108 protein-coding genes and 4 tRNA genes (2 of these 112 cut by a window edge) are annotated in these 111,632 nt (G+C 67.6%); 78 read left to right on the top strand and 34 right to left on the bottom strand.

The window, feature by feature from the left end:
• The 5 genes from ABL843_RS08225 to ABL843_RS08245 all read left to right on the top strand — a co-directional run.
• Window positions 1–5,771: the 3' portion of an ESPR-type extended signal peptide-containing protein gene (locus ABL843_RS08225; protein ID WP_418119538.1), read on the top strand. It extends 2,425 nt beyond the left edge of the window; 5,771 of the gene's 8,196 nt are visible here — the last part of the coding sequence; the start codon falls outside the window, past its left edge; its stop codon occupies window positions 5,769–5,771.
• 99 nt (window positions 5,772–5,870) lie between these two features.
• Entirely contained in the window at window positions 5,871–7,022 is a 1,152-nt protein-coding gene (locus tag ABL843_RS08230; protein ID WP_418119539.1) for a DUF2827 domain-containing protein, read from the top strand.
• Window positions 7,019–8,143 carry a DUF2827 domain-containing protein gene (locus ABL843_RS08235; RefSeq protein WP_418119540.1) on the top strand — a complete coding sequence of 375 codons (1,125 nt, stop codon included), beginning with the start codon at window positions 7,019–7,021 and terminating at the stop codon, window positions 8,141–8,143. The genes ABL843_RS08230 and ABL843_RS08235 overlap by 4 nt, the downstream gene beginning before the upstream one ends.
• An 8-nt stretch (window positions 8,144–8,151) precedes the next feature.
• Entirely contained in the window at window positions 8,152–8,760 is a 609-nt protein-coding gene (locus tag ABL843_RS08240) for a hypothetical protein (protein ID WP_418119541.1), read from the top strand.
• A 121-nt stretch (window positions 8,761–8,881) separates the two neighbouring features.
• Window positions 8,882–11,152, top strand: coding sequence for an acyl-CoA dehydrogenase (locus tag ABL843_RS08245; RefSeq protein ID WP_418119542.1), 2,271 nt, complete (start codon window positions 8,882–8,884; stop codon window positions 11,150–11,152).
• Here the strand turns inward: ABL843_RS08245 and ABL843_RS08250 are convergent.
• A complete protein-coding gene (locus tag ABL843_RS08250) occupies window positions 11,046–11,903 on the bottom strand; it encodes a helix-turn-helix domain-containing protein (protein WP_418119543.1) in 858 nt (285 codons plus the stop codon). The genes ABL843_RS08245 and ABL843_RS08250 overlap by 107 nt on opposite strands.
• A gap of 143 nt (window positions 11,904–12,046) precedes the next feature.
• Between ABL843_RS08250 and ABL843_RS08255 the strand changes: the two genes are divergently transcribed.
• The 11 genes from ABL843_RS08255 (at window position 12,047) to ABL843_RS08305 (ending at window position 24,473) form a co-directional block, all read left to right on the top strand.
• Complete coding sequence (locus ABL843_RS08255) at window positions 12,047–12,481, top strand: hypothetical protein (protein WP_126022932.1); 435 nt, start codon at window positions 12,047–12,049, stop codon at window positions 12,479–12,481.
• 155 nt (window positions 12,482–12,636) lie between these two features.
• Window positions 12,637–15,504 (top strand): aconitate hydratase, encoded by a 2,868-nt coding sequence (locus ABL843_RS08260; RefSeq protein WP_184635580.1) that lies wholly within the window; start codon window positions 12,637–12,639, stop codon window positions 15,502–15,504.
• Between the two features lie 57 nt (window positions 15,505–15,561).
• The gene (locus ABL843_RS08265; RefSeq protein WP_418119544.1) at window positions 15,562–16,023 is read left to right on the top strand and encodes a metallophosphoesterase family protein; all 462 of its coding nucleotides are present in this window, start codon (window positions 15,562–15,564) and stop codon (window positions 16,021–16,023) included.
• A gap of 209 nt (window positions 16,024–16,232) precedes the next feature.
• Window positions 16,233–17,069 carry an iron uptake transporter permease EfeU gene (gene efeU, locus ABL843_RS08270; protein WP_418119545.1) on the top strand — a complete coding sequence of 279 codons (837 nt, stop codon included), beginning with the start codon at window positions 16,233–16,235 and terminating at the stop codon, window positions 17,067–17,069.
• An 8-nt stretch (window positions 17,070–17,077) separates the two neighbouring features.
• Window positions 17,078–18,268 (top strand): iron uptake system protein EfeO, encoded by a 1,191-nt coding sequence (gene efeO, locus ABL843_RS08275; RefSeq protein WP_418119546.1) that lies wholly within the window; start codon window positions 17,078–17,080, stop codon window positions 18,266–18,268.
• A 16-nt stretch (window positions 18,269–18,284) separates the two neighbouring features.
• Window positions 18,285–19,568 (top strand): iron uptake transporter deferrochelatase/peroxidase subunit, encoded by a 1,284-nt coding sequence (efeB, locus tag ABL843_RS08280; protein ID WP_126022698.1) that lies wholly within the window; start codon window positions 18,285–18,287, stop codon window positions 19,566–19,568.
• 57 nt (window positions 19,569–19,625) lie between these two features.
• Entirely contained in the window at window positions 19,626–20,462 is an 837-nt protein-coding gene (efeO, locus tag ABL843_RS08285) for an iron uptake system protein EfeO (RefSeq protein ID WP_418119547.1), read from the top strand.
• Window positions 20,463–20,672: 210 nt separating this feature from the next.
• Window positions 20,673–20,975, top strand: a complete 303-nt coding sequence (locus ABL843_RS08290) for a FeoA family protein (RefSeq protein ID WP_126022700.1) — start codon at window positions 20,673–20,675, stop codon at window positions 20,973–20,975.
• Window positions 20,968–22,863 carry a ferrous iron transporter B gene (gene feoB / locus ABL843_RS08295; protein ID WP_418119548.1) on the top strand — a complete coding sequence of 632 codons (1,896 nt, stop codon included), beginning with the start codon at window positions 20,968–20,970 and terminating at the stop codon, window positions 22,861–22,863. The genes ABL843_RS08290 and feoB overlap by 8 nt, the downstream gene beginning before the upstream one ends.
• 132 nt (window positions 22,864–22,995) lie before the next feature.
• Window positions 22,996–23,283: a DUF6587 family protein gene (locus tag ABL843_RS08300; RefSeq protein WP_418119549.1), complete on the top strand. Its 288-nt coding sequence runs from the start codon at window positions 22,996–22,998 to the stop codon at window positions 23,281–23,283.
• 5 nt (window positions 23,284–23,288) lie between these two features.
• Complete coding sequence (locus tag ABL843_RS08305) at window positions 23,289–24,473, top strand: FAD-dependent monooxygenase (protein ID WP_418119550.1); 1,185 nt, start codon at window positions 23,289–23,291, stop codon at window positions 24,471–24,473.
• Window positions 24,474–24,498: 25 nt separating this feature from the next.
• On the opposite strand, the gene ABL843_RS08310 is transcribed toward ABL843_RS08305, so the two are convergent.
• From ABL843_RS08310 to ABL843_RS08345, 8 genes are all read right to left on the bottom strand, one after another.
• Complete coding sequence (locus ABL843_RS08310; protein WP_418119551.1) at window positions 24,499–25,749, bottom strand: SMI1/KNR4 family protein; 1,251 nt, start codon at window positions 25,747–25,749, stop codon at window positions 24,499–24,501.
• Between the two features lie 128 nt (window positions 25,750–25,877).
• Window positions 25,878–26,729, bottom strand: a complete 852-nt coding sequence (kynA, locus tag ABL843_RS08315) for a tryptophan 2,3-dioxygenase (protein WP_126022711.1) — start codon at window positions 26,727–26,729, stop codon at window positions 25,878–25,880.
• A 19-nt stretch (window positions 26,730–26,748) separates the two neighbouring features.
• A complete protein-coding gene (locus ABL843_RS08320; RefSeq protein ID WP_418119552.1) occupies window positions 26,749–27,234 on the bottom strand; it encodes a hypothetical protein in 486 nt (161 codons plus the stop codon).
• 13 nt (window positions 27,235–27,247) lie between these two features.
• A complete protein-coding gene (gene kynU / locus ABL843_RS08325; protein WP_418119553.1) occupies window positions 27,248–28,525 on the bottom strand; it encodes a kynureninase in 1,278 nt (425 codons plus the stop codon).
• Window positions 28,526–28,535: 10 nt separating this feature from the next.
• Window positions 28,536–29,189 (bottom strand): arylformamidase, encoded by a 654-nt coding sequence (kynB, locus tag ABL843_RS08330; RefSeq protein ID WP_126022714.1) that lies wholly within the window; start codon window positions 29,187–29,189, stop codon window positions 28,536–28,538.
• An 83-nt stretch (window positions 29,190–29,272) separates the two neighbouring features.
• Entirely contained in the window at window positions 29,273–29,578 is a 306-nt protein-coding gene (locus ABL843_RS08335; RefSeq protein ID WP_418119554.1) for a YkgJ family cysteine cluster protein, read from the bottom strand.
• Between the two features lie 20 nt (window positions 29,579–29,598).
• Complete coding sequence (argF, locus tag ABL843_RS08340) at window positions 29,599–30,561, bottom strand: ornithine carbamoyltransferase (protein WP_126022716.1); 963 nt, start codon at window positions 30,559–30,561, stop codon at window positions 29,599–29,601.
• Window positions 30,558–31,766, bottom strand: a complete 1,209-nt coding sequence (locus ABL843_RS08345; protein WP_369659216.1) for an aspartate aminotransferase family protein — start codon at window positions 31,764–31,766, stop codon at window positions 30,558–30,560. The genes argF and ABL843_RS08345 overlap by 4 nt, the downstream gene beginning before the upstream one ends.
• A 161-nt stretch (window positions 31,767–31,927) precedes the next feature.
• Between ABL843_RS08345 and ABL843_RS08350 the strand changes: the two genes are divergently transcribed.
• The gene (locus tag ABL843_RS08350; RefSeq protein WP_093124243.1) at window positions 31,928–32,257 is read left to right on the top strand and encodes a DUF3579 domain-containing protein; all 330 of its coding nucleotides are present in this window, start codon (window positions 31,928–31,930) and stop codon (window positions 32,255–32,257) included.
• A 156-nt stretch (window positions 32,258–32,413) separates the two neighbouring features.
• On the opposite strand, the gene rpsT is transcribed toward ABL843_RS08350, so the two are convergent.
• The gene (gene rpsT / locus ABL843_RS08355) at window positions 32,414–32,728 is read right to left on the bottom strand and encodes a 30S ribosomal protein S20 (protein WP_019654625.1); all 315 of its coding nucleotides are present in this window, start codon (window positions 32,726–32,728) and stop codon (window positions 32,414–32,416) included.
• 118 nt (window positions 32,729–32,846) lie between these two features.
• Here rpsT and murJ point away from each other — a divergent pair, with 118 nt between their 5' ends.
• From murJ to ABL843_RS08390, 7 genes are all read left to right on the top strand, one after another.
• A complete protein-coding gene (gene murJ / locus ABL843_RS08360) occupies window positions 32,847–34,400 on the top strand; it encodes a murein biosynthesis integral membrane protein MurJ (protein WP_418119555.1) in 1,554 nt (517 codons plus the stop codon).
• A gap of 82 nt (window positions 34,401–34,482) precedes the next feature.
• On the top strand, window positions 34,483–35,334 hold the full coding sequence (locus ABL843_RS08365; protein WP_418119556.1) for a SirB1 family protein: 852 nt from the start codon (window positions 34,483–34,485) through the stop codon (window positions 35,332–35,334).
• A gap of 1 nt (window position 35,335) precedes the next feature.
• Window positions 35,336–35,764, top strand: a complete 429-nt coding sequence (locus ABL843_RS08370) for a bleomycin resistance protein (protein WP_184635610.1) — start codon at window positions 35,336–35,338, stop codon at window positions 35,762–35,764.
• Between the two features lie 138 nt (window positions 35,765–35,902).
• The gene (locus ABL843_RS08375) at window positions 35,903–36,334 is read left to right on the top strand and encodes a YciI family protein (protein ID WP_019654629.1); all 432 of its coding nucleotides are present in this window, start codon (window positions 35,903–35,905) and stop codon (window positions 36,332–36,334) included.
• 43 nt (window positions 36,335–36,377) lie between these two features.
• Window positions 36,378–36,803, top strand: coding sequence for a YciI family protein (locus ABL843_RS08380; protein WP_369659212.1), 426 nt, complete (start codon window positions 36,378–36,380; stop codon window positions 36,801–36,803).
• 17 nt (window positions 36,804–36,820) lie between these two features.
• Window positions 36,821–38,092 (top strand): RNA polymerase sigma factor, encoded by a 1,272-nt coding sequence (locus ABL843_RS08385; RefSeq protein ID WP_418120450.1) that lies wholly within the window; start codon window positions 36,821–36,823, stop codon window positions 38,090–38,092.
• Window positions 38,093–38,287: 195 nt separating this feature from the next.
• On the top strand, window positions 38,288–39,895 hold the full coding sequence (locus ABL843_RS08390) for a M14 family zinc carboxypeptidase (RefSeq protein ID WP_418119557.1): 1,608 nt from the start codon (window positions 38,288–38,290) through the stop codon (window positions 39,893–39,895).
• Between the two features lie 6 nt (window positions 39,896–39,901).
• Here the strand turns inward: ABL843_RS08390 and ABL843_RS08395 are convergent, their stop codons facing one another.
• The 5 genes from ABL843_RS08395 to purM form a co-directional block, all read right to left on the bottom strand.
• Window positions 39,902–40,906, bottom strand: a complete 1,005-nt coding sequence (locus ABL843_RS08395; RefSeq protein ID WP_418119558.1) for a GlxA family transcriptional regulator — start codon at window positions 40,904–40,906, stop codon at window positions 39,902–39,904.
• Window positions 40,867–41,517, bottom strand: a complete 651-nt coding sequence (locus ABL843_RS08400) for a DJ-1/PfpI family protein (protein ID WP_418119559.1) — start codon at window positions 41,515–41,517, stop codon at window positions 40,867–40,869. Before ABL843_RS08400 ends, ABL843_RS08395 begins: the two co-directional genes overlap by 40 nt.
• Window positions 41,514–42,074, bottom strand: a complete 561-nt coding sequence (locus tag ABL843_RS08405) for a cysteine hydrolase family protein (RefSeq protein ID WP_418119560.1) — start codon at window positions 42,072–42,074, stop codon at window positions 41,514–41,516. Before ABL843_RS08405 ends, ABL843_RS08400 begins: the two co-directional genes overlap by 4 nt.
• Window positions 42,075–42,200: 126 nt before the next feature.
• The gene (locus ABL843_RS08410; RefSeq protein WP_418119561.1) at window positions 42,201–43,292 is read right to left on the bottom strand and encodes an AI-2E family transporter; all 1,092 of its coding nucleotides are present in this window, start codon (window positions 43,290–43,292) and stop codon (window positions 42,201–42,203) included.
• 54 nt (window positions 43,293–43,346) lie between these two features.
• On the bottom strand, window positions 43,347–44,387 hold the full coding sequence (gene purM / locus ABL843_RS08415; protein ID WP_418119562.1) for a phosphoribosylformylglycinamidine cyclo-ligase: 1,041 nt from the start codon (window positions 44,385–44,387) through the stop codon (window positions 43,347–43,349).
• Window positions 44,388–44,525: 138 nt separating this feature from the next.
• Here purM and hda point away from each other — a divergent pair, with 138 nt between their 5' ends.
• The 5 genes from hda (at window position 44,526) to ABL843_RS08440 (ending at window position 49,272) form a co-directional block, all read left to right on the top strand.
• Complete coding sequence (gene hda / locus ABL843_RS08420; protein WP_301506698.1) at window positions 44,526–45,212, top strand: DnaA regulatory inactivator Hda; 687 nt, start codon at window positions 44,526–44,528, stop codon at window positions 45,210–45,212.
• Window positions 45,213–45,239: 27 nt separating this feature from the next.
• Window positions 45,240–46,859 carry a polynucleotide adenylyltransferase PcnB gene (gene pcnB / locus ABL843_RS08425; RefSeq protein ID WP_184635626.1) on the top strand — a complete coding sequence of 540 codons (1,620 nt, stop codon included), beginning with the start codon at window positions 45,240–45,242 and terminating at the stop codon, window positions 46,857–46,859.
• 158 nt (window positions 46,860–47,017) lie between these two features.
• Window positions 47,018–47,476 carry a 2-amino-4-hydroxy-6-hydroxymethyldihydropteridine diphosphokinase gene (folK, locus tag ABL843_RS08430; protein ID WP_184636721.1) on the top strand — a complete coding sequence of 153 codons (459 nt, stop codon included), beginning with the start codon at window positions 47,018–47,020 and terminating at the stop codon, window positions 47,474–47,476.
• A gap of 126 nt (window positions 47,477–47,602) precedes the next feature.
• Window positions 47,603–48,247, top strand: a complete 645-nt coding sequence (locus ABL843_RS08435) for a DUF47 domain-containing protein (RefSeq protein WP_126022731.1) — start codon at window positions 47,603–47,605, stop codon at window positions 48,245–48,247.
• 14 nt (window positions 48,248–48,261) lie between these two features.
• On the top strand, window positions 48,262–49,272 hold the full coding sequence (locus tag ABL843_RS08440; protein ID WP_126022732.1) for an inorganic phosphate transporter: 1,011 nt from the start codon (window positions 48,262–48,264) through the stop codon (window positions 49,270–49,272).
• A gap of 6 nt (window positions 49,273–49,278) precedes the next feature.
• Here ABL843_RS08440 and ABL843_RS08445 read toward each other — a convergent pair whose 3' ends face one another.
• Together ABL843_RS08445 and ABL843_RS08450 are read right to left on the bottom strand one after the other, a co-directional pair.
• Window positions 49,279–49,725, bottom strand: a complete 447-nt coding sequence (locus ABL843_RS08445; RefSeq protein ID WP_184635628.1) for a TM2 domain-containing protein — start codon at window positions 49,723–49,725, stop codon at window positions 49,279–49,281.
• The gene (locus ABL843_RS08450) at window positions 49,722–50,246 is read right to left on the bottom strand and encodes an N-acetyltransferase family protein (RefSeq protein ID WP_418119563.1); all 525 of its coding nucleotides are present in this window, start codon (window positions 50,244–50,246) and stop codon (window positions 49,722–49,724) included. The genes ABL843_RS08445 and ABL843_RS08450 overlap by 4 nt, the downstream gene beginning before the upstream one ends.
• 178 nt (window positions 50,247–50,424) lie before the next feature.
• On the opposite strand from ABL843_RS08450, the gene rpsP reads away from it, so the two are divergent.
• The 8 genes from rpsP (at window position 50,425) to ABL843_RS08490 (ending at window position 56,599) form a co-directional block, all read left to right on the top strand.
• The gene (gene rpsP, locus ABL843_RS08455) at window positions 50,425–50,688 is read left to right on the top strand and encodes a 30S ribosomal protein S16 (protein WP_028259818.1); all 264 of its coding nucleotides are present in this window, start codon (window positions 50,425–50,427) and stop codon (window positions 50,686–50,688) included.
• A 15-nt stretch (window positions 50,689–50,703) separates the two neighbouring features.
• A complete protein-coding gene (gene rimM / locus ABL843_RS08460; protein ID WP_418119564.1) occupies window positions 50,704–51,258 on the top strand; it encodes a ribosome maturation factor RimM in 555 nt (184 codons plus the stop codon).
• A 17-nt stretch (window positions 51,259–51,275) separates the two neighbouring features.
• Entirely contained in the window at window positions 51,276–52,022 is a 747-nt protein-coding gene (gene trmD, locus ABL843_RS08465; protein ID WP_418119565.1) for a tRNA (guanosine(37)-N1)-methyltransferase TrmD, read from the top strand.
• Window positions 52,023–52,121: 99 nt separating this feature from the next.
• Entirely contained in the window at window positions 52,122–52,502 is a 381-nt protein-coding gene (gene rplS, locus ABL843_RS08470; protein ID WP_026346370.1) for a 50S ribosomal protein L19, read from the top strand.
• Between the two features lie 140 nt (window positions 52,503–52,642).
• Entirely contained in the window at window positions 52,643–53,386 is a 744-nt protein-coding gene (locus ABL843_RS08475; protein WP_418119566.1) for a CoA pyrophosphatase, read from the top strand.
• A 52-nt stretch (window positions 53,387–53,438) separates the two neighbouring features.
• Complete coding sequence (locus ABL843_RS08480) at window positions 53,439–54,440, top strand: CobD/CbiB family protein (RefSeq protein ID WP_126022740.1); 1,002 nt, start codon at window positions 53,439–53,441, stop codon at window positions 54,438–54,440.
• 15 nt (window positions 54,441–54,455) lie between these two features.
• Window positions 54,456–55,559, top strand: a complete 1,104-nt coding sequence (gene hisC / locus ABL843_RS08485) for a histidinol-phosphate transaminase (RefSeq protein WP_418119567.1) — start codon at window positions 54,456–54,458, stop codon at window positions 55,557–55,559.
• On the top strand, window positions 55,556–56,599 hold the full coding sequence (locus tag ABL843_RS08490; protein WP_418119568.1) for a hypothetical protein: 1,044 nt from the start codon (window positions 55,556–55,558) through the stop codon (window positions 56,597–56,599). Before hisC ends, ABL843_RS08490 begins: the two co-directional genes overlap by 4 nt.
• Window positions 56,600–56,617: 18 nt before the next feature.
• Here the strand turns inward: ABL843_RS08490 and rsgA are convergent, their stop codons facing one another.
• From rsgA to ABL843_RS08505, 3 genes are read right to left on the bottom strand one after another with little or no spacing between them, the layout of a single operon-like run.
• On the bottom strand, window positions 56,618–57,568 hold the full coding sequence (gene rsgA / locus ABL843_RS08495; protein ID WP_126022744.1) for a ribosome small subunit-dependent GTPase A: 951 nt from the start codon (window positions 57,566–57,568) through the stop codon (window positions 56,618–56,620).
• Between the two features lie 12 nt (window positions 57,569–57,580).
• Window positions 57,581–57,934, bottom strand: a complete 354-nt coding sequence (locus tag ABL843_RS08500) for a 4a-hydroxytetrahydrobiopterin dehydratase (RefSeq protein WP_369659201.1) — start codon at window positions 57,932–57,934, stop codon at window positions 57,581–57,583.
• Between the two features lie 33 nt (window positions 57,935–57,967).
• Window positions 57,968–59,230, bottom strand: a complete 1,263-nt coding sequence (locus ABL843_RS08505) for a M48 family metallopeptidase (RefSeq protein WP_126022746.1) — start codon at window positions 59,228–59,230, stop codon at window positions 57,968–57,970.
• Window positions 59,231–59,289: 59 nt separating this feature from the next.
• On the opposite strand from ABL843_RS08505, the gene orn reads away from it, so the two are divergent.
• Together orn and ABL843_RS08515 are read left to right on the top strand one after the other, a co-directional pair.
• A complete protein-coding gene (orn, locus tag ABL843_RS08510) occupies window positions 59,290–59,886 on the top strand; it encodes an oligoribonuclease (RefSeq protein ID WP_126022748.1) in 597 nt (198 codons plus the stop codon).
• A 259-nt stretch (window positions 59,887–60,145) separates the two neighbouring features.
• Complete coding sequence (locus ABL843_RS08515; RefSeq protein WP_418119569.1) at window positions 60,146–62,002, top strand: DEAD/DEAH box helicase; 1,857 nt, start codon at window positions 60,146–60,148, stop codon at window positions 62,000–62,002.
• A gap of 182 nt (window positions 62,003–62,184) precedes the next feature.
• On the opposite strand, the gene ABL843_RS08520 is transcribed toward ABL843_RS08515, so the two are convergent.
• Entirely contained in the window at window positions 62,185–62,592 is a 408-nt protein-coding gene (locus ABL843_RS08520) for a YybH family protein (RefSeq protein ID WP_221297381.1), read from the bottom strand.
• Window positions 62,593–62,663: 71 nt separating this feature from the next.
• Between ABL843_RS08520 and ABL843_RS08525 the strand changes: the two genes are divergently transcribed.
• The 5 genes from ABL843_RS08525 (at window position 62,664) to ABL843_RS08545 (ending at window position 67,030) form a co-directional block, all read left to right on the top strand.
• A complete protein-coding gene (locus ABL843_RS08525) occupies window positions 62,664–63,026 on the top strand; it encodes a winged helix-turn-helix transcriptional regulator (protein WP_418119570.1) in 363 nt (120 codons plus the stop codon).
• A 255-nt stretch (window positions 63,027–63,281) separates the two neighbouring features.
• Window positions 63,282–64,355, top strand: coding sequence for an NAD/NADP-dependent octopine/nopaline dehydrogenase family protein (locus tag ABL843_RS08530; protein ID WP_126022752.1), 1,074 nt, complete (start codon window positions 63,282–63,284; stop codon window positions 64,353–64,355).
• The gene (locus tag ABL843_RS08535) at window positions 64,345–65,352 is read left to right on the top strand and encodes a 3-hydroxybutyryl-CoA dehydrogenase (RefSeq protein ID WP_418119571.1); all 1,008 of its coding nucleotides are present in this window, start codon (window positions 64,345–64,347) and stop codon (window positions 65,350–65,352) included. The genes ABL843_RS08530 and ABL843_RS08535 overlap by 11 nt, the downstream gene beginning before the upstream one ends.
• Window positions 65,349–66,149 (top strand): alpha/beta fold hydrolase, encoded by an 801-nt coding sequence (locus ABL843_RS08540; protein WP_418119572.1) that lies wholly within the window; start codon window positions 65,349–65,351, stop codon window positions 66,147–66,149. The genes ABL843_RS08535 and ABL843_RS08540 overlap by 4 nt, the downstream gene beginning before the upstream one ends.
• Before the next feature lie 5 nt (window positions 66,150–66,154).
• Complete coding sequence (locus ABL843_RS08545; protein WP_418120451.1) at window positions 66,155–67,030, top strand: quinone oxidoreductase family protein; 876 nt, start codon at window positions 66,155–66,157, stop codon at window positions 67,028–67,030.
• 18 nt (window positions 67,031–67,048) lie between these two features.
• Here the strand turns inward: ABL843_RS08545 and ABL843_RS08550 are convergent, their stop codons facing one another.
• Entirely contained in the window at window positions 67,049–67,525 is a 477-nt protein-coding gene (locus tag ABL843_RS08550) for a MarR family winged helix-turn-helix transcriptional regulator (protein WP_126022757.1), read from the bottom strand.
• A gap of 144 nt (window positions 67,526–67,669) precedes the next feature.
• Here ABL843_RS08550 and ABL843_RS08555 point away from each other — a divergent pair, with 144 nt between their 5' ends.
• The 23 genes from ABL843_RS08555 (at window position 67,670) to ABL843_RS08665 (ending at window position 93,048) form a co-directional block, all read left to right on the top strand.
• Window positions 67,670–69,841, top strand: coding sequence for a thiamine pyrophosphate-dependent enzyme (locus ABL843_RS08555; RefSeq protein WP_418119573.1), 2,172 nt, complete (start codon window positions 67,670–67,672; stop codon window positions 69,839–69,841).
• 4 nt (window positions 69,842–69,845) lie between these two features.
• Window positions 69,846–71,354: an indolepyruvate oxidoreductase subunit beta family protein gene (locus ABL843_RS08560; protein ID WP_418119574.1), complete on the top strand. Its 1,509-nt coding sequence runs from the start codon at window positions 69,846–69,848 to the stop codon at window positions 71,352–71,354.
• Window positions 71,355–71,369: 15 nt separating this feature from the next.
• Window positions 71,370–72,362, top strand: coding sequence for a PDR/VanB family oxidoreductase (locus tag ABL843_RS08565; RefSeq protein WP_418119575.1), 993 nt, complete (start codon window positions 71,370–71,372; stop codon window positions 72,360–72,362).
• A gap of 20 nt (window positions 72,363–72,382) precedes the next feature.
• Complete coding sequence (locus ABL843_RS08570) at window positions 72,383–73,696, top strand: aromatic ring-hydroxylating dioxygenase subunit alpha (RefSeq protein ID WP_184635659.1); 1,314 nt, start codon at window positions 72,383–72,385, stop codon at window positions 73,694–73,696.
• The gene (locus tag ABL843_RS08575; protein WP_184635661.1) at window positions 73,696–74,190 is read left to right on the top strand and encodes an aromatic-ring-hydroxylating dioxygenase subunit beta; all 495 of its coding nucleotides are present in this window, start codon (window positions 73,696–73,698) and stop codon (window positions 74,188–74,190) included. The genes ABL843_RS08570 and ABL843_RS08575 overlap by 1 nt, the downstream gene beginning before the upstream one ends.
• Before the next feature lie 14 nt (window positions 74,191–74,204).
• Window positions 74,205–75,830 carry an AMP-binding protein gene (locus ABL843_RS08580; RefSeq protein WP_418119576.1) on the top strand — a complete coding sequence of 542 codons (1,626 nt, stop codon included), beginning with the start codon at window positions 74,205–74,207 and terminating at the stop codon, window positions 75,828–75,830.
• Window positions 75,827–76,999: a thiolase family protein gene (locus ABL843_RS08585; RefSeq protein WP_418119577.1), complete on the top strand. Its 1,173-nt coding sequence runs from the start codon at window positions 75,827–75,829 to the stop codon at window positions 76,997–76,999. Before ABL843_RS08580 ends, ABL843_RS08585 begins: the two co-directional genes overlap by 4 nt.
• Window positions 76,996–78,249 (top strand): SDR family NAD(P)-dependent oxidoreductase, encoded by a 1,254-nt coding sequence (locus ABL843_RS08590; protein WP_126022766.1) that lies wholly within the window; start codon window positions 76,996–76,998, stop codon window positions 78,247–78,249. The genes ABL843_RS08585 and ABL843_RS08590 overlap by 4 nt, the downstream gene beginning before the upstream one ends.
• Before the next feature lie 16 nt (window positions 78,250–78,265).
• On the top strand, window positions 78,266–79,078 hold the full coding sequence (locus ABL843_RS08595; RefSeq protein ID WP_418119578.1) for a cyclase family protein: 813 nt from the start codon (window positions 78,266–78,268) through the stop codon (window positions 79,076–79,078).
• Complete coding sequence (locus ABL843_RS08600; RefSeq protein WP_418119579.1) at window positions 79,075–79,809, top strand: SDR family NAD(P)-dependent oxidoreductase; 735 nt, start codon at window positions 79,075–79,077, stop codon at window positions 79,807–79,809. Before ABL843_RS08595 ends, ABL843_RS08600 begins: the two co-directional genes overlap by 4 nt.
• 58 nt (window positions 79,810–79,867) lie before the next feature.
• Window positions 79,868–81,034, top strand: a complete 1,167-nt coding sequence (locus ABL843_RS08605) for an ABC transporter substrate-binding protein (protein WP_418119580.1) — start codon at window positions 79,868–79,870, stop codon at window positions 81,032–81,034.
• Between the two features lie 22 nt (window positions 81,035–81,056).
• Window positions 81,057–82,199, top strand: coding sequence for an ABC transporter substrate-binding protein (locus tag ABL843_RS08610; protein ID WP_184635676.1), 1,143 nt, complete (start codon window positions 81,057–81,059; stop codon window positions 82,197–82,199).
• 28 nt (window positions 82,200–82,227) lie between these two features.
• Window positions 82,228–83,553 carry an aromatic ring-hydroxylating dioxygenase subunit alpha gene (locus ABL843_RS08615; RefSeq protein ID WP_418119581.1) on the top strand — a complete coding sequence of 442 codons (1,326 nt, stop codon included), beginning with the start codon at window positions 82,228–82,230 and terminating at the stop codon, window positions 83,551–83,553.
• Entirely contained in the window at window positions 83,550–84,014 is a 465-nt protein-coding gene (locus ABL843_RS08620) for an aromatic-ring-hydroxylating dioxygenase subunit beta (protein ID WP_418119582.1), read from the top strand. Before ABL843_RS08615 ends, ABL843_RS08620 begins: the two co-directional genes overlap by 4 nt.
• A 52-nt stretch (window positions 84,015–84,066) precedes the next feature.
• Window positions 84,067–85,230, top strand: coding sequence for an ABC transporter substrate-binding protein (locus tag ABL843_RS08625; RefSeq protein ID WP_418119583.1), 1,164 nt, complete (start codon window positions 84,067–84,069; stop codon window positions 85,228–85,230).
• Between the two features lie 34 nt (window positions 85,231–85,264).
• Entirely contained in the window at window positions 85,265–86,320 is a 1,056-nt protein-coding gene (locus tag ABL843_RS08630; protein ID WP_369659183.1) for a branched-chain amino acid ABC transporter permease, read from the top strand.
• On the top strand, window positions 86,317–88,104 hold the full coding sequence (locus tag ABL843_RS08635; RefSeq protein WP_184635684.1) for an ATP-binding cassette domain-containing protein: 1,788 nt from the start codon (window positions 86,317–86,319) through the stop codon (window positions 88,102–88,104). Before ABL843_RS08630 ends, ABL843_RS08635 begins: the two co-directional genes overlap by 4 nt.
• Before the next feature lie 82 nt (window positions 88,105–88,186).
• Window positions 88,187–88,918 (top strand): ABC transporter ATP-binding protein, encoded by a 732-nt coding sequence (locus ABL843_RS08640; RefSeq protein WP_126022780.1) that lies wholly within the window; start codon window positions 88,187–88,189, stop codon window positions 88,916–88,918.
• Window positions 88,908–90,497, top strand: a complete 1,590-nt coding sequence (locus ABL843_RS08645) for an ATP-dependent acyl-CoA ligase (RefSeq protein WP_418119584.1) — start codon at window positions 88,908–88,910, stop codon at window positions 90,495–90,497. Before ABL843_RS08640 ends, ABL843_RS08645 begins: the two co-directional genes overlap by 11 nt.
• A 5-nt stretch (window positions 90,498–90,502) precedes the next feature.
• A complete protein-coding gene (locus ABL843_RS08650) occupies window positions 90,503–91,255 on the top strand; it encodes an SDR family NAD(P)-dependent oxidoreductase (protein WP_418119585.1) in 753 nt (250 codons plus the stop codon).
• A 52-nt stretch (window positions 91,256–91,307) separates the two neighbouring features.
• A complete protein-coding gene (locus ABL843_RS08655; protein WP_369659179.1) occupies window positions 91,308–92,084 on the top strand; it encodes an SDR family NAD(P)-dependent oxidoreductase in 777 nt (258 codons plus the stop codon).
• Complete coding sequence (locus tag ABL843_RS08660; protein WP_418119586.1) at window positions 92,081–92,611, top strand: MarR family winged helix-turn-helix transcriptional regulator; 531 nt, start codon at window positions 92,081–92,083, stop codon at window positions 92,609–92,611. Before ABL843_RS08655 ends, ABL843_RS08660 begins: the two co-directional genes overlap by 4 nt.
• Before the next feature lie 2 nt (window positions 92,612–92,613).
• Window positions 92,614–93,048, top strand: a complete 435-nt coding sequence (locus ABL843_RS08665) for an acyl-CoA thioesterase (protein WP_184635692.1) — start codon at window positions 92,614–92,616, stop codon at window positions 93,046–93,048.
• 7 nt (window positions 93,049–93,055) lie between these two features.
• Here ABL843_RS08665 and ABL843_RS08670 read toward each other — a convergent pair whose 3' ends face one another.
• The gene (locus ABL843_RS08670) at window positions 93,056–93,448 is read right to left on the bottom strand and encodes a hypothetical protein (RefSeq protein ID WP_126022786.1); all 393 of its coding nucleotides are present in this window, start codon (window positions 93,446–93,448) and stop codon (window positions 93,056–93,058) included.
• 154 nt (window positions 93,449–93,602) lie between these two features.
• On the opposite strand from ABL843_RS08670, the gene ABL843_RS08675 reads away from it, so the two are divergent.
• The 5 genes from ABL843_RS08675 to ABL843_RS08695 all read left to right on the top strand — a co-directional run bounded on the left by ABL843_RS08675 (window position 93,603) and on the right by ABL843_RS08695 (window position 95,224).
• The gene (locus tag ABL843_RS08675) at window positions 93,603–93,806 is read left to right on the top strand and encodes a hypothetical protein (protein ID WP_184635694.1); all 204 of its coding nucleotides are present in this window, start codon (window positions 93,603–93,605) and stop codon (window positions 93,804–93,806) included.
• A 376-nt stretch (window positions 93,807–94,182) separates the two neighbouring features.
• Window positions 94,183–94,259, top strand: a tRNA-Arg gene (locus ABL843_RS08680).
• Window positions 94,260–94,297: 38 nt separating this feature from the next.
• Window positions 94,298–94,498: a short-chain dehydrogenase gene (locus ABL843_RS08685; RefSeq protein WP_184635696.1), complete on the top strand. Its 201-nt coding sequence runs from the start codon at window positions 94,298–94,300 to the stop codon at window positions 94,496–94,498.
• A 31-nt stretch (window positions 94,499–94,529) separates the two neighbouring features.
• A tRNA-His gene (locus ABL843_RS08690) sits at window positions 94,530–94,603 on the top strand.
• Between the two features lie 57 nt (window positions 94,604–94,660).
• The gene (locus ABL843_RS08695; RefSeq protein ID WP_418119587.1) at window positions 94,661–95,224 is read left to right on the top strand and encodes an HNH endonuclease; all 564 of its coding nucleotides are present in this window, start codon (window positions 94,661–94,663) and stop codon (window positions 95,222–95,224) included.
• Between the two features lie 97 nt (window positions 95,225–95,321).
• Here ABL843_RS08695 and ABL843_RS08700 read toward each other — a convergent pair whose 3' ends face one another.
• Entirely contained in the window at window positions 95,322–95,498 is a 177-nt protein-coding gene (locus ABL843_RS08700) for a hypothetical protein (protein ID WP_165909637.1), read from the bottom strand.
• A gap of 262 nt (window positions 95,499–95,760) precedes the next feature.
• Between ABL843_RS08700 and ABL843_RS08705 the strand changes: the two genes are divergently transcribed.
• Window positions 95,761–96,198: a hypothetical protein gene (locus ABL843_RS08705; RefSeq protein ID WP_418119588.1), complete on the top strand. Its 438-nt coding sequence runs from the start codon at window positions 95,761–95,763 to the stop codon at window positions 96,196–96,198.
• Between the two features lie 268 nt (window positions 96,199–96,466).
• Here ABL843_RS08705 and ABL843_RS08710 read toward each other — a convergent pair whose 3' ends face one another.
• Together ABL843_RS08710 and ABL843_RS08715 are read right to left on the bottom strand one after the other, a co-directional pair.
• Window positions 96,467–96,814, bottom strand: a complete 348-nt coding sequence (locus ABL843_RS08710; RefSeq protein ID WP_418119589.1) for a tyrosine-type recombinase/integrase — start codon at window positions 96,812–96,814, stop codon at window positions 96,467–96,469.
• Entirely contained in the window at window positions 96,727–97,455 is a 729-nt protein-coding gene (locus ABL843_RS08715; RefSeq protein WP_418119590.1) for a hypothetical protein, read from the bottom strand. Before ABL843_RS08715 ends, ABL843_RS08710 begins: the two co-directional genes overlap by 88 nt.
• A 241-nt stretch (window positions 97,456–97,696) precedes the next feature.
• Here ABL843_RS08715 and ABL843_RS08720 point away from each other — a divergent pair, with 241 nt between their 5' ends.
• Entirely contained in the window at window positions 97,697–98,677 is a 981-nt protein-coding gene (locus ABL843_RS08720) for a hypothetical protein (protein WP_418119591.1), read from the top strand.
• A 153-nt stretch (window positions 98,678–98,830) separates the two neighbouring features.
• On the opposite strand, the gene ABL843_RS08725 is transcribed toward ABL843_RS08720, so the two are convergent.
• From ABL843_RS08725 to ABL843_RS08735, 3 genes are all read right to left on the bottom strand, one after another.
• Window positions 98,831–99,895 carry a hypothetical protein gene (locus ABL843_RS08725; protein ID WP_418119592.1) on the bottom strand — a complete coding sequence of 355 codons (1,065 nt, stop codon included), beginning with the start codon at window positions 99,893–99,895 and terminating at the stop codon, window positions 98,831–98,833.
• 3 nt (window positions 99,896–99,898) lie between these two features.
• Window positions 99,899–100,990: an FkbM family methyltransferase gene (locus ABL843_RS08730; RefSeq protein ID WP_418119593.1), complete on the bottom strand. Its 1,092-nt coding sequence runs from the start codon at window positions 100,988–100,990 to the stop codon at window positions 99,899–99,901.
• Between the two features lie 597 nt (window positions 100,991–101,587).
• A tRNA-Lys gene (locus ABL843_RS08735) sits at window positions 101,588–101,663 on the bottom strand.
• A 140-nt stretch (window positions 101,664–101,803) separates the two neighbouring features.
• Between ABL843_RS08735 and ABL843_RS08740 the strand changes: the two genes are divergently transcribed.
• A complete protein-coding gene (locus ABL843_RS08740) occupies window positions 101,804–102,511 on the top strand; it encodes an SDR family NAD(P)-dependent oxidoreductase (protein ID WP_418119594.1) in 708 nt (235 codons plus the stop codon).
• Window positions 102,512–102,560: 49 nt separating this feature from the next.
• Here ABL843_RS08740 and ABL843_RS08745 read toward each other — a convergent pair.
• Window positions 102,561–102,636: transfer RNA gene (locus ABL843_RS08745), tRNA-Ala, on the bottom strand.
• A gap of 90 nt (window positions 102,637–102,726) precedes the next feature.
• On the opposite strand from ABL843_RS08745, the gene ABL843_RS08750 reads away from it, so the two are divergent.
• Complete coding sequence (locus ABL843_RS08750; RefSeq protein ID WP_418119595.1) at window positions 102,727–103,593, top strand: alpha/beta hydrolase; 867 nt, start codon at window positions 102,727–102,729, stop codon at window positions 103,591–103,593.
• 16 nt (window positions 103,594–103,609) lie between these two features.
• Here the strand turns inward: ABL843_RS08750 and ABL843_RS08755 are convergent, their stop codons facing one another.
• Window positions 103,610–104,587, bottom strand: coding sequence for a GMP reductase (locus ABL843_RS08755; protein WP_418119596.1), 978 nt, complete (start codon window positions 104,585–104,587; stop codon window positions 103,610–103,612).
• A gap of 206 nt (window positions 104,588–104,793) precedes the next feature.
• Here ABL843_RS08755 and ABL843_RS08760 point away from each other — a divergent pair, with 206 nt between their 5' ends.
• On the top strand, window positions 104,794–107,214 hold the full coding sequence (locus ABL843_RS08760; protein WP_369659085.1) for a UvrD-helicase domain-containing protein: 2,421 nt from the start codon (window positions 104,794–104,796) through the stop codon (window positions 107,212–107,214).
• 37 nt (window positions 107,215–107,251) lie between these two features.
• Here ABL843_RS08760 and ABL843_RS08765 read toward each other — a convergent pair whose 3' ends face one another.
• From ABL843_RS08765 to ABL843_RS08775, 3 genes are all read right to left on the bottom strand, one after another.
• Window positions 107,252–108,091 carry a BPSS1780 family membrane protein gene (locus tag ABL843_RS08765; protein WP_126022838.1) on the bottom strand — a complete coding sequence of 280 codons (840 nt, stop codon included), beginning with the start codon at window positions 108,089–108,091 and terminating at the stop codon, window positions 107,252–107,254.
• 9 nt (window positions 108,092–108,100) lie between these two features.
• The gene (locus ABL843_RS08770) at window positions 108,101–109,165 is read right to left on the bottom strand and encodes a homoserine kinase (RefSeq protein WP_418119597.1); all 1,065 of its coding nucleotides are present in this window, start codon (window positions 109,163–109,165) and stop codon (window positions 108,101–108,103) included.
• Between the two features lie 62 nt (window positions 109,166–109,227).
• Window positions 109,228–109,599 (bottom strand): hypothetical protein, encoded by a 372-nt coding sequence (locus ABL843_RS08775; protein WP_126022840.1) that lies wholly within the window; start codon window positions 109,597–109,599, stop codon window positions 109,228–109,230.
• A 97-nt stretch (window positions 109,600–109,696) separates the two neighbouring features.
• Here ABL843_RS08775 and polA point away from each other — a divergent pair, with 97 nt between their 5' ends.
• Window positions 109,697–111,632 carry the 5' portion of a DNA polymerase I gene (polA, locus tag ABL843_RS08780; protein ID WP_418119598.1) on the top strand. Its footprint extends 884 nt past the window's final position, so the window shows 1,936 of its 2,820 coding nt (coding positions 1–1,936); its start codon is at window positions 109,697–109,699; the stop codon falls past the right edge of the window.

The following is a 111,632-nucleotide window of genomic DNA, read 5'->3' on the forward strand; positions in this document are numbered from 1 at the left end:
CCAACGCGGCTGGCGCCAATGCCGTGGCCATCGGCTACAAGGCCATCGCGCAGTACGCCAACGCCGTGGCCATCGGCAACGGCAGCGTGACGGGCGCGGCCGCCCCGACCGGCGCCGCCTACATGACCGGCCAGACGGCCAACGGCGGCGAAGTCTCGTTCGGCGGCGGCACGGCCGCGACCAACCGCCGCATCACCAACCTGGCCGACGGCGCCGCGCCCACCGACGCCGTGACCGTCGCGCAGCTGAGCACCACCGCATCGAGCCTTTCCACCGGCCTGAGCACCACCAACAGCAGCCTGGCCAGCCTCTCGACCTCGACCTCGACCGGCCTGAGCACCACGAACAGCTCGGTCGCAAGCCTGTCGACCTCGACCTCCACGGGCATCGTCAGCCTCTCGACCGGCCTGAGCACGACCAACAGCACCGTCAGCAGCCTGTCGACCTCGACTTCCACGGGGCTCAGCACCGCGACCAGCCGGATCAACAGCCTGTCGACCTCCACCTCGACGGGGCTGAGCACCGCCACCAGCAGCATCGGCAGCCTGTCGACTTCGACCTCGACCGGCCTGAGCACGGCCACGAGCAGCATCGGCAGCCTGTCCACGTCGGCTTCGACCGGCATCAGCAGCCTGTCGACTTCGACGTCGACCGGCCTGAGCACCACCAACAGTTCCGTTGCGAGCCTGTCGACCTCGACCTCCACGGGTTTGAGCACCGCGACAAGCAGCATCAGCAGCCTGTCGACCGGTCTCAGCACGACCAACAGCGCCGTCAGCAGCCTGTCGACCGGCCTGAGTAACTCGGCGAGCAGCATCGGCAGCCTCTCGACGGCCCTGAGCAGCACCAACAGCTCGGTTGCGAGCCTGTCGACCTCGACTTCCACGGGCCTGAGCACTGCGACAAGCAGCATCGGCAGCCTGTCCACGTCGGCTTCGACTGGCATCAGCAGCCTGTCGACTTCGACTTCGACGGGCCTGAGCACGACCAACAGCTCGATCGCCAGCTTGTCGACCTCGACGTCGACCGGCCTGAGCACCACGAACAGCTCCATTACGAGCCTCTCGACCTCGACTTCCACCGGTCTGAGCACAGTGACGAGCAGCATCGGCAGCCTGTCCACGTCGGCTTCGACCGGCATCAGCAGCCTCTCGACCTCGACCTCGACGGGCCTGAGCACCACGAACAGCTCCGTTGCGAGCCTGTCGACCTCGGCGTCGACCGGCATCAGCAGCCTGTCGACTTCCACGTCGACTGGCCTGAGCACGACGAACAGCTCTGTTGCCAGCCTGTCCACCTCAGCGTCGACCGGAATCAGCAGCCTGTCGACCTCGACCTCTACGGGCCTGAGCACGGCAACGAGCAGCATCGGCAGCCTGTCCACGTCGGCTTCGACCGGTATCAGCAGCCTGTCGACTTCGACCTCCACGGGGCTCAGCACGGCGACCAGCAGTATCAATAGCCTGTCCACATCGGCGTCGACCGGCATCAGCAGCCTGTCGACTTCCACGTCGACTGGCCTGAGCACCACGAACAGCTCCATCGCAAGCCTGTCGACCTCGACCTCCACGGGCCTGAGCACCGCCACCAGCGGCATCGGCAGCCTGTCGACCGGCCTGAGCACGACCAACAGCAACCTGAGCACCCTGAGTTCTTCGGTCAGCTCGATCTACAACACCGGCACGAAGTACTTCCACGCCAACAGCACCGGCGCGGACAGCCAGGCCATCGGCGCGAACAGCGTGGCCATCGGCCAGAACGCCATCGCCAACGGCGACAACAGCGTGGCGCTGGGCGCGAACTCCACGGCCAGCCGCAGCGCCGCGGCGATGACGAACTACGACGCCTTCGGCCTGACCAGCAAGCAGAACGCGTCGGGCGAACTGAACGTCGGCAACCGCGTGATCACCGGCGTGGCCCCGGGCAGCGCGGACACGGATGCCGTCAACGTCTCCCAGGTGAAGACCGTCACGGCTTCGCTCTCGAGCGGCCTGAGCACGGCGACCAGCAGCATCAACAGCCTGTCGACCTCCACCTCGACCGGCCTGAGCACCACGAACAGCGCTGTTGCAAGTCTGTCGACTTCGACTTCGACTGGCCTGAGCACTGCCACCAGCAGCATCAACAGCCTGTCCACGTCGACTTCCACCGGCATCAGCAGCTTGTCGACCTCCACGTCGACCGGCCTGAGTACGGCAAACAGCCGCATCGACAGCCTGTCCACGTCCACCTCGACGGGTCTGAGCACGGCGACGAGCAGCATCAGTAGCCTGTCGACTTCCACTTCGACCGGTCTGAGCACCGCAACCAGCAGCATCAACAGCCTGTCCACGTCGACTTCGACCGGCATCAGCAGCCTGTCGACTTCCACGTCGACCGGCCTGAGCACGGCAAACAGCCGCATCGACAGCCTGTCCACCTCCACCTCGACGGGGTTGAGCACGGCCACCAGCAGCATCGGCAGCCTGTCGACTTCGACCTCCACGGGCCTGAGCACCGCGACGAGCAGCATCAGCAGCCTGTCGACCTCCACGTCGACTGGCCTGAGCACGGCCACGAGCAGCATCAGCAGTCTGTCGACCTCGACCTCGACAGGGCTGAGCACCGCCACGAGCAGCATCGACAGCCTGTCCACCTCCACGTCGACTGGCCTGAGCACGGCAACCAGCAGCATCAGCAGTCTGTCGACTTCGACCTCCACGGGCTTGAGCACGGCCACGAGCAGCATCAATAGCCTGTCGACCTCCACGTCGACGGGGTTGAGCACGGCGACGAGCAGCATCAACAGCCTGTCGACCTCCACGTCGACGGGGTTGAGCACCGCGACGAGCAGCATCAACAGCCTGTCGACTTCCACCTCGACCGGTCTGAGCACTGCAACGAGCAGCATCGACAGCCTCTCGACTTCCACGTCGACTGGCCTGAGCACCGCCACCAGCAGCATCAACAGCCTGTCGACCGGCCTGAGCACGACCAACAGCACCGTCAGCAGTCTGTCGACTTCCACGTCGACCGGTCTGAGTACGGCGACGAGCAGCATCAACAGCTTGTCGACGTCGACCTCGTCGGGTCTGAGCACCGCAACAAGCAGCATCAACAGCCTGTCGACCTCCACCTCGACCGGCCTGAGCACCGCGACCAGCAGTATCGACAGCCTCTCGACTTCGACTTCGACCGGCTTGAGCACTGCGACCAGCGGCATTAGCAGCCTGTCGACCGGCCTGAGCACGACCAACAGCACTGTCAGCAGCCTCTCGACGTCCACGTCGACGGGTCTGAGCACCGCGACAAGCAGCATCAACAGCCTGTCGACCTCGACTTCAACCGGCCTGAGCACTGCGACGAGCAGCATCGACAGTCTCTCGACTTCCACGTCGACTGGCTTGAGCACGGCGACGAGCAGCATCAGCAGCCTGTCGACCTCCACTTCGACCGGCCTGAGCACTGCCACGAGCAGCATCGACAGCCTGTCGACCTCCACGTCGACCGGCCTCAGCACCGCGACGAGCAGCATCGACAGCCTGTCCACCTCGACCTCGACGGGCCTGAGCACCGCCACGAGCGGCATCAACAGTCTGTCGACCGGCCTGAGCACGACGAACAGCACCGTCAGCAGCCTCTCGACCTCGACTTCGACGGGTCTGAGCACTGCGACGAGCAGCATCAACAGCCTGTCGACTTCGACCTCGACCGGCCTCAGCACTGCCACGAGCAGCATCGACAGCCTCTCGACTTCCACCTCGACGGGTCTGAGCACTGCCACCAGCAGCATCAACAGCCTGTCGACCTCGACTTCGACCGGCCTGAGCACTGCGACCAGCAGCATCGACAGCCTGTCCACGTCGACCTCGACGGGCCTGAGCACTGCGACCAGCAGCATCGACAGCCTGTCCACGTCGACCTCGACGGGTCTGAGCACTGCCACCAGCAGCATCAACAGTCTGTCGACCTCGACTTCGACCGGCCTGAGCACTGCGACCAGCAGCATCGACAGCCTGTCCACCTCGACCTCGACGGGCCTGAGCACCGCGACGAGCAGCATCGACAGCCTGTCGACCTCGACTTCGACCGGCCTGAGCACTGCGACCAGCAGCATCAACAGCCTGTCCACGTCGACTTCGACTGGCCTGAGCACCGCCACCAGCAGCATCGACAGCCTGTCCACCTCGACCTCGACCGGCCTGAGCACCGCCACGAGCAGCATCAACAGCCTGTCGACCGGCCTGAGCACGACCAACAGCACGGTCAACAGCCTGTCCACGTCGACCTCGACCGGCCTGAGCACTGCGACGAGCAGCATCAACAGCCTCTCGACTTCCACGTCGACCGGCCTGAGCACCGCCACCAGCAGCATCAACAGCCTGTCGACGGGCCTGAGCACGACCAACAGCACCGTCGACAGCCTGTCCACCAGCCTGTCCTCGGCCGGCAGCGGCCTGGCGAGCCTGTCCACGTCGACGTCGACCGGCCTGAGCACCGCGACGAGCAGCATCGACAGCCTGTCGACCTCGACCTCCACGGGCCTGAGCACCGCTACCAGCAGCATCAGCAGCCTGTCGACCTCCACGTCGAGCGGCCTGAGCACCGCCGCGAGCAGCATCAACAGCCTCTCGACCTCGACCTCGTCGGGCCTGAGCACGGCGTTCAGCGGCATCGGCAGCCTGTCGACGGGCCTGAGCACGACGAACGTCAACCTCAACAGCCTGAGCACCTCGGTCAACAACATCTACAACACCGGCACCAAGTACTTCCACGCCAACTCGACGGCGGGCGACTCGGTGGCCAGCGGGCAGGAGGCGGTGGCGATCGGCCCGCAGTCGGTGGCCAGCGGCGCCAACTCCTTCGCGGCCGGCAACGGTGCGAAGGCGACGGCCGACGGCGCGGTGGCGGTGGGCTTCGGCGCACAGGCCACGGGTGCGAATGCGATCGCCATCGGCACGGGCGCCCTGGCCACGGGCTCGCAGGCCATCGGCGCCAACGCCCGTGCGGGCGGCGGCGGCGTGGCGCTGGGCGACAACGCGGATGCGGGCGGCACGCCGCTGAGCCAGGCGCAGAACGTCTCCAAGGGCACGGCCATCGGCTTCGGCGCGATCGTCCAGCAAAGCGGCGGCGTGGCGCTGGGCTCCGGCTCGGTGGCTTCCACTGCCGCAGGCATGGCCGGCTACGTGCCGGGCGGCGCGACGGCGCAGCAGGAGGCCGCGATCAAGGCGACCACCAGCACGCAGGCAGCGGTGTCTGTGGGCGACGCGGCCAACGGCCAGTACCGCCAGATCACCGGCGTGGCGGCGGGCACGGCCGACAGCGATGCGACCAACGTGGCGCAGTTGAAGGCGGCCTCGGCGGCGTCGAAGGCCAGCAGCGTTCAGTACGCGACCAACCCCGACGGCTCGGTCAACTACAACCAGATCACGCTGGGCAACGGCCAGGCGCCGGGCGGCACGCGCATCAGCAACGTGGCGGCGGGCATCCTGCCGGGCGACGCGGTCAACGTGCAGCAGCTCAACCAGGTGCAGGGCCAGGTCGGCGACGTGGCGCGCATCGCCTACTCGGGCACGGCCATGGCGTTCGCGATGTCGGGCACCTACCTGCCGACGCTCTATCCGGGCGAGAAGACGGTGGGCGTGGGCCTGGGCAGCTACAAGGGCTACAGCGCGGTGGCGCTGACCTTCAAGGCACTGTCGGACGACGGCAAGATGTCGTGGGGCGCGGGCCTGACGACCACGGGCAAGGAGTGGGGCATCAACGCCGGCATCGGCTGGAAGTGGAAATAAGGGAATAAGCCACTGAAAGGCCGCCGAACCGGCCCTCGAACAGGCGGCTCCCTCGCTTCACGGCGTGGGAGCCGTTCTTTCTGGTACACACTCCGCCTCATGCGCATAGGTATTTCAGTCCTTACCCATGCGGGGCAGAACATCTGGGAGAACGGAATGGGGCAGAACGTCCTGTTCCTGGCCCGGCTGCTGCAACGCATCGACTTCGTCGAATCCGTGACCCTCGTCGACGCGGGCGACCAGCAGGCCATGCCGCCCCAGGTCGACATGGCCGCCATGGGCCTGGGCTTCGGCCGGGCCCGCGAACTCACCGACGCGCTGGACGTGGTCATCGAGATGGCCGGCGCGCTCGACGTGCAGTGGCTCTCATACTTCCGCGCATGCGGCGGCCGCGTGGTGTTCCATTGCGTGGGCCAGCCTTTCGCGGCGCTGGCCGAGCCCATCGTCTTCACCGACAAGGGCCACTTCAGCAAGCCCGACCGCTGCGACGAGGTGTGGCTGCTGCCCAAGGACGAAGTGTTTGCGCCCATGATGCGCACCATCCACCGCTGTCCGGTGCACGAGGTGCCTTACCTCTGGTCGCCGCAGTTCCTGGCCCAGCGCGTCGCAGAGGTCGAGGCCGCGGGCTATCCCTTCGGCTACAGGCCGCGCACCGCCGAACAGCCGGGCTTCCGCGTGGCGATCTTCGAGCCCAACATCTCGGTGGTGAAGACCTGCAGCGTGCCCATGCTCATCTGCGACGGCGCCTACCGCGTCGACCCGTCGGCCGTGACCTCGATGCAGGTGCTCAACAGCCTGCACCTGAAGGACCACCCGACCATGCTGTACCTGGCGAACTCGCTGGACATCGTGCGCCAGCACAAGGCGACCTTCCACGGCCGCAACGACTTCGCGGGCTTCATGGTGCAGTTCGCCGACGCGGTGGTCTCGCACCAGTGGCAGAACGACCAGAACTACGGCTATCTCGACGCGCTCTACGGCAACTACCCGCTGGTGCACAACTCGCCCTGGCTGCGCGACGCGGGCTACTACTACCCCGACTTCGACATCGCCGCCGGTGCCGCGCAGCTGCGCGAAGCCGTGCGCTCCCACGACCTGCAGCTGGACGACTACCGCGCCCGCGCTCAGCGCGTGTTCCAGTCGGTCGACCCGCTCAATCCCGCGAACATCGAGGGCTACGCGCAGCGCCTGCTGCACCTCGTGGGCGGCAATGCAGGCTTCCGCGCCGATGCAGCGAGGGCCGCCGCATGATGCCGGCGAAGCTCAAGGTCGGCGTCTCCATCTTTATCCGCAAGGGCGAGCAGAGCCTGTGGGAGAACGGCGTCTACCAGAACTGTTTGTTTCTCGTGATGCTGCTGCTGCGCTCGCCGCGCGTCGAAAGCGCGGTGCTGGTGGCCGGCGGCGGCGACGGCGGCCCGGCGGATGCCACCAACTTCCTCGCCGACTCGCCCGTGCCCGTCATCGACATGGCCACGGCGGGGCAGCAACTCGACGTCATGTTCGAGATGAGCGCCCAGCTCGCCGTGCCGTGGTCGGTGGCGTTCCGCGAGCGCGGCGGCAAGATCGTCTCGATGCGCGTGGGCAACGACTACGTGATCGACATCGAGCGCATGATCTTCGACAAGCCGCACGGCCTGCTGATCTCGGGCGCGCCCTACGACGAGGTCTGGACGATCCCCGAGTACGAGGTGTCGTGCAAGCCGTATTTCGAGAGCACCTTCCGCGCCCCGGTGCGGCTCATGCCGCACCTGTGGAGCCCTATGGTGCTGGAGCGTGCCATGGCCCGCGCGCCGCAGGGGGCGCCCTTCGCCTACGAGCCCGGCCGAAGCCGCTGGCGCGTGGCCATCTTCGAGCCCAACATCTGCATGGTGAAGACCAGCTTCATCCCGATGCTCGGCTGCGAGGCCGCGCACCGCGCGCAGCCCAGGCTCATCGAGAAGATGTGGGTCTACAACAGCTTCCACCTGAAGGACAAGGCGCTCTTCATCGGCTTCGCGCAGAGCCTGGACATCGTGCAGCACGGCCTGGCCACCTTCGAAGGGCGCTTTCCGATGTTCCAGGTGATGCCCGGCAAGATCGACGCCGTGTTCGCGCACCACTGGGAGAACGCGCAGAACTATCTCTATTACGAGGCGCTGTACGGCGGCTATCCGCTGATCCACAACTCGCACCTCATCGGCGACTGCGGCTACCGCTATCACGGCTTCGACTGCGAGGAGGGCGGCCTCGCGCTGCGGCGCGCCTTCGCCGAACACGACGCCGACCTGCCGGCCTACCGCGAGCGCGCGCGCCGCTTCATCGCCACCCTCGACCCCGAGGGCGAGGAGAACGTGCGCGTCTACACCGCCGCCATCGAAAACCTTTACGCATGAGGACCGGAATGAAGCCGACCCAACGATTCCCCCGTCTGCCGCTGGCGGCCCTCGCATGGGCCTTCGCCGGCAGCGTGCTCGCCCAGGGCGTTCTGGCGCCGCCCGCCCTGCCGCAGGACACGCTCACGCGCGCCGCGACCAGCGTGGGCGTCAAGCGCTGCCTGCCGGCGATCACGCGGCTTGCCACGCTCACCGTGCAGGGCAGCCGCAGCCACGACGTGCTGCTCGACTGGGACCGCAAGCGCCCCGACGGCGGGCCGATCTTCTCGCTGATCGGCATGGAGTTTCCGAACGCGGGCGTGGCCGCGTCGATCACCGCGATTCCCGACGACAGCGGCGCCTGCACCGTGTCGGCCGAGCGCATCTCGGTGGCGCCCTTCACCTGCGCGAGCGTCGGCCAGCAGGAACTGGGCAACTACAAGATGACCCGGCTGCTGCCCAACTACGCGGTCTACACCGACGAGAAGGAGCCGACCTCGTCGGTCTCGCTGATCGATTCGCCGCCGGGTTGCCTGATCATCCGGCGCTACGTGGAATACGGCTGGCGCGACCCGGCGGCTGCACCGGCGGCGGCTCCCGCCGGTGCCGGCGCGACCCAGCCACCGAAGAAGCGCTAGGCGACAGGCGCCCGTCTCCGACAACCGGGGACGTCCTTGACCGGCCCCGCGAGCCGGCCGCAAGCCCGAAGAATGGTGACGATCCGCACGCGAATCCGCGGCGGCAGGAAGGAGACGCACCATGCCACTGGCTTCATTGATCGGCCGATGGGCCATGCAGCCTTTCTCGAAGGCGCTGCCGCCGCTGGGCGACACCGAGCGCGCCGCGCTGGAGGCCGGCACTGTCGGCTTCGAGGGGCGGCTGTTCGCGGGCCGGCCCGACTTCGGCGCACTCGCGGCCATGGGCCCGAACCGGCTCACCGAGCGCGAGCAGGCCTTTCTCGACAACGAAGTGCGCGAACTGTGCCGCATGCTCGACGACCACGCCATCGACCAGGCGCGCGACCTGCCGCCCGAGGTGTGGCGCTACCTGCGCGAGAAGCGGTTCTTCGGAATGATCATTCCCGAGGAATTCGGCGGGCTCGGCTTCGGCCACCATGCGCACGCCGCGGTGGTTGCGCGCATCGCCACCGTCAACGTGGCCACCGCCGTCACGGTGATGGTGCCCAATTCACTGGGCCCGGCCGAGCTGCTGCTGCGCTACGGCACCGACACTCAGAAGGCCCACTACCTGCCGCGCCTGGCGGACGGCCGCGAGCTGCCGTGCTTCGGGCTGACCTCGCCCTACGCGGGCTCGGATGCGGCCTCGATTCCCGATCGCGGCGTGCTGGTGGAGCGCGAGATCGGCGGGCGCATGCGGCGCGGCTTCCTGGTCGATTTCGACAAGCGCTACATCACGCTCGCACCGGTCGCCACAGTGGTCGGGCTGGCCTTCCACGCCATCGACGAGAGCAGGCCGGAAGGCGAGCGCGAGCTGGGCATTACCTGCGCGCTCATTCCCGTGCCGCAGGCCGGCATGGAGATCGGGCGTCGCCACCGGCCGATGGACAGCGCCTTCATGAACGGCCCGATCCACGGCCGCCAGGTGTTCGTGCCGATGGACTGGATCATCGGCGGCGAGCAGCAGGTCGGCCAGGGCTGGCGCATGCTGATGGAATGCCTGGCGGCGGGCCGCGCGATATCGCTGCCGGCGCTGGGCTCGGCGATGCAGCAGACCGCGCTGTACGTGGCCAACGGCTACGGCCGGATCCGCGAGCAGTTCGGCATGCCGGTGGGCAGGTTCCATGCTGTCGCGGGGCTGGTCGCGCAGATGTCGGCCGAGCTGTATGCGAGCGACGCGGCGCGCCGTTTCACGGCCGCCGCGCTCGACAAGGGCGAGCGGCCCAGCGTGGCGAGCGCCATCCTCAAGGTGCAGCTGACGGAAGCGGGCCGGCGCGCGGTGAACCATGGCATGGACATCCTCGGCGGCAAGGGAATCATCTCGGGCCCCTCCAACCTGCTGGGCGTGGCCTACCGGCAGGCGCCGATCGCGATCACGGTGGAAGGCGCCAACATCCTCACGCGTGCGCTGATCGTGTTCGGGCAGGGCGCGGTGCGGTGCCATCCGCACGTGCTCGACGAAATGGCCGCCGTGCAGGCGAAGGACGAGACCGCGCTCGGCAAGGCGCTGATGGCGCACGGCCGGCACGTGGCGGTGAACCTGTGGCGCAGCCTGTTCGGCGCGCCGGTGCTCGGCTCGCCGCCGGACGAACTGGTGCATGAAGCACGGCTCATCGCGCGTATGAGCGCCAAGTACGCGCTCACGGCCGATCTCGCGATGGGCATGCTCGGCGGCAAGCTCAAGCGCATGGAGCTGCTCTCGGCGCGCCTGGGCGACGTGCTCGCGCATCTCTATCTGGCGAGCGCCTGCGTGTGGCGCTACGGCGTCGAGCGGGCGCCGGAAATGCTGCCTTTCGCGAAAGCGGCGATCCGGCTGCAGATCGACGAGGCCGGCGGCATCCTGCGCGATCTCTACGCGAACCTTCCGGCGCCGGGGCGGCGCGTGATCGGTTCGCTGGTGCTGCGCCGCACCGCGCACCTGGCGCCGCTGCGCGACCTGCAGTTGCTCGAACTGGCCGACCTGCTGCGCAAGGACCCGCGCATCGTCGGGCGGCTGGCGCCCGACCTGAGCGAGCCAGCCGCGGGCGGCCTGCTCGACCTGATGCATGCGATGGAACTGGGCGCGAAGCTTGGCGACGGCACGGCCGCGCTCAACAAGGTGCTGCGCCGCACGAACTCGCTTGAAGAGGCTGCGCGCTCGGCGCCCGACCCCGAGCTGGCGCTGGCCTACCTGAAGGCGGCCGACAAGGTCATCCAGGTCGACGACTTCGAAGGCCCGCCGCGCGATGCGCAGGGCAGGGCGGACCTCAGCCCGCCTGCTGCTGCTGCTGCTGCGCCGCCAGCGCGGTCAGAGCAGCCGCCGTCTGCTCATCCGCAGGAAAGAACGACTCCACCGCGAGTTCCTGCAGCGTGACGTCCACCGGCGTGCCGAAGATCGTGATGGTGCTGATGAAGCTCAGCACGCCGCCGGGCATCACCACCTGGAAGGGCACGGCCACCGCCGACAGCGCGGTGTCGATGACGGGCGCGTCGTGGCTCACCGCGGGCGCCGGATAGGCTTCGAGTTCGTCGTGCAATGACTGCAGCACCGCGTCGCCCGTGGCGGCGATCTGCTGCTGCAGGCGCTCCAGCAGATGCACGCGCCACTGCGCGAGGTTGGCGATGCGCGGCGCCACGCCCTCGGGGTGCAGGCTCAGGCGCAGCACGTTGATCGGCGGCTTCAGCAACTCGGGCGAGGCGCCTTCCATCAGCAGCGGAACCAGCGCGTTGTGCGCGACCAGGTTCCAGTGGCGGTCCACGGCCAGCGCCGGAAAGGGCTCGTGGCCTTTCAGCACCAGGTCGACGGCGCGGCGCGCGGCGGCCATCGCGGGGTCGTCGAGCGAGCGCTGCCTGTACATCGGCGCGAAGCCGGCGGCCACCAGCAGCGCATTGCGCTCGCGCAGCGGAACCTCGAGCCGCTCGGCCAGGCGCAGCACCATCTCGCGGCTGGGCGCGGCGCGGCCGGTTTCGACGTAGCTCAGGTGCCGGGTAGAGACCTCGGCCTCCTGCGCCAGGTCGAGCTGGCTGAGCCGGCGATGGGTGCGCCAGTGCCGCAGGTGCGCGCCGAACGGGTCGCGCGCGCCGGGCTGGCCGGCCTTGGACGTGTGGGAGCGGGTGGTGTTCATGGACCCGCATTCTGGCGTGGCGATGGCGCGGCGCCATGACCTCCCAGGTCATCGACCCGATGCAGCGGGGCCGGAATCATCGACCCCAACGCGGCAGGACTGGCTTGCGGCGTAACCACCCAAGGAGAGATTCCATGTCCGCCATGTCCATCTTCGCATCCCCCCGCTTCCTGCCCAACGTGATGTGGGCCGACGCCGCCTCCTGCGCCGCCACCGGCGCGCTGCAGGTGGCCTTCACCGGCGCGCTCGCCGGGCTGACAGGGCTGCCGGCGCCGCTGCTCATGGGCACCGGCGTGTTCCTGCTGGCCTACGCGGCCATGGCCGCCTTCATGGCCAGCCGCAGCACGCCGCCGCGCACGCTGATCGGCCTTGTCGTCGTCGGCAATTTCGGCTGGGCCGTGGCCTGCATCTCGCTGCTGGTGAGCGGCATCTTCCCGGTCACCGCCGTGGGCGTGGCCTGGGTGCTGGCGCAGGCCGTGTGCGTGATCGTGCTGGCCGAGCTGCAGTGGACCGGGCTGCGCCGCAGCCGTGGCAACGCAGGCTCCGCCGCGAGCCTGACGCCGGCCGGCCGCTGGTGAGCCGGCGCATGCCCGCGGCGCCTCTGTTTCCCGCGCTTTTCGCGATGAGGAAGCAGGGGGCCGGAAGAGGCGCTTCGAGAGAAGACCGACTACAACGGTTGACATTCATCCCAGCTATCCTTGAGAGGCTTCCACGAACAAACAGGAGTCTCTCCATGGCCAAAGCCCCGGCGCATGCCTTTGCGTCCACCCTCAAGTCCTTCAAGACCCCGTCGGGCAAGTCCGGCAAATACTGGTCCCTGAAGGAGCTGGCCAAGCAATACCCGTCCGTCGACCGCCTGCCGGTCTCCATCCGCATCGTGCTCGAATCGGTCCTGCGCAACTGCGACGGGCAGAAGGTCACGGCCAAGCACGTCGAAGAGCTGGCCCACTGGGCGCCGAATGCAGAGCGCGTCGACGAGATTCCCTTCGTCGTCACCCGCGTCGTGCTGCAGGACTTCACCGGCGTGCCGCTGCTGGCCGACCTGGCCGCCATGCGCAGCGTGGCCGGCAAGCTGGGCAAGTCGCCCAAGACCATCGAGCCGCTGGTGCCCGTCGACCTGGTGGTCGACCACTCGGTGATGGTCGACCACTACGGCACGCCGAAGGCGCTTGACCTGAACATGAAGCTGGAGTTCCAGCGCAACAACGAGCGCTACCAGTTCATGAAGTGGGGCATGCAGGCCTTCGACACCTTCCGCGTGGTGCCGCCGGGCTTCGGCATCGTGCACCAGGTCAACCTCGAGTACTTCGCGCGCGGCGTCTACAAGAGCCCGAACGACAAGGAAGACAAACCAACTTACTACCCCGACTCGCTGGTCGGCACCGACAGCCACACCACGATGATCAACGGCATCGGCGTGGTCGGCTGGGGCGTGGGCGGCATCGAAGCCGAGGCGGCCATGCTGGGCCAGCCGGTGTACATGCTGACGCCCGACGTGGTGGGCTTCGAGCTCACCGGCCAGCTTCGCGAAGGCGTCACCGCGACCGACCTGGTGCTCTACGTCACCTCGATCCTGCGCGCCGAGAAGGTGGTGGGCAAGTTCGTCGAATTCTTCGGCCCGGGCGCCGCTTCCATCGCGGTGCCCGACCGCGCGACCATCGGCAACATGGCGCCCGAGTACGGCGCGACCATGGGCTTCTTCCCGGTCGACGAGATGACGGTGGCGTACTTCGAAGGCACCGGCCGCACCAAGGAAGAGGTCGAGCGCTTCGAGGCCTACTACAAGGCACAGGGCCTGTTCGGCATGCCCAACCCCGGCGACATCGACTACACGAAGGTGGTGAGGCTCGACCTCGGCACCGTGTCGCCCAGCCTGGCCGGCCCGAAGCGGCCGCAGGACCGCATCAACCTCGGCGATCTTTCCACCAAGTTCTCGGAGCTCTACAGCAAGCCCAACGACGCCAACGGCTTCAACCAGCCGGCCGACAAGCTCAAGCTGCGCTATCCGCTGGCCGCCGCCGGCAAGAGCGGCGACGAGGAAGCCGCCCCGCCGCCCGCGGGCGCGCCGCTGGACGTGGTCGAGATGGTGGCCAACCGCTCGACCAAGGCTGCCGCGCATGTGAGCGCCAGCGCGCCCGCCGCGCCCAAGGGCGAAGTCACCATCGGCAACGGCGACGTCCTGATCGCCGCAATCACCTCTTGCACGAACACCTCCAATCCGAGCGTGATGCTGGCCGCCGGCCTGCTCGCGAAGAAGGCGGTGGAGGCGGGCCTCTCGGTCAAGCCGCACGTGAAGACCTCGCTGGCCCCTGGCTCGCGCATCGTCACCGAATACCTGGAGAAGGCCGGCCTGCTGCCGTACCTGGAGAAGCTGGGCTTCTACCTCGCGGGCTACGGCTGCACCACCTGCATCGGCAACGCGGGCGACCTCACGCCCGAGATCAACGAAGCCATCACGAAGAACGACCTGGTCGGCGCGGCCGTGCTCTCGGGCAACCGCAACTTCGAGGCGCGCATCCATCCGAACCTGAAGGCCAACTTCCTGGCCTCGCCGCCGCTGGTGGTGGCCTTCGCCATCGCCGGCAACGTGATGACCGACCTGATGACTCAGCCCGTGGGCAAGGGCAAGGGCGGCAAGGACGTGTATCTGGGCGACATCTGGCCCACGCCGAAGGAAATCGACCAGAACCTGCGCTACGCGATGAACGCCAAATCGTTCCGCGCGAACTACGACAAGGTCAAGACCGATCCGGGCAAGTTCTGGAGCAGCATCAAGGGCACCACCGGGCAGGTGTACGACTGGCCGGAGTCGACCTACATCGCCGAGCCGCCGTTCTTCGAGGGCTTCAAGATGGAGCCGCATTCCACGGATGCGGGCTTCAAGGGCGCGCGCATCATGGCGCTGTTCGGCGACTCGATCACCACCGACCACATCTCGCCGGCCGGCTCCATCAAGGAAAGCTCTCCCGCGGGCATCTGGCTGAAGGCGCACGGCGTGTCCAAGGCCGACTTCAACAGCTACGGCTCGCGCCGCGGCAACCACGACGTGATGATGCGCGGCACCTTCGCCAACGTGCGCATCAAGAACCTGATGATTCCGCCGGATGCCAACGGCACGCAGGAAGAGGGCGGCGTCACGCTGTTCCAGCCGTCGGGCGAGAAGATGTTCATCTACGACGCGGCCATGAAGTACATCGCCCAGAACACGCCCACGGTGGTGTTCGGCGGCGAGGAGTACGGCACCGGCTCCTCGCGCGACTGGGCCGCCAAGGGCACGCAGTTGCTGGGCATCAAGGCCGTGGTGGCGCGCAGCTTCGAGCGCATCCACCGCGCCAACCTGGTCGGCATGGGCGTGCTGCCGCTGCAGTTCCGCGGCGCCGATTCATGGCAGACGCTGGGCCTCACCGGCAACGAGCAGATCGATGTGGTGATCGGCAGCGAGCTGAAGCCGCAGATGGACGTGAAGCTGGTGGTGCACCGCGCCGACGGCTCGCACCAGGAAGTGACGGTGCGCCTGCGCATCGACACGCCGATCGAGGTCGACTACTACAAGCACGGCGGCATCCTGCCCTTCGTGCTGCGGCAGCTGCTGGCCGCCTGAGCGGCCGCTGGGGCGGGCGCAGGCGCATCTTGCGTCCGCGCCGGCTCCTTCTTCTCCATGATTCGCATCGGCCTGATTTCCGACACCCACGGGCTGATGCGGCCCGAGGCGCTCGCCTTCCTGGAGGGCAGCGACTTCATCGTCCACGGCGGCGACATCGGCAACGCCGGCATCCTCGAAGTGTTGGCGCGCATCGCGCCGCTGACGGTCGTGCGGGGCAACAACGACCGCGAAGCCTGGGCCGATCGCATCGCCGAGACCGAACTGGTGACCTTCGGCGATGTGCGCCTCTACGCCATCCACGATCTCGCGCAGATCGACATCGACCCGCGCGCGGCGGGCGTGCGCGTGGTGGTTTCCGGCCATTCGCACAAGCCGAAGGTGCAGGAGCGCGACGGCGTGCTCTACGTCAATCCTGGTAGCGCGGGGCCGAGGCGGTTCAGGCTGCCGATCTCGGCGGCCGAGCTGCGCATCGACGGCGGCGCGGTCAGCGCCCACGTCGCCGAACTGGTTTCCTGACGCTGCCGCTCCGGCGGGAGCGGGTAGGGCGAAGCGGGCAGGGCAATCATTACCATTCGGCAAGAAAAGTCCACAAATGAGAATGTTTCTTATTTGATGCGCTATGCTCGGACGCTCCTCCGTGGAGCCAGAAGCAAAGGCAAACGCAGACTCGCGCGCTCACCCATGCCGGCTCCGGAGAGCCTCAACCGCCTCCATTTCCGAAGCCGATGCTCATTCCATTCCTCATCATGCTGCGCGAAGGCATCGAAGCCGCGCTGATCGTCGGCATCGTTGCCAGCTACCTCAAGCAGAGCGGACGCGGCGTGCTGATGCCCGCGGTGTGGGTCGGCGTGCTGCTGGCCGCCGCGCTCTCGTTGTTCGCGGGCGCCGGCCTGCAGCTGCTGGCGGCGGAGTTCCCGCAGAAGCAGCAGGAGCTGTTCGAGGGCGTGGTCGGGCTGATCGCAGTGGTCATGCTGACCTCGATGGTGTTCTGGATGCGCAAGGCCGCGCGCTCCATCAAGGGCGAACTGCAGGCCTCCATCGACAAGGCACTCGGCAAGGGCGCGGACGGGCAGGGCTGGGCGCTGATCGGCATGGTGTTCCTGGCCGTGGCGCGCGAGGGGCTGGAGTCGGTGTTCTTCCTGCTGGCCGTGTTCCAGCAGAGCAGCGGCTGGGAGGCGCCGGTGGGCGCGCTGGGCGGCATCGCGGTCTCGGTGGCGATCGGCTGGGGCCTGTATTCGGGCGGCGTGCGGCTCGACCTGCGCCGCTTCTTCCGCTTCACCGGCCTCTTCATCCTGCTGGTGGCCGCGGGCCTGCTGGCCGGCGTGCTGCGCAAGCTGCACGAAGGCGGCGTCTGGAACCACCTGCAGACGGTGGTGTTCGACATGAGCACCGCGCTGCCGATGGACAGCCCCCTGGGCGCCGTGCTCTCGGGCCTGCTGGGCTACCAGGCCGCGCCGGTGGTGGGCGAGGTCGTCGTCTACCTGGCCTTCCTGGCCGTCTCGCTGTTCTTCTTCCTGCGCCCGGCCGCCGCGCCGGCGCCTCGCGCGGCCGTGGCCCGCTGAAACCTGCAATGTCCTCTTCTTCTTCCGACAACAAGCCCTCTTCGTCCAACCTGATGCGCGTGGCGGTGGCCGCCTCGGCGCTGCTGGTGGTCGCCGGCCTCGCGGCCTTCTGGTATGCCTCGAACGAGGCGCGCAAGGCGCCTGCCAGGGCGGCCGACAACGCCGTCACCGTCACCATCCAGGGCAACGCCTGCGAGCCCAACGAGATCACCGTGCCGGCCGGGCGCACCACTTTCACCATCGTCAACAAGTCGAACCGCGCGCTCGAGTGGGAGATTCTCGACGGCGTGATGGTGGTGGAGGAGCGCGAGAACATCGCGCCGGGCTTCTCGCAGACCATGACGGTCAAGCTGCAGCCGGGCGAATTCGCCATCACCTGCGGCCTGCTGAGCAACCCGCGCGGCAAGCTGCGCGTGACGCCGTCGGCCGCATCGGACGCCGAAGCGGCCCGGCCCTCGCTGGTCAACTACGTGGGCGCGCTGGCCGAGTACCAGACCTTCCTGCGGCTCGAAGCCGGATCGCTCGACGACGCGGTGCGCGCGTTGACCGACGCCATCAAGGCCGGCGACCTGCAGCAGGCGAGGGCGCTCTACACGCCGGCGCACCAGGCCTACAAGCGCATCGAACCGATGGCCGAGTTGTTCGCCGACCTCGACACCCGCATCAACGCGCGCGCCGACTACTTCGAGAAGCGAGAGGCCGACCCGGGCTTCACCGGCTTCCACCGCATCGAGTACGGGCTGTACGGCCAGAACGAAACCAAGAGCCTGGCGCCCGTCGCCGACAGGCTCATCGCCGACATCGGCGTGCTCAAGGAGCGCCTGCGCGGGCTCAACGTGCCGCCCGAGCGGCTCGCGGGCTCGGCCTCGAAGCTGCTGCGCCGCGTGGCCGACAACCTGCCGGCCGGCGGCGAGGAGCACTACGGGCACGCCGAGGCCGCGAACCTGCAGGGCAGCTACGAGGGCACGAAGAAGATCGCCGACCTGCTGCAGCCGCTGCTCGTGAAGGCCGCGCCCGCGCTGCAGAAGAGCGTGGACGAGCGCTTCGCTGCCTTCGACGCCGCGCTGGGGTCCTACCGCGAGGGCGAGGGCTTCAAGCCCGCGCCGCTCGACGAGGCGCAGAGAAAGGCGATGGCCGAAACCGTGCGCGCGCTGGCCGAGGAGCTCGGCAAGGTGAACGCGGCGCTCGGTCTGGAATGAGTTGAGAGACAGCACCATGGACAAGTCGAACAAGCCCGAGCCCGTTTCCCCGCACCGCCGCCGCATGCTCGGCGCGGCAGGCGCAGCCTTCGCCGGCCTCGCTGCAACTTCTACCCGTGCTGCCGCGCCCGACAACGGCGCGCAGGTCACCGACGCGCCGCAGAGCACTCACACGCAGGACCGCGTGCCCTTCCTCGGCAGGCACCAGGCCGGCATCGTGACGCCGCGCCCGACGGCCGGGATGATCGCGTCGTTCTACGTGCTGGCCGAGAACCGCGCCGACCTGGAGCGCCTGTTCCGCACGCTCACCGAGCGCATCGCCTTCCTCACGCAGGGCGGGCCGCAGACGGACCCCGACCCCAGGCTGCCGCCGGCGGGCTCGGGCATCCTCGGGCCGGTGGTTCAGCCCGATGCGCTGACCGTGACCGTGTCGGTCGGCGCATCGCTGTTCGACGAGCGCTTCGGCCTCGCGAAGAAGAAGCCGCTGCGGCTGAGCCAAATGCAGCGCCACCCGAACGACGCGCTCGATGCCGCGCTGTGCCACGGCGACCTGTCGATCCAGTTCTGCGCCAACACGCCCGACACCAACATCCACGCGCTGCGCGACATCATCAAGAACACGCCCGACCTGCTGGTGCTGCACTGGAAGCAGGAAGGCACGGTGCCGCCGATTCCGGCCGTGCCCGGCAAGCCGGCCGAGAGTGCGCGCAACTTCCTCGGCTTCAGGGACGGCTCGGCCAACCCCGATTCGGCCGACGGCGCTCTCATGGACCGCATCGTCTGGGTGCAGCCCGGCAGCGACGAACCGGCCTGGGCCGCGGGCGGCAGCTACCAGGCGGTGCGCATCATCCGCAACTTCGTCGAGCGCTGGGACCGCACGCCGCTGCAGGAGCAGGAGGCCATCATGGGCCGCCTGAAACCCACCGGCGCGCCGATGGACGGCGGCAAGACCGAGCACGACGTGCCCGACTACACGAAGGACCCCGAAGGCAAGGTCACGCCGATGGATGCGCACATCCGCCTGGCGAACCCGCGCACCAGGGCTTCGGACAAGAACTTGATGCTGCGCCGGCCCTTCAACTATTCGAACGGCGTCACCAAGTCGGGCCAGCTCGAGATGGGGCTGCTGTTCATCTGCTACCAGGCCAACCTCGAGAACGGTTTCATCGCCGTGCAGAAGCGCCTCGACGGCGAGCCGCTCGAGGAATACATCAAGCCCATCGGCGGCGGCTTCTTCTTCACGCTGCCGGGCGTGCGGGACGAGCGCGACTGGCTGGGGCGCTCGCTGATGTCCGCCTGAAGGCCGGTCTGCCAGAGGCCCGCAAGATTTTCATCACTGCCCAGAACAAGGAGATCCATGACCGTGCAGTTCCGCCGCCACTTCCTCACCACTCTCGTCGCAGGCTTCGCCGGGCTTCATGTCGCTGGCGCGCAGGCCGCCGTGTCGCCGCTCGAACTGGTCGGCCCGATCTCCGACTACAAGATCTACGTCGCCGAGAACGTGCGCAAGCTGGCGGCGGACACGCGCGCCTTCACCGCCGCGGTGAAGGCCGGCGACGTCGAGAAGGCGAAGAAGCTCTATGCGCCCACGCGCACCAGCTACGAGCGCATCGAGCCGGTGGCCGAGCTCTTCAACGATCTCGACAAGGCGATCGATTCGCGCGCCGACGACCACGAGAAGGCCGAGAAGGACCCGGACTTCGGCGGCTTCCACCGCATCGAACACGGCCTGTGGGTGCAGAAGAGCACCAAGGGGCTCAACCCCGTGGCCGACAAGCTGCTGGCCGACGTGCTCGAACTGCAGAAGCGCCTGGCCGCGCTCACCTTCCCGCCCGAGAAAGTGGTGGGCGGCGCCGCCGTGCTGATGGAGGAGGTGGCGGCCACCAAGATCTCGGGGGAGGAAAACCGCTACAGCCACACCGACCTGTGGGACTTCCAGTCGAACTTCGAGGGCGCTTACAAGATCGTCGAACTGCTGCGCCCGCTGGTCGTGAAGGAGAACAAGGCCTTCTCGGACAAGGCCGAGGCCAACTTCAAGGTGGTTTTCGACACGCTGGCCAAGTACCGCACGGCCGACGGCGGCTTCGAAACCTATTCGAAGCTCAGCGAGCGCGACCGCAAGCTGCTGGCCGGGCGGGTCAACACGCTGGCCGAAGATCTCTCCAAACTGCGCGGCATGCTGGGGCTGAACTAGGCTCGCCCCCAGTCTTCGCGCACTTCGTGTCGCTTCGCCAACCCCCTTCCGGGGGCAACACCAGCGGCCCGGCAAAGCCGGTTCCGCGGTGTTTCTGGCCCTGCAGCCCGCATTTCTGAGGGGTTGGTCAGGTTTTCGCGAGTGAGAATTGCTAGCATCTGGGTTTTGCTTACAGATGCGCCCGATATTCAGGGCGCCTCCGCCCCCACCGTGCGAACCAACGATTTCGGCGCGGCGCCGACCACCGCCGTCGCCCTGCGCCTCGACCAGCTTCCCAACAACCAGTGGGCCACCGTGCTCGACGTGGCGCGCCCCGAGAGCGCCGACGACCGCGAGCTCGTCCTGCGCCTGACCGAAATCGGCTTCGTGCCGGGCGAGGCGGTGCGCATCGTCGCCAGCGGCATTCCGGGCCGCGAGCCGCTGGCCGTGCGCCTGGGCCACACCACCTTCGCGCTGCGCCGCCACGAGGCCGCGCTGATCCACGTCACGCCGGGAGCCGCCAACCATGGTTGAAGCCGTCATCCAGGGGCCGGGCCGCCTCGCGCCTACCGCACAGCCGGGCCGTATCGCGCTGCTGGGCAATCCCAACTGCGGCAAGACCGCGCTGTTCAACCTGCTCACCGGCAGCCGCCAGAAGGTCGCCAACTACGCGGGCGTGACCGTCGAGCGCAAGGAGGGCACGCTGCGCACGCCCTCGGGCCGCCGCGTCTTCGTGCTCGACCTGCCGGGCGCCTACAGCCTGAACGCGCTGAGCGCCGACGAGGCAGTCACCCGGGACATCGTCACCGGCCAGAGCAAGGAAGCGCTGCCCGACCTGCTGGTGTGCGTCACCGACGCCACCAACCTGCGCCTGAACCTGCGGCTGGTGCTCGAAGCCCGCCGGCTCGGCCTGCCGATGGTGGTGGCGCTCAACATGACCGACATGGCGAAGAAGCAGGGCATCGCGGTCGACACGGCCGTGCTCGCGCGCGAACTGGGCGTGCCGGTCATCGAGACCGTCGGCGTGCACAGCGGCGGCGCGCAGGGCCTGCTCCAGGCGCTCGACACGCCCGTGGCCACCGCCGTGCCGCAACCCTGGCAGGCGCCGGACCTCGACGACGTGCTGGCCACCCAGCGCGAGGTGCGCCGCATCCTCGGGCTCGCGGTGAAGGAACCTGTCGGCAGCCTCGCCACCAGCGACCGCATCGACCGCGTGGTGCTGCACCCCGTGTGGGGCATGCTGGTGCTGGCCGTCACCATGTTCCTGATGTTCCAGGCCGTGTTCAGCTGGGCCAACGTGCCGATGGACGCCATCAAGGCCGGCACCGAGGGGCTGGGCAACCTGCTGAAGGCCTACATGCCCGAGGGCATGCTGCAGAGCCTGCTGGTCGACGGCGTGATCGCGGGCGTGGGCGGCGTCATCGTCTTCCTGCCGCAGATCCTGATTCTTTTCCTCTTCATCCTCGCGCTGGAAGACTCGGGCTACCTGCCGCGCGCGGCCTTCCTGCTCGACCGCGTGATGGGCACGGTGGGGCTGTCGGGCCGCTCGTTCATTCCGCTGCTGTCGAGCTTCGCCTGCGCCATTCCGGGCGTGATGGCCACGCGCACCATCAGCAACTGGCGCGACCGCATCACGACCATCATGATCGCGCCGCTCATGACCTGCTCGGCGCGGCTGCCCGTGTATGCGCTGCTCATCGCGGCCTTCATCCCGGCGCGCACCGTGGGCGGCATCTTCAACCTGCAGGGCGTGGTGCTGTTCGCGCTGTACGTGTTCGGCATCGTCTCGGCGATGGCCGTGGCCTGGGTCATGAAGCGCTTCCGCGACAGCACGCAGCACTCGCCGCTGCTGATGGAGCTGCCGGCCTACCGCTGGCCCAACCTGCGCAATCTGGCGCTGGGCCTGTACGAGCGCGCATGGATCTTCATCCAGCGCGTGGGCACGATCATCCTGACGCTGACGATCCTGCTGTGGTTCCTCTCGACCTTCCCGTCGCCGCCCGAGGGCGCGACCGGCCCGGCCATCCAGTACAGCCTGGCCGGCATGATCGGCCGCGGCCTGGAGCACATCTTCGCGCCCATCGGCTTCAACTGGCAGATCTCGATCGCGCTGGTGCCGGGCATGGCGGCGCGCGAAGTGGCCGTGGGCGCGCTGGGCACGGTGTATGCGCTGTCGGCCACGGGCGACGACGTGGCGGGCGCGCTGGAGCCGCTCATCGCCGGCAGCTGGACGCTGGCCACCGCGCTGTCGCTGCTGGTCTGGTACGTGTTCGCGCCGCAGTGCATCTCGACGCTGGCGGCGGTGAAGCGCGAGACGGGCTCCTGGAAGTACGTCTGGATCATGGCCGGCTACCTCTTCGCGCTGGCCTACATGGCCTGCTTCATCACCTACCACGTTGCAGTGGCACTCGGGGCGGGGTAAAAAAGCGCACCCCCAGGCTTGCCCACTTCGTGTGGCCGCCACCCCCTCTCCGGGGGCAATACCTGCGGCCCGGCAAAGCCGGTTCCGCGGTATTCCCCGCGGTGTAGGCTTCGGGATTGGAGTATTTGAGATATGACGCAACAACTGATCGTCGGATTGATCGTCGCGGCCGCCGCGTTCTACGCGGTCTGGCGCTGGATGCCCGCAGGGTGGCGCCGTGGCGCCGCCCAGAAACTCGCGGCAGGCACGCAGCGCGCGGGCCTGATCGACGAAGAACGCGCTAAGGAGCTGGCGGCCTCGCTGGCCAAGACCTCGGGCTGCGGCTCGTGCGACAGCTGCGGCAGCTGCGCTCCCAAGGCACCCCTCAAACAACCGGAAGCCGAACAGGTCGCCAGCAGCCCGTCCATGCACGGCCGCTGAGACCGATGCCCGCGCACATCCTCGTCGCCGGGGGCGGCATCGGGGGGCTGGCCACCGCGCTGGCACTCGCACAAGGTCGGCACCGGGCCGACGTCTTCGAACAGGCTGCGGCCTTCGGTGAAATCGGCGCCGGCGTGCAGCTGGGGCCCAACGCCACGAGGCGTCTTCAGAAACTCGACCTTGGCACCGGGCTCGCGGCCATCGCGGCGCGGCCCGAGGCGCTGGTGGTCCACAGCGCCGAAAGCGGCTCCGAGCTGGCCCGCATGCCGCTGGGCGACACCATGCAGCAGCGCTACGGCGCGCCCTACTTCTGCGTTCATCGAGCCGACCTCCACGGCCTGCTGCTGGAGTCCGTGCGCGCGCGCGGCACCGGCGCGCTGGTGACCGGTGCGCAGATCAGGCAGGTCGAGACCAGCGACGATCTCGTCTGCCTCTCGAGCACCGACGCGCGCGCCTGGGAGGGCGAGGCGGTGGTCGGGGCAGACGGCCTCTGGAGCATGGTGCGGCGGCAGCTCGACAGCCCCTCGGCGGCGCAGCCGCCGCGTGTCACCGGTCACACGGCCTGGCGCGCGCTGGTCGAGCAGTCGGCCTTGCCGGCTGAATTGCGGCGCGGCCGGGTCGATGTCTGGCTCGGCCCGCGCCTGCATGCGGTGGCGTATCCGGTGCGCGGCGGCGAATGGCTCAATGTGGTCGTGATCGCCGAATCCGCCCCGGCCGGCGACGCGCGCGACTGGGACCAGTCCACCAGCATCACCGCGCTGAAGCAGGCCATGGGCCGCAGCTGCGCCAGCCTGCAATCCCTGCTCGATGCCATGCCCGGCTGGCGCGCATGGTCGCTGGGCGATCGCGCGCCGATGACGGGCCCTGCCGACATGGCGCACGAACGCGTCGCGCTGGTGGGCGACGCGGCGCACCCCATGGTGCCGTACCTCGCGCAGGGCGCAGGCATGGCCATCGAGGACGCGGTGGCGCTCGCCGATGCACTTGGCGATGGCGATGCGGCCGACGTGCCCGCCGCCTTCGCCCGCTACGCCCAGACGCGCTGGGCTCGCAACGCGCAGGTGCAGGCGCGCGCACGCCGCAACGGCGAGATCTTCCACGCCACCGGCCCGGTGCGGCTGGGCCGCGACATGGCGATGCGCCTGCTCGGCGCGAAGCTGCTCGACCAGCCCTGGCTGTACGGCGGCTGAGCAGAGGCTGGGAGCGAAGGAACCTTCAGAGCCTGAAGGTCTGTAGATGCTCGATGCGCTCGGCCAGCCCTTCCTGTCCGAGATAGTGGCCGTACTTGCCGCCCTGCATCTTCGCGAGCGCGGTCTCCAGTTCGAGCAGCATCGCGTCGCGCTCCGCGACGAAGGCGGGCGGCACGTCGATACCCGCCTTCGCGCAGGCATCCGCGATCAGGTGCGCGCTCGCCGGCGCACCGCAGGCCGCGCACTTGACGATGGCCGCGACGTTGGGCTCGGCGCCGTTGTCAAGCAACGCACTTGTGAGCTCGGGCGAGATCTGCCCGTCGATGTTGCGCAGCGCATCGGCTGCCACCGGAGCACCCGCGCGCACCAGTGCCGATGCGGCGGCGAAGGCGCCCTGGCCCACGGCGACGTCGGTGGCCAGCGCGCTGCCCTGTTGCGGCCCGTCGAAGGCCACGCCCGCCGCGGCCAGTTCGGCGACCAGCCGGGCATCGTCCGTTCCGATCGCATGGCGCAGGGCCACGCGCGCCAGCTGCGGCTTGTGGCGCAGCGTGCCTTCGGCCAGCGGCGTGCGCCAGTCGACGACGGCGCGGCAGTAGAAGGTCACCAGCTTGTCCATCAGGTCGAAGTCCAGACCGTGCTCCTCGTGCCTGTCGTCGAGATAGGCGAGCAGCGTCTGGCCCGAGAAGTAGTCGCTGGTGGGCGCGAGCGGGTCTTCGTCCAGGCGCAGCGCCGCGAAGGCGCCGCGCAGGTCCGGTGCGATGGTGTTCACGCTGTCCTCGTGCAGCGCGTGCGTCCAGGCGGGCGGCAGGCCCTTCTTCCAGGCGACGATCTGCCCGTGCGCCGCGCCGGGCTCGACCACCGCGTAGATGCGGTCGGTGTACTCGAAGCCGCCGAAGGGCAGGTGCGTGAGCTTGCCGCTCCAGGGCGTGCCGCCTTCCTCGGCGGCCTCGCGGGCCAGTTCCTGCTCGTGCCCGATCCAGCCCTGCAGGTCGTCGTAGCCGTCGCTGCCGTTCCAGAAGAGCTCGCTCCAGCTGATGCCTTCGAGGTTGCCGTTCATCTCCAGCGAAAGGTCGTAGTCGAGGCGCCCGCCAGCGGTTTCCCGCCAGAGCGCGACCAGCGCTTCGGGAAGAGGGCCCGAGCAAAGTGCCTGCACCGCGTCGATTTCCTCCTGCGGCATCGGCGGCTGTGCCTCGAAGATCACGCGATCGGCGAAGAGCACGATGCCGTGCTCGCGCAGGGTGGCCAGCTCGTCGGGTGTGAACCGGATGTCGTTCATGTCGGCGCCTCCATCGTTTTCAAAAATGTAGCGCTTTGAGCTCGCGGGGCAATCCGGGCCACCCCAGCTTCATGAGGGCGTTTGCGGCGGGTGAGCAGCGTGCCGGTGCTTCACCCGCCGCGCGCAGGCTACAGGTCCGTGCGCAGCTTCCAGATTTCGGGGAACAGCACCACGTCGAGCATCTTGCGCAGGTAGCTCACGCCGCCGGTGCCGCCGGTGCCGCGCTTGAAGCCGATCACGCGCTCCACCGTCGTCACGTGGCGGAAGCGCCAGAGGCGGAAGGCGTCTTCCAGGTCGGTGAGCTTCTCGCCGAGCTGGTAGAGGTCCCAGTGATCGTGCGGGTTGCGGTAGACCGTGAGCCACGCGGCCTCCACGCCGTCGCTGGGTTCGTAGGGCTGGGTCCAGTCGCGCTCCAGCCGGTCGGCGGGCACGGGCAGGCCGTGGCGCGCGAGCAGGCGCAGCGACTCGTCGTACAGCGACGGCGCTCGGTAGGCGGCATCGACCTGTGCCAGCAGGTCGGCGCGGTGCGCGTGCGGCTTGAGCATGGCGGCGTTCTTGTTGCCGAGCGCGAATTCGATGCAGCGGTACTGCGCGCTCTGGAAGCCGCTGGAATTGGCGAGGTAGGGGCGCATCGCCGTGTACTCGGGCGGCGTCATGGTCGACAGCACGGTCCAGGCGTTGACCAGCTGTTCCATGATGCGGCTCACGCGCGCCAGCATCTTGAAGGCGTCGGGCAGCTTCTCTTCGGAAATGCAGGCGATGGCGGCGTGCAGTTCGTGCAGCATCAGCTTCATCCAGAGTTCGCTGGTCTGGTGCTGCACGATGAACAGCAGCTCGTCGTGCGCGGGCGACAGGGGATGCTGCGCGCTGAGGATCTCGTCGAGGTGCAGGTAGTCGCCGTAGCTCATGGACTTGCTGAAGTCCAGCTGGGCCTTCTCTTCGTGGACGATGTTCTCGGTCGTTGTCTTTTCGGTGCTCATGATGCTTGCTGGCAGGTGGTCATCGCCAGACCACGGCGGTGTAGGAGGGCAGGCCCATGCCGGTATCTTTCTTCGGATAGACGAAGCGCACGACTTCGTTGCCGCGCTTGAACTCCTGGTAGGTCTCCCCGCCGGGAATGCGGCCTTTCTCGCCGGGCTTGTAGCCGGTGTCGCGCGCTTCCTTCACGAGGCGCTCGAAGGCGGCCTTGTCGGTGAGGGTGAGCTGTATGCCGTCTTCCCCGCTGCGGCTGGCCACGTAGGTGGACTTCATCAGGCGCGTGGTCTGGCCGTCGACGAACTTCTCGTACTCGATCATGCTGACCTGGTCGGTCACGGTCTTGTCGGCATACGAGAAGCCTTGGCTCTTGACCTGCGCACGGAAGGCGTCGGGCGCCTGCTCGGCGAAGGCCTTGAGCTGCGGCAGCGTGAAGGCCGGCTGCTGTGCGAAGGCGGGCACCGCCAGCATCAGCAGCGCGGCCGAAAGGGTGAGCAGTCGATGTTTCATGGTCGGGCGCAACTCAGGTCACCGCGTTCTTGCGATTGAACTCGGGGCGCTGCCACTCGCCGGTCTCCAGCACCTGCACGAGGTGCTCGACCGAGTTCCACACGTCCTCGAAACCGATGTAAAGCGGCGTGAAGCCGAAGCGCAGGATGTCGGGCATCTGCGAGTCGCCGGCGCGGTAGTCGCCGATCACGCCGCGCGCGATCAAGGCTTGCACGATGGCGTAGGCGCCTTCCTCACGACTGAGGCACACCTGCGAACCGCGTTGCGCGTGCTCGCGCGGCGTGACCAGCGAGAGGCCCTGGCCGGCGCAGCGCTCCTCGACCAGCCTGATGAACATGTCGGTGAGCGCGAGCGACTTGGCGCGCAGCGCGGACATCGCACCGAAGTCACCGTTGAAGGACTCGGCCGCGAGCACCGTGTCGAGGCCACATTCGAGCCCGGCCAGCGCGATGATCGGCTGCGTGCCGCACAGATAGCGGCCCACGCCCGGGGCAGGGCGGTAGTGCGGCGTGAACTCGAAGGGCGCCGCGTGACCCCACCAGCCGGACAGCGGCTGCTCGAACTGGCCCGCGTGCTTCGTATGCACCCAGGCGAAGGCCGGTGCGCCGGGGCCGCCATTGAGGTACTTGTAGCCGCAGCCGATGGCGTAGTCGGCATTGCTGTCGTTCAAGGCCACGGGCACGGCGCCCGCACTGTGCGCAAGGTCCCATACCGTGAGCGCGCCCACGGCATGCGCGGCGGCGGTGACGGCCTTCATGTCGTGCATGGCGCCGGTGCGGTAGTTGACGTGCGTGAGCATCAGCACGGCCACGTCGCCTGTCAGTACGCCGGGCAATTCGCTCGCCTCGATCAGCTTCAGCGTGAAGCCGCGCTCGCGGCACAGCGATTCGGCGATGTAGAGGTCGGTCGGGAAGTTGCTGCGCTCGCTGATCACCAGCTTGCGGCCGCTGTCCTTCTGCTGCGAGAGCGCCGCGAACAGCACCTTGTAGAGGTTGACCGAGGTGCTGTCGGTGCACACCACCTCGCCGGGCGCGGCGCCGATCAGGCGGGCCACCTTGTCGCCCAGGCGCTGCGGCAGGTCGAACCAGCTCGCGGTGTTCCACGAGCGGATGAGGCCTTCGCCCCATTCCTGGGTCACCACTTCGGCGATGCGCGCCGGCGCGGCCTTGGGCATCACGCCGAGCGAGTTGCCGTCGAGGTACAGCACGCCCTCGGGAATGGTGAATTGGTCGCGCAGGGCGCGCAGCGGGTCTTGCGCGTCTAGCGCGCGGCAATCTGCAAGAGTCGTCATGGTGGAGGTTTCAGCGAGGGAGTTCGCGCAGCACGGCGCGAACGGGGGAGGCATCGGCGCTCACCAGCTTGAGCGGCAGCGCGATGAGTTCGTAGTCGCCTTCGGGCACGTCGTCGAGCACGAGGTTCTCGAGCACGCGCAGGTCGAGGCGGCGGATGCGTTGGTGGCTTTCCAGCGTCTTGCTGTCGGCCGGGTCGATGCTGGCGGTGTCAATGCCGATGAGCTTCACGCCCATGGCGGCGAGGCGCTCGACTGTGGCGGGAGCATAGGCCGCGAGCTGCGGGTCCCAGCGGCCGACCGGCATGGTCGTGTAGGTGCGCACCAGCACGCGCGGGGGCAGGGTGCTGTCGACGGCGTGGGCAATGTGGTCCCACTCGACCAGCGGCCCCTTGTCGATCGCGTGAATCACGCGGCAGGGGCCGAGGAAGGGCGTGAGGTCGACGTCGCCGATGGTCTGGCCTTCGGGGTCGTAGTGCAGGGGCGCGTCGGCATGGGCGCCGACGTGGGGCGAGAGCTTGATCTCGCTGACGTTGACCGGGCAGCCCGGCGAGATGGTCGCGGCCCAGCGCTGCTGGTAGGGCGTGTCGCCGGGAAAGACCGGCGCGCCTTCATGCACGGGCGGCGAGATGTCCCAGATCTGGAGGCGGGGTTGCTGTGAACGCATGGCGCGAAGTTAGCGCCGGGCGAGGGGTCGTGGTGTCGGTTATTTCCAACACCAGACGTGACGAGTTGAAGCCGGGGCCGCGATCAGTGCAACGCCGGAAGGCCATGCCGGGCCCGCGCCCGCTCGCAGGCATCGCTGCCGGCCTCGAGCTCGTGGCAAGGATTGGGGCGCCACTCGTAGATGCCGCAGCCCACGGACTGGCCGATCTTTCCGGTGAGTGCCGCGCATCGCGGCGAGGCATGGTCGGTGCCGCGCATGCGGCAGATGGCGTCGTTCACCTCGACGGCGAGGCCCGAGGGCACCTTGCCGCCGTTGTCGTCGAGTTCATGCACGCTGAAGTCGACGCGGTAGCTGGCGCAGCAGGCGCCGCATTGCTGGCAATCGGACATGTTGCGGCGCCTTTGCCGGCTCAGAGCCTGCCCAGCAGCAGGAACTCCATCAGCGCCTTCTGGGCGTGCAGGCGGTTCTCTGCCTCGTCCCACACCACCGACTGCGGCCCGTCGATGACCTCGGCCTGCACTTCCTCGCCGCGGTGGGCGGGCAGGCAGTGCATAAAGAGGGCGTCGGGCTGGGCCGCGCGCATCATTTCCTCGTCGACGCACCAGTCGGCGAAAGCCTTGCGGCGGGCCTCGTTCTCGGCCTCGTAGCCCATGCTGGTCCAGACGTCGGTGGTGACGAGGTCGGCGCCGCGGCAGGCTTCCATCGGGTCCTTGAAGACCTTGTAGCTGTCGCCCGAGCGGATGCCGGCGATCGACTGGTCGACCTCGTAGCCGCTGGGCGTGCTCACGTGTACCGTGAAGCCCAGGATTTCGGCCGCCTGCAGCCAGGTGTTGGCCATGTTGTTGCCGTCGCCGACCCACGCCACCGTCTTGCCCTTCAGGCAGGAAAGTGCGTCGCCTCCGGCACCGCGTGACCCGCGGTGTTCGATGTACGTGAAGATGTCCGCCAGGATCTGGCAGGGGTGGAACTCGTTGGTCAGGCCGTTGATGACGGGCACGCGCGAGTGCGCGGCGAAGGCGTCGATCTTGGTCTGCTCGTAGGTGCGGATCATCACCAGGTCGACCATGCGGCTGATGACCTTGGCGCTGTCCTCGATGGGCTCGGCGCGGCCGAGTTGGCTGTCGCCGGTGGTCAGGTGCACCACGCTGCCGCCCAACTGGTACATGCCGGCCTCGAAGCTCACGCGGGTGCGCGTGCTGGCCTTCTCGAAGATCATGGCCAGCGTGCGGTCGACCAGCGGCTGGTGCTTCTCGTAGGTCTTGAACTTCTTCTTGATGATCGCCATGCGATCGAAGAGGTAGGCGTATTCGTCGGCCGTGAAGTCCGAGAACTGCAGGTAGTGCCGGATGGCTGCGGGCGCGGTCGTCGTCATTGGGCTGCAGGCTCCGAGAGGAAGTTTTTGACGATGGGCGCGAGGATCGCGACGATCTCGTCGGCCTCGGCGATGCTCAGGATGAGCGGCGGCACGAGGCGGATCACCTTGTCGGCCGTCACGCTCAGCAGCAGGCCGGCGTCGCAGGCGCGGTTGAGGATCACGCCGCAGGGACGGTCGAGCTCGATGCCGATCATCAGGCCCTGACCGCGGATTTCCTTCACGCCGGGCAAGCCGCCGAGCTCGCGCTCCAGCGCCGCCTTCAGGTGGGCGCCCACGGTGGCGGCATTCTCGAGCAGGTTCTGCTCTTCCATGATGCGGATGGTCTCGACGCCGGCGCGCATGGCCAGCGGGTTGCCGCCGAAGGTGGTGCCGTGGTTGCCCGGGCCGAAGATGTTGGCGGCCTTGGGGCCGGCCACCACTGCGCCGATCGGCACGCCCGAGCCCAGGCCCTTGGCCAGCGGCATCACGTCGGGCTTGATGCCCGCCCACTGGTGCGCGAACCACTTGCCGGTGCGGCCCATGCCGCACTGCACTTCGTCGATCATCATGAGCCAGTCGCGCTCGTCGCACAGCTGGCGCACCTGCTTGAGGTATTCCCAGCGCATCGGGTTGATGCCGCCTTCGCCCTGGATGGTTTCGAAGAACACGGCGACCACGTTCGGGTTGCCTTCGGTCGCCTTCTTCAGCGCCTCGATGTCATTCAGCGGAACGCGGATGAAGCCCTCGACCAGCGGGCCGAAGCCGGCCTGCACCTTGGGATTGCCCGTGGCCGAGAGGGTGGCGATGCTGCGGCCGTGGAAGGCGGCTTCGTAGACGACGATCTCGGGGCGCTCGATGCCCTTGTCGTGCCCGAACTTGCGCGCCAGCTTGAGGGCGGCTTCGTTGGCTTCGAGGCCGGTACAGCAGAAGAAGGCGTTGGTCAGGCCCGAGAGCTCGGTCAGCTTGGTGGCGAGCTGTTCCTGGCCGGGCACGTGGTAGTAGTTGGAGCTGTGGATCAGCTTGGTCAGCTGGTCCTGCAGGGCCGGCACCAGCTCGGGGTGGTTGTGGCCCAGCGTGTTCACCGCGATGCCGCCGAGGCCGTCGAGGTAGGCCTTGCCCGCGGTATCCCAGACTCGGCAACCCTGACCGTGCGACAGTGCGATCGGCAGGCGACCGTAGGTGTTCATGACGTGGGGCGAGGTGGGCTGGGCGGTAGCGCTCATTCGGGTTCTCCAGATAGGGAAGGCGGATTCTAGGCGCGTGGTTTGACGGCTTCGTTGAGGATTGCGCATCACAGCAATGCCCCATGTTCAGGATGCAAAAAGGGGCGCGGATAGAATCGCTTGCTGCACCGCAGCACCTGCTCCGGTCGCTTCATTCAACGATGATTTCCCCCACAGCCAAAGAAATCTTCATCCAGGGCATCACCAAGGATGGCCGGACCTTCCGCCCGAGCGATTGGGCCGAGCGTCTGGCCGGTGTCATGTGCTCTTTTCGCCCTGGTGGCGCCTACCCGGGCAGCCACCTGAGCTATTCGCCCTGGTGCATTCCGACGACCATCAACGGCGTGAAATGCGTGGTCGTGAACCGCGCGCTGCGCGATGCCGAGCCGATGGCCTGGGACTTCTGCGTGAACTTCGCAAGGGACAACGATCTTCAGGTGGCCGAAGCCTGCCTGGTGCCCGACGCACCGATCCCCCCCAAAAAGGCCTGACAAGGCCTTTTTCTTTGCCCGTAATCCGGGTTCGCCAGGAACTGCAAACCGATCGGGCATGAAAAAACCGCCCGAAGGCGGTTTTTCACTTTGCTGCAGCGCACCCCGATCAAACGGCGGACCGGAGGATTCCGGTCCGGGCTTGCCTGACAGGTGTCAGGCGGCGGCCTTTGCAGGCGCGAGGGCGAGGGCCTTGACCTTGGCCGACAGGCGGCTCTTGTCGCGGGCGGCCTTGTTCTTGTGGAAGATGCCCTTGTCGGCGATCGCGTCGACGATGCTCTGGGCCTTCGCGAACAGCTCGCTTGCCTTGGTCTTGTCGCCAGCCAGAACAGCCTTTTCGACGTTCTTGACAGCGGTACGGTACTTGGAACGCAGCGAGGTGTTCGCAGCGTTCAGCTTGGTGTCCTGGCGGACGCGCTTACGGCCGGAGGCGAGGCGCGGGTTCTTTTTCTTGGGCTTGGCGGATGCCATGATTTATGTCCTTAGGTGTCTGAGGATGATGCAGCAAAGCCCTCCATTATAGGCCGGGTTGGCTTTTCCGCCGAATCCGGGCGTTTCGGGGCTCCGGCGGGGCCTAAACTCGGCCCCCGTGTCCCTGCTCAAATCCGCCTCCACCGTCTCCCTGCTGACCCTCGCCTCGCGGATCACGGGCCTCGTGCGCGACGTGCTCTTCGCCTCGGTTTTCGGCGTCAGCGCGCTCACCGACGCCTTCAACGTCGCGTTCCGCATCCCGAACCTGTTCCGGCGGGTCTTCGGCGAAGGCGCCTTCAGCCAGGCCTTCGTGCCGGTGCTGGCCGCCCGCAAGACCGAAGCGGGCGACGAGGGCGCCCGCCAGCTCATCGACCACGTCGCCACGCTGCTGACCTGGACGCTGGTGATCGTCTGCGTGGCCGGCGTGGTCGGCGCGCCGCTGCTGGTCTGGGCCATGGCCAGCGGGCTGCCGGGCTTCGAGGCGGCCGTGGTCATGACGCGGTGGATGTTCCCGTACATCGGCTTCATGTCGCTGGTGGCGCTGGCGGGCGGCATTCTCAACACTTGGCGCAAGTTCGCGGTGCCGGCGGCGTCGCCGGTGCTGCTGAACGTGGCGCTGATCCTGTCGATCCTGGTCGGCGCGCCGCTTTTCAGGCACTGGGGCATCGAGCCGATCTACGCCCAGTGCGTGGGCGTCATGGCCGGCGGCGTGCTGCAGCTGGCCCTGCAGATTCCCGCATTGCGCAAGCTGGGGCTGCTGCCGCGCCTGGGCCTGAGCCTGCGGGCCCTGCGCACCGCCTGGACCGATCCGAACACGCGCAAGGTGCTCAAACTGATGCTGCCCGCGCTGCTGGGCGTGAGCGTGGCGCAGATCTCGCTGCTCATCAACACGCAGATCGCCTCCCATCTGGCGGTGGGCAGCGTCACCTGGATCACCAATGCCGACCGGCTGATGGAATTCCCCACCGCCATGCTCGGCGTGGCGCTGGGCGTGGTGCTGATGCCGCAACTGGCCGGCGCCCGCGCAGCCAAGGACGACGCGCGCTATTCCTCGCTGCTCGACTGGGGCCTGCGCCTCGTGGTGCTGCTGTCGGCGCCGTGCGCCATCGCCTTGCTGCTCTTCGCCAAGCCGCTGGTGGCGGTGCTCTTCCACAACGGCGCGTATTCGGGCGAGGACGTGGGCCGGACCACCCTGGCGCTGATGGGCTACGGCGTCGGTCTCGTCGGCATCGTGGCCGTGAAGGTGCTCGCGCCGGGCTACTACGCCAAGCACGACACGCGCACCCCGATGCTCATCGCGGTGGGCGTGCTGGTGCTGACGCAGATCCTCAACGTGTTCCTGGTGCCGGTGCTGCAGCACGCGGCGCTCACGCTGACCATCGCCATCGGGGCGCTGGTGAATTCGGCCTGGCTGCTGGTCGGGCTGATCCGCCGCGGCAGCTACAAGCCCGAGCCGGGCTGGGGGCGGTTCGCGCTGCAGGTCGTCGCGGGCACGGCGGTGCTCGCGGGCCTGCTGGTCTGGGGCTCGGCGCATTTCGACTGGGTCGCCCTGCGCGAGCAGCGCCTGCTGCGCATCGGCCTGCTGGCCGCGCTGATCGCCGGCTCGGCGCTGCTGTATTTCGGCGTGCTGGCGGCGGTCGGCGTGCGGCTGCGCAGCTTCATCCGCCGCTGACGCCCCGCCGGGGCTTTCCAGGCGGGCGCAATCCGCGTGTGCCCCTTCTTGACGCTCCGGAAATGCTCCTCTACAAAGCCACATGACGTTCAGCTTTCAGGTTCCAACCGCCCTGGAGTATTTCGAGTCGCTGGTGCGCAGCGACGACCAGTTTCCGCTGCTCGAAGCCGCCGCCAGCCTGGCGCAGGACGAATACCCCGATCTCGACGTGCAGCAGGTGCTGGGCGACGTCGACCAGCTCCTGGCGCGCCTGCGCCGCCGCCTGCCCGCCGATGCCGCACCGCTGGCCCGTCTGCGGGCGCTGAACCAGTTCTTCTTCAACGACCTGAACTTCGGCGGCAACGTCAACGACTACTACGACCCCGACAACAGCTACCTGAACGCCGTGCTGCGCACCCGCCGCGGCATCCCGATCTCGCTGGCCGTGCTCTGGATGGAGCTGGCGCAGGGCCTGGGCCTGCAGGCGCGCGGCATCGGCTTTCCGGGGCACTTCATGCTCAAGGTGACGCTGCCCAAGGGGCAGGTGGTGATCGACCCGTTCACCGGCAAGTCGTTGTCGCGCGAGGAGCTCGGCGAGCGGCTTGAGCCCTACAAGCGCAGCAACGGCCTGGTCGGCGACTTCGACGTGCCGCTGGGCCTGTACCTGCAGCCCGCCAGTTCGCGCGAAATCATTGCCCGCATGCTGCGCAACCTGAAGGAAGTGCACCACGCGCAGGAAGACTGGCAGCGTGTCATCGCCGTGCAGGACCGCCTGATCGCGCTGCTGCCCAGTGCCTGGGGCGAGTACCGCGACCGCGGCATCGCGCACGCGGAGCAGGGCAACACGGCATCGGCCGTGCGCGACCTCGAAACCTACCTGGCGAAGGCCGAGGACGCCCTGGACATCGACGCGATCGCCGAGCGCGTCGCCGCCCTGCGCCGCATGGCGAGCTGAAATGAGCATGCAGGCCGGCGTGAGCCCCGCGCCCGACCTGGGCACGCTGCACGAATTCCACGGCGTGCAGCCCGTGCTGCCGGTGTCCGACGTCACCCGCGCCGCGCGCTGGTTCCGCGACGTGCTGGGCTTCGAGCTCGACTTCATCGCCGGCGAGCCGCCCAGCTACGCGCGGGTGAAGAAGGGCGATCGCAGCTACGGCGACCCGGTCTATCTGCGCCTCTGGCAGTGCAACGCGCGCGAGGCCACGCCCTGGCGCGGCGAGATCGTGATCCACGTCGGCAAGGACATCGACGGCCTGCATGCCGCCTACGTGAAGCGCGGCGTGGTGGTCATCGAGCCACCCGTCTCCCAGCCCTGGGGGCTGCGCGAATTCGCGATCCGGGAGCCGGACGGCCATGTGCTGCGCTTCTGCGGCTATCTGCCCTGAAATCTCAATTTCAGAAACACAAAATTACAAATAGATCGATGCATCCGTGTCGATCAGGCTTCCGCTCGTCCGACGTGTGAACAGGAGCAGGCAGATTCCGACGCCGCTTCACCACCATCAACCTTCAGGAGAAACGACATGCGATTCATGATTCTGGTCAAGGCCAACGCCGATTCCGAAGCCGGCGTGATGCCCAGCACCGAAATCCTCACCGCCATGGGCAAGTTCAACGAAGAACTGGTCAAGGCCGGCGTGCTGCTGGCGGGCGAGGGCCTGCACCCCAGTTCCAAGGGCGTGCGCGTGCGCTGCGAGGGCCCGACCAAGCGCACCGTCATCGACGGCCCCTTCGCCGAGACCAAGGAACTGCTGGCCGGCTTCTGGCTGTTCCAGTGCAAGTCGAAGGAAGAGGCCATCGAGTGGATCAAGCGCAGCCCCTTCCAGGAAGGCGAGATCGAGATCCGCCAGGTGTTCGAGGCCGCCGATTTCGGCGACTCCATGACCCCCGAACTGCTCGCCCAGGAAGACCGCCTGCGCGCCGAGACCGAGGCCCGCACCAAGGCCGGTGGCTGAACCGGCCGCCCGTGCAACCCGACCGAACCCAAGGAGACGCACCATGCGATTCATGCTGCTGATGATTCCCCACGGCTACGAGACCGCCGCGCCCGGCACCATCCCCGACGACGTCGAGGCGGTGTCGGCCATGATGGCCTACAACGAGTCGCTGCAGAAGGCCGGCGTGCTGGTCAGCTGCGACGGCCTGCACCCGCCCTCCATGGGCGCGCGCGTGAGCTTCAGGAACCGCAAGCCCAAGGTCGTCGACGGCCCCTTCGCCGAGGCGAAGGAAGTGCTCGGCGGCTTTTGGATCATCGACGTGCCCTCGCGCGCCGCCGCCATCGAATGGGCCAGCCGCTGCCCCGGCGGCGACAACGAGGTCATCGAGGTGCGCCAGATCCAGGAGATGGAAGACTTTCCGGCCGACGTGCAGGCGGTGGCCGGCGAATTCACGTCGATGCAGACGGTGAAGAAGACCGGCGCATGAGCCAGGCCGGGGGCCGCATGGACACGGCCGCCATCCACCGCACCATCGAGGCGGTGTGGCGCATCGAGTCCGCGAAGATCATCGCCACCGTCGCGCGCATGGTGCGCGACGTGGGGTTGGCCGAAGAGCTGGCCCAGGACGCGCTGGTCTCGGCCCTGGAGCAATGGAGCGAATCGGGCGTGCCCGACAACCCCGCCGCCTGGCTCACGGCCGTGGCCAAGCGCCGCGCCCTCGACCGCCTGCGCCACCTGCAGCTGGCCGAGCACAAGTCCGGCGAGATCGGCCGCGAGCTCGACGCGCGGCACGAGATGGCGCAGGACGACTTCGCCGAGGCAGTCGATGCCGCACTCGACGACGACATCGGCGACGACCTGCTGCGGCTGGTGTTCACCGCCTGCCACCCGGTGCTCTCGACCGAGGCGCGGGTGGCGCTCACGCTGCGGGTGATGGGCGGCCTGACCACCGACGAGATCGCGCGCGCCTTCCTCGTGCCCGAGGCCACGGTGGCGCAGCGCATCGTGCGCGCCAAGCGCACCCTGGCCGAGGCGCGCGTGCCCTTCGAGGTGCCGCGCCGGCACGAACTGGAGGCGCGGCTGGCCTCGGTGCTGGAGGTGATCTACCTGGTCTTCAACGAAGGCTACTCGGCCACCGCCGGCGACGACTGGATGCGCCCCGCGCTGTGCGAAGAGGCGCTGCGCCTCGGCCGCATCGTGGCCGAGCTGGTGCCGAAGGAATCGGAAGTGCACGGGCTGGTCGCGCTGATGGAAATCCAGGCCTCGCGCACCGCCGCGCGCATGGGGCCCTCGGGCGAGCCGGTGCTGCTGCTGGAGCAGAACCGCGCGCGCTGGGACCAGATGCTGATCCGCCGCGGCCTCGCCGCACTCGCGCGAGCCGAGTCGCTGGGCGGGGCGCTCGGCCCCTATGCGCTGCAGGCCGCCATCGCCGCCTGCCACGGCCGCGCGCGCACCGCCGGCGAAACCGACTGGGGGCGCATCGCCGCGCTCTACGATGCGCTGGCCGAACTCACACCGTCGCCCATCGTCGAGCTCAATCGCGCGGTGGCGTTGTCGATGGCCTTCGGCCCGGCGGCCGGGCTGGAGGTGGCCGATGCGCTGCTGGACGAGCCCGCGCTCAAGGGCTACCACCTGCTGCCGACCGTGCGCGGCGACCTGCTCTTCAAGCTCGGCCGCCTCGACGAGGCGCGCCGGGAGTTCGACCGCGCCGCGGCGCTCACTCGCAACACCCGCGAACGTGCGCTGCTGCTGGCGCGCGCCCGGGCTTGTACTTGACTCGCCCCCAAGGCTTCGCGCACTTCGTGTCGCTGCGCCAACCCCCTTCCGGGGGCGATACCTGCGGCCTGGCGGAGCCGGTTCCGCGGTATCTCTGGAAGAAGAAGGCGCGCTTGCGGCCTTCGGATGGCGGTGCTGGTTGAACTGAACCACACCTGAATCTGCTGCGAGTCGGGCCGGAGGACAATGCGCGCCATGCTGCGCACCCCCTCCCTCCGCTTCCTGTGCGTTTCCGGCCTGGCCCTGCTGCCGACCGCCTCGGCCCTGGCCCAGTTCGATCCCGCCAAGGTGTGGACCGAGCCGCCGGCCATTGCCGCGCGCTTTCCCGATCCGCCGGTGAGCTACGCCACGCCCGGCTTTCGCCCGGGCCGCACCGACTTCCCCTCGCATGCCGAGCTGCTGGCCTTCCTGGACGAGCTGGCGCGCCAGTCGCCCAGCGTGCGCGTCGAGCGCATAGGGACGTCGCAGCAGGGCCGAGAGATGCCGCTGGTGGTGCTGGCCGAACAGGGCCGCGTCGACCCGGCCCGGCCCACGGTGATGGTGATCGGCCAGCAGCATGGCAACGAGCCGGCCGGCGGCGAGGCGGTGCTGGCGTTGGCGCAGCAGTTCGCCTCCGAGCCGGGCTCGGCGCTGCTGAAGAAGGTCAATCTGGTCCTGGTGCCGCGCGGCAACCCCGACGGCGCCGAGCGCTTCACCCGCGTCACCGCCAACGGCATCGATGTGAACCGCGACCACCTGCTGCTGCGCACGCCCGAGGCCCGCGTGATCGCGGCGGCCACCCTGCGCTACGCGCCGCAGGTGGTGCTCGACCTGCACGAGTTCACCGTCGGTGGCCGCTGGATCGACAAGTTCGGCGCCGTCATGAAGTACGACGGCCTGCTGCAGCCCGCCACCGTGGGCAACCTCGACGCCGCCATCGCCGCCAGCGCGCAGCGCGACTACGTCGACGCCATCCAGGCCGCCTTCTCGCGCGCGGGCCTGCAGGGCTTCAAGTACCACACCACTTCCGGCGGCAAGGCGGACGACCGCACCGTGTCGATGGGCGGCGTGCAGCCCGACACCGGCCGCAACGTGAGCGCGCTGCGCCAGGCCGTGAGCCTGCTGCTCGAGGTGCGCGGCGTGGGGCTCGGCCGCGCGCATTTCGCGCGCCGCGTGCATACGCAGGTACTGGCGGCCACCACCGTGATCGAAACGGCGGCGCGGCAGGGGCCGGCGCTGATGCAGCTCACCGCCCAGGCCGGCCAGCGCGCGAAGGCCCAAGCCTGCCAGGGCGACGTGGTGGTCGAGGCCTGGCAGACGCCGACGCGGCAGCGCCTCGACTTCCTCGATGCCAGGACCGGCGAGGACAAGGCCGTCGACGTCGACTGGCGCGCCGCCGAGCCGCTGAAGATCGTCAATGCGCGCCCGCGCCCCTGCGGCTACCTGCTCGCTTCGAGCGAGACTGTGGCCGTGCAGCGTCTGCAGATGCTGGGCGTGCGCGTGGAGCGCATCGACAGCGCGGCGCCGTGGTCGGTGGAACGCTACGAAATCCTTTCGCAGACCGACGGCCAGCGGCAGGACGCGCGCGGCGCCATCGAGGATGGCGAGGCGATCCGCGCCTTCCGCGTGCGGCTGCGCCATGGCCGTGCGGTGGTGCAGCCGGGCAGCTTCTACGTGTCGCTGGCACAGCCGCTGTCGCCGCTGGTCAGCGCGGCGCTGGAGCCCGATTCGCAGAACAGCTATGCCGCCAACCGGCTGCTGGAGATCGGCGACGACAGGCTGCTGCGGGTGCCGGGGCCGGCTCCTGCGGGTGTCTGGCACTGAGCGGTGTCAGGTGCGGGAAGACGGGCCCGCTTCCGAGGGCGATCCCGGCAGCCCGAACTGGTGCCACGCGCGGCGCAGCTGCGTGTCGGAGCCGAAGCCCGACTGCTCCGCCGCCCGCGTCACGCTCGCACCCGAGGCCAGCGCCAGCTGCGCCGTCGCGAGCCGCAGCCGCCGCAGGTAGGCCAGAGGCGCCACGCCCGCATGCTCGACGAAGAGCCGCGTGAGGTGCCGCGCCGACGTATGCGCCACCTCGGCCATGCGCGGCACGTTCCAGTCGGCCTGCGGCCGTTCGCTCACGGCGTCCTGCACGCGGTGCAGCGCGGCGTGCAGGTGGTTGCGGTAGGCGAGGAAGGGCGACAGCTCCGGATCGTGCGGCCCGCGGCGCAGCGGCATCACCATCGACTGCGCGACCTGCGCCGCGAGCGCCTCACCGCACAGTTCGCCGATGCGATGCAGGATCAGGTCGATGCCGGTGGTCACGCCCGCGCTGCTGTAGAGCGGCGGATCGATCACGAACACGCGGTTGCTCACCACCTCGCAGCGCGGCTCCACCTCGCGCAGCTCGCCCAGGTGATGGTGGTGCGTGGTGGCACGCCGGCCCGCCAGTGCCCCGGCGTGCGCCGCCAGCACGGCGCCGGCGCACACCGTCACCAGCTCCAGTCGGCCGCGCTCGAAGCGCAGGCCGCGCAGCCAGTGCAACAGGTCCTGCGTCTGGGGGTTGTCGATGGCGATGGCGTCGCCGGGCAGGCCGACCAGCACGACCCAGCCGGGGCCGTCCCACGTCGTGGGCAGCGGCGAGAGCCCCGCGAGCGCCACGCCGACCGAGCCCATGGCCGTCGGCCGGGGGCTGGCGAATTCGATGGCGAAGCGCTCGGGCCGCCCCGCCGCGCGCAGCCGCTGGTTGGCGATGCGCAGCGCCTCCGCCGGCCCGGCCCAGTCGAGCACGAGGCTGCCGGGCAGGAGGACGAAGACTACGCGGATGGGGGCGGGCTCGGGTTGCTGCGGTTCCATTCGTAGTCCATCTGGCGCGCGGTGCGCTCGGCGAGTTCGAGCCCGGCCAGCCGTTCGACGAGATGCAGGCTCATGTCGATGCCGGCGCTGATGCCCGCGGAGCTGACGATGCGGCCGTTGTCGACCCAGCGCACGCCCTCGCGCACGTCGAGCGAGGGGAAGCGCTCGCGCAGCTCGGCGATGTCTTCCCAGTGGGTCGTGACCGGGTCGCTGGTCACCACGCCGCTTCGGGCCAGCAGGAAGGCGCCGGTGCAGACCGAGGCGACGATCTTCGCGCCGGCTGCCTGATCGGCTATCCAGCGCAGGGTGTCGGAGCAGGCCATCGGCGCGTCGACCACGCCGCCGGGAACGATCAGCACGTCGGCCGCCGGGCTGTCGGCCAGCGTGTGGCTGGCCAGCAGCCGGAGGCCTGCACGCGCCTGAACGGCCTGGCCTGCGGCGGCGTGGGCCACCGAAGCGACCTCGAAGAGCGCCGGCGAGCCCGGCCGCAGCCGCTGCCCGACCCGGCTCGCAGTGGTGAACACCTCGAAGGGGCCGGCGAAGTCCAGCGCCTCCACGCCGTCGAAGGCGAGGATCAGAACGCGCATGGCGGTGGCGTTCACGCCGTTCATGCCACGGCCCGTTCGAGCGCCTGCGCCACGGCGCAGACGGTGGCGAACCGCTCATGCAGCACGGCGGCCGTGCGGGCCTTGATGTCGGCGGCGGCGAGCGGGCTGCCGTCGGGATGCTTCATGTCGAAGGTGAGGGTGGCGTCGGTGACGTAGTCCACTTCCCAGCCCAGGTCGGAGGCGTGGCGGGTGGTGGTCTCGCAGCATTGCTCGGTGCGGATGCCGCTCACGATCAGCCGCCCGATGCCGTGCTGCGTGAGCCACACGTCCAGTCCGCTGTTGACCAGCGCGCTGTGGCGGTGCTTGGTGAAAGTGGCGGCCGCGTCGAAGGCGGCGAGGCCGCCGATGGGGCGCACGTGGCCCGATTCGACCGCGAAGGGGTTGCTCGCGTCGGAGGGCTCGTCGGTGTGGAAGACCCGCACGATGGGCAGGCTCGCGGCCGCGGCGCCTTCGATCAGCGCGTTCTGCGCGGCGAAGTAGGGCGCGGCCTGGCTTTCGTTCCAGTAGGCGCGCTGGCGGAACGACTCCTGGGCGTCGATCACTATCAGACAGGTTTTCATGGCGGGGCTCGCGGGCGGGAGCGGAGTGGATGATGCCGCTCATTCTTGCGGCGCGCCAGCTTCCGGTCCGCTCGGTGCCGGACCGGAATCGATCAGATCAGGACATCGGCCAGGGCGAAAGCCCCGTCAGACCAGGGAAGCCGCCTGCAGCTCTTTCTTCAGGTACGCGTAGTACAGCGGCGCCGCCACCAGCCCCGCGGGCCCGAAGACCGCCTCGGCCACGAACATCACCGCCAGCAGCTCCCACACGCTCATCTGCGTGCGCGCGCCCACCACCTTGGCGTTGATGACGTACTCGGCCTTGTGGATCACGATCAGGAAGATCAGGCAGGCCGCGGCCGTGACCGGCGACACCGACAGCCCCACCAGCGTGATCACCGAGTTGCAGACCAGGTTGCCCACGATCGGCACCAGTCCGGCCAGGAAGGTGAGGGTGATGAGCGCCGGCGTGTAGGGCAGGTGCGCGTCCCACAGCGGCATGACGAAGAGCAGGAAGATGGCCGTCAGCAGCGTGTTGAAGGCCGCGATCCAGAACTGGGCCGCCACGATCTGGGCGAAGGCCTCGCCGAAAGTCTGCACGCGCCGATGCAGCTGTTCGGCCAGCGGCAGGCGCCGCAGCGGCGCGTGGGCCACGGCGGCCAGGCTGCCGATGATCAGGCCCACGTACGAGAAAAGGATGCCGTGCAGCCACGCGCGCCCGGCCACGGCCAGCGAGCCGGCCTGCGCGCGCAGGTAGTTGGCGATCACGCGCTGCACCTCGGCCGCGCCCTCGGGCAGGTAGACGGCGATCTCCACCGGCAGCTTGGAGCGCAGCTCCAGTACGGTGCGCGCCGTGTAGTCGAGCAGCTCGCGGTACTGGTCGGGCGCATCGACGATGTATTCGCGGGCCTGCGACAGCCCCAGCGTGATCAGCGCGATGGGCGCCAGCAGCACCACCGTGACGGCCACCACGCCGGCCCAGCCCTGGGCGCTGCCGGGCCGCCTGGCCAGCGCCGGGATGCGCCCCAGCCCCGAGGCGAGCAGGCGCGCGAACCAGCGCGTGACGAGAAAGCCGATGCAAACGCACAGCAGCCCCGGCAGCAGATGCTCCCACATCACCAGCATCAGGGCGCCCAGCATCAGCAGGTAGCTGGCGATGGTCACGCCGCGCGGGGCGGCGGGGCGGATGGCGGGGGACGCCGATGAGGCTATGGGCGAGGGCTGCGGCTTGTTGGCCATCCGGTGCGGGTGCGTGCTCTGTTCTTCGAAAAAAGTGGACGCAGCGGCCGGCGGTCAGCCGACGACCACGGCCGCGCCTTCGCCGCGCTCGGCGATCACGCCGATCTCGTGCACCGTCTCGCCGGCAGCGCGCAGCGTGGCGGCGCAGGCAACGGCTTCGGCGGCGTCGATGACCACCACCATGCCGATGCCGTTGTTGAAGGTGCGGTTCATCTCGATGTCGTCGATGCCGGCCACCTTCTGCAGCCAGGCGAACAGCTCGGTCTGCGGCCAGCTGCCCTTCTTGAGGTGGGCGGCCGTGCCTTCGGGCAGCACGCGCGGGATGTTCTCGAGCAGGCCGCCGCCGGTGATGTGGGCCAGCGCCTTGATCGGGTGCTTGCCCAGCGCCTCGAGCACCGGCTTCACGTAGAGGTGGGTGGGCTCCATCACGGCTTCGCGGAAGGGCTTGCCGTCGAGGGTGGCGGGCAGGTCGCTGCCGGCGCGTTCGATCACCTTGCGCACCAGGCTGAAGCCGTTGGAGTGCACGCCGGCCGAGGCCAGGCCCAGCACCACGTCGCCGGGCTTGACGTTCTGGCCCGTGAGGATCTTCGACTTCTCGACCGCACCGACCGCGAAGCCTGCCAGATCGTATTCGCCGGCCGGGTACATGCCGGGCATCTCGGCCGTCTCGCCGCCGATGAGCGCGCAGCCCGAGAGCTCGCAGCCGCGGGCGATGCCGCCGACGACCGCAGCGGCCGTGTCCACGTCGAGCTTGCCGCAGGCGAAGTAGTCGAGGAAGAAGAGGGGCTCGGCGCCCTGCACCAGCACGTCGTTGACGCTCATGGCCACCAGGTCGATGCCGACCGTGTCGTGCATGTTCCATTCGAAGGCCAGCTTGAGCTTGGTGCCCACGCCGTCGGTGCCGCTCACGAGCACCGGCTCCTTGTAGCGCTTGGGCACCTCGAACAGGGCACCGAAGCCGCCGATGCCGGCCAGCACGCCTTCGCGCAGGGTTTTCTTCGCCAGCGGCTTGATGCGGTCGACCAGGGCGTCGCCTGCATCGATGTCGACGCCGGCGTCCTTGTAGCTGAGCGGGGTGGGCGTGGAGGAGGTCATGGGTGGTCGGTGTCGGGAAGGACGCGAAAGGACGTGAAGGGTGGGGCGGAAGGGGCGCCGGCAACCATGGTGGCCGGGCCGATAGAATTCCCGATGATTTTAAGGGCCCCCGCGGCCCCCTCCATGAACCTTCCCGGGATGAAACAGCTCGCGCTCGATATCGGCATTGCGACGGGCCCCAGCTTCGACGCCTTTTTCGCCGGCCCCAACGAGGCGGCTCTGCGGCACCTGCAAGTGTGGGTGGGCGGCGCCGGCAGCCCTGCGCTGCACTCGCCGGTGCCCACCTACCTGTGGGGCGACGGCGGCAGCGGCAAGACCCATCTGCTCGAATCGGTGCGTGTCGCACTGCGCGAGCAGGGCGCCAGCGTGGGCTGGCTGCACGCCGGTCTGCTGGAGCCGCCCGAGTTCGACGAGCGCTGGGGCGCCGTCCTGCTCGACGACGTGCACCTCTACACCGCCGTGCAGCAGCACGCGGCCTTCAACTGGTTCGTCAACGCCCAGACGCTGCAGCGCGGCGTGGTCGCCGCCGGCGCATTGCCGCCGGCCGACCTGCCGCTGCGCGAGGACCTGCGCACCCGCCTCGGCTGGGGCCATGTGTTCCACATGCAGGTGCTCAGCGAAAGCGAACGCCGCGCGGTGCTGCGCCAGGCCGCCGACGCGCGCGGCGTGATGCTGTCTGACGACGTGCTCGACTACATGCTGCACCGCTTCAGCCGCGACCTCGGCAGCCTGATGGAACTGCTCACGCAGCTCGACGGCTACGCACTGCAGACGCAACGCGCGATCACCATTCCGCTGATCCGCTCCATGCTCGAGAACGAATAGAAGAGCGAACAAGGCTTCCAACAACAAATGATCAAGAAATTCATCGACAAGCTGCTCGGCAAGGGTGCCGGCGGCACGCAGGGCAAGAGCCGCTTCGGCAAGCGCCAGGAGGTGCCGGCCGAGGTCCACGGAATCGATCCGGCCCTGGTCGACGAGCGTGCGAAGAACGTGGTGACGACGCTTCAGCAGGCAGGCTACGAAGCCTATGTGGTGGGCGGCGCGGTGCGCGACCTGCTGCTGGGCCTGCGCCCCAAGGACTTCGACGTGGCCACCAACGCCACGCCGGAGCAGGTGAAGGCGCTGTTCCGCCGCGCCTTCATCATCGGACGGCGCTTCCGCATCGTGCACGTGGTGTACGGCCGCGGGCGCGAGCACGAGGTGATCGAGGTCTCGACCTTCCGCGCCTACATGGACAACGCCGCCGCCGAGCAGGTGGCCGGCAACGAGCGCACCAGCAAGGGCGAGCTCGCGAGCATGAAGCACGCGGTGGACGCCAGCGGCCGCGTGCTGCGCGACAACGTCTGGGGCCCGCAGGAAGAAGACGCCGCGCGCCGCGATTTCACCGTGAACGCCATGTACTACGACCCGGCCAACCAGGTGGTGGTGGACTATCACAACGGCATCAAGGACGCCCAGAAGCTCACCCTGCGCATGATCGGCGACCCGGCCACGCGCTACCGCGAAGACCCGGTGCGCATCATCCGCGCCATCCGCTTCTCGGCCAAGCTCGCGGCCCTGGGCTTCAAGCTGGAGGCCAAGACGGCCGCCCCGCTGGTCGAGTCGAGCAAGCTGCTGGCCGACGTGCCGCAAAGCCGCCTCTTCGACGAGATGCTCAAGCTGCTGCAGACGGGCCACGCCATCGCCACGGTCGAGCAGCTCAGGAAGCTCGGCCTGGCCCGCGGCATCTATCCGCTGCTCGACGTGGTGGTGGAACGCGCCGACCAGCCCTTCGTGAAGGCCGCCCTACAGGACACCGATCGCCGCGTGGGCGAGGGCAAGCCCGTCGCGCCCAGCTTCCTGCTGGCTTGCGTGCTCTGGGCCGACGTGCGCGACGGCTGGGCCCAGCGCCAGGAAGGCCGCAACGGCCAGCGCGCGCAGCCGCCGTTCCCGGCGCTGCAGGACGCCATCGACGACGTGTTCAATGCGCGCATCGGCGACGTGTCGGGCCGCGGCAAGCTCGCGGCGGACATGCGCGAGATCTGGATGATGCAGCCGCGCTTCGACAAGCGCACCGGCTCCACGCCCTATAGCCTGGTCGAGCAGGCGCGCTTTCGCGCCGCCTTCGACTTCATGCGCCTGCGCGCCGACGTGGGCGAGGTGAGCGAAGCCATCGCCGAGTGGTGGCAGGAATTCAGCACCGCCGACGACGTGCGCCGCACCGATCTGCTGGAGCAGGTGCGCGAGGAGCAGAAGGTGCGCCAGCGCGTGCGGGTGCGCGAGACGCCCCAGCCCCCGAAGCCGCGCGGCGAGCCGGCGGGACGCCGCGCCGCCGATGCGGGCCGGAATGACGAGGGCGACGAGGTCGAGACCGCGGCCGTGCCGCCCGATGGGGAAGCCGTGGCGCCGCGCAAGCGCCGGCGTCGGCGCAAGCCGCGCACCGGAGGTGGCGGCGGTGGTGAGGGCGGCGCAAGCGCTGCAGGCGCATGACGGACAAGCCCGACCGGCCCAGGGGCGACGGCAGGAAAGGGAGCGCGCCCCGTGCTCCCTCAGGCAAGCGCACTGCCACGCCCCCCGCGAAGCGCGCTCCGGCCCGGCCTTCAGGCGGCGCTCCATCTGCGCGCCGTCCGAGGGAGGACTACCCGACCGTGCAGGCCTTCATCGCCATCGGCGCCAACCTGGGCGACGCCCAGGCGGCGGTGAAGGCGGCCATGGAGGCCATTGGCGCCATCGAGCGCACCGTGGTCACGGCGCGCTCGTCGCTGTACCGCAGCGCGCCCATCGAATCCTCGGGGCCCGACTACATCAATGCCGTGGTGGCGGTGCGCACCGGCCTGACGGCCGAGGCATTCCTTTCGGAGCTGCAGCTGCTCGAAGAGCAGGCCGGCCGCGAGCGGCCCTTTCCCAACGCGCCGCGCACGCTCGACCTCGACCTGCTGATGCACGGCAATTCGGTCAAGGACACACCCAAGCTGAGCCTGCCCCATCCCCGCATGCGGGAGCGGGCCTTCGTGCTCAAGCCGCTGGCCGAAATCGCCCCCGACAAGGTGCCGCGCGCGGCGCTGGCGCGGGTTTCGGACCAGGTCATCGAGCGCATCCGCGGCTGACCGGCGCCGGGCGAGAGCCCGCCCAGCCGGCCCGGTACCGCCCTCCCGGTACACTTGCACGGTTTTTCATCACGCTGTCACACGCTTGTGGCAGGCAAGTCCCGAGATCCCAGGAGAGCGCCACCCATGTTCGGCAAGCTGCTGCCCCGCGAGGGGAATTTTTTTGAGATGTTCAACCAGCACGCCGAGCGCATCGTCGAGGCGGCGCGGGCGTTCGAGCAACTGGTGACCAACTACAGCGACGTGCACCTGCGCGAGCAGTACAACCGCGACGTCGACAACGCCGAGCGCGCCGCCGACCGCGTGACGCACGACGTCAACCGGCTGATCCACAAGACTTTCATCACGCCCATCGACCGCGAGCAGATCCACAAGCTCATCAACACGATGGACGACGTGGCCGACCTGATCCAGGACTCGGCCGAGACCATGGCGCTGTACGACGTGCGCCACATGACCGAGGAAATCGTGCGCCTCACCTCGCTGAGCGTGAAGTGCTGCGACCGCCTGAAGGACGCCGTGAAGTTCCTCGGCCGCATCGCCGACCCGGCCGTGGCCGAGGCCACCCTCAAGACCTGCGAGGAGATCGACCGCCTCGAGTCCGACGCCGACCGTGTGATGCGCAGCGCCATGAGCAAGCTGTTCCGCGAGGAGCCCGACGTGCGCGAGGTGATCAAGCTCAAGGCGATCTACGAGCTGCTGGAGACGATCACCGACAAGTGCGAGGACGTGGCCAACGTGATCGAGGGCATCGTCCTCGAGAATTCGTAAGCGGGCAGCGACCGATGGCAACGGTTCAGGTCGCCCTCTGGGTGGTTGTGGTGCTGGTCGCTCTGGCGATCCTGTTCGACTTCATGAACGGATTCCACGACGCCGCCAATTCGATTGCGACGGTGGTCTCCACCGGGGTGCTCCGGCCGGGGCAGGCCGTGGTCTTCGCGGCCTTCTTCAACCTGGTCGCGATCTTCATCTTTCATCTGAGCGTGGCCGCCACGGTGGGCAAGGGCATCGCCCAGCCCGGGGTGGTCGACGTGCACGTGGTGTTCGGCGCGCTCGTCGGCGCCATCAGCTGGAACCTCGTGACCTGGTACTACGGCATTCCGAGCAGCTCGTCGCATGCGCTGATCGGCGGCATCGTGGGCGCCGTGATCGCCAAGACCGGCACCAGCGGCCTCGTCGCCTCCGGCATCTGGAAGACGGTGGCGTTCATTTTTGTCTCCCCGCTGCTGGGCTTCCTGCTGGGCTCGCTGATGATGGTCGTGGTGGCCTGGGGCTTCCGCCGCGCCACTCCGTCGCGCATCGACCGCTGGTTCCGCCGGCTGCAGCTGGTCTCGGCCGGCGCCTACAGCCTGGGCCACGGCGGCAACGACGCGCAGAAGACCATCGGCATCATCTGGATGCTGCTGATCGCCACGGGCTACGCTTCCGCCGGCGAATCGGCGCCTCCGAACTGGGTCATCGTGAGCTGCTATGCCGCGATCGCGCTGGGCACCATGTTCGGCGGCTGGCGCATCGTGAAGACCATGGGCCAGAAGATCACCAAGCTCAAGCCCGTGGGCGGCTTCTGCGCCGAAACCGGCGGCGCGCTGACCCTGTTCCTGGCCACCGCGCTGGGCATTCCGGTGTCGACCACCCACACCATCACCGGCGCGATCGTCGGCGTGGGTTCCACGCAGCGCGCGAGCGCGGTGCGCTGGGGCGTGGCGGGGAACATCGTCTGGGCCTGGATCTTCACGATCCCGGCTTCGGCGTTCGTGGCGGCTATTGCTTACTGGATCAGCATGCAGCTGTTCTGACGGCGGCTACTGCGAAATCTTCCGCCCCTCTTCGATCTGGTGCTCGAAGTAGCGCTGGAAGCTGAAGACGATGCTGGCCATCAGGATCGTGCTGCCGAAGAAGAGGGCCAGCACGACGGCGCCGATGGTGAACCAGTTGGTGCGGCCGGGTTCGGCATCCGCCGGGGCGCTGGCGTTGAAGCGGGCGTTCCACTTCTCGGGCGTCATGAGGCCGTAGACGATGGCCATCAGCGCGCAGCCGGCGATGGTGAAGCCCAGCAGCGGGATCAGCGCCCAGCTCAGGCCGTCGTCCACGCCGTACATGCGCACGCGCTCGATGCCGTAGACGCCCAGCGCGGTGGGAATGGGCAGCAGCCAGCCGAGCCAGTCGCCCATGCCGCGCAGGTAGAAACGGTGCAGCCCCAGGGGGCCGCCGAGGAAGGAAAGCCAGGCGGCAACGGTCTTGTTTTTCATTCGGGTCTGGTGGTGCTGCCTTCGCCGAGCACCTTTTCCATCAATACGACGTCGCGCCATTCGCCGAACTTCCAGCCACAGTCCTTCAGCACGCCGACGTGCGAGAAGCCCTGGCTGCGATGCACGCCGATGGAGCCCGCGTTGGCCGAGTCGCCGATCACCGCGATCAGCTTGCGCACGCCCGCTGCCTCGGCTGCCTGCGACAGCGCCGCCAGCAGCTTGGCGCCCAGACCCTTGCCGCGTGCTGACTCCGACACGTAGATCGAGTCTTCTGCAGAGAAACGGTATGCGGGGCGTGGCTTGAACCAGTTGCAGTAGGCAAAACCCAACACTTTTCCGTCTTCCTCGGCAACCAGGTACGGCAGGTTCCTGGAGAGCACGTCCGCGCGGCGGGCGGCCATGTCGCCGGGGGAGGGAGGCTCTGTCTCGAAGGTGCCGGTGCCGTGCAGCACGTGGTGGGCGTAGATGGCCGTGACGGCCGCGATGTCTGCTTCGGTGCAGGGGCGGATGGCGAGGGGCATGCGGGTGAAACGGATGGCGTGAGGCCGGAATTCGGACAAAAACGCGGGTCGGGCTATAATCGCGGGCTTTTCAGCGTGTCGCTGGCCGGGTGGCCAGTCGCGTGTCTCGACGCTGGAAGAACATTGTGAGCGGGCCTTTTCCAATCCACGAGGCCTGCTGACCACCCAAGGATAAATCATGGTCGTCATTCGACTCTCCCGCGGCGGCTCCAAAGGCCGTCCGTTCTTCAACATCGTCGTGTCGGACAAGCGCGTTCGCCGCGATGGCCGTTTCATCGAGCGTCTGGGCTTCTACAACCCGATCGCCAAGGAAAACGAAGAAAGCATCCGTATCGCCCAGGACCGCCTGGCGTACTGGAAGAGCGTCGGCGCACAAGCTTCGCCGACCGTTCTGCGCCTGATCAAGCAAGCTGCAGCCGCAGCTCCCAAGGCGGCCGCCTAAGCCGCCCGCACGGCGATGCTCCCCGCACTCGAAGCCGCCGAATTGCCGGCGGATGCGATCGAAGTAGGGCGCATCGCCGATGCCTGGGGCATCAAGGGCTGGTTCAAGGTCCTGCCCCACAGCGCCCAGCCCGAGGCGCTCTTCTCATCGAAGCGCTGGTTCCTGCAGGCTCCCGGAGCCTCGGCGAGCACAGCCTTCCGGCTCGCGATCCGCGAAGCCAAGGAACATTCCGACTGCATCGTCGCCACGTCCGTGGACGTGCCCGACCGCAACGCCGCCGAGGCGCTGCGCGGCGCGCGCGTGTTCGTGCCGCGCTCCAGCTTTCCGACGGCCGGCGACGACGAGTACTACTGGGTCGACCTGATCGGCCTGTCCGTGGTCAACCGCGAAGGAGTGGCGCTCGGCACGGTGCGCGAGCTGCTCGCAACGGGCCCGCAGACCACTCTGGTGCTTGCCGCCGAGGAAGGCGGCAAGGCCATCGAGCGGATGGTGCCCTTCGTCTCGGCTTTCGTCGACAAGGTCGACTTGTCCGGGCGCCTCATCTCCGTCGACTGGCAGCCGGACTACTGACCGGCGCCCCGCGCGGCATGCGCTTCGACGTTCTCACGCTCTTTCCCGAACTTTTCGCGCCCTTCATGGCCAGCGGCGTGACGCGCCGCGCCTACGAGTCGAAGCAGGTCGAAGTGGTGCTGTGGAATCCGCGCGACTTCGCGCAGGGCAACTACAAGCGCGTGGACGACCGGCCGTTCGGCGGCGGTCCCGGCATGGTCATGATGGCCGAGCCGCTGTCCGACTGCCTCGACGCGGCGCTGGCCGCGCGTGGAACCGAAGCGCCGGTCATCCTGTTTTCTCCCACCGGCGAGGTGCTGCGGCATGAGGTGGTCGAGCGCTGGTCGGCAAGCGAGGGCGCCGTGCTGGTGTGCGGCCGCTACGAGGGCATCGACCAGCGTTTCATCGATGCGCGCGTCACCCACCAGATCAGCCTTGGCGATTTCGTGCTTTCCGGTGGCGAGATCGCGGCCATGGCGCTGCTCGATGCGGTGGCGCGGCTGCAGCCGGGCGTGCTCGGGGACGAGGCCAGCCATGTGCAGGACAGCTTCAATCCGGCACTCGACGGTCTCCTCGACTGCCCGCATTACACGCGGCCCGAGCAATGGAACGGGCAGGGCGTGCCGGCGCCGTTGCTCTCGGGCCATCACGCGCAGATCGAGCGCTGGCGGCGCGACCAGCGCCTTGCCATCACGGCCGGGCGGCGCCCCGAGCTCATCGACGCGGCCCGTGCGGCGGGACGTCTTGGCAAGGCCGATGAGGCCGCGCTGAAAAAAAAGCTATAATCCCGGGTTCCTCGATCCTCTGTCCGGCCGCGCCCGGTCTTCCCATGGAAGCCAAAGGCGCCTTTTGTGTAGCCCGGCACGATCGAATTTCAGGAAATCATGAACCTCATCCAGACCCTCGAGCAGGAAGAAATCGCCCGTCTCGGCAAGACCATCCCCGAATTCATGCCCGGTGACACGGTCATCGTCAGCGTGAACGTCGTCGAAGGCACCCGCAAGCGCGTGCAGGCCTACGAAGGCGTCGTGATCGCCAAGCGCAACCGTGGCCTGAACAGCGGCTTCACCGTTCGCAAGATCTCCAGCGGCGAAGGCGTGGAGCGTACCTTCCAGACCTACAGCCCGCTGATCGCCGGCATCGAAGTCAAGCGCCGTGGCGATGTGCGCCGCGCCAAGCTGTACTACCTGCGCGACCGCAGCGGCCGCTCGGCACGCATCAAGGAAAAGCTGCCGAGCAAGTCGACGGCTGCGACGGCCGCGTAAAGCAGCCTTCCTGTCGTGCAAGAAAAGCCGCCGTTCTGGCGGCTTTTTGCGTTGTTGCCCCCGCTCAACGACAACTTTCCGTTTTTCCGCTCTACTTCCGTTCTGTTTCACTCAACCCCGACCCCGGTACCTTTCATCTCTTGACCAACTCATCCATTTCCCCGCAGGCCGCCTCCGCCGAAATCGTCAACGCCGTGGCGCCGCCCACGCTGATGCAATTCGACCCGCGCAAGGTGCCCTTCGTGGCTGGTGAGGTCGAGGGACTGCTGCCGGTGGCTGTGGAGCAGCTGACGGCACAGGCGCTGCGCACGCGTTTTGCCACCCCCCCCGTCTGGACGCCCGAGTTGTGCCGCGAGCCGCGCATGACCGATCGCGTTCCGGCCCAGGCTGCAGTGCTGGTGCCGATCGTGCAGCGTCCGGAGGGTGCGACCGTGCTGCTCACCGAGCGAACCTCGAACCTGTCGACCCACTCGGGCCAGGTCGCCTTTCCCGGCGGCCGCGTCGATCCGGAAGACGCCAACATCGCCGCCGCCGCCTTGCGCGAAGCCTGGGAGGAAGTCGGCCTCTCGGCCCGATACATCGAGGTGCTCGGCAGCCTGCCGACGTACACGACCGTGACCTCCTTTATCGTGACGCCGGTTGTCGCGCTGGTGCAGCCCGATTTCGAGCTGACCATCAACCCCTACGAGGTTGCCGATGCCTTCGAGGTGCCGCTCGCCTGGCTGATGGATCCGGCCAATCATCGTCACCACACCGTGCCAGCACCCGACGGCACCCGGCGCCAGTGGTACTCCATGCCTTACCAGGACGGCACGGACGAGCGCTTCGTGTGGGGCGCGACCGCCGGCATGCTGCGCAATCTCTACCGTTTTCTGGCGGCTTGAGCCCAGCCTGAATGCGGCCTGAACCTTCAGGCGCTCTCGCTATCATCGAAGGATGAGCTTTTTTGCCATCCTGTGCGCGCTGCTGATCGAGCAGGTGCGGCCGCTGGGCCCGCACAACCCCGTGTACGGCGCGGTGCTTGCGTGGACGCGCTGGACCAGCCGCAACTTCGACGCGGGCAAGCCGCATCACGGATGGATCGCATGGGGGCTCGCTGTATTCGTGCCCACGATTGGCGCACTCGGCGTGCACTGGCTTCTGGTACTTACGCTCGGCCTTCCTTTCGCGGTGCTCTGGAGCATCGCGGTGCTCTACGTCACGCTGGGCTTCCGGCAGTTCAGCCACCATTTCACCGACATCCGCGACGCGCTCGACGAAGGCGACGAGCCCCTGGCGCGCTCGCTGCTGGCGCACTGGCAGGGTGTCGACGCGGCAGATCTGCCGCGCAGCGAGATCGTGCGCCACGTCATCGAGCATTCAGTGATCGCCGCGCACCGCCACGTGTTCGGCGTGCTCGCATGGTTCTCGATCATCGCGGCTGTCGGCCTCGGGCCCGCAGGCGCCGTGTTCTACCGGATGAGCGAGTTCGTCTCGCGCTACTGGGCACACAAGAACGGCGCCGCGGTCCAGCCTTCCAGTGTTTCGGTGCAAGAGGCCGCGGACCGCGCCTGGCACGCCATCGACTGGCTGCCCGCGCGCATCACTGCGCTTGGCTTCGCGGTGGTCGGCAGCTTCGAGGAAGCGATCGACTGCTGGCGCAACGACGCGCAACGCTTTCCCAACGAGAACGACGGGGTGATCCTCGCGGCCACCTCGGGAGCGGTCAATGTGCGTCTGGGCGGCGGCTCGCTGCGGCCGATCCCGGTTGCCGACCCGTTGCCGCGCGCCCAGGCCGGTGAATCGCTGGCCGATGGCCGCCGCACCGACAGCGGCAGCACGCCGGGCCGCGAACCCGAGCCAGGGCATCTGCGCAGCGTCGTGGGCCTTGTCTGGCGCTCGGTGGTGATGTGGATGGTGCTGCTGGCCCTGCTGACCCTGGCTCGCCTGCTCGGCTGAGCGAAGGCCGAAGCCATGACCCAGCAACAGCAGCAGCCGGTACCGGCCTTCTGGAGCCCCCGGATCGCCGCGCTCGAGCCCTATGTGCCCGGCGAGCAGCCGCGCATCGCGAACCTCGTCAAGCTCAACACCAACGAGAACCCGTATCCGCCATCGCCGGTTGCGGTGGAAGCCATCCGCCGCGCCGCCGAAGACGGCCTGGAGCGCTACCCGGATCCCACCTCGCTCGCGCTGCGCGAGGCCGTCGCCCGCCGGCATGGCCTGGAGCCCGGCGAGGTCTTCGCCGGCAATGGTTCCGACGAGGTGCTCGCGCACGCCTTCTTCGCGTTCTTCCAGCAGGCCGCCCCCCTGCTGATGCCGGACGTGAGCTACAGCTTCTACAGGGTCTATGCGCAGCTCTACGGCATTGCCTGCGAGCAGCAGCCCGTGGACGAGGGCCTGGGCATCGACATCGATGCACTCGCGGTTCGTGCGCGCCGGGGGTGCGCGGGCATCGTCATCGCGAATCCGAACGCGCCGACGGGCATCGGACTGCCGCTGTCGCGCATCGAGCAATTGCTCGAAGCCTGCCCCGATCGCGTGGTATTGGTCGATGAGGCGTATGTCGACTTCGGTGGCGAGAGCGCGCTGCCGCTGATCCGCGAGTACCCCAACCTGCTCGTGGTCCAAACCCTCTCGAAGTCGCGCGCATTGGCCGGCTTGCGCGTGGGCTTTGCCTGCGGGCAGGCGCACCTGATCGACGCCCTGGTCCGCGTCAAGGACAGCTTCAATTCGTACCCGCTCGACCGGCTGGCCTCGGCGGGCGCCGTCGCCGCGCTCGAGGACGAAGCCTGGTTCCGCGAGGCCTGCGGCAAGATCGTCGACACCCGCGAGGGCCTGACCCTCCAGCTCGAGGACCTGGGCTTCGAAGTGCTGCCCTCGCAGACCAACTTCGTCTTCGCGCGCCACCCGAAGCGCGATGCGGCCGAACTGGCCGCCTCGCTGCGCGAGCGCGCAGTGCTGGTGCGGCACTTCAGGCAGCCGCGCATCGCGCAGTACCTGCGCATCAGCATCGGTACGCGGGAGCAATGCAGCGTGCTCGTGCAGCGGCTGCAGGACATCCTCGACTCGACTCCATGAAAGATTCCCAACCCATGCCGGTCCAGGACTCCGATCCGCGCGCCGAGGCTTGCGCCGCCTTCTGGGAGGCCGTGAGCACCCGGCTCGAAAGCCTGCGGGCCTTGCCTGCCCGTGAGCTGATGGAGGGGCTGAACCAGCTGCTGGAGCCCCATTTCCCGAGGCTGGCGGCCGAGGTGGCCGGCGATCCGCCCGTCTTCAAGCTCGTGCTGACCGCCCATGGCTCGGTGGACGACTTCGAGGACCTGATGATGCTGGTGCAGTCCAGCCCCAGGCTGCCGCGTGTGGAGGTGGAAGCCTTCCGCCAGCGCGCGAGCGATGGCTTCGGCATGCGCATGAACAACTTCGAACTGGCGAGCTCCGAGGTGCTGGTCAAGCATGAGCCCTACCGCGGGCGGGTGGCGCTGGAGATCGGCTTCGCCAAGCCGATCCCGATGGACATGCAGGACCACGCACGCCACATGAGCCTCATCATGCTCGACCACATCCTGGGCGAGTACGACTTCGCTGTGAAGGTGGGCGCGGTCGATTACGTGGAGGCCGATGCGCAGGCTGGTTTCAAGGGCGTGCCGCTCGACGATTTCGTCCCCCTGTTCGACGCCTGCTGGCGGGACGAACTGGGCCACACCGGCGTGTTCGCGCCGGGCGAGCATGCCTGGTCGGGCGTGAGCGCGACGCGCACGGCCGAGGACGGCCGCGAGATCGAGATGATCGTGATGCGCAACGACAGCGCCACTGCGCTGGTGGGCCGTGCCGACCTGTGCCATCGCCTGTCCGTGGCGGTTCCGGTCGAATCGGGCGAGGAGCTGGAAGAGGCTCGCGGCTATGAAGACCGGCTGACGGCGCGGCTGCAGGTGCACGAGGCCGGCTGCTGCACTCACGTGGTGCTGGAGGAGGGCGTGCGCACCATCCACTTCCAGGTGACCGATCCGGACAGCGCGATCACGCAGGCTCAATCGCTGCAGGACGACATGGATCTGGCTGCGACGATGGAACTGGTCTTCGACCCGACCTGGCAGTCGTACCGGGTCTGGCTCGGCTGAGCCTGCGGTCGGCTGCGCTCAGTAGCGCTTCTGGCTGAGTTCTTCGAACAGTTCGCCGTAGATCCTGTAGCGGCTCGCGCTGATGGCGCCCGGCACGTCGGCGGTTTCCACGTTCGCGATCACGCCGCAGCCCGGCTCGTGCAGGTGCGTGCAGTTGTAGAACTTGCAGTCGCCTGCGTGCTCGGCGATGTCCGGCATGAGGCTGGCGAGCTGCATCGGCGCGATGTGGTTCAGGCCGAATTCCTGGAAGCCCGGCGAATCGATCAGGCCGGTGGTGCGGGCCTCGTCGATCCAGTACCAGGTGGTGCTCGTGGTGGTGTGCTTGCCGGAGTTGAGCGCCTGCGAGATTTCCTGCGTCAGCACGGCCGCGCCAGGCACCAGCAGGTTGGTCAGCGTGCTCTTGCCCGAGCCGGACGGGCCCAGTACCAGGGTGGACTTGCCGGCAAGCAGCTTCATCAGCGAGGCGCGGTCCGCCTCCGCCGAAGCCTTCAGCGACAGCGGCAGCACGCCGTGGTGCATGCGTCGATAGGGCGCCAGCCTGGCCCAGGCGCGCTCGAAGGGCTCGACCAGGTCGCTCTTGTTCAACGCGATGATCGGCGCGATGCGCTCGGCCTCGGCGGCGATCAGCGCCCGGGCCAGCTGGTGTTCGGAAAACTCCGGCTCGGCCGCGATCAGGATCAGCACATGGTCGAGATTGGCCGCGAATGACTTGGTGCGGATCTCGTCCTGGCGGTAGAAGAGATTGCGCCGCGGCAGCACCTGCTCGATGGTGCCTTCGTCCTCGCTGGCCTGCCAGTGGACGCGGTCGCCGACCACGGCCTGGCTCTTCTTGCCGCGCGGATGGCAGATCAGCCGTTCGCCTGCGGGTGTTTCGACGAGGCAGTGGCGCCCGTGGCTGGCGACGACGAGGCCTTCGTGGAGTGCCTTCGCAGCGGCGGCTGCGGGCGCGGCGCGGCCGGGCTTAGCCAAGAGCGCCTTCCATCAGGCGGCGGGCGCGGCGCCGACCAGCGCGTCGGCCTGGCGGGCGCAGTCGAAGTCGGTGGTCGACAGGCCGCCCACGTCGTGCGTGTTGAAGCGCACCACGCAGCGGTTGTAGTGCACCGACAGGTCGGGATGATGATCTTGCGTGTGCGCCACGAAGGCGAGGGCGTTCACGAAGGCGATGGTCTCGAAGTAGTTGGCGAAGCTGAAGGTCTTCTCGATGGCGACATCTGCGCCGTCGCCCGTGAGCCTCCAGCCGTCGAGGCGCGCCAGGCCCGAGACGATCTCGGTGGCGCTCAGCGCCTTGCGGGGAGGGAGGTTCTTCCAGTCCTTGGGCTTGAACATGCTGCTCATGATGGGCTTCTTCGAGTGAGGGGCGCGGCCGGGTCAGGCCGGGGCTGCCATGCGCGCGAGGCGCTCGGAGGCCGGGGGATGCGAATAGTAGAACTTGACGAACACCGGGTCGGGCGTGAGCGTCGAAGCGTTGTCCTGGTAGAGCTTGAGCAGGGCGGCCGACAGGTCGGCGCCGCTGGTCTGGGCCACCGCGTAGGCGTCGGCCTCGAACTCGTGCTTGCGCGACAGCAGCGCGGGCAGCGGCGCCACGAAGAAGCCGAACACCGGCACGGCGAGCATGAACAGCAGCAGCGCCAGCGCGCTGTTGGGCGCCGTCATGTTGGGCTGCACGCCCAGGCCGGCATAGAACCAGACCTGCGTCGACACCCAGCCCAGCAGGGCGAAACCAGCCAGGCTCAGCGCGAACATCGCAATCAGCCGCTTGACGATGTGACGGTGCTTGAAGTGCCCCAGCTCGTGCGCGAGCACTGCTTCGACCTCGCCGGCATTCAACTGGCGCAGCAGCGTGTCATAGAACACCACGCGCTTGCTGGCGCCGAAGCCGGTGAAGTAGGCGTTGGCATGGGCGCTGCGCGTGCTGCCGTCCATCACGAACAGGCCCTTGGCCGCGAAGCCGCAGCGCTTCATGAGGGCCGTTACGCGTTCCTTGAGCGTGGGGTCGTCCAGCGGCTGGAACTTGTTGAACAACGGCGCGATGAAGGTCGGGTAGATCAGCATCAGCAGGAGGTTGAAGCCCATCCAGGCGCCCCAGGCCCACAGCCACCACAGCTGGCCGGCTGCGCCCATGAGCCAGAGGATCAGGGCGGCGATGGGCAGTCCGATCACCGCGCCCAGGAGCGTGGACTTGAGGGTGTCCGCCAGCCAGAGCTTCCAGGTCATCTTGTTGAAGCCGAAGCGCTCCTCGAGCCTGAAGGTCTGCCAGAGCGTGAAGGGCAGCTCGAGCAGCCCGCCGATGGCCGCGAAGGCTGCCAGCAGCACCAGTTGCTGCACCATGCCGCCGCCGATCCAGCCCAGCAGGAGCTTGTTGAGCAGGTCAAGTCCGCCGAGCAGGGTCCAGCCGAGCAGCAGCGCCGCGCTCCATGCCATCTCGACCAGGCCGAATCGCGCCTTGGCGATCGTGTAGTCGGCCGCCTTCTGGTGCGCGGCGAGGGTGATGGTCTGCGCGAAGGCTGCAGGGACGGTGCCGCGGTGCTGCGCCACGTGGCGGACCTGTCGCGTGGCCAGCCAGAACTTCACGAGCAGGCCCGCGACGATCGCGGCCGCGAAAGCGATGGTGAAGATGAGCGAATAGGACATGGATCGGCGAGTTTAGCCCTCGCTATCCGGGGCCGCAGCCCTTCGACGACAATCCTGCGATGCCTGAATCCCTTGACCCGACGCCCTCCGCAGCCGCCCCGACCCTGAAGAAAAGCGACCAGAACCTGGTCTGGCTGGACTGCGAAATGAGCGGTCTGGACCCCGAGAAAGAGCGCCTGCTCGAAATCGCCGTGGTCGTGACCGGCCCCGACCTCACGCCCCGCATCGACGGCCCCGTGCTCGTCATCCACCAGAGCGACGCCGTGCTCGACGGCATGGACGCCTGGAACAAGGGAACCCATGGCCGCAGCGGGTTGATCGACAAGGTCAAGGCATCGACCCTCGACGAGGCCGCCGCCGAGCAGCAGCTGCTGGAATTCATCGCAAAGTACGTTCCGCGCAGCGGCTCGCCCATGTGCGGCAACACCATCGGACAGGACCGACGGTTCCTCGTCAAGTACATGCCCAAGCTCGAGGCGTACTTCCACTACCGCAACCTCGACGTGAGCACGCTGAAGGAACTGGCCAAGCGCTGGAAGCCGGCGGCCTACAACGCCTTCAAGAAGCAGCAGGCCCACACGGCGCTGGCCGACGTGCACGAATCCATCGAGGAGCTGGCGCACTACCGAGAAACCTTCCTGCGCCTGGCAGATTGAGTGAGGCACGGAATTAGGTAAAAACCCGAATCCGTGCCATAATCGCAGGCTTCGCTGGCCGGGCGGGCAAATTTGAGCCCGGTGAGCGTTTCTCGCATCTCCCTATCTTGCACACCGCGCCCGATCGCAGCATCTGCTGATCAAAAAGGGCCGCAGCCCCGGGCACCCGCCCGGAGTTGAATGTCGTTGGATGGTTGATGTTTTTAACCACCCAACGGGGCGCCGTCTACGGCGGCGCTCGCGTTTGAGATTGAAATTCATGACCGACGCTTTTGAAGCGCAGGGCGAGTTCGCGCCTGTGCAATCCGCTACCCACAACGAATTCACCGCCGCCACGGACACCGTGTCCGAGGCTCCCATCCTCGAAGCGCTGGACGGCGCCGCTCCCGAAGCAGCCACAGCCGAGGAACCGAGCGTGCCCAACGGCTTCGCCAAGCTGGGCCTCGCTCCCGAACTGATCGCCGCCGTCGCGGACATGGGCTTCACCCAACCCACCGCCGTGCAGGAAAAGGTCGTTCCCATCGCCATGGGCGATCAGGACGGCGCAGCCAAGTCGACGCGCTTCGTCGACCTGATGGTCTCCAGCCAGACCGGTTCGGGCAAGACCGCAGCCTTCCTGCTGCCCGTGCTGCACACCCTCATCAAGCGCCAGGCCGAAGCCGAGGCCGCGGCCCGGGCCGAGTTCCAGCGCCTGGCCGAAGAGGCCGCCGCCCGCGGCGAAGCCCCGCCCAAGAAGCCGAAGCGCAAGGACCCGACCAACGCCCGCAACTTCAAGGCCGCCACGCCCGGCGCCCTGGTGCTGTGCCCCACGCGCGAACTCGCGCAGCAGGTTGCGCACGACGCCATCGACCTGGTGCGCCACTGCCGCGGCCTGCGCATTGCGAACGTGGTGGGCGGCATGCCCTACCAGCTCCAGATCGCCCGCCTGCAGAACGCCGACCTCGTGGTCGCCACGCCGGGCCGCCTGCTCGACCTGCAGCGCTCGATGCAGATCAAGCTCGACCAGGTCAAGTTCCTGGTGGTCGACGAGGCCGACCGCATGCTCGACCTGGGCTTTGCCGACGATCTGGCCGAGATCAACCAGCTCACCATCGAGCGCCAGCAGACCATGATGTTCAGCGCCACCTTCGCGCCGCGCATCCAGCAGCTGGCTGCCCGCGTGATGCGCGAGCCGCAGCGCGTGACCATCGACAGCCCGCAGGAAAAGCACGCCAACATCAAGCAGGTGCTGTTCTGGGCCGACAACGCCCAGCACAAGCGCAAGCTGCTCGACCACTGGCTGCGCGACACCAGCATCAACCAGGCCATCGTGTTCGCTAGCACGCAGGTCGAGTGCGACGGCCTCGCCAACGACCTGCAGCAGGACGGCTTCAGCGCCGTCGCGCTGCACGGCGCCCTGAGCCAGGGCCTGCGCAACCGCCGCCTGATGGCGCTGCGCAACGGCCAGGTGCAGATCCTGGTGGCCACCGACGTGGCTGCGCGCGGCATCGACGTGCCGACCATCACCCACGTCTTCAACTTCGGCCTGCCGATGAAGGCCGAGGACTACACCCATCGCATCGGCCGCACCGGCCGCGCGGGCCGCGACGGCATCGCCGTCACCTTCGCGGAATTCCGCGATCGCCGCCGGATCATGGACATCGAGCACTACAGCCGCCAGCAATTCAAGGCCGAGGTGATCCCCGGCATGGAACCGCAGCAGCGCATGCCGCAGTCGCGCCCTGATTTCGGTGGCCGCGGCGGCCGCGACGGTCACTCGCGCGACCGCAAGTTCGGCGGTGGCGGCGGCTACCGTGGCGGCAATGGCGGCGGCTATGCCGGCGCCAGCGGCTTCAACGACCGCAACTCGCGCGGCCCCGGTGCATCGGGCTCGCGTGGTGGCTATCAGGGCCAGAACGCCGGTTTCGGCGGCGGCCGTGACGAAGGCGGCAACGGCGGCGGCTATGGCCGCAAGCCGGGCTGGGGCGACAGCGCTCCGCGCGGCGGCCACGGTCACGGCGGCGGCCGCGGCGACGGCGGTTTCGCGCCCCGCGGCAATGGCGCCGGCCATGGCGGCCCGGGCAAGGTGTTCGTGCCCCGCGATGCGCAAAAGCGCGCGTTCAAGCCCACCCGCTGATCCTTCCGGGAAACGCACCTGACGGCTGCGCCCTCTCATCCTTGCGAAAGCCCGCGTTCTCACGAGCGCGGGCTTTTTCGTTTTACGATGACTGGAGCGCCAAACTTCGTTGGTTTACGTCGCAGCCCGATACAGCAGGCTCATCAGTACGCCGTCGCCTTCGCTCCGGCAGCAGCGGGACGCTATGTCGCTTGCTTCGCCTGCGACACAGGTGGGAGGCTCGCTCCCACGGCGTGATCGATGGCATACAGCCAGCGGCCGTCCACCTGTTTTCTCACGAGCTCAGCAGAGCTGCCGGAAACAACTATGGTGCCGTCGTTGTCAACCACATTCCAGTCAGCGCGCAGGAGTGCCAAGTCGCCGTGAGCGATACAGAAATGGTTGCGCGAGGTCATTCGGCCCGGTACCTGGAGTAGTTGCATCAGCGCTTTCTCGATGGATGCAAGCCCGGTTAGATCCACGCTGTCCCCATCCGTACGCAATACCGCGTCGGGTTCATAGAGTTGAAGCAGGTTCTCGATGCTGCGGCTGTTGAATGCCTCCGCAAATGCCGCGTTCATGTGCTCCGGTAATGTGATGGCGAATGCCATGGTGTCACTCCCTTCATTGAAATGGGGATGATGGATGGTCCGCCCTGTACTCACCAAACGGAAAGGCACGAATGAAAGTCCTCCCCATTAACGAACAGCGCCTCGATGTGCCCTCGCCTCGGCACTGCCTCCAATGTCCTGTCGAGGATTGGCTTGGTTTTCTTGGCCATCGCTGGAACGCACTGCTGCTGTGGCATTTGCAGGATGGCGCGCGGCGGCATAGTGAACTGGCGGCACTGCTCCCCGGCGTTTCGCCCAAGGTGTTGTCAGAACGATTGCAAGGATTGGAGGCGCGGGGATTGCTTGAGCGATTCCTGATCACTGGATTTCCGAGGGGCGTGGGCTACGGCTTGACATCGTTTGGCAAAGCGCTGGTGCCTGTCCTGAACCAGTTGGAAGTGTGGTCACGCCACTTCGATCATCCTGTCGCCTGAGGTGCCACTGTTCGACGTATCGGCGAGAAGTGCCGCTTGGCTCTTCAGCCTACACGCTGCCTTCCGTGCCGAATCACGACCATCCGCCTCCTTGTCGCGGACCGTTACTTCGGACCTTCCAGGTTTCCGAGCACGCGGACGCCCGTCGAATTTGATTGACACTTGAATCGATGAAAAGTAATGTAATGGCGCATCGCTTCCCCGGGGTCGTCGCTCGACTGCCGGTTCATCGACACCTGCTTTTCGACTTTCGACATGAAAATTGCGATTCTTGGGGGTGGTCATGGCGCCTACGCGGCTGCCGCGGACCTGTCTGAAACCGGTCATGAAGTGCGCCTGTGGCGCCGCGATGCCCAAGCGCTGCAGCCGTTGCTGCGCGCCGGCGCGATCACGCTGAAGGACGCCGACGGCTCGCGCGAGGTGCCCATCGCGCTCGCCACCGCCGACATCGGCGCCGCCATGCAGGGCGCCGAGTTGATCGTCATACCGACTCCTGCCATCGCCCAGCACGACATCGCGCTCGCGATGGCGCCGCACCTGGTCGACGGCCAGGTCGTCTTCCTGCCGCCGGGCACATTCGGCAGCTACGTGATGGCGCGCACCGTGAAGGATGCCGGCAGCCGCGCCGACGTGGCCTGGGCCGAAACCGGCACCTTGCCCTACCTGGCGCGCAAGCACGGCGAGCGCGAAGTCAACGTCACCATCCGCGCGATCCGCCTGCCGACCGGCGTCTATCCGGCCCGCAAGGAGGCGCAGGCCATCGAGGTGATCCGCAGGGCCTATCCGGCGGTGCATGGCTGCGGCGACGCGCTCTCGGGCGCGCTGATGAACGCGGGTCCCGTCATTCACCCGCCGCTGATGGTGATGAACGCCGCGCCGCTGCAGCACTTCGAGCGCTGGGACATCCACAACGAAGGCACGCAGCGCGCCGTGCGCGACGTGACCGACCGGCTCGACCAGGAGCGCATCGCGGTGCGCGAAGCCTTCGGGCAGGGCTCGCCGCACTATCCGCTGGCCGACCACTACAACAATGACCAGTGGATGTACGGCGACGCGCACAAGCAGCTCGTCAAGTCGGGCGACTGGCGCGAGAACATCGACCTGCACACGCACCGCTACATCACCGAGGACACCGAGCTCGGTCTCGCCTTCCTTGCCTCGGCCGCGCGCCATGCGGGCGTGGATGCACCCATCGCGCACGGCCTGCTTGCCATCGTCGGCGGCTTTCTGGGGCGCGACCTGCGGCGCGGCCCCCGCACCTTCGAGAGCCTGGGCTTCGCCGGCCTGAGTACCGCGCAGCTCAAGCAGAGGCTCCACGATGGTGAATGAAACCGCCTCGCTGCCTCGCTTCGCGGCCGTGGGCGCGGGCCGCATGGGGCGCGGCATCGCCATTGCTTTCGCGTATGCCGGCCACCGCATCTCGCTGATCGACCTGCGCCAGCGCACCGACGAGGCATGGGCGCGGCTGCGCGACGAAGCCAAGGCCGAGATCGACGCCAGCCTCTCGGGGCTCGCGCAGCTCGGCGTGATCGGCCAGTCGCAGATCGCCGACATCGCCGCGCGCGTCGATCTGGTCGATGCCGCTGCCGCCCCGCGGGCACTGGCCGCCGCCGAGCTCGTGTTCGAGGGCGTGCCCGAAACCATGGAAGCCAAGCGCGAAGCCTTCGATCAGCTCAACCGCCATTGCCGCGACGACGCGATCCTCACCTCGACCACCAGCAGCATCCTGGTGACGCAGCTCGCGTCACTGGTGCGGCTGCCGGGGCGCTTCCTCAACATGCACTGGCTCAACCCGGCCTACGTGATTCCCGTGGTCGAGCTCAGCTTCCACCCCGGTACCGACGCCACGGTGCTCGCTCGCACGAAGGCGCTGATGGAAGAGATCGGCAAGCTGCCCGTGGTCTGCGGCGCGTCGCCCGGCTATATCGTGCCCCGCCTGCAGGCGCTGGTGATGAACGAGGCCGCGCGGATGATCGAGGAGGGCGCCGCCACCGCGGAAGAAATCGACAAGGCCACGCGCTACGGCCTGGGCCTGCGTTTCGCGGCACTGGGCGTGGTGGAGTTCATCGACTTCGGCGGCTGCGACATCCTGCACCACGCGAGCCGCGAGATGTCGGCCTCGCTCGATGCGGGCCGCTACACCGCGCCGGCGATCGTCGGGAAGATGGTCGAGCAGGGCCGGCTCGGCCTCAAGAGCGGCAGCGGCTTCTACGACTACGAGGGCCGCGACGTCGCGGCCTACCGGCGCGACGTGCTCTCGCGCACGCTCGGCGAGCTGCGGCACGCGGGCCTGTGGCGTGCGCCTGCCGATCGGACCCTGTCATGACCAGCATCCGCCGCGCATTCGCCGACCTGTCGGTGGGGCAGGTGCACTACGCGGCATGCGGTGACCCGACGGCACCGGCCGTGCTGCTGCTGCACCAGTCGCCGCGCAGCTGGGCCGAATACCGCGCGGTGCTGCCGCTGATCGGCGCGCGCCGCAGGGCCATCGCGATGGATACGGCCGGCTTCGGCGACTCCGCCGACGGCGGCGTGCCGGCGAGCATCGAGCAATGGGCGCGCGTGGCCTGCGAGCTGCTCGATGCGCTCGGCATCGAGACGGTGGACGCGGTGGGGCATCACACCGGCGGCGTCATCGCGCTCGAGCTTGCAGCGGCGTTTCCACAGCGGGTTCGCCGCCTGGTGCTGTCGTCCACGCCGTACACCGACGAGACTTTTCGCAAGGCGCGTGCGCAGCGCCCGCCCATCGATGAAGTCGCACCGAGCGAAGACGGCACTCACCTCGCCGCGCTCTGGCAGAAGCGCCAGGGCTTCTATCCGACTGGCCGCCCCGAGTTGCTCGAAGCCTTCGTGCTCGATGCATTGAAGGTCGCGCGTGTCGAGGAAGGGCACCGTGCCGTGGCGTCGTACCGCATGGAAGAGCGAATCGGCCGCATCGCGCAGCCGGTGCTGATCGTGCGCGCGACCCACGACCCTTTCGCCGCTCCGCATGCCGCTGAGCTGCAGCACCACCTGCCGCAGGCGCGCATCGTCGACATCGAAGGCGGCATGGTGCCGCTGCCCGACCAGATGCCCGATGCCTTTGCTCGCACGGTGCTCGATTTTCTGGAGAAGCAGCCTTGAAAGCTGTGCGTATCCATGGATTTGATGCCGTGCCCGTGCTGGAAGAGGTCGCCGAGCCCACGGCACGGCCTGGGCGCACCATCGTGCGCATGGAGGCCGCGACCGTCGGGCACATCGACCGCACCGTGTGGCGCGGCAGCTTCCTCAAGCATCCGCCTTTGCCGTATACGCCGGGCGTGGAGGCCGCAGGCGTCGTCATCGCGAGCGGCCGCTACCAGGCAGGGCAGCGCGTCTGGCTGCGAGGAAGCGGCCTGGGCACGCTCTTCGACGGCACGTGGTGCGAGCAGATCGATGCGCCCGACGAGGCGCTGGGCCCGTTGCCCGACGACGTGCCGATGACTTTGGGCGCAGCCTTCTTCTCTCCGACGACGTCGGCGTGGGTGGCGCTGCATGAAGTCGCGAAGCTGAAGGCGGGCGAGCAGGTCCTGGTGACCGGGGCGAGCGGCGCCGTCGGCTCGCTCGTGATGCAGCTTGCGCGCGATGCCGGTTGTGCGGCTGTCGCGGTCGCTGCGGATGCGGAACCGCCTGCAGTGGCCAGCGCCGATCTGCTGATAGATACCGTCGGTGGCGGTGTGCTCGCGCGAACGCTGCCTGCAGTGCGCCCTGGCGGGCGGGCCGTTCTGGTCGGCTACACCGCGGGGCCCGTGCTCTCGCTCGACATCGCGCACTTTCTGCAGCGCGACGTGGCACTCTTGCCCCTCAACATGTTCAGGCGCGAAGCTCAAGGCCGCGCAGCGGCGCCCGAGTTGCTTGCCAGGCTCGCGGATGGCCGACTGAGCCTCGACGTGCGGCCGTTCGCGCTTGCGGATGCCGCTGCCGCACTCGACTGGATCGCGCAGCGCGGCCATCGCGGACGCGCCGTTCTCGTGCCCCGCCTCTGAGCGGCAGAGCCCCGGGGCTCAGTCTTCTTCCGGCTCGTCGCCTGGCGTGCGCACGTGCAGATCGATCATCTGCCGCAGCGTCTGCTTGAGCTCTTCCGCGCGCCGCAGTCCGAAGGGCTCGAGCACGCGCCGTTCGTGCTCGCGCGCCAGTTCCATCAGATGCTCGACCGCCTTGAGCCCCTTGCGCGTGATGCGCACCAGCGTGATGCGGCGATCACTCTCATGGGGCAGGCGTTCGACCTGTCCCCGTGCTTCCATGCGGTCCAGCAGCCGCGTCACTGTCGGCTGCTTGGTCACGGTCACCTGCGCGAGCTGGCCGATGCTGATCGGCTCGCTGCCCGCGAGCGAGGCCATCACGCGCCACTCAGACACGGAGAAGCCCTGCTGGCGCGCCACTTCGTGGAACTCCGAAGAGATCAACTGGCTGGCCTGCGCCAGCAGCGCAGGAAGGTAGTCATCGACGAAGCGATGCGATTCGACGGGTTGATCAGCCATGAAGGCACCTCACAGTCGCCACGGGCACGCTGCTTGCATGTCTAGGGTAATTCATGATTGTGGATACATTCATTTGTCAACATTATAGAAAGCACGGTGCAACCTCCTGGTCGCATCGTCCCACGACAGACAACAAGGACCCCGATGGCAGAGCGTTCGTTCGTTGAAGAAGTCAAGAAACTGCGGCTTTCTGGTGGGGAAGTCTTCAGGGGCGAGGGCATTCTGGCCGTCACCAAGGCCCTTCTGGAGTCGGGAGTTTCCTATGTGGCCGGCTACCAGGGGGCGCCCATCTCGCATCTGATGGACGTGCTGGCCGATGCGCAGGACATCCTCGCCGAGCAGGGCATCCGCTTCGAGAACAGCGCTAGCGAAGCCACCGCGGCCGCCACGCTCGCAGCCTCCGTCAACTACCCGCTGCGCGGCGCCGTCACCTTCAAGGCTACCGTGGGTACCAACGTGGCTTCCGACGCGCTGGCCAACCTGGCCTCGGGCGGCGTGACCGGCGGCGCGCTCATCATCGTGGGCGAGGACTACGGCGAAGGCTCCTCGATCATGCAGGAGCGCAGCCACGCCTTCGCGATGAAGTCGCAGATCTGGCTGCTCGACCCGCGGCCCAACCTGCCCAGCATCGTCGATGCGGTCAAGCAGGGCTTCGATCTCTCCGAGGCCAGCAACACGCCCGTGATGCTGCAGCTGCGCATCCGCGCCTGCCACGTGCATGGCCACTTCGTCGCGGGCGACAACAAGCGCGCGAAGTTCACGCTGAAGGATGCGCTCGAGAATCCGCAGCGCGACGTGGGCCGCATCGTGCTGCCGCCTGCGAGCTTCGTCCATGAACAAGAAAAGGTGAAGGACCGCTGGCCCGCCGCCGTGCGCTTCATCGAGGAGCGCCAGCTCAACGAGTTCTTCTCCGAAGACGCCGACGACATCGGCATCATCGTGCAGGGCGGCAGCTACAACACGCTGGTACGCGCGCTCGAACGCATGGGCCTTGCGGACGTCTACGGCAACACACAGGTGCCGCTGTACGTGATGAACGTGGCCTACCCCGTCATCGAGAGCGAGGTGATCCGCTTCTGCGAAGGCAAGCGCGCGGTGCTCGTGGTGGAAGAGGGGCAGCCCAACTTCGTCGAGCAGAACCTCGCGACCATCCTGCGCCAGGCCGGGTCCTCCACGGTGTTGCACGGCAAGGACATGCTGCCGGTGGCCGGCGAATACACGGCCGCCGAGCTGCTCAAGGGCGCGCGCAGCTTCTGCGAGCGCTACGAGCGCCTCGCGCCGTTGCCGGTGCCCGCGCCGGTGCGCAAGGTGATCCCGCTGACCGAGGTCGCTGCCGAGCCCGCGCGGGCCGTCGCGCCGCTCAGCGAAGTGGTTCATGCCCGTCCGCCGGGCTTCTGCACCGGCTGCCCCGAGCGTCCGATCTTCAGCGCGATGAAGCTGGTCGAGCGCGAGCTCGGCCCGCACCACGTGAGCGCCGACATCGGCTGCCACCTGTTCTCCATCCTGCCACCCTTCAACATCGGCAACACCACCATGGGCTACGGCCTGGGCGGCGCAGGTGCCGCTGCGCTCAATGCGCCTGCAGGCAAACGTGCGATCTCGATGATGGGCGACGGCGGCTTCTGGCACAACGGCCTGACCAGCGGCGTCGCCAACGCGGTCTTCAACAAGAGCGACAACCTCACCATCGTCGTCGACAACAACTACACCTCGGCCACCGGCGGGCAGGACATCCTCTCGTCGAAAGCCGTCAACAAGACGCGCAGCACCGGCCACGAGATCGAGAGCGCCGTGCGCGGCGTGGGGGTGAAGTGGGTGAAGACGATGCGCCGCACCTACGACATTGCCGGCATGCGCGACGCGCTCAAGGAGGCACTGACCACCAAAGAGAAGGGCCCCAAGGTCCTGATCGCCCAGTCGGAATGCATGCTCAACAAGCAGCGCCGCGAGAAGCCGCTGGTGCGCAAGGCCATCGCCGACGGCAAGCGCATGGTGCGCGAGAAGTTCGGCGTCGATTCCGACACCTGCACCGGGGACCACTCCTGCATCCGCCTTTCGGGCTGTCCGTCGCTGTCGATCAAGCCCAACCCCGATCCGCTTCGCACCGACCCGGTCGCGGCGGTGCTCGACAGCTGCGTGGGCTGCGGTGTGTGCGGCGAGGTCTCGCACGCCGCGGTGCTGTGCCCCTCTTTCTACAAGGCGCAGATCGTGAGCAACCCCAGCCGCTGGGACCAGCTACGCGAGCGCATGCGCGCAGCCGTCATCGGCTGGATGCAGCGCGGCGAGGCTCGCCGCCGTGAAGCCTATGCCTTCTGAAGCGATGACGAACACCAAGGCCCAGCCTATCAAGATCGCGATCCTCGCCATGGGCGGGGAGGGTGGCGGCGTGCTCGCGGACTGGATCGTCGACATGGGCGAGGCCAATGGCTACGTCGCCCAGACCACCTCCGTGCCCGGCGTGGCCCAGCGCACCGGCGCGACCATCTACTACGTCGAGCTGTACCCATCGTCGCAAGCAGAGAACGACGGCGGGACGCCGGTGCTCGCGCTGATGCCGCTGCCAGGCGACGTCGACGTGGTGCTCGCGTCCGAGCTGATGGAAGCCGGCCGTGCCGTGCAGCGCGGCCTGGTCACGCGCGAACGCACCACGCTGATCGCTTCCACGCACCGCGTGTTCTCCATCGCCGAGAAGAGCGCGATGGGCGACGGCCGCGTCGACAGCGGCCAGCTCCTCGCGCACACGGCCAACGCCGCCAAGCGCTTCATCCGCTTCGACATGGCCCAGGCCGCCGAGGCTTCGGGCAGCGTGATCAGTGCGGTGCTCTTCGGTGCGCTGGCAGGCTCGGGCGTGCTGCCCTTCAGCCGCGCGCAGTTCGAGGCGACCATCGAACGCGGCGGCGTGGGCGTGAAGCCCAGCCTCAAGGCCTTCGGTGCGGCGTTCGAGCGTGCACAGGGCGGCGACGATGGCGAGCCGGTGAAGGAAGCACCTATCGCCGCCCCAGCACCGCAGCCGCGCCACCCCGCCGTGCGCTCACTGGTCGAGCGCGTGCAGAACAGCTTCCCGGCCGAAGCGCAAGACCTGCTGCTCGAAGGCGTGCGCCGCCTCATCGACTACCAGGACCCGGCCTACGCCGGCCTCTACCTCGACCGCATGGCTTCCATCGCGGCCTTGCCCTCGGGCGATCGTCACCTGCTTCGCGAGACTGCGCGCCACCTCGCGCTGTGGATGTCCTACGAAGACACCGCCCGCGTCGCGGCTCTCAAGACTCGCGCCACCCGCTTCGAGCGCGTGCGCGGCGAAGCGCGCGTGCAGCCCGGCCAGGTACTCGCCATCAACGAGTACATGCACCCGCGTCTGCAGGAGATCTGCGAGACCCTGCCCGGCGGCGTCGGCCGCTGGCTGATGAACTCGACGCTGCCGAAGAAGATCGTCGAGCGCTTCACTCAGCACGGCCGCGTCATCCAGACCAGTTCGCTGCGCGGCTATCTCATGCTGCGCATGGTGGCTGCCTGCAAGCGCTGGCGTCTCTCCACCATGCGCTACGCCGAGGAGAACCGCCGCATCGAAGAATGGCTGCAGCGCATCGCCGCCACCGCGCGGCGCAATCCGGAGCTCGCCGTCGAACTGGCCCAGTGCCAGCGCCTCGTCAAGGGCTACAGCGACACGCACGAGCGCGGCATCCGCAACTACGACACCGTCATGCGTGCCTTCGAGCGCGCCGGCGACGCACTGGCGCCGGCCACGCTGCGCGAATTGCGCGACGCCGCATTGGCCGACGAGCATGGCCACAAGCTGCGGGCCGCACTGGTGCAGCACGCATTGGCCTGAGAAGAGACTCCGAAGATGACCGCACCCTCAGCCACCCTTTCATTGCGCGTCACCGAAGCGCGGCAACTGAACCCGCTGATCCGCATGCTGCGCCTGCGCGCCGACGACGGCCGTGCGCTGCCCGGCTTCGCGGCCGGCGCCCACATCCGCGCGCAGGTGTCGCTCGCCGATGGCAAGACCGACTGGCGTCACTACTCGCTCATCAACTTCGGCACGGCGCGCAACGCCACCAACGCACCGACCGAATACGTGATCGCGGTACGCAAGGAAGCCGAAGGCCGCGGCGGTTCGCGCTTCATGCACGAAGGGCTGAAAGAAGGCGACACCATCGCCATCGAGCCGCCGAAGAACGACTTCCCACTGCACACCGGCCCCGGCGGCACGGTGCTCGTGGCGGGCGGCATCGGCGTGACGCCGCTGGCCACCATGGCTGCGCGCCGCCGGGCCGAGGGCGCGGCGGTGCGCATGCACTACGCCGGCCGCAGCCGCGAGCTGATGGCCTTCCTGCCCGAGCTGCAGGCGCTGCTGGGCGACGACCTGCACGTGCACGCCGATGCCGAGGCTGGCACGCCGCTGGCCATCGACACGCTGCTCGACAGCGTGCCCGCCGGCGACCGCCTCTACGTCTGCGGCCCCAAGGTCATGCTCGACGCGGTGCTCGAACGCACGCAGGCGCGCGGCTGGGAGCACGACCGCGTGCACTTCGAGCTCTTCACCGAGCCCGTCGCGGAAGAGGGCGACCAGCCCTTCGAGGTGGAGCTGGCCCAGTCCGGGCAGCGCTTCACCGTGCCGGCGGACCAGAGCATCCTCGACTGCCTCATCGAGCACGGCTGCGACCCCATGTTCGACTGCAAGCGCGGCGAATGCGGCGTGTGCGCAGTGCCCGTGCTGGAAGGCGAGATCGACCATCGCGACTACGTGCTCACTGCCCGCGAGAAAGCGGAAGGCACCGTCATGCAGATCTGCATCTCGCGCGCCAAGGGTGCGCGCCTGGTGCTGGACATCTGAAGCAAGGAGACATGAACGCCATGACCTCGTACAGAGACAACCCCGACGCCATTCGCGCGCTGGTGCAGAACGACCGGGTGCACCGCGACCTGTACACCAGCCAGGAACTCTTCGAGCTGGAGCAGGAGCACTTCTTCGCCAACACCTGGAACTACGTCGGCCACGAGAGCCAGCTGCCCAAGCCTGGCGACTGGATCAGCAACGAGATCGCAGGCCGCCCGCTGATCGTGGTACGCCACTCCGACGGCAGCGTGCGCGTGATGATGAACCGCTGCGCCCACAAGGGCTCGCGCCTCGTCAACGGGCCCTGCGGCAACACCGGCAAGTTCTTCCGCTGCCCCTACCACGCCTGGACCTTCAAGACCGATGGCGCGCCCCTGGCGATTCCGCTGAAGACGGGCTACGAGAACACCCAGCTGCACGAGTGCGAATCGGGCAAGGGCCTGACCACCGTGAAACACGTGCGCAGCCACCGCGGCTTCATCTTCGTGAAGATCAACGATGCCGGCCCCGATTTCGACGAGTACTTCGGCGACTCGCTGAGCTCCATCGACAACATGGCCGACCGCTCGCCAGAGGGCGAGCTGGAGATAGCCGGCGGCTGCCTGCGCTTCATGCACCAGTGCAACTGGAAGATGTTCGTCGAGAACCTCAACGACACCATGCACCCGATGGTGGCGCACGAATCTTCGGCCGGCACCGCCAAGCGCATGTGGGCCGACAAGCCCGAGAGCGAGCCCAAGCCCATGGCGGTGGAGCAGTTCGTGCCCTTCATGTCCGACTACAAGTTCTTCGAGGACATGGGCATCCGCACCTACGACAACGGCCACAGCTTCACCGGCGTGCACTTCAGCATCCACAGCAAGTACAAGGCGATCCCCGAGTACGACAACGCGATGAAGGCCCGCTATGGCGAGGAGAAGACCGCGCAGATCCTCGGCATGGCGCGGCACAACACCGTCTACTACCCAAACCTCACGATCAAGGGCGCGATCCAGGCGATCCGCGTGGTCAAGCCGATTTCGGCCGACAAGACCCTCATCGAGAGCTGGACCTTCCGCCTCAAGGGCGCGCCGCCCGAGCTGCTGCAGCGCACGGCCATGTACAACCGCCTCATCAACTCGCCGTTCTCGGTGGTGGGCCACGACGACCTGCAGGCCTATCGCGGCATGCAGGCCGGCCTGCACGCGAGCGGCAACGAATGGGTCAGCCTCCACCGCGACTACGACCCGGCCGAGCTGAAGGGCGGCGAGATCACGACCGGCGGCACCAACGAGCTTCCGATGCGTAATCAATACCGCAGCTGGGTGCAACGCATGACGGAGACGATGTGATGGCCGGCACCGCGTCAGAAATCACCCGCCAGGACCTCATCGACTTCGTGGTGAACGAGGCGTACCTGCTCGACACCCGCCGCTACGAGGAGTGGAACGCGCTCTTCACCGACGATGCCTTCTACTGGGTGCCGCTGATTCCCGACCAGGAAGACGGCCTCAACCACACCTCGCATCTCTACGAGGACAAGCTGCTGCGCGAGTTGCGCATCGAGCGCCTGAAGAGCCCGCGTGCCTTCTCGCAGCAGCCGCCGAGCCGCTGCCACCACCTGCTGCAGGTGCCAGTGGTCGAGCAGTTCGACGCGGAAGCCAACCGCTACGTGGTGCGCACTTCGTTCCACTACACGGAGTCGCAGGGCGACGAGATCCAGTTCTACGTGGGCACCTTCTTCCACCACCTCACGGTGCAGGACGGCGCGCTGCGCATGACGCTCAAGCGCGTCAACCTTCTCAACTGCGACGCGGCCTTGCCGGCCGTGCAGCTCTTCATCTAGCCGGGACGCGAGTGATGCCCCACGCCACCGTCCACGACGTCTTCGCGGCCACCGCGGCCCGCACGCCGCAGGCTGAATTCCTTTTCACCGAATCGGTGACCGCCGCCGCCTACGGCATCGAGGCGGGCGCCATCCGCTGGGGTGAAGCCGCTGCGCAGATCGAACGCCTGCGTGCCGCTTATGCGCAAGCCGGCTACGGCCACGGCCATCGCGTCGGCCTGCTGCTGGAGAACCGGCCGGCTTTCATCTTCCACTGGCTCGCGCTGAACGCACTGGGCGTGAGCGTGGTGCCGATCAACTCGGAGATGCGCTCGGCCGAGCTGGTCTACCTGATCGGCCACAGCGAGATCGGGCTGGCCGTAACGCTGCCCGAACGCGCTGCCGACCTGCGCGCGGCGGCCGCACAGGCAGGCATCGCCTTCGAGACCATGGGCCCCGACGACGCGGTGCCGTCCGCGAAGACAGCTGCGCCGCGTGCTGGCGAGCCCGTGGGCATCGACACCGAATGCGGCCTGCTCTACACCTCGGGCACCACCGGGCGCCCCAAGGGCTGCATCCTGAGCAATGCCTATTTCCTGCGCGCAGGCGAGTGGTATGCGGCGCTAGACGGCGTGTGCAGCATCCGGCCCGACAAGGAGCGCGTGATCACGCCGCTGCCGCTCAACCACATGAACGCGATGGCCTTCTCCACCATGGTGGTGCTGGTCGCGGGCGGCTGCCTGGTGCAGCTCGACCGTTTCCATCCGAAGAGCTGGCTGGCGAGCGCGAAGGAAAGCGGCGCGACCATCGTCCACTACCTGGGCGTGATGCCCGCGATGCTGCTGTCGGCACCCGCATCGGCCGCCGACCGCGACCATGCCATCCGCTGGGGCTTCGGCGCCGGCGTGGACCGCAAGAACCACGCGCCCTTCGAGGAGCGCTTCGGCTTTCCGTTGGTGGAGGCCTGGGCCATGACGGAGACCGGCGCGGCCGCCTGCATCATGGCCAACCGCGAGCCGCGCCTGGTGGGCACCAGCTGCTTCGGCCGGCAGGAGAATTTCGTCGAGATCCGCCTCGTGGGCGACGACGGCAGTGAAGTCGGCGTCGATGCGCCGGGCGAACTGCTGGTGCGCTCGGCCGGCTCCGACCCGAGGCGCCATTTCTTCTCCGGCTACCTCAAGGACGAGGAGGCCACGCGCGAGGCCTGGGCCGACGGCTGGTTCCACACCGGCGACCTGGTGCGCCGCGATGCAGAGGGCAACTTCTTCTTCGTCGATCGCAAGAAGAACGTGATCCGCCGCAGCGGCGAGAACATCTCGGCCGTCGAGGTCGAGAGCGTGCTCAACCAGCATCCGGCGGTGAAGGCATCGGCCGTGGCCGCCACGCCCGACGAAGTGCGCGGAGACGAGGTGCTCGCCTGCATCGTGATGCGCGAAGGCGCCGATGCCTCGCAGCCCGAACAGACTGCGGCCAGTATCGTCCAGCACGCGCTGGCACAGCTCGCCTACTACAAGGCGCCGGGCTACGTGGCCTTCGTCGATGCGCTGCCGCTCACGCCCTCGCAGAAGATCCAGCGCGGGCAGCTGCGCGAGATGGCGCAGTCGCTTCCAGGCCAGGCCCATTGCATCGACACCCGCTCGATGAAGAAGAGGCAGGCATGACGGGCAAGCGGCTTTCCTACGAAGGCGTGGCGGTCGCGGTGCCCGTCACCGTGCCTTACGTGCGCTATTCCACGCGCACCGCGCATTGGTTCGTCGGCCAGGCGGTCGAGGCGCTGGTGAAGGCCAGCGGCGTGCCCAAGGAGCAGATCGACGGCCTGTGCCTCAGCAGCTTCTCGCTCGCGCCCGACACGGCGGTGGGCGTTACCCAGCATCTGGGCCTGTCGCCGCGCTGGCTCGACCACGTGCCCACCGGCGGTGCCTCGGGCGTGATGTGCCTGCGCCGTGCGGCGCGCGCCGTGCAGGCGGGCGATGCCGACATCGTGGCCTGCGTGGGTGCCGACACCAACCACGTCGATTCCTTCCGCCAGACGCTGGGCAGCTTCAGCAACTTCGCGCGCGATGCGAGCTACCCCTACGGCTCGGGCGGCCCCAACTCGATCTTCGCCTTCATCACCGCCAACTACATGCGCACCTACGGCGCGCGCCGCGAAGACTTCGGCCGCATCTGCGTCGACCAGCGCACCAACGCGCTGGGCAACCCGAACGCGATGTTCAAGAAGGCGCTGACGCTCGACGAGTACATGGCCGCGCGGCCGATCTCCGACCCGATCCACCTGTTCGACTGCGTGATGCCCTGCGCCGGCGCCGACGCCTTCCTCGTGATGAGCGAGGAGCGCGCGCGCGACCTGGGCCTGGCGCACGTGGTGATCCGTGGCGCCATCGAGCGCCACAACGCGTTCGCCGAAGACCCGGTGATGGTGCAGGGCGGCTGGCGCAAGGACCGCGACGACCTCTACGCGCAGGCCGGCGTCCGGCCCGCGGAGCTCGACTTCGTGCAGACCTACGACGACTACCCCGTCATCGTGATGATGCAGTTCGAGGACCTGGGTTTCTGCGAGAAGGGCGAGGGCCCGGCCTTCGTGCAGGCCAACACCATGACCTTCGACGGCAGCTTTCCGAACAACACCAGCGGCGGCCAGCTCTCGGCCGGACAGGCTGGTGCGGCGGGCGGCTTCCTCGGCATGGTCGAGGCGATTCGCCAGTTGACCGATCAGGCCGGAAAGCGCGCCGTGCCGAATGCCCAGCTGGGCCTTGTCGCCGGCTTCGGCATGGTGACCTACGACCGTTGCCTGTGCACAGGCGCGGTGATCCTGGGGAGACCCGCATGACGATGCCCCTGATGCGCCCCCCGCGCAAGAACCCGGTGCTGCGCACCCGGCAGATGAACCTGCCGCCCGGCGCGCGCGGCCGCGTGGCGCTGGGTCTCACCGCTGCGGCGGCCGAAGGCCGCTTCGAACTCCAGACCTGCGACGACTGCGGCACGGTGCAGTACCCGCCGCGCGAGGTCTGCCACAGATGCCTCTCCGCCGCGCTGCGCTGGCGGCAGCAAAGCGGCGAGGGCGAGCTGCTCGGCAGCACGACGCTGCATCACAGCAACGACCTGTTCTTCCGCGAGCGGCTGCCCTGGCGGCTGGGCCTGGTGCACCTGGATGCCGGCCCCACGCTCATGGTCCACCTGCATGGCGAAGTCGGCGACGCGCCGCAGAGGGTGCGCGTAGGCGCCCGGCTCGACCGCGCAGGCCAGGCCGTTCTCATTGGTTTTCCGAACGAAGGGAGTCCCCACATGGCCGACGACAAGATGCTGCGCGAGATGACCAGCGACCCCAAGTTCCGCAAGGTGCTGGTGACCGATGGCAAGACCGAGACCGGGCAGGCGATCGTGCGCGCGCTGGTCAAGGCCGGCGCCGACATCGTCTGGGTCGGCCACGCCGAGCCCTGGAAGAAGATGGGCGACGGCCTCGACGACATCTCGGCGCTGCCGCAGGTCACGCTGGTGCCGCTGGACCTGACCAACGGCCGGCAGGTGACGGAGCTCGCGGGCTCCATCGGCGGCAAGGTCGACATCGTCATCAACAACGCGGAGGTGCACCGCACCTTCGGCATCGGCGCTCGGCGCGGCACCGACGTGGCCAAGGCCGAGATGGACATCAACTACTTCGGCCTGCTGCGTCTGGCGCAGGAGTTCGGCCCCGCGCTGAAAGGCCGCTCGGCCGACGGCGTGACGGGCGCGACCGCGTGGGTCAACCTGCTGTCGATCTACGCGCTGAGCAACTTCCCGCCGCACGGCACCTTCAGCGCATCGAAGGCGGCGGCGCATTCGCTCGCGCAGTGCCTGCGCGCGGAGATGCGGCCGGCGGGCATCCGCGTGATCAACGTGTTCCCCGGCCCCATCGACGACGAATGGAACCAGCACACGCCGCCGCCCAAGCTCGCGCCCCCGGCGCTGGCCAACGCCATCGTGAAGGCGCTGCGTGATGGCGTGGAAGACGTGTACCCCGGCGACGTGGCGCAGGAGTGGCTGGAGCGCTGGCGCGACAACCCGAAAGTGCTCGAGCGCGAGTTGGCTGCAGGCGGTTGAGACAGGAGCCGAACGAATGACCACCACAACCGAACTGATGTCCGCAGCCGAGATCCTCGGCGGCCTGGTGACCGCCATGGCAAGCGGCCGTATCCGCGTGATCGACCTCACGCAGACGCTGACGCCCGAGTTCCCGCAGATCGCGCTGCCGCCCGAAATGGGCCAGTGCTGGCCCTTCCGCATCGAGGAGGTGTCGAAGTACGACGAGCGCGGCCCGGGCTGGTACTGGAACAACTTCTCCTGCGGCGAGCACACCGGCACGCACTTCGACGCGCCGATCCACTGGATCTCGGGACGCGACCTGCCGAACAACTCGGTGGACACCATTCCCGTGCAGCACTTCGTGTCGCCGGCCTGCGTGATCGATTGCTCGCCGCAGGTGAAGGACGACCCCGACTACCTGTTGACCCTGGAAGACATCGAGGCCTACGAGGCTGCGCATGGCCGCATCCCGAAAGGTGCGTGGGTGCTGATGCGCACCGACTGGTCCAAGCGCACCGACCCCGAGGCTTATCAGAACTTCGACGAGACCGGCCAGCACACGCCTGGACCGAGCACGGCGGCCGTGCGCTTCCTTGTCGAGCAGCGCGACGTGCTGGGCTTCGGCTCCGAAGCCATCGGCACCGACGCGGGGCAGGGCTATCACCTGCGCCCGCCGTACCCGTGCCATTACTACATGCACGGCGCGGGTCGCTATGGCCTGCAGTGCCTGAGCAACCTCGACCTGCTGCCGCCGTCCGGCGCGGTGCTGATCTGCCCGCCGCTGAAGATCGAGAAGGGCAGCGGCAGTCCGCTGCGCGTGCTGGCGCTGGTGGGAGCACCGGCATGAGCGGCACCGCACCCAAGGTCGCGGCGGTCACCGGCGGCAGCGCAGGCATCGGCAAGGCCATCTGCGAAGACCTGCTCGCGCAGGGCTACGAGGTGGTGTCGCTGGCTCGCCGCAAGGCGGAGATCGACCACCCGAAGGTGCACAGCATCGAAGTCGACCTGAGCGACCGCGCCGCCACCGGCGAGGCGGTGCGAGAACTGGTCGGGCGCTTCTCGCCGACCACCATCGTCCACAACGCGGGCGTGATCCGCGCCGCGCTGCTGCCAGAAGTGAAGCTCGACGACCTCGACGCGCTGGTCGATCTGCACCTGGGCTGTGCGATCCAGCTCGTGCAAGGTGCACTGCCCGCGATGCGCGCGCAGCGCTTCGGCCGCGTGGTGCTGCTGTCTTCGCGCGCCGCGCTGGGGCTGGCCACGCGCACCAGCTATTCGGCCACCAAGGCCGGCATGCTGGGCATGGCGCGCACCTGGGCGCTGGAACTCGCGGCCGACGGCATCACGGTGAACGTGGTGGCGCCGGGACCCATCCGCACCGACATGTTCTACGACGTGGTCGAGGCCGGCAGCGAGAAGGAGCGCGCACTCGCCGCCTCGGTGCCCGTCAAGCGCCTGGGCGAGTCGGCCGACGTGGCACGGGCCGTGCGTTTCTTCGCGGACGCCGACAACAGTTTCGTCACCGGCCAGGTGCTGTACGTGTGCGGCGGCACCAGCGTCGGCAGCCTGGCCCTCTGACCCGGATCCATCTTTTCGCGTTCTCGTCACCCAAAAAAACCACCTCTGGAGCACCGCCATGAAAGTACTGAACCGAATTCGCACATTCGCGGCCATCGCCGCGGGCCTCGGCGCGCTGAGCGCCGCGAGCGCGTGGGCCGCCGACCTCAAGGTCGGCTTCATCACGTCGCTGTCCGGCCCGGTGTCGTCGCTGGGCATTCCGTACGACAAGGGCATGAAGGCGGCTCAGGCCTACAAATCGGAAGTCGGCGGCCGCAAGGTGCAGGTGATCGCGCTGGACGACGCCTCCGATCCGTCCACGGCGGCGCGCAACGCGCGCAAGCTGATCGAGGAGGACAAGGTCGACGTCATCATCGGCACGGCCGGCGCGCCGGGTTCCCTGGCCATCGCCGGCGTGGCGCGCGAGACGAAGACGCCGCTGATATCCATCGCCAACGCCGACCTGCCGGGCGAGGAGGGCGCGTGGATGGTGACGCTGCCGCAGCCCGCTCCGCTGATGATGGGGGCGATGGTCGAGAAGATGAAGCAGGCGGGCGTGAAGACGGTGGCCTACATCGGCTACTCCGACGCGTGGGGCGACCTGGTGTACGACGCGCTCATGAAGTCGGCGCCCGCCGCCGGCATCAAGGTGGTGTCGAACGAGCGCTATGCGCGTGCCGATTCGTCGGTGGCCGGCCAGGTGCTGAAGATCGTGGCGCTGCGCCCCGACGCGGTGATCACCGGCGCATCCGGCACGCCCGGCGCGCTGCCCTACCTGGCGCTGCAGGAGCGCGGCTACAAGGGAAAGATCTACGGCATGCACTCGCTGATCAACCCCGACTTCATCCGCGTCGGCGGTGCGTCGGTGGAAGGGCTGCTGGCACCCACTGGCCCGGTGGTGGTGGCCGAGCAACTGCCCGACGCCAACCCGATGAAGAAGATCGCGATGGACTTCCGCGCCGCCTTCCAGAAGGCCAACGGCGCGCCGCCCACCGACACCTTCTCGGCCTACAGCTTCGATGCGTGGCTGATCTATCTCGACGCCGCGCAGCGTGCGCTGGCGAGCAAGGCCGAGCCCGGCACGCCGCAGTTCCGCCTCGCGCTGCGCGACGCCATCGTGAGCACCAAGGAGTTGGTGGGCACGCACAGCGTCTACAACTTCAAGCCGACCGACCGCTACGGCTCTGACGACCGCTCGCGCGTCGTCGTGAGACTCGACAAGGGCCAATGGAAGCTGGTTCCCTGAAACCCCCGACGTGAAATCGCCAATGAAAAAGATCGCCCGCATCCTCGCCACCACGGCCGTCGCGCTGGCCGCAGCGCAGGCCATGGCCGCCGACCTGAAGATCGGCTTCATCAGCTCGCTCTCGGGCCCCGTGGCCGCGCTGGGCGTGCCCTACGAGAAGGGCATCCGCGCCGCCATCGCCGAGCACCCCGAGATCGCCGGGCGCAAGGTGCAGCTCATCGTGCTCGACGATGCCTCCGACCCCACCACCGCAGGCCGCAACGCGCGCAAGCTGGTGACCGAGGACAAGGTCGACGTGCTGATCGGCACCTCGGGCGTGCCGGGCGCGATGGCCATCGCCTCGGTGGCGCGCGAGCTCAACACGCCGCTGATCTCGCCCACGCCGGTGACCATTCCGGGTCCCGAGGGCGCGTGGACGGTGACGGTGTCGCAGCCCTTCCCGCTGATGGTGGCGGGCGTGGTCGATCGCATGAAGAAGTCGGGCGTGAAGACGGTGGCCTTCATCGGCTTTTCCGACGCTTTGGGCGACCTGGCCTACGACTCGCTGATGAAGAGCGCCGATGCCGCCGGCATCAAGGTGGTGGCGAACGAGCGCTATGCGCGCAGCGATTCGTCGGTGGCCGGGCAGGTGCTGAAGATCGTCGCGGCGCGGCCCGACGCGGTGTTCGCGGGCAACTCGGGCACGCCCGGCGCGCTGCCCTACATCGCACTGGCCGAGCGCGGCTACAAGGGCAGGATCTACGGCACGCACGGCCTCATCAACGCCGACTTCGTGCGCGTGGGGGGCGCCTCCATCGAGGGCCTGCAGGTGCCCAGCGGCCCGGTGCTGGTGGCCGACCAGCTGCCCGACGCCAACCCGATCAAGAAGGTGTCGATGGGCTTTCGCAATGCCTACCAGAAGCTCAACGGCGCGGTGCCGACCGATGCCTTCTCGTCGTACACCTACGACGCGTATCTGCTGCTGGCCGACGCGGCCTCGCGCACCAAGGGCGAGCCGGGCACGCCGGCCTACCGCACGGCGCTGCGCGACGCCATCGTCGGCACCAAGGAGCTGGTGGGCACGCACGGCGTCTACACCTTCAAGCCCGACGACCGCTATGGCTCCGACCAGCGCGGCGTGGTCATCGTGCAGATGACCAAGGGCCAGTGGAAGCTGGTCCCCTAGCGCCCGTCCGGCCACCGAGCACATTGCCATGACCACCTACCGAAACCGCCCCGATCTCGTCGCGGCGCTGGTTCAGGACGACCGGGTGCACCGCGACCTGTACCTGAGCGACGAGCTTTTCGCGCTGGAGCAGGAGCACCTGTTCGCCGGCACCTGGGTCTTCCTGGGCCATGCGAGCCAGGTGCCGCAGGCCGGCGACTTCGTGACGCAGGAGATCGCGGGCCGGCCGTTGCTCATGGTGCGCCAGCCCGACGGCGATGTGCATGTGCTCTACAACCGCTGCGCCCACAAGGGCACGCAGCTGGTGACGGACGAATGCGGCAACACCGGCCGCTTCTTCCGCTGCCCGTACCACGCCTGGACCTACAAGCTTGACGGCGCGCCGCTCGGGCTGCCGCTGAAGAACGGCTACGAGGGCACGCAGCTCAAGGCCTGCGAGTCGGGGCAGGGGCTTTCGGTGGTGAAGAACGTGAAGGTGTATCGCGACTTCGTGTTCGTGCGCCTTTCCGACACCGGCCCTTCGTTCGACGAGTACTTCGGCGAGGTGCTGGGCGCCATCGACAACATGGTCGACCGCTCGCCCGAAGGCAAGCTGGCCGTTGGCGGTGGCGTGCTGCGCAACATCGTCCACTGCAACTGGAAGATGTACCTGGAGAACATCAACGACACGGTGCATCCGATGTCCACGCACGAATCTGCCACCAAGGCGGCCGAGGCGCTGTGGGAGGGCCACGCGCCAACGGATCCCAAGCCGATGGCGATGGAGCAGATCCTGCCTTTCGGCTCGGGCTACGAGTTCTTCGACAGGATGGGCGGGCGCGTGTTCGCCAACGGCCACAGCGTGCTGGGGGTGAACTTCAGCATCCATTCGAACTACGCGCAGCTGCCCGAGTACGAGGCCGCCATGCGCGCTGCGCACGGCGAGGAGCGCGCGGCCGAGATCCTGCAGCGCTCGCCGCAGAACTCCGTCTTCTTTCCGAGCCTGTCGGTCAAGGGCTCGCCGCTGGCCATCCGCGTGATCCGTCCGCTGGCGGCAAACCGCACGCTGATCGAGGCCTGGAGCTTCAGCGCGGCAGGCGCGCCTGCGCTGCTCTTCGAGCGCGCCATGAGCTACAACCGGCTGGTGTTCTCGCCGATGTCGGTGGTCGCGCACGACGACGTGCACCTGTTCGAGAGCATCCAGCAGGGCCTGCGCGCGGGCGGCAACGAATGGGTGAGCCTGCATCGCAACTTCGATCCGGCCGAGAAGCAGCAGGCCACGATCACCACCAACGGCACCAACGAGCTGCTGATGCGCAACCAGTTCCGCGCCTGGGCGAAGGCCATGGCGGCGGGCATGGAGGCCACGGCATGACGGACCCGCGCGATTTCGCCGCCCAGGAGGCGGCGCTGCTCGACGAGCGCCGCTTCGACGACTGGCTGGCCCTGTTCGCGGAAGACGGCCACTACTGGGTGCCGCTGCTCGGCGCGGCGCAGGCCGACCCCTTCTCGCACAACTCGCTGGCCTACGAAGACCGCCTGCTGCTGCAGCTTCGCGTGGAGCGGCTGAAGAACCCGCGCGCGCATTCGCAGCATCCCGCGAGCCACAGCCAGCATGTGCTGCAGCCCTCGCGACTCGAACGCGAGGAGGGCGATGAAGCCTGGCTGCGCACGCCGTTCCTCTACGTCGAGGCGCGCGGCGAGGGGCAGATATTGCTGGGCGGCACCGCCCGCCACCACCTCGTGCGCACTCCTGAGGGCTGGCGAATCCGCGGGAAGCGCGTCGACCTGCTCAACGCCCCGCGCGCGTTGCCCGCCATCCAGTTGTTCATCTGATCCATCCGAGTTACCCGTTGTCCATTCCAACCATCCTCACCGGAGCTACGACATGAAGAGCCTGATGCAGACATTGACGCGCGGCGCCCTTGCCGCCGCGCTGACCGCCTGTGGCGTTGCCAGCGCATTCGCGGCCGACCTCAAGGTCGGACTGAGCGTGTCGCTGTCGGGGCCGAACTCCTCGCTGGGCGTGCCCTACGCCAAGGGCATGCAGGCCGCGCTGACCTACAAGCCCGAAGTCAATGGCCGCAAGATCCAGCTGGTCGTGCTCGACGACGGCTCCGACCCGACCACGGCCGGGCGCAACGCGCGAAAGCTGATCGAGGAGGAGAAGGTGGACGTGCTCATGGGCACATCGGGCGTGCCCGCGGCAATAGCGATGGCCCAGGTCGGCAAGGAGGCGAAGACACCGATGATCGGCCTCACGCCGATCCTGCTCGACCCCAACGAGAACCCGTGGGTGATGACCGTGGCCCAGCCCACGCAGCTGATGATCGACGCGGTGGTCGAGCGCATGAAGCGCAACAACGTGAAGACCGTGGGCTACATCGGCTTCTCCGACGCCTGGGGCGACCTGGTGTACGAGGCGCTGATGAAGGCCGCGCCCGCCGCAGGCATCAAGGTGGTGAGCAACGAGCGCTACGCGCGCTCCGACGCCTCGGTGACCGGACAGGTGCTGAAGATCGTGGCGCTGCGCCCCGACGCGGTGATGACCGGCGGCGCCGGCACGCCGGGCGCGCTGCCTTTCCTGGCGCTGCAGGAGCGCGGCTTCAAGGGCGGCGTGTACGGCCAGCACGGCCTCATCAACCCCGATTTCGTGCGCGTGGTCGGCGCGGCCGGCCAGAACGCGCTGATGCCCACGGGCCCCGTGATCGTGGCCGAGCAGCTGCCGGCCGAGTACCCGACCAAGAAGATCGCCACCGACTTTCGCGCCGTCTTCCAGAAGGTCAACAACGCGCCGACCAGCGATGCCTTCTCGGCCTATTCCTTCGACGGCTGGCTGGTGTTCGCCGATGCGGCATCGCGCGCGATGAAGAAGGCGGAGCCGGGCACGCCCGAGTTCCGCGTGGCGCTTCGCGACGCCATCTTCAGCACCAAGGAGGTTGTGGGCACGCACGGCGTCTATACCTTCAAGCCCGGCAGCCTCTACGGCGTGGATGAGCGCGCCCGGGTGATCGTCAAGCTCGACAACGGCCAATGGAAGCTCGCACCTTGAACCTCTTGTTCCCGACTTTCCGGAGGACCGCGCCATGACGTGGGACGTGGCCCTCATCCTCATCACCGACGGCCTTGCCAACGGTGCCATCTACCTGCTGGCCGGCCTCGGGCTGGTGCTGATCTTCTCGGTCACGCGGGTGGTGTTCGTGCCTTTCGGCGACATCGCGGCCTTCGCGGCGCTGTCGCTCGCGGCCTTCGAGACCGGCCGCGTGCCGCCGACCATCGGCATGGTCGCGGTGCTTGCGGCGCTGGCCCTGGCCACCGAAGTAGGCAGCCTCGTGCGGCGCGGCGAGACCGCGCGCATTCCGAAGGCGGTGCTGACCTGGGGCGTGCTGCCCGCCATTCCCTGCGCGCTGGCGTGGCTCGCGGCGCGGCCAGGCGTGCCGGTGGCGGTGCACATCGCGGTGGCGGTGCTGCTGGTGGTGCCTATCGCGCCGCTGCTGGCGCGGGTGGTGTTCCAGCCGATCGCCGACGCTTCGGTGCTGGTGCTGCTGATCGTGTCGCTGGCGCTGCACTTCCTGCTGTCGGGCCTGGGCCTGCTGTTCTTCGGGCCCGAGGGCTCGCGCACCACGCCGCTGACCAGCGCCGTGTTCACGCTGGGCGAGGGCTTCACCGTCAGCGGCCAGGTGGTGCTGATGGTGGGGGCGGCCATTGTGCTGAGCGGCCTCTTCTTCCTGGTGTTCGAGCGCACGGTGGCCGGCAAGGCGCTGCGCGCCACGGCGGTCAACCGCGTGGGCGCGCGGCTGGTCGGCATCCGGCCGGTGCGCACCGCGTTGCTGGCGTATGGCTGCGCCTCGCTGCTGGCGGGGCTGATCGGCGTGCTGATCGCGCCGGTGACGACGATGTACTACGACTCGGGCTTCATCATCGGCCTGAAGGCCTTCGTGGCCGCGATCATCGGCGGGCTCGTGAGCTATCCGATGACGGCCGTGGGCGCGCTCGCGGTCGGCGTGGTCGAGAGCTTCGCCTCGTTCTGGAGCGGCGCGCTGAAGGACGTGATCGTGTTCAGCCTGCTGATACCGGTGCTGATGCTGCGCTCCTTCATGGCCGCGCATGCCGAAGAGGAAGAAGACGAGGTGGACGAATGAACGGCAATCGCAAACGCATGGCGTGGATCGCCGGGCTCGTCGTGGTGCTGGCGCTGGTGCCGGTGTTCGCGGGTAGCTTCACCGTCTCGCTGCTCAACGACATCGGCATCGGCGCACTCGTGGCGCTGGGCCTCGTGCTGCTGACGGGCGTGGGCGGCGCCACCTCCTTCGGGCAGGCGGCCTTCGTCGGCATCGCGGCCTATGCGACCGCGTGGCTCACCACCACGCAGGGCATGTCGCCCTGGCTGGGGCTGCTGTTCGCGCTGCTGCTCACGGGGCTGTCGGCGCTGGCCATCGGCATGTTGACGCTGCGGCTGGGCGGGCACTTCCTGCCGCTGAGCACCATCGCCTGGGGGCTCTCCATCGCGATGCTGTTCGGCAATGTCGATGCGCTGGGGCGGCACACGGGCCTGTCGAATATTCCGCCGCTGCAGATCGCGGGCTGGTCGCTGGCCGATCCGCGCGCGATGTATTGCCTGATCTGGACGGTGGTCGGGCTGGCCTGCCTGTTCAGCCACAACCTGCTGCAGTCGCGGCCGGGGCGCGCGATTCGCGGGCTGCGCGGCGGCGCGACGCTGCTGGCGAGCGTGGGGGCCGATGCGTACCGCGTGCGGCTTTCGCTGTTCGTCACCGCAGCCCTGCTCGCGGGGCTGGCGGGCTGGCTCTACGCGCACATGAACCGCTTCGTGAGCCCGTCGCCCTTCGACGTGCGCGCCAGCATCGAGTACCTGCTGATGGCGGTGGCCGGCGGGCTCGGCCAGCTGGGTGGCGCGCTGGTGGGCGCCGCGCTGGTTCTGGTGCTGAAGAACGGCCTGCAGGACGTGCTGCCGATGCTCACGCAGCGCGCGGGCCAGCTGGAGGCGGTGGCCTTCGCGGCGCTTTTCATCCTGCTGCTGCACTTCGCGCGCGGCGGCGTGATGGGGCTGCTGCGCCGCTGGACGCGACGCCGCGCCGGCGCGCGCGGGCCTTCGCGCCACGAGGGGCCGGCGGTCGAGCCGCTGCCGCACCGCACGCTGCCCGCGCGCGGCTCGCCGGTGCTGTCGGTGAACGGCGCGGTCAAGCGCTTCGGCGGGCTGGTGGCGGTGAACGACGTGAGCTTCGACGTGAAGGCCGGCGAGATCGTCGGCCTGATCGGGCCCAACGGCGCGGGCAAGTCGACCATGTTCAACCTGCTGACCTGTACGCTGCCGATGAGCTCGGGCCAGGTGCGCTTTCTCGAGCACGACATCGCCGGCATGCCGCAGCGCGAGGTGGCGCGGCTGGGGTTGGCGCGCACCTTCCAGCACGTGAAGCTGCGCCCGCACATGAGCCTGCTCGACAACGTGGCGCTGGGTGCGCATTCGCGCACGCGCTCGGGCATCCTGAAGGCGGGTCTGCGGCTCGATCGCACGGAAGAGCAGCAGATCCTGCAGGAGGCTCAGCGCCAGCTGGACCGCATCGGCCTGGGCGACCGCGCGCACGAACAGGCGGGCAGCCTGCCGCTGGGCACGCAGCGCATCCTGGAAATCGCCCGCGCGCTGGCCGCCGACCCGGTACTGCTGGTGCTCGACGAGCCGGCCGCCGGCCTGCGCCGCAAGGAGAAGATGGCGCTCGGCGACCTGCTGCGCAAGCTGCGCGAGGAGGGCGTGACCATCCTCATCGTGGAACATGACATGGACTTCGTGATGAAACTGGTGGACAGGCTGGTGGTGATGAACTTCGGCTCCAAGCTCGTGGAGGGCGTGCCTTCGGCGGTGCGTGCCGACGAGCGCGTTCAGGCGGCTTATCTGGGGAGCGTCGTATGAGCGCCGCATGGCCCCCCGAAGGCGCGGGCCCCCTTCAGGGGGTGCGCGAAGTACGCGAAGTGACGAGCCTGGGGGTGTGGGTATGACCGCGATGCTGGAGATCGGCGATCTGCACGTGTCCTACGGACAGGTCGAGGCGGTGCGCGGCGTGTCGCTCGACCTGCAGCCGGGCCAGATCATCTCGGTGATCGGCCCCAACGGCGCGGGCAAGACCACACTGCTGGCCGCCGCCATGGGCCTGCTGCCCTGCAAGGGCACGCTGCGCTTCGAGGGCGAAGACCTGCAGGGGCTCGACGTGGAAGCGCGCGTGGAGCGGGGTCTGTGCCTGGTGCCCGAGAAGCGAGAGCTCTTCGGCGAGCTCACCGTGCTCGACAACCTGCAGCTCGGCGCCTATGCCAAGCGCCTGCGCGGTGACGCGATGAAGAAGCGGCTGCAGTCGGTGTACGACCGCTTTCCGCGACTGGCCGAGCGCCGCTCGCAGCGCGCCGACACGCTCTCGGGCGGCGAACGCCAGATGCTGGCCGTGGGGCGCGCGCTGATGTCGGCGCCGCGCCTGCTGATGCTCGACGAGCCCAGCCTGGGCCTGGCGCCGCTGATCGTGCGCGACATCCTCGCCATCGTGCGCAAGCTGCGAGAGGACGGCGTGTCGATCCTGCTTGTGGAGCAGAACGCGCGCGCCGCGCTCGAAAGCTCCGACCACGGCTATGTGCTGGAAACGGGCGAGATCGCGCTGTCCGGCGCCTCGGCCGAGCTGGCGAGCGACTCGCGGGTGCAGGCGACCTACCTCGGCGGAGGCACGCACGATGACGACTGAGCCCCGCGCCGTGCCGCCCGCGCAGCGCACGCTGCCGGCGATGCTGCAGCGGCAGGCCGGGCTGTTCGGCTCGCGTGCGCTGCTGAAGATCGCGGGGAGCGCGTGGACGCACCGCGATGCGGCGCACGTTGCGGCGGCGCGGGCCGGCGCGCTGGCGGCAGCCGGCGTGGTGCGCGGCGATCGCATCGCGGTGATGTGCGGCAACCGCGTCGAGTTTCTCGAAAGCTTCCTGGGAGCGGGATGGCTGGGTGCGTCGACGGTGCCGGTCAATACGGCGTCGATGGGGCCGCAGATCGAATACTTCCTCGCGAACAGCGAGGCGAAGCTGCTGGTGATCGAAGCGGGCTTCGTGGAGCGGCTCGCGGCGGCGGATCTCGGGCGTACCGTGCTGCGCGAGATCTGGGTCGTCGGCGAGACAGCTTTGGACGCCTGGCGTGCGCCTGCGGGCGTGCGCGTCGTGGCGTATCCCGCGCATGGAGAACCCGTCGAGCCGGCATCCGTGCAGCCCGGCGACGCACTCGCGATCCTCTATACCTCGGGCACGACCGGGCCTGCCAAGGGCGTGGTCTGCCCGCACGCGCAGTACTTTTGGTGGGGCGTGAACAGTGCCGAAGTGCTCGGCGTGGGCGCCGACGACGTGCTGTGCACCACGCTGCCGCTCTTCCACATCAACGCGCTCAACACCTTCGCGCAGGCCGCACTGACGGGCTCGCAAGTGGTGTTCGAGCCGCGCTTCTCGGCATCGGGCTTCTGGCCGACGATGCGCGCGAGCGGGGCGACGGTGGTTTATCTGCTGGGGGCGATGGTGCCGATCCTGCTGGCCCAGCCCGAAGGGGCCGGGGAGCGCGACCACCGCGTGCGCATCGGGCTGGGGCCCGGCGTGCCGGCTGCCGCCGGTGTCGCGTTCAAGGCGCGCACGGGCGTATCGCTGCTGGAAGGCTATGGGTCGACCGAGACCAACTTCGCGATCGCCACGGCGCCCGATTCGCCGCGCGGCGGTGTGATGGGCTGGCTGCGCCCCGGCTTCCAGGCGCGCGTGGCCGACGAGGACGACGTGGCGCTGCCGGCCGGCGAGGCGGGCGAGTTGCTGCTTCGCGCGGACGAGCCGTATGCCTTCGCCAGCGGCTACTTCAACATGCCGGAGAAGACGGTCGAGGCCTGGCGCAATCTCTGGTTCCACACCGGCGACCGCGTGGTGCGCGATGCGGACGGGGCCTTCCGCTTTGTCGACCGCATCAAGGACGCGATCCGCCGGCGCGGGGAGAACATTTCCTCGTTCGAGGTCGAGCAGGTGCTGCTGAGCCATCCAGGCGTGGCTTCGTGCGCGGTGTATCCCGTACGCTCCGAGCTTGCCGAGGACGAGGTGATGGCCGCGCTGGTGGCCCGCGAGGGCGCGGCCATCGACCCGGCCGAGCTCGCGCGCTTCTGCGAAGGCCGGCTGCCGTACTTCGCCGTGCCTCGCTACATCGACGTGCTGGCCGACCTTCCGCGCACCGAGAACGGCAAGGTCCAGAAGTTCAAGCTGCGGGAACGCGGCGTGGGGCCCCAGACCTGGGACGGCCGGCCCGCGAAGGCCTGACGGGCATGACGAACGGTGCGCCGCAGCTTCCTCTTTCCGGGCGCGTGGCGTTCGTGACGGGCGCGGGGCAGGGCTTGGGGGCGGCCATCGCGAGAGGGCTGGCGCAGGCGGGGGCGCGGGTGGCTCTGGCCGACATCGAGCTTCCGGCGGTCGAGGCTGTGGCGAGCGAGATCGGCGGGCTCGCGCTGGGGCTCGACGTGCGCGACGAGACTGCGTTCGGCGCGTGCTTCGGCGGCGCCGTGGCGCATTTCGGCTGCGTCGACATCATGGTCAACAACGCGGCGCGCACGCCGTCTACCTCCCTCTGGGACATCACGCCCGAGGAGTGGGACGACGTTCTGGCCATCAACCTGCGCGGCGCCTTCTTCGGCTGCCGCATCGCGGGGCGCCACATGCGCGAGCGGGGCGAGGGGCGCATCGTCAACCTGAGTTCGATGGCGGGGCAGCAGCCCAGCAGCGCGACTGGCGTGCACTACGCGGCTAGCAAGGCCGGGCTGCTGGCGCTGATGCGGTCGTTCGCGCAGGAACTGGCGCCGCATGGCGTGACGGTGAATGCGCTGGCGCCGGCGGCGATCGGGAGCCCCGCGCTCGATGCCATGGCGCCTGCGCGCCAGCACGCGTTGCAGGCGGGCATTCCGCTCGGCCGCTTCGGGCTGGCCGAGGAGGTGGCTGCGGCCGTGGTTTATCTCGCTTCTCCTGCGGCGGCCTTCATGACCGGCGCGACGCTGGATCTCAACGGCGGCCGTTTCATGCGCTGACAGCCTTGCCGGGCCGCTCGGCTAAAATGGTTCAGAACTAAATCATTCAGGTATGGACTCAAATTCACTGACTGGCCGGCACGCACTCGTCACGGGCGCGGCGCGCGGCATCGGGGCGGAGATCGCCCGCACGCTGGCTGCCGAAGGCGCCACTCTGACCTTACTGGGACGTGACCGCGAGGCGCTGCAGCGGGTGGCGGATTCGCTGGCCGGCAGCGGGCACGGCGTTGTCGCCGCGGACGTGGCGAACCCTGAGGCCGTGCAGGCGGCGTTCGCCGAAGCCCGTGCCGCGCGTGGGCCCGTCACCGTGCTAGTCAACAACGCGGGGGCGGCGGAGAGTGCGCCGTTTCTCAAGACATCGTTCGAACTCTGGCAGCGGATGCTGTCGGTCAACCTCACCGGCAGCTTCCTGTGCGCGCAGGCCGCGCTGCCGGACATGCTCGATGCCGGCTGGGGGCGCATCGTCAACATCGCCAGCACGGCGGGCCAGAAGGGCTATGCCTATGTGGCGGCCTACACGGCGGCCAAGCATGGCGTAGTCGGGCTCACGCGCTCGCTGGCGCTGGAAGTGGCACGCAAGGGCGTCACCGTGAACGCTGTGTGCCCTGGCTACACCGACACCGATATCCTGCGCAACAGCGTCGCCAACGTGGTCGGCAAGACCGGGCGCAGCGAGGCCGATGCGCTTGCGGAGTTCTCCAGCGTGAATCCGCAGAAGCGCATCGTGCAGCCCGCCGAAGTGGCCGACGCCGTGCGCTGGCTGTGCGGCGAGGGCGCCGCGTCGGTCACTGGGCAGTCGATTTCGGTTTCAGGGGGAGAAGTGACATGACACGCAACGACGCGTCGCACGCAGTGCTGAGCGATGCGGAAGAACTGGGCCACGAGGCGCGCGCCGGCCACGACGACCATGCCGTGCTCAAGCTGTGGCTGCGCATGCTGGCCAGCACCACGCAGATCGAGTCCGAGATCCGTCGCCGGCTGCGCGAGCGCTTCGGCATCTCGCTGGCGCGCTTCGACTACATGGCGCAGCTCTATCGCTACAAGGACGGCCTGAAGATGCGCGTGCTGTCGCGCTACCTGATGGTGACCGGCGGCAACGTCACCGGCCTGACGGACGAACTCGAGCGCGAAGGCATGGTTGCCCGTGCGCCCAGCCCCGACGACCGCCGCGCGTGGATCGTGAACCTCACGCCCACTGGACGCCGCACTTTCGAGACCATGGCGAGCGAGCACGAGCAGTGGATCCTGGAAATGTTCTCGGGGCTCGACATGAAGACCGTCAAGCAGTTGCACACGCAGCTCGGCCTGCTGCGCGTGCATGTGATGCGCGGCGAGCCGGCGAGCGAGGAGGGCTGAGCATGGCCGAGGACAGCGAGTTCTGCAGGCCGCGGCTGATCCGCTTCTCGGACTGCGATCCGGCGGGCATCGTCTTCTATCCGCAGTACTTCGTGATGCTCAACGGCCTCGTCGAAGACTGGGTCAACGAAGGCCTGGGCCTCAGCTACCACGGCCTGGTGGCGCAGCGCCGCATCGGCCTGCCCACGGTGAAGCTCGAGGTCGACTTCCGCGCGGTGAGCCGCATGGGCGACCAGGTGATGCTGGGGCTGGCCGTGGAGCGCCTCGGCTCCCGCTCGATGACCCTGCGGGTGCGCTGCTTCGAGCCGGTGGGCGGCGAGGTGCGCATGCAGATGCAGCAGGTGCTGGTGACCACGTCGCTGGAGACCCATCGGGCCGTTGCCATTCCGGACGACATGCGCGCTGCCATCCTGCGCAACGCGCCCGCGCTGGGCTGAGCCGTCTTCAGGGTGCTGGCTCGTTGCCGCCGGCGTCCTGCGCACGCTTCTTCAGCCAGCCGCTGAGCTCCTTCTTTCCCTTGGCGTTGGCCGATCGCCATGCCTCGCGCGCCGCTGCGATGAAGCGCTCCTCAGCGGCATCCGGCACTTCGCTGGGCCGGTCTTCCTCGTCGAGCCAGCCCAGCTCGACGCCGCAGTGCCTTTCGATCTGCCTCGCCAGGTTGTCGCCGATGGGGCGGGAGCTCTTGATCTGGCTCCACATGCTGGGGGAAATCTCGATCTTCTTCGCGAACGCCTGGTCCAGCCCCTTGGCTGGCAAGCCTGCGGCAACGGCCTCTTCGAGAAAGCGGCGGTGCAGCGCAAGCGCATTGCGGCGGCGCGCGACGGTGATATTGGGCACTGTTCAAAAACAACAACAAGACAAAAAAAGATTGTCCCGGTTGTTGACGCCGCCGTAAACACTATTTACAGTTGCCTTCACTCGCGGCTCCAAGCCGTACCATTTTTCCAACCCCTAACGGCCGACAGCGGCAATTTTTGACTCAGGAACCATCGTGAACACCGCACTGATCCTCACCAGCATTCGTCCCGCATCGGGCCGATCGCTCGTGCGCGTCTGGGCGTGCGGTGGTTTCGACGGCATGCCGTCGATCCGATCGAACCAGCACCAGAGCCACGTGTATTCCACGAAAGCCGCAGCCAGCCTGCGTTTTGGAAAAACCGAGGATCAGGTGCTACCGGGTGGAGGTTGCGCATAGGCGCACACCTTCCAAGCTCTCTCGTTCAGAGGCCCGGAAACCGCAAGGTTCCGGGCCTTTTTGTTTTGTCGTGCAGTTTTCTGTTTGCCATTTCGGGTGTGCCTTCACCACACCGCCAGAGCCCACCGCGTAGACGGTCTGGCGGGATGTGCAGGAATTGATCACTCCTGTGCAGCGACGTCGTACGGGGCAGCGCCAGCGCGTTGTCCGTCGCGTGAGGACACAACCGAAATGGAAAGCGGGCAGCCGTTCCATGCACGACGACATCACCGAACCCGAGCGGGACAGGGCCATGCAGATGGTCCTCCCGCGGAAACCGGCCGCAAAGATTGGGCGGCGCCGGAACTCGTAACCGGACACTTTTTTCTTTTTGCCACCCGCGTTAGCTCAATGGATCAGAGCACTTGCCTACGAAGCAAGGGGTTGCACGTTCGAGTCGTGCACGTGGGGCCAGTTTCTTCGTCCTGCTGTCACACAACCGAGGAGTCACCATGCGCAAGCGCAATACCCCGATCCGGATGATCACCGTGCGCCCGGCGCAGCCGCGCGAGCGCACCACGATGCTGGCCTTGGTCCGGCGCTTCGGTTTCACCGCCGGTGCACGCGGCGCGAACCAGGAAGCGCCAGGTCGCGAGCTGCAGTCCGACGGCCTCGATCTCGACCAACGCGTTCGCGCGGTCGGCGAGTGGTAATCGGCCTCTCACCGATCGTCACTTCTTCATGGTGCGCGTAGCTCAATGGCAGAGCCGCGGGTTGTGGTCCCGCTGACGACGGTTCGATTCCGTTCGCGTACCCCATGGCTTCGTTCCTTCATTCATCAACCACGCAACCATCGCCGCGAAAGGAGGCGATTCATGCACCCTCACGTCCTGCAACTCGACATTCAGGGCACGCCGCAAGCCTGGATTTCGCTGGAGCAGGCGGTGTTGTACTACGCGACCGGCTCGGTCGCCTGGGAAGACGGCGACCAGCCGCTGGCCACGCTGCGCGGCGGTTTCAACGTGGCGCGCGGCGTGCAGTCGCGCATCGATGTCGCGCCGATCATCGCGCTGCGCGGCGCCTCGAAGATCAACCTCTTCGAAGTGATTCCGAGCGTCACCAAGAGCAAGCTGCTGCGCCGCGACCGCCACACCTGCGCCTACTGTGCGGGCGTCTTCCACGAGCGCGACCTGCAATGCGAGCACGTGCTGCCCGAATCGCGCGGAGGCCCATGGACCTGGACCAACCTCGTGAGCGCATGCGCCGCCTGCAACAACCGCAAGGCAGCGCGCACGCCGGAGGAGGCGGGCATGCCGCTGGTCTACCTGCCGTATGTGCCGAGCCGCTACGAGAACTTCCTGCTGGAAGGCCGCAACATCCGTGCGGACGTGCACGAATGGCTGGCGAAGCGTTTGCCCAAGGGTTCGCGGCTTCAGTAGGTGCGGGGCTGTGATGAGCTTCCTGTCCCGCCGCGCCCATGAAAAAAGCCCGCTTTCCTTCGGACGGCGGGCTTTGGTTCGTGGCGAAGACTGCCTTTCAGCGCCCGATACCGAAGAAGCGGTAAGCGATCACGCCTGCTGCAGCCAGACCGCCGACGATCGCCAGGATGACTTTGGTTGCACGGCCCGTGCCGCGCTTCGAACGGGGCCAGTGATCCGGCCCGATCAGGTCGATGGGGACGGTGGGTTTGCCTATGTCGGACGCCTTTTCCATGGGCGGAAATATAGCTCACGCCCGAAAGCACGGTCCGGGGCGGGGCGCATTCCGTGGCTGTTGTGCGTCGCTGCGGAGGTTGCGGCGAGCCGGGCAAAAAAATACCCGCATGAGCGGGCCGAACGAGCCGTCTGGCTTCGAAGTTGATGTCCCTGTGTCTTTCTTTGTTGTTGCGCTGCGTGACAGCAAGTGCAAGATGCCACGCCAGATGGGCGCCGTTTGCAGCTTTGGGGCAAGCTGCTTGTAGCTGAAGGAGTAAATCGTGAAATATTCCCTTATGAACAAGAAAATCATCCTCGAAAGTTTGACGCGTGCGCTGGAGAGCTGGGTTCGCAATGCTTCTGCAGCACAGCTCTGGCAGGTGCATCAGGCTGGCGGCCTCGGTGCGCTGATCGAGGCGGACGACGAGGTCGTGCAGGTGCGCATTGTTCTTGGCGGCGCACGCGATGCGTTGTCGGAGCTTGGCAAGACCGATGGGCGATTGCCTGTCACCGAGGCCTTTCTGGGCACTGCCGCATGGGGAGCGCCGCCGGCGCAAGGGAGCCCGGATCGCGAGCAGTGGTTCCTGTCGAGCGAACTGGCGCAGGCGCATGCCCGCCAATACCTGGCGGCGGAGGTGGGCGAGCGACAGGATCTGCTGGAGCGCTGCGTCGACGACTGGGTTGCGCGGAAGGGCGCCGCTTCCAGCTCTGGTTCGTGATCGGGCGCGAGCCAGCAAAGAAAAAGCCTCCTCAGGGAAGATCTTGAGGAGGCTTTGACGAAAAAATAGCGCGGAGACCGCGCTATTTTGGTGTTGGTGGTGGGCCCTGAGTGACTCGAACACTCGACCTACGGATTAAGAGTCCAAGGGAAACCTGAGAAGAATCAACAACTTACCTTCGGATTTTGTTCCGCAACCGGAAAAATGAGGGGTCTCGAAACCCAGCATCCATGCGGGTGTCTTGGAAATTGCGGAACAAATCCCGTGCCTATTTTGGCTCCTTCTTCGAGGCCGCGATCCGCACCTTCTTGCCGACCTTGTGGCGGATGTACTTCGAAGTCATCGCCTCGGTCGAGTGCCCCAGCAGGGTCTGCGCATCCTTGATGCCGGCCGACTCGTCGGTGTCCGTGGCCGCCTTCGCGCGCAGGTCACGAAACTGGAACGTGGTGATGTCGATGCCGGCACTTTTCCTGGCCTTGTCGAAGCGCTTGCGCAGCATCGCCGCCGTCATCGGGGCGCCGCGCTCGTTCACCAGCAGCGGGGCCGACTGCTTCGGCCTGGCCGCCTTGAACACGCGGATCTCCTCGATGAGTTCTTCCAGCGCATTCTCCACCACGATCCGTAGCTTCGCCTGGGTCTTGCCCTGGCGGCGCAGGTCTTAGCGCCGTAGAGCAGGTCGGTTCCGATGTCTGAGAGTCGAGACTCGATGATCCCGATGACCTCGCCCACCATGAAGTAGGGGCCCTCATAGATGTTGAGAGCTTCGAACGATGCCGCAGCAGTCTCGGGCGCAGGCGCGGAGTTCGTCTCGGTTCTCGATTGCTGAGGCGCGGCTTCAGCCTCGGGAAGCGCGTCCTTTATGTCGGTGAAGTCCATCAGGCTGTTCGCTTCGTCGAGCAGCGACCACGCATCGCGCAGCGTGTCCTCGATGACCTGTCCGAGCGACAGGGCGATCACACCATCGATCGCCGCCAGCGACGTGAACATGCCGGTGTAGGCTGCGTCCACATCAGCCCGAGTCAGGGGCTGGCGGTACATCGGCGCGATGGCCGGCGGCAGCATGTCTTCGATCACCGCTCGCAGAAGTATCTCGGGTGCGTCGCCCGGATCCGTCAGCGCCACGGAATGGTGGGCGAGCTGCAGCTTCTCTTGGCCGAGCTTGAGGTTGGTGAAGATCTTGTCCAGCCGGGCCTGAAGAGGGCTCTTCTCGGCCTTCGGCTTTGCCTTGGCGCGCGGCCTGTCGAGTACGGCACTCATGCTTGCACCGCGCTGGCGTTCAGGTCGTCGATCGTTGTTGAAGGGAGAGACAACGAAGTGCAGCTTCTGCTTCGCACCGTAAGGAATGATCGACGGCGGATGGACCAGTAGCTGTGGAAATCCGGTGGCCCTCGCTGCCGCCCCTTTGTCTTGGCGCGACGCGCGCCCGACCTGTTAGGCGAACTTCAGGCTTATGATCTTTCGCGTTCGCTGGCCCGGAGAGCTGGCGCAGGACTAAAAAATGAAAAGAATGCCGGCGGGGGTCGCTGTAGCAATGATGGCTATGGCGCTCGTGTCTTGTGGCGGAGGTGGAGATGGTGAGAGTTCAGGGCTTGCAGGTGCTCAGGCTTCGGCCTCGACGCAAGCGCCCGGGTTGGTGCAGGGTGCCAACTCCAAGACGGAAGACCTAGGCGCAGTGCAGGCTCTCACGGCGGTGCAGGCCGATTCGACTGGAGGGGTCGCCGCAGCACTTGGTCAAGGGGAGCAAGGGCGGGCAGAACTTCTTGAGCTGGCCGGCAGTGCCGCCGGGCTGCCGATCATTGAATTTGATGCATCAGTTGAGTCTGCACCCATAAGCGTCAAGTTCTTTGAGCGCCAAACCCCCACATTTGCTGTTGACGCTGCGATAACGGTAAGAAGCAAGCTTCCGTATGGAGCGTCCCCTTGGGTCGCAGACAACGAGGCCCATATCGTTGCCGATTCAAATGGCAGCAGATATGTGCTTTTATGGCCGAACGGGCCGGGCAAATTCCGTGCAATTCAGGGCCTGCCGATCAATACACAAAAGCTCACTAGGGGTACATACATTGGTGCGCTGAGAGTTGAGGTGCTTCCATACACCAGTTCTCGTGCGTACCCGACAAGCACGCCTCCCGTTCTCATCCCTTACGACATCACCGTAGTCCCGCCCTTTGATGTTTCAGTGGAGGTGAACGGTGTACTTGTACCGTTTCAGCCCAGTTTGGATGGTGTCGTCAAATATATCGACGTGAAGAATGGAGACACCATCACTGTTCGATCCTCCGAGGTCAGCTCATGGGGAACTTCGTCGGGTGGGGTGGCTTTTCTCAATACCGTTCAGGCCGAAAAATCTTGGATGGCCACGGTCGATTTGAGGACGAATTCGGATTACGCCTTTTTCTCTCTTAAAGCGGCCGTTTACGACCATCTGCCAGCGACGTATTGGGCGGAGGAATGGGCTCATTTCCGGGTGAATCGCTGACGCTGTCAGCCTCCCTAAGCGGCGGAGCCTCCCTTTTCGGGGAGCGGCGAGGTTGGTACCTGCCGACCTGATTCAGATCTACATGGGCGCTTGGTGACCCTTAGTTCTCAATAAGGATGCTCTTGATTGAGAGCCTTCGCGCCTTGGAGTTCACTACTGCAGAGGCGCTAATTTTTGCTTGAGCCATTTCATGCTTGCGCGATGGCCATTGTTCCCAACGAGCCAGTAACGGCACGGCTGATACAGCTGATCTACGGGATAAATCTTGAACGACTCGACCAGATCGTCCCTGACAAAAAAGGCGTTCACGCCGCTCAAATTGCAACTCACCAAAGTGTACTTTCCCTGGAAGAGATTGACCCACGCCTGCAGTGTTGCACCGTAGTAGTCGTCCTCTGCCCATTGATGGTCGCCGACGTATGCCATCGCCAAATTTGTCGGAGGCGGGAACTTGCCGTTGTATTCAACGCAGATGATCTTGGGGGCGATCTCCTGGAGCGCGAGAGGCATCAGGTGTAAGTCATTGCCATCGAGATCGAACGAAAAGAAATCGATGTCAGCGGTGCCAAGGTGTTCGCGGAACTGCGCAACCAATGGCCTGACGGTTTCTTTCGCCACAAAAGCCTCGGTGACAAGAAGATGATCGCTCTTGAGGCTACCAAGCTGTTCCGCGATGAAGGCGATGTTGCGTGGATTGCCGTCTAGCCAGCCCCCACGATATCCATCCAGTAGCAACTGGTGTGTGTTGTTCTCAAGACCATTGCCGCACCCAATCTCGATGAACGTTCCCGACATCTCGGTCCGGCCTTTGATTCGCTCCAGACAGGCGCGGATGATTCCGTCCTCATCGCATTGGGCATAGCTGTTCCATCCCTGCAGCGCAATGTTGTCGGGCATCGTGCGCGCAAGTTCTGATCGAAGGCTCGCAAGCAACTGCGCTGAATCCTGCCAAGTGTGGCCGATGTTGCGATTTCCCTCGATATGGAGCGGTGCCGCAACGGTGTTGAGTCTCTTGGCAATATCAGCAAGACGGTCGGCTATCTGTGCCGACAGCATAGTTGCATCCGAGTTGGCACCGCGGGCTTCGACACGAGACTGCAGAACTACTTGCTGAAGCTGCGTCAACGTGTCCTGTTGCCGATTCAGGGCGGCTGTTGCTGACAGTACCGAACCATAGAGGCGGGCCAACTGGCGAAACGGGGTAAGCGACTTGAGCATGGGTCAACGGGCGATCAAATCTTGGATGGACGCGAGCCTGTCGCTGCCTTGCGGAATCGCCACGATGTTGATGAAGCCCTGTGACGCTGGTGACATGCTGCTGTTCAGGCCATCGCGCACTCGCTGCTCCGTAAGCGTGTGCATCTTGGGCTGTTCCTCCGTGAGTTCGAACATCTGATATCCCAGGCCGACCAGGTCGTTCCACAGTGCCACGGGGTCGTCGCCTGAGCCGGTCAATCCGAAGGGCCAGAACTCCATAACGAGCACAGGCCTCCAGCCGCGAGCAAAGGTCGCACGCGCGCCGCGAAGAATTCGCGCCTCGGAGCCTTGGGTGTCGGACTTGACTACGTTTGGTAGCCGCGGTTCGTCAGCCAGTATGGCGTCAAGAGTCGAGGTGCTTACGCTGATATATGGACGCTCGGTCCCATCGTCGAAGATCCTGTGGTCACCGCGGTTCTCCGGATCGATATAAAGTTTCAGTGTGCCTTCCGAGTCGCTGACCGCGGCATGCCTCGGAAAAATCTCCGCACCTTGGATCATCTCCATATTCCGCGAGAGGATCTTGAAGTTATCGGGATCAGGCTCGAAGGTCATGATGCGGCCGTTGCGCCCAATAGTCTTGGCTGCAACTACGCTGTACCAGCCGATGTTCCCGCCGATGTCGAGCACATAGTCGCCTTCGCGGCAGAGCCGGCGCACCACTTCCGTTTCCAGTGGCTCCCAACTGCCCGTTTGCTCCAGTTGCGTGGAAATATAGGCATCGCCAGAGCGATGGATTTCGAACGGGAAGGGGTCCATGCCCTGCACCCGGCTCTTGATCAGGAAAGGGCGACTTGGGTCGCTAGCGAGTTGTGTGCGCAGATGACCCACCAGCGTTTCAAGGCGCTCCACGCGCGCGGCCATGCTTGCGAGGTCGCGCGAGTTCGCATCGAGCTGTTGGCGCACGGCCGGAGAGTCAATGGCTACGGTTGGCGGCGGCGGAACTGGGGTAGGGACAGCAGCTTGCTGGCTGATCTTGCCCAAGGATTCAGCCATCGACAGGACGGCCGCATAGACGCGTGCAATTTGGCGGAACGGGGAGTGTTGAGAGAGCATCTTTTTACTTCGTTACAGCGCCGATGGTAGGGCAGTTCGACGGGTCGGCATTTTCGCCACGGCGCACAGCAGTAGCTGGCGGCCGGCTTCACTGCAGCGCCGCCTCGGCGCCGTTGCCGGTTATGTGTCGCTGGCGCCGTCGCAAAACCCGGCTCTGGCTTCGGTCAGGGAATGTATTGCTCCCCGTATTCCACATCCTGCTCAAACTCCCGCCAGGACCACTGCGCCCCCGCGTTGGCCAGTCGTGACGACGACGAAGTAGCCATCGAGTCGGAACGAACCGCCTAACTCTAGATAAGGCATATCGGTGCTCCATTGTTGAGGTCGCAGCCATGTTCGGTGGGACAACTAGCAAAAATATCAGGTGACGACCTTGCTGCCGTCGCCCATGAAAAAGCCGCCCGAAGACTGCATGGCAGGGAACGACCCGCAGTCCGAATTGTTGCGGCTAGCGCCGGGACCAAAGGAGCGACGCGGAAAAGAAAAAACCTCCCAGTCTTTCGACGGGAGGTTTCTCTGTTTGCGGAACACGTTCTGCGATTGCGGAACAGTGCTCTCATGGAAATAGCGCGAGAACCGCGCAGTTCCTAGTGTTGGTGGTGGGCCCTGAGTGACTCGAACACTCGACCTACGGATTAAGAGTCCGCTGCTCTACCAACTGAGCTAAGAGCCCTTGCTTTGAAAACGTTTAGTGTTTTCTGGCAAGACCACGAGTATATCCCAGAAATCGAGCTTGTCCAAAAAATTTGTGACTTGCGGCGTTAGGATTCGTCATCGACTACGGGGCAGAGGCCCTCAACCAGGAGAACTTCGATGAGCGACGCCAGCACCACGCCACATATCTTGATCACCGGCGCCGCAGGCGCACTGGGGCGCGCGGTGGCCCAGCACTTCATCGATCAGGGCGCGCGCCTTGCGTTGGTCGACCATCATGCGGGTCGTCTGGCCGAAGTGTTCCCGGGGCTCGGCAACTCGCAGCACCTGCTCCTGTCGGGCGATGTGACTTCCACTACCGAGATGGCGGCTCTTGCGGAGCAGACGCTGAAGTCCTTCGGCCGCATCGACACGGTGGTGCACATCGCCGGCGGCTTCGAGATGGGCGAGGCGACGCATGCGCTCACGCGTGCGAGCTGGGACCGGATGATGAATCTCAACGCCTGGTCCTTCGTCGCGGTGACGCAGGCGGTGCTGCCTTCGATGATCGAGCGGCGTGCCGGCAACGTGATCGCCGTCACCGCGAAGGTCGCGGTGCGCGGCGTGCCGGCGATGGCTGCGTACATCGCATCGAAGAGCGCACTGCAGCGGCTGGTGGAAGCCATGGCGGCCGAGGCTGCGCCGCATGGCGTCAACATCAACAGCGTGGCGCCGAGCGTGCTCGACACACCCGCAAACCGGCAGGCGATGCCCGATGCGAATCCTGCCGACTGGGTGTCGACGTCGGTTGCCGCACAGACCATCGCATTCCTCGCGTCGCCGGCTGCGGCTGCGCTGCACGGGCAGCACCTGACGCTCGATACCTGAGCAAAAAAGAAAAGGCCCTGGCGGATGCCAAGGCCTTTTCCGTGTCGGTTGGTGGAGAGGAGGAGGATCGAACTCCCGACCTCCGCATTGCGAACGCGGCGCTCTCCCAGCTGAGCTACCCCCCCAACGCAGGGCGAATTTTAACCAAAACCGCCGTTTTGGCGCATGTCGCCGTGCCAAGATGCGCGCCTCGCAAAACACGGAGCAAAGACCTCATGGCCTTGTTCGATCCCGCCTGGCTGGAAGGCATGTACAACAACCTCGCGCGGGTCAAGGACCACCCCGCGTACTTCCAGCGCTGGGCCAGGGAATCCGCCGAGGCGCGCGAGACTCTGCCTGCCCGCATCGATTTGCCCTACGGCCAGGGCGTGAACGAGACGCTCGACATCTTTCCTGCGCCGGTGCCCGATGCGCCGGTGCTGGTCTTCATTCACGGCGGCTACTGGCGTGCGATGGACAAGAAAGACCATTCCTTCATTGCTCCGGCCTTCAACGACCGCGGCATCTGCGTGGTGCAGCCCAACTATGCGCTCTGCCCCGGCACATCGGAGCAGCCGGTCACGGTGCCCGGCATCATGCTGCAGATGGTGCGTGCGCTCGAATGGACGTGGCGCCACGTCGCGGCCCACGGCGGCGATCCAAAGCGGATCACGGTCGCGGGCCACTCGGCCGGCGGCCACATGGCGGCAGCCTTGCTGGCCTGCGACTGGAAAGCGGTGGCGCCCGACCTGCCCGCGCACCTGGTGCGCAACGCGCTGTCGATCTCGGGCCTCTACGATCTTCGTCCGCTGCAGCGCACGCCGTTCCTCGAGAACACGCTCAAGCTGACCGATGCCGACGTGCTGCGCGCAAGTCCCGCCTTATGGCCTGCGCCGAAGCGCGGCCAGCTCTACGCAGTGGCCGGCGGCGCCGAGAGCGAGGAGTTCATTCGCCACAACGCGATGATCCGCGATGCGTGGGGCCGCAACACCGTGCCGGTGTGCGAGGTGCTCCCAGGGCTCAACCATTTCGATGTGGTGGACGCGCTCGCCGATCCGGCGCATGCGCTGCACCGGCATGCGGTGCAGCTCCTGGAAGCCTGAAACCCGAGGAAGCTAGTTACATCAGCAGGTGTTCGCCAGCGTTATCGCCGCCGAGCGTCACGTAGTTGACCTTGCGGATGTCCATCAGCGCGCGGCCGCCCGCGTAGCTGATCGAGCTCTGCACGTCTTGCTCCATCTCGATCAGCGTGTCGGCCAGCTTGCCCTTGACGGGTTCGAGGATGCGCTTGCCCTCGACGTGCTTGTACTCGCCCTTGTTGAAGTCGCTGGCCGAGCCGTAGTACTCCTTGAAGAGCTTGCCCTCGACCTCGACGGTCTTGCCCGGCGACTCCTCGTGCCCCGCGAACAGCGAGCCGATCATGACCATCGACGCGCCGAAGCGCACGCTCTTGGCGATGTCGCCGTGGTCGCGGATGCCGCCGTCGGCAATGATCGGCTTGGTCGCCACGCGGGCGCACCACTTCAGCGCCGACAGCTGCCAGCCACCCGTGCCGAAGCCGGTCTTGAGCTTGGTGATGCAGACCTTGCCCGGGCCGATGCCGACCTTGGTCGCGTCGGCGCCCCAGTTCTCGAGGTCGATCACGGCCTCGGGCGTGCCGACGTTGCCTGCGATCACGAAGGTCTTCGGCAGCTTCTGCTTGAGGTAGCCGATCATGTTCTTCACGCTGTCGGCGTGGCCGTGGGCGATGTCGATCGTGACGTACTCGGGCACGAGGCCCTGGGCCACCAGCTGGTCGACGGTGTCGTAGTCGGCCTTCTTCACGCCCAGCGAGATCGAGGCGAATACGCCCTTGCCCTGCATGTCCTTGACGAACTTGACGTTGTCGAGGTCGAAGCGGTGCATCACATAGAAATAGCCGTTCTGCGCCAGCCACAGGCAGATCGACTCGTCGACCACCGTCTTCATGTTGGCGGGAACCACCGGCAGGCGGAAGCAGCGCTCGCCCAGCGTGACGCTGGTGTCGCACTCGGAACGGCTCTCCACGCGGCACTTGCGCGGGAGGAGGAGGATGTTGTCGTAGTCGAAAATCTGCATGACCAGGCTCCTGAAGAGAATCGTTGAAAGAAACGAATGAGCGCTTGGTCCGGCCGGCTCCTGCAGTACGTTTCGCAAAGGAAACGCCCACAAAAAACCGGGCGCAAGAAACTTGGGCCCGGTGATTGATTTTACGCGGACTCGCGAAGCCGGGTCTTCCGCCTCTTCATATAACCCGCATACGCCGTGGTTTCTACAATTGGGGGATGTTGTTTAACGATCCCGCGGCCGACGCCAACCCCCCAGCGCTGCCGCTGCTGCAGAACCTGAACGCGGAGCAGCTCGCCGCGGTCACGTTGCCCGAAGGCAACGCTCTCATCCTCGCAGGCGCCGGCTCCGGCAAGACGCGCGTGCTCACCACCCGCATCGCCTGGCTGCTGCAGACCGGCCAGGTCTCCGCAGGCGGCATCCTTGCCGTGACCTTCACCAACAAGGCCGCCAAGGAAATGATGACGCGCCTGACGGCGATGCTGCCCGTCAACGTGCGCGGCATGTGGATCGGCACCTTCCACGGCCTGTGCAACCGCCTGTTGCGCGCGCACTGGAAGCTGGCCAACCTGCCTTCCACCTTCCAGATCCTCGACACGCAGGACCAGCTCTCGGCCATCAAGCGCCTGATGAAGCAGTTCAACGTCGACGACGAGCGCTTTCCCGCCAAGCAGACCCAGTGGTTCATCGCCGGTGCCAAGGAAGACGGCCTGCGCCCCGACGCCATCGAGGTGCGCAACGACGACGACCGCAAGAAGGTCGAGCTCTACCGCCTCTACGAAGAACAGTGCCAGCGCGAGGGCGTGGTCGACTTCGGCGAACTCATGCTGCGCAGCTACGAACTGCTGCGTGACAACGAACCTGTGCGCGAGCACTACCAGCGGCGCTTCCGCCACATCCTGATCGACGAGTTCCAGGACACCAACCGCCTGCAGTACGCGTGGATCAAGATGCTCGCCGGCAACACCGTCGAGGGCCGATTCGTGCCGGGCCAGCACAACAGCGTGATCGCCGTGGGCGACGACGACCAGAGCATCTACGCCTTTCGCGGCGCGCGCGTGGGCAACATGACCGACTTCGTGCGCGAGTTCGACGTGCGCCACCAGATCAAGCTGGAGCAGAACTACCGCAGCTACAGCAACATCCTCGATTCCGCCAACGAGCTCATCGGCCACAACAAGAAGCGACTGGGCAAGAACCTGCGCACCGACCAGGGCCCCGGCGAGCCCGTGCGCGTGTACGAGGCACCCACCGACCTCGCCGAGGCGCAGTGGATGGTCGAGGAAATGCGCCAACTGGTGCGCGATGGCTATGAGCGCAAGGAAATGGCCGTGCTCTACCGCAGCAACGCGCAGAGTCGGGTGATCGAAACCGCGCTCTTCAATGCCTCGGTGCCGTACCGCGTGTACGGGGGGCTGCGCTTCTTCGAGCGCGCGGAAATCAAGCATGCACTGGCTTACCTGCGCCTGCTGGAGAACAAGGACGACGACACCAGCTTCCTGCGCGTCGTCAACTTCCCGCCGCGCGGCATCGGAGCGCGCACGCTCGAAACCCTGCAGGACGCGGCGCGTGCCGCCAACCGTTCGCTGCACGACGCGGTGAGCGTGGTCGGCGGCAAGGCCGGCGCCAACCTCACCGGTTTCGTCGCCAAGATCGACGTGCTGCGCGAGCAGACCCAGGGCGCGAGCCTGCGCGAGATCATCGAACTGGTGCTCGACCACAGCGGGTTGGTGGAGCACTACAGGGCCGACCGCGAAGGCGCCGACCGCATCGAGAACCTGGACGAACTGGTGAACGCGGCCGAAAGCTTCGTCACGCAGGAAGGCTTCGGCCGCGACGCTGTGGCGCTGCCGGTCGACGAACTGCGCCAGTCGCCCGCGAGCCAGGGCCTGGACCCGAACCGTCCGGTGCTCGACGAGCCGCTCGCGCCCGACGCCGAAACCGGCGAAACGCTGAGCCCGCTGGCCGCCTTCCTCACGCACGCCGCGCTCGAGTCGGGCGACAACCAGGCGCAGGCGGGCCAAGACGCGGTGCAGCTCATGACCGTGCACGCCGCCAAGGGCCTCGAGTTCGACTGCGTGTTCATCACCGGCATGGAAGAGGGCCTGTTCCCGCACGAGAACTCGATGAGCGACTTCGAGGCGCTGGAGGAAGAGCGCCGGCTGATGTACGTGGCGATCACGCGCGCCCGCAAGCGCCTGTACCTCAGCCACTCGCAGACCCGCATGCTGCATGGCCAGACTCGCTACAACGTGAAGAGCCGCTTCTTCGACGAACTGCCCGAGGGCGCCCTCAAGTGGCTCACGCCCAAGAACCAGGGTTTCGCGCCCTCGGCCTTCGGCTATGGCGGCGGCTACGGCAGCACGCGCGGCGGTTCTGGCGGATACGGTGGCGGCTACGGCGGCAGTTCAGGCGGAAGCCGCGACAAGGACACCTTCTCCAGCCCGCCCGTGCCGCCGCAGAAGGCCGCGCCGTCGCACGGCCTGCGCTCGGGCATGCAGGTGTTCCACAACAAGTTCGGCGAAGGCACGGTGACCGCGCTGGAGGGCACCGGGGACGATGCGCGCGCGCAGGTCAAGTTCGCGCGTCATGGGGTGAAGTGGCTGGCGCTGTCGGTGGCCAAGCTCACGCCGATCTGATCCGGCGCCCGCTGGGCGCCTGCCGCGTCGGCGGCGCTCAGTCGGGATAGAAGGTGTCGCGGAAGGTGAACCAGTTCGACGCCTGCGTCATCGCCGCGAGCGTCAGCACCGTGCCGAGCATCAGCAGGTTGCCGGCCGTCATCGCGCCGCTGCCGGAGCCCAGCGAGCCCACGCCGATCACGATGGTGCCGACCAGCGCCGCCGCCAGCAGGCCGAGCAGCAGCACGCCGCACCACGCCAGCCAGTACAGCGCATAGGCGCCGAAGTTGCGGAACATCGCGACCAGGCTGAAGAAGATGCTCTTCACCGGCTCCACCCGGTGCCAGTGGACCAGCGCAGGCGCATGCCAGATGGCGGCGATCAGCGGCAGCGTCAGGCACATCTGCAGCAGGTTGGCCACCTGGAACCGGCTGCTCTCCATGACTTCCTTGGCTGGAGCCTCCCCGGCGAAATAGCTGCGCATGAACTGGCCGCCATCGACGACCGCGGTCACGAACACCGTCAGCAGGCAATACACAGCCGAGATCACGCCCAGCACTGCCAGCGAGCGCCATTCGGCCCGCATGGCCTGTGCCACCGACAGGAACATGAGCGCGCCGGTCGGCCTCCTTGGGCCGGCCGTGCCGTCATCCGCCGCGGCCTTGTCGTTCGCCGAGGCGTCGGCCACCGAAGCCGCGACCATGAAGCCCAGCGTGGAGAAGGGCAGCAGCACGAACGGAAGGAACCTGCCGATCACAGGCAGTTGCGAGATCGTCGAGATCAGCGCCATGAACAGCATGAACAGCGACACGAAGGCCAGTGGTTGCCGCCAGAAGTTCCGGAGTCCGAGGCGGACCCATTCCACGCCGGTTCGCGCCGGCACGAGGTTGAGTTTCATGTGTGAAGGTCAGGCAGCCAGCAGCGGCTCGAGGGCCTGCGCCATGGCGTGCGGATGTGTGGCGCGCTCGCGCAGCACGCGCTCGAAGTGCGTGGGGTCATGGGGCTTGAGCATGCTCGCCTCGCGCGGCAGATGGAAGTCCCACAGACGCGAGATCCAGAAGCGCAGCGCCGCCGCGCGCAGCATCGCGGGCAGCAGGGCGCGCTCGGCTGCATTCAGCGCGCGCACGGACTCGTAGGCCGAGAGCAGCGCGTCAGCGCGCTCGGGGTCGTGGCGGCCGGTGGACAGGTCGATGGCCCAGTCGTTCAGGCACACGGCCAGGTCGAACAGCCAGGTGTCGGTGCCGGCGAAATAGAAGTCGAACACGCCGGTCAGGCGCGGGGCGGCGCCGGGCTCGCCGTCGGTCGCGAACATCACGTTGTCGCGGAACATGTCGGCGTGCACCGGACCGCGCGGCAGCGCCGCATAGGCCGACGACTCGGCGACGTGGTTCTGGTAGGCCAGCTCTGCGCGCAGCAGGGCGGCCTGGTGCTCCTCGATGTATGGCAGCACCACCGGCACCGTCTCGTTCCACCAGGGCAGGCCGCGCAGGTTTGGCTGGATGCGGGGGTAGTCGCGCCCCGCGAGATGCATGCGCGCCAGCATCGAGCCCAGCTCGGTGCAGTGCGCGGCGGTTGGCGCCAGCTCGCTGCGGCCCGAGAGCTTCTGCACAACGGCAGCAGGCTTTCCGGCCACGAGGTGCAGCAGGTCGCACGAATCCTCGGGGGGCACCGGCGGCTGGCCCTTGCGGGGCTTGCCGGCGGCTTCGGGCTCGGGCTCGGGCAGTGCGACTGGCGCGGGCACCGGCAGGCCTGCGTCCGCCAGATGCTTCATCAGACAAAGGTAGTAGGGCAGCTGCTCGGCGCTCAGGCGCTCGAACAGCGTCAGCACGAACTCGCCGGACTCGGTGGTCGCGAAATAGTTGGTGTTCTCGATGCCGCCCTCGATGCCGCGCAACTCGCGCAGCGGGCCCAGGCCCAGGCTCTGGACGAGCGCGTCGGCCTCGCCGAAGCCGACTTCGGTAAAAACTGCCATGGCGGTAGGTACTCAGCGCCGCATTGCTGCCGCGAAAACCAGAACGGAAGACCTCATTGCGGTCAGAACTTCAGCACGTTCCAGACGCGGGGGCCGTTGGCGCCTGTTTCGCTCGAACCCTGGCGACCCGTGGCGGCATCTGCCGGAAGCACTTCGTAGCCGGGCATGTTCGACTTGGGCTTGACGTTGATGCTCTGGGTGCGGCCGCCGTAGCGGACCTCGTCGACCGAGGCGCCGCTGTCCTCGGTGTGGATGTTCTCCACTTTCTGGTTGCGTCGGCCCTCGGCCTTCGCCTGCTCCTGATTTGGGAGCGCCTCGGCCGGAGCCGCCGCGGGGGCGGGCGCGGCCTGTTGCGCCTGCACGGCGGCAAAGGGGGTTGCGAAGGCCAGCGCCAGCAGGATGCGGCGGGCGACCAGGAGTGTGGAGCTAGGCATGCACGCATTGTAGGCGCGCGCCTGCTTCCGGAGCGTCGGTTGGCACCTCGCGCCGTCGTGGTTCCGGGCGCCGCTGCGGGCACGGCAAAATGGCCCGATGACCGACAAGAAAACGCTGCTGCTCGTCGATGGCTCGAGCTACCTCTACCGCGCCTTCCACGCCATGCCCGACCTCCGGGCCGTGCCTGGCGACCCGAAGAGCCCGGCGACCGGCGCCATCCGCGGAATGATCAACATGATGACCGCGCTGCGCCGCGAGGTGCGCGCGGACTACGCCGCCTGCATCTTCGACGCGCCCGGCAAGACCTTCCGCGACGACTGGTACCCCGAGTACAAGGCCAACCGCTCGCCGATGCCCGACGACCTGCGCAGCCAGATCGAACCCATCCACGAGGTGGTGAAGCTGCTCGGCTGGCCCGTGCTCAGCGTGCCCGACGTGGAGGCCGACGACGTCATCGGCACGCTCGCCCGGGTCGCCTCCTCGCAGGGCGTCGAAGTCATCGTCTCCAGCGGCGACAAGGACCTGAGCCAGCTGGTCGACGAGCACATCACCATCATCGACACGATGAACGGCAAGCGGCGCGACGTGGCCGGCGTCACGGCCGAGTTCGGCGTGCCGCCCAGCCTGATGATCGACTACCAGACGCTGGTGGGCGACTCGGTCGACAACGTGCCCGGCGTTCCCAAGGTCGGCCCCAAGACGGCCGCCAAGTGGCTGCTCGAATACGGCTCGCTCGACGCGCTGATGGAGCGCGCCGCCGAAGTGAAGGGCGCCGCGGGCGAGAACCTGCGCCAGGCCATGGAACAGCTGCCGCTGAGCAGGCGCCTCGTGACCATCCGCACCGACTGCGACCTCGACGGCCACGTCACGGGCCTGCCTTCGCTCGAAGGGCTGCCGGTGGGTGCGCCGCAGACGGCCGAGCTGAAGCCGTTCTACGAGAAGTTCGGCTTCAAGAGCCTGGTCAAGGGGCTCGAGGCGCAGGCCGTGCCGCCCGAGCTGATCGAGGAAAACCTCAAGAAGAAGGCGGCTTCCGGCAAGGCCGACACCGACCAGGGCGGCCTGTTCGACGAGCCCTCCGAAATGCAGGCGCTGGAGGCCGCCTCTCCCGCGAGCAACCTGAAGTACGAGACCATCACGACCTGGGAACAGCTCGACGCCTGGCTCGCGAAGCTCGAGGCGGCCGATCTCGCCGCCATCGACACCGAGACCACCTCGCTCGACGAGATGGTCGCGCAGATCGTCGGCATCAGCTTCAGCGTCACGCCCGGCGAGGCCGCGTACATCCCGCTGATGCACAACTACCCCGACGCGCCGCAGCAGCTGCCCTTCGACGAGGTGCTCGCGAAGCTGCGGCCGTGGCTGGAGAACGGCGCGAAGAAGAAGCTCGGCCAGCACATCAAGTACGACCGGCATGTGTTCGCCAACCACGGCATCGAGGTGCAGGGCTACGCGCACGACACCATGCTGCAGAGCTACGTGCTCGAAGTGCACAAGCCGCACGGCCTTTCCAGCCTGGCCGAGCGCCACCTGGGCCGCAGCGGCATCTCCTACGAAGACCTGTGCGGCAAGGGCGCGCACCAGATCCCGTTCAGCCAGGTCGACATCGCCAAGGCCGCCGAATACTCGTGCGAGGACAGCGACCAGACGCTGGACGTGCACAACACGCTCTGGCCGCGCCTGCAGGCCGACGAGAAGCTGCTCTTCATCTACCAGCTCGAGATGGATTCGAGCGAGGCGCTCTACCGCGTCGAGCGCAACGGCGTGCTGATCGACGCGCCCACGCTGGCCACTCAGAGCCACGAGCTGGGCACGCGCATCATGGAACTGGAGCAGGAGGCCTACGAGATCGCGGGCCAGCCCTTCAACCTCGGCTCGCCCAAGCAGATCGGCGAGATCTTCTTCACCAAGCTGGGCCTGCCCGTGGTCAAGAAGACGCCGAGCGGCGCGCCGAGCACCGACGAAGAGGTGCTGGAGAAGCTCGCCGAAGACTACCCGCTGCCGGCCAAGATCCTCGAGCACCGCAGCCTCTCGA

Origin of the sequence: Variovorax sp. 350MFTsu5.1, assembly GCF_048302515.1 — a bacterium.
GTDB lineage: Bacteria > Pseudomonadota > Gammaproteobacteria > Burkholderiales > Burkholderiaceae_C > Variovorax > Variovorax guangxiensis.

Coding starts and splice junctions, on each gene's coding strand:
- ABL843_RS08230 (WP_418119539.1), top strand. CDS start 5,871: ATGCGCATAGGTATTTCAGTCCTTACCCATGCGGGGCAGAACATCTGG.
- ABL843_RS08235 (WP_418119540.1), top strand. CDS start 7,019: ATGATGCCGGCGAAGCTCAAGGTCGGCGTCTCCATCTTTATCCGCAAG.
- ABL843_RS08240 (WP_418119541.1), top strand. CDS start 8,152: ATGAAGCCGACCCAACGATTCCCCCGTCTGCCGCTGGCGGCCCTCGCA.
- ABL843_RS08245 (WP_418119542.1), top strand. CDS start 8,882: ATGCCACTGGCTTCATTGATCGGCCGATGGGCCATGCAGCCTTTCTCG.
- ABL843_RS08250 (WP_418119543.1), bottom strand. CDS start 11,903: ATGAACACCACCCGCTCCCACACGTCCAAGGCCGGCCAGCCCGGCGCG.
- ABL843_RS08255 (WP_126022932.1), top strand. CDS start 12,047: ATGTCCATCTTCGCATCCCCCCGCTTCCTGCCCAACGTGATGTGGGCC.
- ABL843_RS08260 (WP_184635580.1), top strand. CDS start 12,637: ATGGCCAAAGCCCCGGCGCATGCCTTTGCGTCCACCCTCAAGTCCTTC.
- ABL843_RS08265 (WP_418119544.1), top strand. CDS start 15,562: ATGATTCGCATCGGCCTGATTTCCGACACCCACGGGCTGATGCGGCCC.
- efeU (WP_418119545.1), top strand. CDS start 16,233: ATGCTCATTCCATTCCTCATCATGCTGCGCGAAGGCATCGAAGCCGCG.
- efeO (WP_418119546.1), top strand. CDS start 17,078: ATGTCCTCTTCTTCTTCCGACAACAAGCCCTCTTCGTCCAACCTGATG.
- efeB (WP_126022698.1), top strand. CDS start 18,285: ATGGACAAGTCGAACAAGCCCGAGCCCGTTTCCCCGCACCGCCGCCGC.
- efeO (WP_418119547.1), top strand. CDS start 19,626: ATGACCGTGCAGTTCCGCCGCCACTTCCTCACCACTCTCGTCGCAGGC.
- feoB (WP_418119548.1), top strand. CDS start 20,968: ATGGTTGAAGCCGTCATCCAGGGGCCGGGCCGCCTCGCGCCTACCGCA.
- ABL843_RS08300 (WP_418119549.1), top strand. CDS start 22,996: ATGACGCAACAACTGATCGTCGGATTGATCGTCGCGGCCGCCGCGTTC.
- ABL843_RS08305 (WP_418119550.1), top strand. CDS start 23,289: ATGCCCGCGCACATCCTCGTCGCCGGGGGCGGCATCGGGGGGCTGGCC.
- ABL843_RS08310 (WP_418119551.1), bottom strand. CDS start 25,749: ATGAACGACATCCGGTTCACACCCGACGAGCTGGCCACCCTGCGCGAG.
- kynA (WP_126022711.1), bottom strand. CDS start 26,729: ATGAGCACCGAAAAGACAACGACCGAGAACATCGTCCACGAAGAGAAG.
- ABL843_RS08320 (WP_418119552.1), bottom strand. CDS start 27,234: ATGAAACATCGACTGCTCACCCTTTCGGCCGCGCTGCTGATGCTGGCG.
- kynU (WP_418119553.1), bottom strand. CDS start 28,525: ATGACGACTCTTGCAGATTGCCGCGCGCTAGACGCGCAAGACCCGCTG.
- kynB (WP_126022714.1), bottom strand. CDS start 29,189: ATGCGTTCACAGCAACCCCGCCTCCAGATCTGGGACATCTCGCCGCCC.
- ABL843_RS08335 (WP_418119554.1), bottom strand. CDS start 29,578: ATGTCCGATTGCCAGCAATGCGGCGCCTGCTGCGCCAGCTACCGCGTC.
- argF (WP_126022716.1), bottom strand. CDS start 30,561: ATGACGACGACCGCGCCCGCAGCCATCCGGCACTACCTGCAGTTCTCG.
- ABL843_RS08345 (WP_369659216.1), bottom strand. CDS start 31,766: ATGAGCGCTACCGCCCAGCCCACCTCGCCCCACGTCATGAACACCTAC.
- ABL843_RS08350 (WP_093124243.1), top strand. CDS start 31,928: ATGATTTCCCCCACAGCCAAAGAAATCTTCATCCAGGGCATCACCAAG.
- rpsT (WP_019654625.1), bottom strand. CDS start 32,728: ATGGCATCCGCCAAGCCCAAGAAAAAGAACCCGCGCCTCGCCTCCGGC.
- ABL843_RS08365 (WP_418119556.1), top strand. CDS start 34,483: ATGACGTTCAGCTTTCAGGTTCCAACCGCCCTGGAGTATTTCGAGTCG.
- ABL843_RS08370 (WP_184635610.1), top strand. CDS start 35,336: ATGAGCATGCAGGCCGGCGTGAGCCCCGCGCCCGACCTGGGCACGCTG.
- ABL843_RS08375 (WP_019654629.1), top strand. CDS start 35,903: ATGCGATTCATGATTCTGGTCAAGGCCAACGCCGATTCCGAAGCCGGC.
- ABL843_RS08380 (WP_369659212.1), top strand. CDS start 36,378: ATGCGATTCATGCTGCTGATGATTCCCCACGGCTACGAGACCGCCGCG.
- ABL843_RS08385 (WP_418120450.1), top strand. CDS start 36,821: ATGGACACGGCCGCCATCCACCGCACCATCGAGGCGGTGTGGCGCATC.
- ABL843_RS08390 (WP_418119557.1), top strand. CDS start 38,288: ATGCTGCGCACCCCCTCCCTCCGCTTCCTGTGCGTTTCCGGCCTGGCC.
- ABL843_RS08395 (WP_418119558.1), bottom strand. CDS start 40,906: ATGGAACCGCAGCAACCCGAGCCCGCCCCCATCCGCGTAGTCTTCGTC.
- ABL843_RS08400 (WP_418119559.1), bottom strand. CDS start 41,517: ATGAACGGCGTGAACGCCACCGCCATGCGCGTTCTGATCCTCGCCTTC.
- ABL843_RS08405 (WP_418119560.1), bottom strand. CDS start 42,074: ATGAAAACCTGTCTGATAGTGATCGACGCCCAGGAGTCGTTCCGCCAG.
- ABL843_RS08410 (WP_418119561.1), bottom strand. CDS start 43,292: ATGGCCAACAAGCCGCAGCCCTCGCCCATAGCCTCATCGGCGTCCCCC.
- purM (WP_418119562.1), bottom strand. CDS start 44,387: ATGACCTCCTCCACGCCCACCCCGCTCAGCTACAAGGACGCCGGCGTC.
- hda (WP_301506698.1), top strand. CDS start 44,526: ATGAAACAGCTCGCGCTCGATATCGGCATTGCGACGGGCCCCAGCTTC.
- pcnB (WP_184635626.1), top strand. CDS start 45,240: ATGATCAAGAAATTCATCGACAAGCTGCTCGGCAAGGGTGCCGGCGGC.
- ABL843_RS08435 (WP_126022731.1), top strand. CDS start 47,603: ATGTTCGGCAAGCTGCTGCCCCGCGAGGGGAATTTTTTTGAGATGTTC.
- ABL843_RS08440 (WP_126022732.1), top strand. CDS start 48,262: ATGGCAACGGTTCAGGTCGCCCTCTGGGTGGTTGTGGTGCTGGTCGCT.
- ABL843_RS08445 (WP_184635628.1), bottom strand. CDS start 49,725: ATGAAAAACAAGACCGTTGCCGCCTGGCTTTCCTTCCTCGGCGGCCCC.
- ABL843_RS08450 (WP_418119563.1), bottom strand. CDS start 50,246: ATGCCCCTCGCCATCCGCCCCTGCACCGAAGCAGACATCGCGGCCGTC.
- rpsP (WP_028259818.1), top strand. CDS start 50,425: ATGGTCGTCATTCGACTCTCCCGCGGCGGCTCCAAAGGCCGTCCGTTC.
- rimM (WP_418119564.1), top strand. CDS start 50,704: ATGCTCCCCGCACTCGAAGCCGCCGAATTGCCGGCGGATGCGATCGAA.
- trmD (WP_418119565.1), top strand. CDS start 51,276: ATGCGCTTCGACGTTCTCACGCTCTTTCCCGAACTTTTCGCGCCCTTC.
- rplS (WP_026346370.1), top strand. CDS start 52,122: ATGAACCTCATCCAGACCCTCGAGCAGGAAGAAATCGCCCGTCTCGGC.
- ABL843_RS08480 (WP_126022740.1), top strand. CDS start 53,439: ATGAGCTTTTTTGCCATCCTGTGCGCGCTGCTGATCGAGCAGGTGCGG.
- hisC (WP_418119567.1), top strand. CDS start 54,456: ATGACCCAGCAACAGCAGCAGCCGGTACCGGCCTTCTGGAGCCCCCGG.
- ABL843_RS08490 (WP_418119568.1), top strand. CDS start 55,556: ATGAAAGATTCCCAACCCATGCCGGTCCAGGACTCCGATCCGCGCGCC.
- ABL843_RS08500 (WP_369659201.1), bottom strand. CDS start 57,934: ATGAGCAGCATGTTCAAGCCCAAGGACTGGAAGAACCTCCCTCCCCGC.
- ABL843_RS08505 (WP_126022746.1), bottom strand. CDS start 59,230: ATGTCCTATTCGCTCATCTTCACCATCGCTTTCGCGGCCGCGATCGTC.
- orn (WP_126022748.1), top strand. CDS start 59,290: ATGCCTGAATCCCTTGACCCGACGCCCTCCGCAGCCGCCCCGACCCTG.
- ABL843_RS08515 (WP_418119569.1), top strand. CDS start 60,146: ATGACCGACGCTTTTGAAGCGCAGGGCGAGTTCGCGCCTGTGCAATCC.
- ABL843_RS08520 (WP_221297381.1), bottom strand. CDS start 62,592: ATGGCATTCGCCATCACATTACCGGAGCACATGAACGCGGCATTTGCG.
- ABL843_RS08525 (WP_418119570.1), top strand. CDS start 62,664: ATGAAAGTCCTCCCCATTAACGAACAGCGCCTCGATGTGCCCTCGCCT.
- ABL843_RS08530 (WP_126022752.1), top strand. CDS start 63,282: ATGAAAATTGCGATTCTTGGGGGTGGTCATGGCGCCTACGCGGCTGCC.
- ABL843_RS08535 (WP_418119571.1), top strand. CDS start 64,345: ATGGTGAATGAAACCGCCTCGCTGCCTCGCTTCGCGGCCGTGGGCGCG.
- ABL843_RS08540 (WP_418119572.1), top strand. CDS start 65,349: ATGACCAGCATCCGCCGCGCATTCGCCGACCTGTCGGTGGGGCAGGTG.
- ABL843_RS08550 (WP_126022757.1), bottom strand. CDS start 67,525: ATGGCTGATCAACCCGTCGAATCGCATCGCTTCGTCGATGACTACCTT.
- ABL843_RS08555 (WP_418119573.1), top strand. CDS start 67,670: ATGGCAGAGCGTTCGTTCGTTGAAGAAGTCAAGAAACTGCGGCTTTCT.
- ABL843_RS08560 (WP_418119574.1), top strand. CDS start 69,846: ATGACGAACACCAAGGCCCAGCCTATCAAGATCGCGATCCTCGCCATG.
- ABL843_RS08565 (WP_418119575.1), top strand. CDS start 71,370: ATGACCGCACCCTCAGCCACCCTTTCATTGCGCGTCACCGAAGCGCGG.
- ABL843_RS08570 (WP_184635659.1), top strand. CDS start 72,383: ATGACCTCGTACAGAGACAACCCCGACGCCATTCGCGCGCTGGTGCAG.
- ABL843_RS08575 (WP_184635661.1), top strand. CDS start 73,696: ATGGCCGGCACCGCGTCAGAAATCACCCGCCAGGACCTCATCGACTTC.
- ABL843_RS08580 (WP_418119576.1), top strand. CDS start 74,205: ATGCCCCACGCCACCGTCCACGACGTCTTCGCGGCCACCGCGGCCCGC.
- ABL843_RS08585 (WP_418119577.1), top strand. CDS start 75,827: ATGACGGGCAAGCGGCTTTCCTACGAAGGCGTGGCGGTCGCGGTGCCC.
- ABL843_RS08590 (WP_126022766.1), top strand. CDS start 76,996: ATGACGATGCCCCTGATGCGCCCCCCGCGCAAGAACCCGGTGCTGCGC.
- ABL843_RS08595 (WP_418119578.1), top strand. CDS start 78,266: ATGACCACCACAACCGAACTGATGTCCGCAGCCGAGATCCTCGGCGGC.
- ABL843_RS08600 (WP_418119579.1), top strand. CDS start 79,075: ATGAGCGGCACCGCACCCAAGGTCGCGGCGGTCACCGGCGGCAGCGCA.
- ABL843_RS08605 (WP_418119580.1), top strand. CDS start 79,868: ATGAAAGTACTGAACCGAATTCGCACATTCGCGGCCATCGCCGCGGGC.
- ABL843_RS08610 (WP_184635676.1), top strand. CDS start 81,057: ATGAAAAAGATCGCCCGCATCCTCGCCACCACGGCCGTCGCGCTGGCC.
- ABL843_RS08615 (WP_418119581.1), top strand. CDS start 82,228: ATGACCACCTACCGAAACCGCCCCGATCTCGTCGCGGCGCTGGTTCAG.
- ABL843_RS08620 (WP_418119582.1), top strand. CDS start 83,550: ATGACGGACCCGCGCGATTTCGCCGCCCAGGAGGCGGCGCTGCTCGAC.
- ABL843_RS08625 (WP_418119583.1), top strand. CDS start 84,067: ATGAAGAGCCTGATGCAGACATTGACGCGCGGCGCCCTTGCCGCCGCG.
- ABL843_RS08630 (WP_369659183.1), top strand. CDS start 85,265: ATGACGTGGGACGTGGCCCTCATCCTCATCACCGACGGCCTTGCCAAC.
- ABL843_RS08635 (WP_184635684.1), top strand. CDS start 86,317: ATGAACGGCAATCGCAAACGCATGGCGTGGATCGCCGGGCTCGTCGTG.
- ABL843_RS08640 (WP_126022780.1), top strand. CDS start 88,187: ATGACCGCGATGCTGGAGATCGGCGATCTGCACGTGTCCTACGGACAG.
- ABL843_RS08645 (WP_418119584.1), top strand. CDS start 88,908: ATGACGACTGAGCCCCGCGCCGTGCCGCCCGCGCAGCGCACGCTGCCG.
- ABL843_RS08650 (WP_418119585.1), top strand. CDS start 90,503: ATGACGAACGGTGCGCCGCAGCTTCCTCTTTCCGGGCGCGTGGCGTTC.
- ABL843_RS08655 (WP_369659179.1), top strand. CDS start 91,308: ATGGACTCAAATTCACTGACTGGCCGGCACGCACTCGTCACGGGCGCG.
- ABL843_RS08660 (WP_418119586.1), top strand. CDS start 92,081: ATGACACGCAACGACGCGTCGCACGCAGTGCTGAGCGATGCGGAAGAA.
- ABL843_RS08665 (WP_184635692.1), top strand. CDS start 92,614: ATGGCCGAGGACAGCGAGTTCTGCAGGCCGCGGCTGATCCGCTTCTCG.
- ABL843_RS08685 (WP_184635696.1), top strand. CDS start 94,298: ATGCGCAAGCGCAATACCCCGATCCGGATGATCACCGTGCGCCCGGCG.
- ABL843_RS08695 (WP_418119587.1), top strand. CDS start 94,661: ATGCACCCTCACGTCCTGCAACTCGACATTCAGGGCACGCCGCAAGCC.
- ABL843_RS08700 (WP_165909637.1), bottom strand. CDS start 95,498: ATGGAAAAGGCGTCCGACATAGGCAAACCCACCGTCCCCATCGACCTG.
- ABL843_RS08715 (WP_418119590.1), bottom strand. CDS start 97,455: ATGAGTGCCGTACTCGACAGGCCGCGCGCCAAGGCAAAGCCGAAGGCC.
- ABL843_RS08720 (WP_418119591.1), top strand. CDS start 97,697: ATGAAAAGAATGCCGGCGGGGGTCGCTGTAGCAATGATGGCTATGGCG.
- ABL843_RS08725 (WP_418119592.1), bottom strand. CDS start 99,895: ATGCTCAAGTCGCTTACCCCGTTTCGCCAGTTGGCCCGCCTCTATGGT.
- ABL843_RS08730 (WP_418119593.1), bottom strand. CDS start 100,990: ATGCTCTCTCAACACTCCCCGTTCCGCCAAATTGCACGCGTCTATGCG.
- ABL843_RS08740 (WP_418119594.1), top strand. CDS start 101,804: ATGAGCGACGCCAGCACCACGCCACATATCTTGATCACCGGCGCCGCA.
- ABL843_RS08750 (WP_418119595.1), top strand. CDS start 102,727: ATGGCCTTGTTCGATCCCGCCTGGCTGGAAGGCATGTACAACAACCTC.
- ABL843_RS08755 (WP_418119596.1), bottom strand. CDS start 104,587: ATGCAGATTTTCGACTACGACAACATCCTCCTCCTCCCGCGCAAGTGC.
- ABL843_RS08760 (WP_369659085.1), top strand. CDS start 104,794: ATGTTGTTTAACGATCCCGCGGCCGACGCCAACCCCCCAGCGCTGCCG.
- ABL843_RS08765 (WP_126022838.1), bottom strand. CDS start 108,091: ATGAAACTCAACCTCGTGCCGGCGCGAACCGGCGTGGAATGGGTCCGC.
- ABL843_RS08770 (WP_418119597.1), bottom strand. CDS start 109,165: ATGGCAGTTTTTACCGAAGTCGGCTTCGGCGAGGCCGACGCGCTCGTC.
- ABL843_RS08775 (WP_126022840.1), bottom strand. CDS start 109,599: ATGCCTAGCTCCACACTCCTGGTCGCCCGCCGCATCCTGCTGGCGCTG.